Genomic DNA, 111,467 nt, shown 5'->3' with positions numbered 1-111,467 from the left:
CGCAGATGGGCGCGGTGCGCTTTGGCTTCGCGTGAGCCCATCAGGTCGGGCATCCAGTCGGGGCCGACCCAGCCTTTCACATCGTGAATGGCGGCGAGGGCGGCCGAACGCGCCACCGGCGAATAGTCGCCATCGCCGACAATGGAGATGAGGCGGCGCAGATACTCCACCTGCAGGTTCTGGCGATAGGTGTTCGGTTCGCCACGAATATCGGCGGCGTACACCACTTGCGTCAGATCCTGAAGATAGTCGGCCACCGGATAGTCTCCGCCATACTGGCGCGCATCATTCATACGCTCGAGCATGTTGGCGTGCAGCAGGTGCGCCATGACGGCCCGTTGCTGATTGAAGACCCGGTCGTGCAGCGCCGGATCTTCATCCGTGCCGAAATGATCAAAGAAGCGCCGCTGACGCTGCAAGTGATCCAGATAGGCTTCTTCAGCCGCAAAGGCGTCCGGCCCGAACAAAGCCGCGTCGAGGACGTCCAGCGCCTGTTCCTGCGTGTCGCGCGGAACCGGGATGAACGGGGTTTCAGCGCCCGGCTGACCCACAACAGAGCGGTTGTTGTAGATGCCGCCGATATGCCGGCTGGCCACATTGGCGGCGCCGAAGCGCTGGCCGGACAGAACCAGATAGCTGGTCAGCAGAGGCTGATAGGTTTCCCCTTCAATCTCGAAGTTTTCCGGCAGGGTGCGCAGGGTGTCGTTGATCAGCTCGACGCGCTGGCCAGCCCAGCTCACCGGGTCGGACGACAGGTCATTGATCATCACGCGCGGGTCAGAATGCCGACCCGGCGCACGCAGATCGTCGGCGTCATTACCGAACGCCAAAGCCGGATCCGTCGACTGCTCCAGAAGCGCGGGCAGGGCCTCCGTGTCCGGGTTATAGCCATAGCTGATCGCCCAGATGTCGTACGGTCCCGGGGTTTCCTGGGAGTACTGAACGCTGGCGCCGTCTTGCGTGGGCAGATTCAGCGCCGGGTAATCCATGATGGAGCCGGTCACGGTTTCGCCATTGGCCAGATCATCGAGCGAGATCGTGGAGGTCGCCCGCATATTGTGCATCAGGCCCAGCGTGTGGCCGATCTCGTGGATCACCAGATAGTGCAGGGACTGACGGATCAGTTCGTCAACTTCGACACTGGTTGCGCCTTGCGCCTGCAAGGCGGCGACGCCGGACAGGGTCTCCATCTGCAGGTGTTCGGCGAAATTACACATGGCGCCATGGGCGTCATGATCGTGCTCGACCACCGGCTCGCCGGTCGCTTCGGCCAGCTGTTCGGCCGGCAGCCACTGGCTCAGACCCGCCACGTCAAACAGTTCTGAATACCGGATACGGTTCGTCATGAAGACGTATTCCAGCATGATGTCCGCGCCCATGATCTCGCCGGTGCGCGGATGGGTGAAGCTGGGGCCATAGCCGCCGAAGGGCGGCGTGGGCGACGACGTCCAGCGCAGGACATTGTAGCGAATGTCGCCCGCGTCCCAGTCTGCGTCATCCGGCTGGACCCGGACTTCCAACGCATTGGAGAAGCCCGCGGCTTCAAAGGCGATGTTCCAGGTCAGCGCCGCGTCGCGAATGATGTCGCGCAGTTCGACCGGGGTGGTGTTCTCGATCCACCAGACAATCGGCTCCACCGGATCGGAAATCTCCGCGGTCGGGTCTTGCTTCACGAGGCGCCAGCGATTGATCACGTCGTCATAGGGCGTGACGCTGGTGTCGGTCAGATTGGTGACGCGCTGGCCGAAATAACCCACGCGGAAATCGTCCGCGCGCGGCTCATAGCCCTCTTCTGGCAGAGCCAGGAAGCTGTGCTGCACCGTCACCGCCACGGCGCGGGCGTCGGTAATCTCGGCGCCGCCGCCATTGCGCGGGGAGTCCTCGGTGTAGACGTATTCAACGACCACATCGGTGTTTTCAGGATAGTTGCGGACGTCCAGAACACGCGTGCGATCGCTGGACAGGCGGCCCATCGAAAACGCGTCTTCGGCGCCGGGGCCGCGCGGCGCATTGGGTTTGATCTGGGAGAGGTCTTCGCCGCTCAGAAGCGAGTCGATCTGCACCAGGACCCGGTCGGGCGCGTCGTCTTCGCCTTCGGTTTCAGCCTCGATCTCAAGCACGGCCAACGGCGCTCGGGTGATGTTGGCGCTGGAGGCGCGTGACAGCGCATTGTCTTCGTCAAACGAGAAGCTGGTGTTCTCGGCGCTGATCTCGATCTCGCCGTAATGGCGGGCGAAGGTCAGAACACGGTTGTCGCGGAACTGGCCCCGGAACAGGCCGGTGCGTGGCGCGCCGTCCTCAGCATAAGTGAAATAGACAAACTCATCATCGAGCTGATCGGCGGCGATCTCCATATAGAGCGCGCCGTCTTCAGGATTGCGATAGAGCGGAAACAGACCGTCGATCGTTTCAAATTCTTCGGTGAACCCTTCGATGGTTTGCGCTTCGTCCTCATCGCCCTCGTCCTCTTGGGCGAATGCGGGCGAACCCGCTATTATGGCGGCTATGGCCGCCGTGAACCACAGGCTGCGAAACTGCGACATTTCCAAGCCCTCCCCTCTTGATTGCCGTACAAAGATGACAAACTAGGCTGGAGACGCGGCGAGAGCAAAGTCGTCGTCGGTTACAGTTTGGTCACATTGTGCGCCGCACGCATGCAAACCCGATCCGATCCAAGGCGCAAAGCGAGCCCTTATGAACTATCGTCACGCGTTTCACGCTGGTAATTTTGCTGATGTGCTCAAGCATCTGGTGCTTGCGCAATGCCTTGAGCATCTGGGCGATAAACCCAAACCCTATCGCGTGATCGACACCCATGCAGGTGTGGGCGCCTATGACCTGACAGGCGACGAGGCTCGGCGGAGCCCGGAATGGATGCACGGGATCGACCGCCTGTTGAAGGCGGACATTCCACAGGATCTTCGCGAGTCGCTTGATCCATATCTGGACGTGGTGCGGGCGATGAATTCTGGCGAATCGCTGACCAGCTATCCCGGTTCGCCTGAAATCGCGGCCCGTCTGGCGCGTGCGGAAGACCGCATTCATCTGTGCGAGCTTCACAAGGACGATAGCGTCACCCTGGACAAGCGCTATGCGCGCGACGCCCGGGTGAAGGTGCAGGCCATGGACGGCTATCGCGCTTTGCCGGGCCTCGTGCCGCCGCGCGAAAAGCGCGGACTGGTGATGATCGACCCGCCGTTCGAGCATCGTGACGAAATGGCGTTCATGGCGCAGGCGGCGAAGTCCGCGCTGGAGCGCTGGCCGACCGGAACCTTCATTTTCTGGCGGCCGCTGAAGGATTTGTGGGCGCAAGAGCGTTTTGACGTCGGCCTGGCGGAATGGCTGATCGCGGATCAGGGGCTTGAGGGCGAGAAGCTGTTGCGCGCGGACATGTGGGTGCGCGAACTGAAGGAAGACGGCCCGCTCGCCGGCGCGGGCGTGGTGGTGGTCAACCCGCCGTTCAAACTCGAAGAACGCTTGCTGAAACTCTTGCCCTGGCTGACCGAGCTTCTGGCGCAGGATGAAGATGCGGGCTGGCGGCTCGACGGCTGCATCAATGATGACAGCCTGATGGTGGATGAGTTCTAGAGCCTTTTCAGCGAAACTGGATGCCGGTTTCGCGGTTCGAAAAGGCGACCAATCGGTTTTAGGCGTCCGCCTCATCGCTGGTTTCGCCGACGCCGAAGAGCCTGCCTTTTTCCGTCCACAACACCATCAGCAAGGCCAGTGCGCCCAGCACCGTGAAGCCCATGGTGATCGGCAGCACTGTGCCGTTATAGCCTTGGCCGATCAGCGAGCCGAGCACGGCGCCGGCCATAGCCGTCGATGATCCATAGAGCGCCGCCGTCGTGCCGGCGCGCTCGCCCGCCGGCTCCATGGCGAGGGCGGAGAAGTTGGCTCCGATCATGGAAAACAGCATCAAAGCGGCCATCAACAGCACGAAATAGACGATGAAGGGCGGGTTGCCGAACAGGGCCAGCGTCATGTTCACGCCGTTCACCAGCAAATAGGCGATGAGCGCGGAGTGGGAGATCCGGCGCATGCCCAACCGACGCACGATCTTGGCGTTGACGATATTGGCGCCCGCCAGCCCGATCGCGATGACAGCAAAGGCGATCGGGAAATACACGCCCAGCTCATAAAGCTCCGCCAACACCTGTTCAGAGGTGGCGATGAAGGCGAAGAGGGCGCCCATGATGAAGCAGGACGCCGTCAGATAACCCAGCGTGATGCGGTTTGAGGCGGCCAGCACGTAGTTGCGCATCGCTGACCCGAACCGCAGCGGGGTGCGTTTGTCGGGGTGCAGGGTTTCAGGCAGGCGCACCAGCATCCAGACTGACAGCGCCGCCGCCATCACAAACAGGAAGACAAAGATCACCCGCCAGCTGCCGCCGAACAGGATCAGCTGGCCGATGCCGGGCGCCAGGATGGGCGCGACCGTGAAGACGGTCATGGCGAAGGACATGATCTCCGCCATCCGGCGTCCGGACACGAGATCGCGCACAATGGCCACGGCGATGACCCGCGTCGCCGCCGCCGCGACCCCTTGCAGCGCACGCGCCGCCACCAATTGCCACAAGCCTTGGGAGCCCAGGCACAAGATCGTCGCCGCAAGATACGCCACCAACGCAATCAGCAAGGTCCGGCGGCGGCCCAGAGAGTCCGACAGAGGTCCGAAGCCCAGCTGCGCCAGCCCGAAGCCGAAGACGTAAGAGGTGATCACCAGCTGGCGGTCATTGCCCGGCGCGCCCAAAGCCTGCCCCATTTCTGACAGGGCCGGCAGCAAGATGTCGATGGACAGGGCGTTGAGCGCCATCAGGAAGCCGACCATGGCGATCAGCTCCCGCGTGGAGATTTGCGGGCGGAGCGGGTCGGGAGAGGGCAGGTGCTGCAAGCGGGCCTCCTGGGCGCCGTCCCGACCGCGATCAATGGGGCTGGGGCTTAGTATTGCGGGTCCGTATCCCAGGGCCAGCCAGCTGGATAATCAGCGGGAACCTGACCGGGGAAGTTCGGGGTACGCTTCTCCAGGAAGCTTGTCACGCCCTCAGCCGCATCTGGCGACATGCCGCGATGAAGGATGGCGCGGCTTTCCAGCCGGTGCGCCTCCATCGGGTGGCTGGCGCCCAGCATCCGCCAGAGCAAACGACGGTTCATGGCGACGGAGACCGGGGCTGTGTCCTTCACGAACAGGCGTGCTCGCTCCAGCGCACGCTCCAGAACCGCTTCAGGCGTGTCCTGCAGCTCGCTGACGAGACCGCGCGCCAGCGCTTCCTCAGCCAGGAAGGTGCGGCCCGACAGGCCCCAGTCGAGCGCCGCCTCGACGCCCACAAGACGGGGCAGGAACCAGCTGGCGCAGCCATCCCAGGCGATGCCGCGCTTGGTGAAGGGCAGGGCGAATTTCGCGCCCGCCAGCGCCACGCGCGCATCCATGGGCAGGATCATGGTGGCGCCGATGCCGACCGAGGCGCCGTTAATGGCGGCCACGACCGGTTTCTCGCTGTCAAAGATGCGCAGGTTCAACCGTCCGCCGAAATCACGCCATTGCGGGTCGGTGTCCACGAGCTCGCCTTCGGCCTGGGCGGTGGCGACGGCGTTGAAGGTTTCAGCGCCCAGCGACAGATCCGCCCCGGCGCAAAAGGCGCGGCCCTCGCCGGTGACGACCATGGCGCGTACGGCCGGATCGGCGTCCGAGCGGTCAAACGCGTCCGCCATCTCTTCGCCCATCACCGTGGTGAAGGCGTTCATGGCGTCTGGCCGGTGCAGGGTCAGAAGGCCGATGCCGTCCTGAACCTCATAGCGAATGGTGGAATAGCTCATATCACTCCCCGAAAGTCTGTTTTTCGGAGAGCTTAAGCGCTTAACGCCCGGTCGTCAGCTGCTGTGTCGCGCTTTAGACGTTGAATTTGAAGAGCATGACATCGCCATCCTGGACGACATACTCCTTGCCTTCCTGACGCAGCTTACCCGCTTCGCGCGCGCCGCTTTCGCCGCCATTGGAGACATAATCGTCATAGGCGGTGGTTTCGGCGCGAATGAAGCCGCGTTCAAAATCGCCATGGATGACGCCGGCGGCCTTGGGCGCGGTCCAGCCCTTGCGAATGGTCCAGGCGCGCGCCTCTTTCGGGCCGGCGGTGAAATAGGTCTGAAGATCCAAAAGCGTGTAGCCCACATGGATCAGACGATCGAGGCCGGGCTCTTCCAGGCCGATCTCGGCGAGGTATTCGGCGCGCTCTTCGTCTTCCAGCAGCGCCAGCTCGGATTCGATCTTGGCGGAGATCACGACGCAAGCTGCGCCGTCCTGGGCGGCGCGCTCCTCAACCGCCTTGGAGAACGCATTGCCGGTTCCCGCAGAGTCTTCGTCCACATTTGCGACGAACATGACCGGCTTTGAGGTCAGGAGCTGGAGCATTTTCCACTCCTTGGTCATGTCCTCGGGGACCTCTGCATTACGGGCCGGGCGGCCTTCCTGCAATTCGGCCAGCGCCAGATCCACCAGAGCGATGGTGGCTTTCGCGTCCTTATCGCCGGACTTGGCTTTTTTCTCGAGATTGGCGCGGCGCTTTTCGAGGCTATCCATGTCGGCGAGCATCAGCTCGGTCTCCACGGTCTCAAAATCCGCCAGCGGATCGATCTTGCCGGCCACATGGGTGATGTCGCCGTCTTCAAAACAGCGCAGCACGTACAAAATTGCATCGGTCTCGCGGATATTGGCGAGGAACTGGTTGCCGAGGCCCTCGCCCTGGGACGCGCCTTTCACCAGGCCTGCAATGTCGACGAAGTTCATCCGTGCGGGGATGACATTGGCGGAGCCGGCGATCTCGGCGAGCTTTTGCAGGCGAGGTTCGGGTACGGCCACTTCGCCCACATTGGGTTCAATGGTGCAGAAGGGATAGTTCGCCGCCTGGGCCGCAGCCGTCTGGGTCAGCGCGTTGAACAGGGTGGATTTGCCCACATTCGGCAGACCGACAATCCCGCATTTGAAACCCATGGCGCGCGCCCTCTTCAGCTCAGCGTGTGTAGCGACTTTGGCGGGCCGTATAGGCCGAACGCGCTAATGAGGGAAGGGGGGCGGGCAGAGAGGCGCCGTCAGGCGGCGTTCACCGCCTCCAGAAAACCGTCGATCCGGTCTGACAGATCATTGGCGTTGGTGCGCAGCTGACTGGCCATCTCTGCAATCTGGTTCGCGGCGGCGACTGCGTTTGCGGCGCCTTGCATCACTTGGACGCTGTCTTCATCCACAGCCTGGGTTTTCTGCGCGGCGGTCTGCGCGGTGCCTGAAATTTCAGCGACGGCGGCGGTCTGCTGTTCAACGGCGGAGGCGCTTTCTGCGGAGGCGGCGTCGATCTCGCTGATCTCCTCCACGATCGCAGCCGCTGTCTTGGACGCGTCCCGAACACTGGCTTCAAAGCGGGAGATCCGCTCACCGATGGTTTCGGTCAGCTTGGTGGTCTGGGTGGAGAGGGCTTTCACCTCGCTGGCGACCACTGCGAACCCTTTACCGGCTTCACCGGCGCGCGCGGCTTCGATTGTGGCGTTGAGCGCCAGAAGATTGGTTTGTTCGGCCACGGCGTTGATGCCGGAAATGATCTCGACCATGTCTGTCAGCGCCGAGGCCATCTCGGTCATGCTGGCCTGGCTCTCCTGGGTGCGCTCGGCGGTGCGGCGGGTCAGGTTTGAGACGCGTTCGGCGGAGCCGCGTACTTCGTTGATCGAGACATTGAGCTCTTCAGTGGCCGCCGCCATGGTCTGCACGCCATTGCTGGCCTCACGCGCGGCTTCATTCATGGAAGAGGAACGGGTCTTGCCGTCTTCAGCGGCGCTGCGTGAGGTTTCTGCGGCTTCGACCACTTGCTCTAACAGCGCCTCCACGGCGCGCAGGGTCTGGCCTGCACCGGTCTTGAACGTCTCGATCTCAGCCTGCAGCGCTTGGGCTTTTTGCGCTTCGCTCTCTTGTCGCGACAGTTCGCCCGCCTGGGCGGATTCTGCGGCATGCAGCTGTTCGGTCATGTGGTTGAGCGCCTTGGCGATCCGGCCAATCTCGTCAGCCCGGTTCTGAAAGGCGTTATCCGCGCTGCGATCGCCTTGCGCCACAGCATCCATGCGCTGGGCCAGGTCGAGCATCGGCTTGAACATGCGCTGGATGACAGGCCAGGCGAGCGTCGCCGTAATCGCGCCTGCGATTGCCGTGGCCATCAAAAACCCCAGCCAGCCTGCGCCAAAGGCGGCGTACAGCCCCGTTTTGAGCAAGACTCCGAAGGTCATCAGGCCGAGAAAAACGAGGATGAAACGAACGGAAAGCGGAAGGGAGGGCATGGCGCATCTCACAGTTTGACTGTGTGTTGCTGATGCCTCCTGTTCGGTTAATTCCCCCCTAACAAGTGTGGAGAAAGCCACACTTCTCAAGAGGAAATTGGCTGAATATTCGTATGCTTAGGCTGAGCGCACCGAGTGCAGGAACGTGTTGATCGTGGTCGACATGCTCGCGGCATGGCTCTCCAGCTCAGCGCAAAGGTTGGCGATCTGGTCGGCGTTGGCGACAGAGGCTTCTGCGCCTTGCATGACCGTGCTGGTTTCCTCGTCCACCAGGCCCGTGCGCTCTGCGGCGGTCTGGGCGGAGCGGCTGATTTCAGAGACGGCGGCGGTTTGTTGCTCGACAGCGGAGGCGCTTTCCGCTGAGGCCTGGTCAATTTGCGTCATGGCGTCCGCAACGCTTTGCGTCGCCTGACCGGCGTCCTGGACCAGGGATTTGAAGTTCACGATCCGGGCGTTGATGGTCTCGGTCAGCTTGGTGGTTTGCTCAGCCAGCGCTTTGACTTCGCTGGCCACCACCGCAAAACCCTTGCCGGCTTCACCGGCGCGTGCGGCCTCGATCGTGGCGTTCAGCGCCAGGAGGTTCGTCTGCTCGGCCACAGCATCGATGCCGGCGATGATTTCGGTCATGTCCGTCAGAGAGTCGCTGATGTCTTCCATCTTGGACCGGCTTTGCTGGGTCTGGTCTGCGGACGCGGATGTCAGCTCCGCCACGCGGGCCGCAGATCCGCGCAACTCGCCGATGGAGGCGTTGAGCTCCTCAGTTGAGGCGGCCATGGTCTGCACGCCCGCGCTCGCGGCTTGGGCCGCCTGGCTGACCTTGGACAGGCGGTCCCGGCTTTCGATGGAGGTCGCGCGCGTGGATTCAGCGGTTTGCTGAACGTCATGTGCGGCTTTGCTGACGGTGCTCAGGACCTGATTGGCCGTCTCTTCGAACTTGGCGATTTCGTCAGACAGGGTTTTCGCCCGGCGGGCTTCGACCGCCTGTTTATCCATTTCTTTGCGGCGCAATTCTTCAGCTTCGCTCAGTTTGGCGCAGAGGCCGCGAACGGCGTTGGCGATGCGGCCAATTTCATCCGTGCGCTCAAGGAACTGATGGGTCAGCGCGTACTGGCCCGCCGCGACTTCATCAATGGTGTGCGTCACCACATTGATCGGCGACAATGCGCGTCGGCTGACCCAGAAGCCGACGCCGCCGGCAATCGCGAGAGAAATGAGCGCCAGCAGGCCCGTGATCATGAGAACCGTATTGCGCGTGGCGATGATCGCCGCTTTCTCGACGCCCACATACAAGATGCCGATGGTCTCGCCCTCGGGATTGAAGACGGGTTGGTAGGCGGTGAAATAGTCCTTGCCCAAAATGGTCGCCTGGCCGCGGAAGCCGCGCCCGGCCATCATGGAATCGTAAACGGCGCCGGCGCCCAGCGGGGTGCCGACGGCCCGGTTTCCATCGGGTTTGACGATATTGGTGGTGCGCCGGAAGAAATCATTCTCGGCCTCCGACCAGATAAACAAGGTGGCGGTCTGGCCGGTCTGGCGGCCGACGGAGTCAATCATTTCGTGGGAGGTGAATTCAGGCAGGGCCGGCGCTTCAAGCCGCGTGATCTCGCCGTCAGAATTATATCGAATGTCCAGTTCCGGAAGGCGTGTGGTTTGCAACGTGGCGGCTGCGACCCGCAAATTCATTTCCTGCGCTTCGGAGGCGGAGCGTGAGATTGAATTGTTGATCACCCAGCCTGCAGACAGCGCCGTCAGCGCGATCCCCACCGCGACGAGCCCCAGAATGAGCGTGACGAGACGTGTAACCAGGGAACTGAACATATGAGTCTCTCTTGGTTGCCGGATGCCCTGTGAGGTGACGCACTTATGGCTAATAAAGTCTGAAGCACTGTTCCCCAGAGCCTGCCTGGATAGACATTGTGATCGGATTGACTGGCATTATTTCAGTCTTGCTCTTATATGCGGGCTTGTTTTGCTGTTCGTCGCCGGTCTTGACCCGGCGAGGGAGAGGGTGATGACCACGCTGATTTCCAACGCTCCGCGCCCTGGCGCGGGCGATATCCCCAATTCTGTTTCCGCTCCGGTGCTCGATACGGCGCGCGTTGACGCGCTGATGTCCGCGTACGGGCTGACAGGCGAATTCCTCAATCTGGGCGGCGAGCCCTCTGACCACCGCGTGGTCGCCGCCATGTCTGGCGGCGTGGACAGCTCGGTCGTGGCGGCCGTGCTGCATCGTGCGGGCTATCAGGTCGTGGGCATGACGCTGCAGCTTTATGATCATGGCGAAGCGGTCCACCGCAAAGGCGCGTGCTGCGCCGGTCAGGACATTCACGACGCGCGCCGCGTGGCCGAAGCCATGGGGTTCGCCCATTATGTGCTGGACTATGAAACCCGGTTTCGCGAAGCGGTGATCGAGGATTTCGCCGACACCTATCTGGCGGGCTTCACGCCCATCCCCTGCGTGCGGTGCAACCAGTCTGTGAAGTTCGCGGACCTGCTGGCGACGTCGCAGCAACTGGGCGCGGACTGTCTGGTTACGGGCCATTACATCCAGCGCACGATGAACGGCAACCGGCCCGAGCTCCGTCGCGCAGCCGATGCGGGCAAGGACCAGTCCTATTTCCTGTTCGCCACCACAGAAGAGCAACTTGATTATCTGCGCTTCCCGCTGGGGCATCTGAACAAGGACCAGACCCGAGAACTGGCCGCCGCGCTGGGCCTGATCGTGGCCGCCAAGCCCGACAGCCAGGATATCTGCTTTGTGCCCGATGGCGATTACGCCAGCGTGGTCGAGAAAGTGCGTCCCGGCGCCTCGCGTCCGGGCGAGATCGTGCATCTGGATGGCCGGGTGATGGGCCAGCATGAAGGCGTGTTGCGTTATACGGTCGGCCAGCGCCGCGGCCTTGGCATCGCCACCGGCGAGCCGCTGTATGTGGTGCGTCTGGATGCGGAGGCCGCGCAGGTCATCGTCGGCCCGCGCGAAGCCTTGCAAGTGCGCAAGATCACGCTGACGGATGTGAACTGGATCGGCGATGGCGATCTGAGCGAAGCAGACGGTCTGACCGTCGGCATCAAGGTGCGCTCCACCCGCCCCCCCAAACCGGCGGTTCTGGAAGTGGGACAAGACAGCGTCTTCGTCCTGCTGGACGCAGGTGAAGAAGGCGTCGCGCCGGGCCAGGCCTGTGTCTTTTATTCCCACCCCGATCATGACCGGGTGCTGGGCGGCGGCTGGATCCGGGCGACGGGTTAACCCGTCCCCGCCTTCCACCCCACAACCACGACCCAGTGCAGCGCCACGGCGGGCCATAGACTGCCCGACCTCAAAGTCAGCGCTGTGCAGATCAGGCCCAGCCCGGCGACCAGGATCAGAAAACCCGGCGTAAGGAAGATGGGCTGGCCTGTGGGCAAGCCGATCCAGACCTGAAGCGGATGCCAGAGCACGAACATCGCCACCGACAGCAGGCTGGTGACCCAGATTTGCCGCCATCCTTGAGGGCGCGGCAGAAGAATCCCACGGAATATGAACTCTTCACCCAGAGCGGGAATGAAGAAGGCGACGATCACTAATATGAGAAATTGGTCCGGATTGATCCGCACGCCTGGCGCGTTCAAAGAAAAATGAATGGGGCTGATAAACTGATGTATGATCAAGGCCAGACAGGCGAAAACGATTAATCCTGCAAGCATATCGGGCCCGTCGACCCATCTTGGGGGCCGTCTGAGCCGCCCTGCTGCGTATGCGAGCACTCTTGACGCGGTGCGAAACAAGGCCTTTCTCTCCCCCTAATGACCGGCCTGAGCCGGCCGAGATAAAACTATTAGGAGACGGACTATGAGTTCCGAAGATCCGATTGTCATCGTAGGTATGGCGCGCACCCCGATGGGCGGCCTTTTGGGTGAACTGGCGGGGATGTCCGCCAATGAGCTGGGCGCCGAAGCCGTCAAGGCCGCACTGGCCGAAGCCGGCGTGGCCGGCGACGATGTAGACCTGATTTACATGGGTAATGTGCTGAGCGCTGGCCAGGGTCAGGCCCCGGCGCGCCAGGCGGCCATCAAGGGAGGTCTGCCCAAATCGGTCGAGGCGACCACGCTGAACAAGATGTGCGGGTCTGGCATGCAGGCCGCCATCATGGGCCGCGCCTCCATCGCGTCGGGCGACGCCTCGGTGATCGTGGCGGGCGGTATGGAATCCATGACCAATGCGCCGCACCTGATGCCGAACCATCGCACCGGCTTCAAATACGGCCATGACGTGATCAAGGATCACATGGCCCAGGATGGTCTGGAAGACGCGTATGAAGGCAACGCCATGGGCGTGTTCGCCGACATGATTGCGCGTGAGCACCAGTTCACCCGCGAAGACCAGGACGCCTATGCGCTGGAAACCCTGGCCCGCGCCACGCGCGCGACCGAGAAAGGCGATTTCAAGCGTGAAATCACCCCGGTCACCATCAAGAGCCGCAAGGGCGACGTCACGGTTGAAACCGACGAGCTGCCCCGCAAGGCGCGCCCGGAAAAGATCCCCAGCCTGAAGCCTGCGTTCGGCAAGGACGGCACGGTGACGGCGGCGAACGCTTCGGCGATTTCTGACGGCGCGGCTGCGCTGGTGATGATGCGCCAGAGCGAAGCTGAGCGTCGCGGCCTGAAGCCGCTGGCGAAGATCGTCGCCACCGCGGCTCACGCCCATGAGCCGGCTTACTTCACCACCGCTCCGGTTCCGGCCATGCGCAAGGTTCTGGAGAAGGCGGGCTGGACCAAGGACGACGTGGATCTGTGGGAGATCAACGAAGCCTTCGCCGTGGTGCCGATGATCGCGATGAAAGAGCTGGGCCTCAGCCATGACGTGGTCAACGTCAATGGCGGCGCTTGCGCCCTGGGGCACCCGATCGGCGCGTCTGGCGCGCGGATCATGGTCACCTTGATCGCGGCGCTGGAAAGCCAGGGCAAGACCAAAGGCGTCGCCTCGCTGTGCATTGGCGGCGGCGAAGCGACGGCGGTCGCGATCGAACGCCTGAACTAATCGGTTTAAACGCCGTATGAAGAAGCCCCGGTCATCTGGCCGGGGCTTTTTTGTCTAGTCGAGCAAGAAGACGTCGTCATCGCCTTGAGGCGATGTCAGGTCCGGCAAGGGGTCGGGGGTGTTTTTCGGCAGACCCACCGTCATCAGAGCCGCCTGCCAGTTGAGACAAAACTGAGACAGCGCGCCGGCTTTCTGAGCCGCCTGCGCGAGTTGCTGGGCGGCGTTGGCGCCGTGGGAATGCGCGATCCAGGCGAGGGGCAGGCCATGCGGCGTATACGCCTTGAGGCCGCGCAAAAAACCCTCCCAATCCTGCTGGGGATCATAGCCGTCAAGCTTTCGAAAATCGAAGAGCGCGCCGCGGATATGCTCTTTCTCGACCCGTTTTTGCAGCTCTTGCAGATTGCCCATCGCGCCATGGACGGTCTCGATCCCGCCCACGGCGAGATACCAGATACGCGGGCGTTGGGAGATTAGCTGGCTTGCAAGATTCACACGCGTCATGTGGCTCAACCGTATTGCCGAAACGCCCCATGATTGCACGCGGTGTAACTTATGATTTCTAAATCAAGTGGCTGAGATCTCGAACACGCCTTGTGATGCGGCTTGGCGGGAGCGGGAATTGTCTTCAAATAGCGCCTGGTTTTCACCAGAAACAGAAGAATTATGACGCGCTGCAGCATGGCTTTGTCTGCCGCGCTTCGCTTGCCAAATCCGATTCTGAACGCTACCTCGCGGCCTGAAAAGCCTTGTATGGCTTGAAGAAACGTACGGACAAAGCATGTCGAACGGACAGACTCGTTTCCACGTTCCCACCCCGCCATATCGGCCGGGAGACGAACCCGACTTCGCTCACCTCGATCTTCAGAAAGCGGGCGAGGCGCCACGCCCTGATCCCGCCGCGTCCTGGCAAGAGACCCAAGACCTGGCCACAGGGCTTGTGGGCGTGCTGGATCATAACCATCAGGCCGTTGGCGCGTGGAACCCGGAGCTGAGCCCGGAAGTGCTGCGCGAAGGGCTGAGCCATATGGTGCTCACCCGGATCTATGACGAACGCATGCTCAAGCTGCAGCGTCAGGGCAAGATGAGCTTCTACATGAAGTCCACGGGCGAAGAGGCGGTCGCCGTCGCGGCGGCCATGGCTCTGAAGCCCACCGACATGGTGTTCCCCAGCTATCGCCAGCAGGGCATTCTGTTCGCGCGCGGCCGCAATATTGTCGACATGATGTGTCATTGCATCTCCAACAGCCGCGACAATCTCAAGGGCCGCCAGCTGCCGGTGCACTACACCTGGGCTGAGGGCAGCTTCTTCACCATCTCAGGCAATCTGGGCACCCAGTTCCCGCAAGCCGCCGGATACGCCATGGCCTGCGCCTATAAGGGCGAAGACCAGATTGCAGCGAGCTGGATCGGTGACGGCACCACGGCGGAAGGCGATTTCCACGCCGGTCTGACCCTGGCGTCCACCTATCGCGCGCCGGTCATCTTCAATGTCGTCAATAACCAGTGGGCCATCTCGTCCAACCAGAATATCGCCCGCGGTGATGCGCCGACTTTTGCGGCGAAGGGCTTGGGTTACGGGCTCGCCTCGATCCGGGCGGACGGCAATGACTTCCTGGCGGTCTACGCCGCCACCCAATGGGCCGCCGAGCGGGCGCGTCAGGGCAAGGGCGCGACGGTGCTGGAGCTGTTCACTTACCGCGCGGACGCGCACTCCACCTCGGACGACCCGACGAAATACCGTCCCAAAACCGAGTTTGACCGCTGGCCGCTGGGCGATCCCATCGAGCGCCTGAAACAGCATCTGATCGGCCGGGGCGAGTGGGACGAGACCCGTCAGGCCAAGCTCGAAGAGCAGATGACCGCGCTGGTGGTGAAATCCTACAAGGAAGCGGAAAGCCACGGCACGCTGCATGAAGGCCCGCTTTCGCCCACCGAAAGCATTTTCGAAGACGTCTACGCCAAGCCCGACTGGCGCCTGCGCCGTCAGCGCCAGGATCTGGGAGTTTAATCCATGCCAGCGATGAACATCATTCAGGCGCTGAACTCCGCCATGGACGTGCTCTTGGAGCGTGATCCGGACGTCGTGGTTTTTGGCGAGGATGCGGGCTATTTCGGCGGCGTCTTCAAAGCCACTGACAAGCTGCAAGACAAGTACGGTCTCGACCGGGTGTTTGACACCCCGATCAACGAGGCGGCCATCGCCGGCATGGCGGTCGGCATGGCGGCCAAGGGCCTCAAGCCCATCGCCGAGATCCAGTTCGCCGACTACATCTTCCCGGCGATCGACCAGATCATCTCCGAGATGAGCCGTATCCGCTATCGCTCGGCGGGCCAGTTCACCTCCGGCTGCGTGGTGCGCAGCCCGTGGGGCGGCGGCATTCGCGGCGGCCAGACTCACTCGATGAGCCCGGAAGCGTTCTTCACCCATGTTCCGGGGCTTCAGGTCGTGGTGCCGTCCAATCCCTATGACGCCAAGGGGCTGCTGATCGCGGCGCTGGAAAGCGGCGATCCGGTGATCTTCTTTGAGCCCAAGCGGATTTATAACGGCCCGTTTGACGGCGTGCCGGACACCCCGCTGAAATCCTGGGCCAAGCACGCCAAGGGCGAGGTGCCTGAAGGCCATTACACTGTCGAGCTGGGCAAGGCCGAAGTGGTGCGTGAAGGCGAAGCCTGCACCGTCATCGCCTATGGCACTCTGGTGCATGTGGCGCAGGCCGCAGCAGAAGCGGCGGGCATTGATGCAGAGATCATCGATCTCAAGACGCTCGTGCCTTATGATATCGAGACCATCGCCAAATCGGTGAACAAGACCGGACGGGTCGTCGTCGCGCAGGAAGCGCCGCGGACATCCGGTTTCGCCGCAGAGCTGGCCGCCCAGATCCAGGAAGAATGCTTCTATGCGCTGGAAGCGCCGATCTTCCGTCTGACCGGCTGGGACATTCCTTATCCGCACGCCCATGAATGGGCGTACTTCCCCACGCGCGACCGCTTTGCGCGCGCGATGAAGACCGTGACGGAGGCCTGAGCATGAGCGAATACAAGTACAAGCTCCCCGATGTGGGCGAAGGCGTCGTCGAGGCGGAAATCGTCGAATGGCACATCAAGGCTGGCGATAAAGTCACCGAGGACCAGCACATCCTGGATGTGATGACCGACAAGGCGACCGTCGAGATTCCCTGCGCGGTGAACGGCGTCGTCAAATCCATTGTCGGCGAGCCCGGTGAAGTGATCCCGGTCGGCACTGAAATCCTCATCATCGATGTGGACGGCGAAGTCCCAGACGATATCGACGCCGCGGCTGAGCCTGAGACCAAAGGGGCGAACCCTGCATCCTCCCCCGCGAGCGGGGGAGGTGTCAGCGAAGCTGACGGAGGGGGCGAGGCCAAACCCGCCCCGCAAGCCGAAGCCAAGCCTGAACCCAAGCCATCCACCCCCTCCGAGCCCTCCGGGCCCACCTCCCCCGCTCGCGGGGGAGGACAGGTGGCGAGCCGTCCGTCTGGCGACCGTCCTCTGGCCAGCCCGGCGGTGCGTCAGCGCGCGCTGGAGGCTGATATTGATCTCGCCGATGTGCTGGGCACCGGTCCGGCTTGCCGCATCACCCATACCGATCTTGATGATTTCATCGCCGCCGGAGGCCGCTTCGTCTCCAGGGCGGAACGGGTCGGCGCGTCGAAAGCGCGGCGCACCGGCAAGGAAGACATCAAGGTCATCGGCCTGCGCCGCAAGATCGCCGAGAACATGGCGCACGCCAAGCGCACCATTCCGCATATCACCTATGTGGACGAGATCGACCTGACCGCGCTCGAAGATCTGCGCGCGCACATGAATGCGAAAAAGTCAGACGATCAGACCAAGCTGACGATCATCCCCTTCCTGGTGATGGCGCTGACCAGATCCTTGCCGAAATTCCCGCAGGCGAACGCCCATTTCGACACCGATGGCTCGCTGCTGACCCAGCATGACGGCATCCATTGCGGCATCGCCGCCGCCACGCCCAACGGGTTGATGGTGCCGGTGGTCAAGCACGCCGAGAGCCTGGATATCTGGGAAGTCGCCGCCGAGGTGAAGCGCCTGGGCGACGCCGCCAAGGCTGGCAAGGCGACCAAGGACGAGCTGACGGGCTCCACCATCACCATCACCTCTCTGGGCGCCATTGGCGGCATTGTCACCACCCCGGTGATCAACCATCCCGAGACCGCCATTATCGGCGTGAACAAGATGCAGACCCTGCCGCGCTATGACGCGGAAGGCCGTGTGGTGCCTCGCAAGATCATGAACCTGTCCTCAAGCTTCGATCACCGCATCGTCGACGGCTATGAAGCCGCCCTTCTGGTGCAGGAGATGAAGGCGTATCTCGAAAACCCCGCCACGCTGTTCATGGATTAGGGCTTAGCCCCGTCAAACACACTCAAAGCCCGGCGCAAGCGCCGGGCTTTTTGTTTGCCGGTGACTTTGAGAGGTCGCATGGGCCTCCGGATCAAGTCCGAAGGCCGAGAGGCTTAAGCTCTTTCATCTCGGTCCTCGGGCTTGACCCGGGGACCCATGGAGCAGGGTAGCTGCAGCAATAGCCTCGACATAGGCGAGCGTCCCTCTCCCCTTTTTGAGGGGAGAGGACAGGTGAGGGGTGATCAGCGCCTGATCTTGCAAGCGCATTGCGCGCTGAAGCGCACCCCCTCACCCAACCTCTCCACCTTGTCCAAGGGGGAGAGGGGAAGTCCTCCCGCAACACCTTGAACTTCCCCTTGCCGTCCGCCCTCCACCCTCCTAATGTCACCAGTGGTGACATTAGGAGGGTTTGATGTCGATTTACGAAATGATCCGCGATCATATGGACAAGTCGGTGCCGTTCGCCACGGTGACGGGCGTCGAGCTGGTTGAGGTCTCGCCCGAGCGCGGCGTGGCGCGTCTCGCAAAACGGCCTGAGGTGGAGAACCATATCCAGACCCTGCATGCCGGCGCCATGTTCACCCTGGGCGAGGCGGCCTCTGGCGCGGCTTTGGGCGGCGTGCTGGGTGATCAGCTGATGGCGGCGCGGCCCGTGGCGGCGGACGCCAGCATCAAATACCTCAAAACCGGCAAGACCGATCTCACGGCCACAGCGGTCGCCAATTCGGACGCCGAAGCGATCCGCAAGCAATTGGAGGAAGTCGGCAAGGTGGTGTTCGACATCAACGTCGCCATCACCGACGCCGAGGATGTGACCGTCGCCGAATGGTGGTGAACTGGCACGTCAAGAAGACGGGCTGATGGCGGGCGCGCGCAAATACCATCATGGCGAGGTGCGCGAGACGGCGGTGAGCGCTGCGCTCGCGCTCATCGAAGCGGATGGGCCGGACGCTCTGACCATGCGGGCTTTGGCGAAGGCGGTGGGCGTCGATCACCGCGCGCTCTACCGCCATTACCCTGACCGCGACGCGGTGTTGGCGGAAGTCGCCGCCGAGGGGTATCGCCAGCTTCTCAGCGATCAGTCAGAGCGATGCGCCGGGTCTGATGCCCCGCTTCAGACCGCCTTTGAGGCGTATGTCCATTTCGCGCTCGACCGTCCGCATCTGCATGGGTTGATGCTGAGCCGGTCGCGTCAGGCGATGGACGCCCATGCGGCGCTGGGCGCGGCGGTGAAGGCGGAGCTTGATCAGCTGATGATCTGGTCGCGACAAGCGCTGGGCGTGGCGCTGGGCGAGCGGGAGACGGATGCGCGCGATCTCGCCTTCGCGGCGCTGGCGGCGGCCTATGGACTAGTAACGCTGGCGGCAAGCGCCTCGCTGATGCCGCGCAGCCCTGAGGGTTTGCGCGCCTTTGTATCCGATCAGGTCGCAGGGGTTCTGGAGGGCCAGCTCATGCGGATCAAGGCGCAGCCCGTCGCACGGTAACGCCTTACGCCGATTTCATCCAAAAAGCGGGCTCATCTGATAGGCTTTTTCCTCTAATGAGGATTGGGATGATAAAACACGCCGCATTCGCCGCCGGTTTGGCGCTTCTGACCGGAGCGCTGGCCAGCGCCCAGACGCCCGCCGAGACCTTTGAAAGCGGACTGGCTGACTATAGGCGCGCCCATCAGATCCCCAGCCTGTCTGTCTTGGTCTTGCGAGACGGAGAGCCCGAGGTCGAAGCCTATCTGGGCTGGTCCGATGACGAGGGCGAAGTCACGACCGACGCCGACACAGCCTATTTCGTCGCGTCCGTAACGAAAACCGTGAGCGGAACCACGCTGTTTCTCGCCGATCAGGCTGGAGAGATCGATCTTGACCGTCCCATGTCGGACGCAGAGGACTGGCGCGGCCTGTGTGAATGGTTTCCCGACTCCGATATTCCGCTGGCGGGCGGCGATGTGGGCGGGGTGATGTTCCCGGACTTCAGCTGTCAGGGGCAGACCTTGCGTCAGGTCGTGAACATGCAGGTCAATGGCGAACCGGGCGCCGACTTCTATTATAACGCGCTTGTCTTCGCGCGATTGGGCCGCTTCGTGGACGAGGTCCATGATCGGGATTTCAGGTCCCTGGTGCGCGCCTATGTGCTCGACCCGCTTGAGATGACCGACACCATGGCGGGCTGGCGCGATACCCAGAACTATCATGTGCTCCGTCATCTGGCGCCGCCCTTCCTGTTTGACGGCGAACGCCTGGTGAAACAGCCCTTTCCCGATGACGATTTTCGCGGTGCGGCGGGTCTGTATATGACGCCGCTCGATCTGGCGCGCTTTGACCGGGCGCTGGATGACGGCGCGCTTCTGACGCCCGAGCAGCGCGAAGCGCTGTGGACGCCGCCCAACAATGCCGACGGCACAGCATCCGAATACGCCCATGGCTGGTTCTTGCAGGCGTATGGCGGCGAGCGTCTGGTGTTTCATTCGGGCTGGCAGCCAGAGGCGTATTCCGCGATCTATCTGAAACTGCCGGACCGGGGTTTGACCTTGATCGCCTTCGCCAACACCGAAAGCCTGTGGTGGGGCAACCGCGCGGACCGGTCGGAAGTTGAACGCTCTGATCTGGTGCAGGCCTTCTTCTCCGCCTATGGCGTCGGCGAGGCGGCGCCCTGATCGGGAACGGTCGAGCCCGTCTTCGCGTTCATTCCTCAAGCGATTGGGGATGATGAGATGAAAGCTTTTGGCATATTTCTGGTGGGCGCTTTGCTCGCCATTGCAGGTTTGACCTGGGCGATGATCCAGCTGGGCATTCCCACAAGCTGGGTGGTGATCGTTGATCTGATCGTTTTCGGAATTTCCGTCGCCAGTGGTGCGGGGCTAATCAAACCCTGGGCGGACACGACCTCGGTCAATGTCCAGAAGGACTAATCTGTCCGGACCTTTTTGACGAAAAGGGCGGGTTTCAGCCTGCCCCTTTTTTGTTGCGCGCCAAGCGTCTAAACCTCACGCAAATCCAAACCGGACCCAGCAGGAGTTTTGCGCATGGCCCAGTCGAAAACATGTCAGGTTCTCGTCGTCGGCGGCGGTCCGGGCGGTTATCCCGCCGCCATTCGTGCGGGCCAGCTGGGCCTCGACACCATCATCGTGGACAAGCACGGCCTGGGCGGCACCTGCCTGAACCGGGGCTGCATCCCCTCCAAAGCCTTCATCCACGCCGCCTCCAAGTATGAGGAGATGGTCCATCACGCCGAGAAAGACGAGATGGGGCTGAAAGTCTCTGAGCCGACCCTGGACATGGCGGGCGTGACGGCGTGGAAGGACGGCATCGTCTCAAAGCTCACCAAAGGCGTCGGCCAGCTGATCAAAGCGGCCAAGGTCGAAGCGATTTCCGGCTGGGCGACGTTTCAGAACGCCAAGACCTGTCTCGTTGAGATGGAAGACGGTGAAACCATCGAGATCACGGCGGAGAACGTCATCCTCGCCACGGGCTCCAAAGAGACCGAGCTCCCCTTCATGACATTCGGCGGAAACGTCATCGGCTCGACCGAAGCGCTGGAGCTGACCGAACGGCCGGAAAAGCTGGTGGTCGTGGGCGGGGGCTATATCGGCCTCGAGCTCGGCATCGCCTTCCGTAAGATGGGCTCAGAGGTGGCGGTGGTAGAAGCCGCGGACACCATTCTGCCCAGCTATGACAAGGAGATGATCCGCCCGGTCCAGATGTGGCTGAAAAAGAACAAGGTCGCGCTGCATACCGGCTGCAAGGCCAAGGGCGCGGTCGAGGAGGGCGGTCAGACCTTCCTGGAGTTCGAGGACGCCAAGGGCGAGACCCAGCGCATCGAGGCGGACAAAATCCTCGTCGCGGTGGGCCGCAAGCCGGTGACCGAAGGCTGGGGCCTTGAAAACATGGGCGTCGACATGGACGGCCCGTTCGTGAAGGTCGACGCTCAGTGCCGCACCGCCATGCGCGGCGTCTACGCCATTGGCGATCTGGTGGGTGAGCCGCTGCTGGCGCACAAGGCCACCAAGCAGGGCGAGCTGGTCGCCGAGATCATCGCCGGCCACAAGCGCGCCTATGACCCTGTGTCGGTCGCTGCGGTCTGCTTCACCGAGCCGGAATTGGTCGGCGTCGGTCTGACGCCTGACGAGGCGAAAGCCAAGGGCGAGGCGGTGATCACCGGCAAATTCCCGCTGGCGGCCTCGGGCCGGGCGTTGACCATGGAAGGCGGCGCCGATGGCGGCTTCGTGCGCGTCACTGCGCGCGAGAGCGATCATGTGATCCTGGGCATTCACGCCGTCGGCAAGCATGTCTCTGAGTTGTCGGGCGAGTTCGCCCTGGCGCTGGAAATGGGCGCGACGCTGGAGGACGTGGCGGGCACCATTCACGTGCACCCGACCCTGACCGAAGGGTTCGCCGAAGGGGTGCTGACCGCGCTGGGTCACCCCATCCACATCTCGGCCTAGAAGAAACGTTATGTCATCGCTTTTCCCCGCCCGCCAAAGCGGGTAGGGGAGGATGATGACCGACGAACATACGACCTCCAACGCGCCTCACCCTCATGACCATGACGGCCACCATCATCATGGCCATGGGCACGGACATTCTCACGCGCATCCCGTGGATAGCCGTAACGAGACGCGGACGCTGATCGCCGCCGCGCTGACCGGGAGCTTCATGCTGGCCGAGGTCATCGGCGGCCTTCTGACCGGGTCTCTGGCCTTGCTGGCCGACGCGGCGCACATGCTGACGGACTTTGCGGCGCTGCTGCTGGCCTGGGGCGCGTTCCGCCTGTCGCGACGGCCGGCCACGTCAAAGCGCTCCTATGGCTATGATCGGATCCAGATCCTGGCGGCGTTCGCCAACGGGGTGACGCTTTCGATCCTGGTGGTCTGGATCGCGTGCGAAGCGGTGATGCGCCTGTTTGAGCCCAACGAGATCGAGGCGACCGGCATGGCGGTGATCGCGGTGCTGGGGCTGCTGATCAATATCGCCGCCTTTGCGGTCCTGCATGGCGCAGATACCAGTAATCTCAATATACGCGGCGCACTGGCCCATGTGATGGGCGATCTTTTGGGGTCGGTCGCAGCGATCATCGCAGCCGGCGTGATCTGGTGGACCGGCTGGACGCCCATTGATCCGCTGTTGTCGCTCTTGATTGCGGGGCTGATCGGCGTCTCCGCCTGGCGCCTGGTCCGCGATGCCGGTCGGGTTCTTCTGGAAGCCGCGCCGGATCATATCGACCCTGAAGCGCTACGGGCTGACCTGGTGGCGTCGACGCCGGGCGTGCTCGATATCCATCATGTTCATGTCTGGTCGCTGACGCCAGACCGGCCCATGGCCACACTTCACGCGCGAGTTGAGACGGATGCAGATGTCGCCCAGATCGTGCGTCGACTTAAGGCCCGCCTGGCGGAACAGTACAAACTGACCCATGCCACGATTGAAGTTGAGACGGGGGCTTGTGCGGACCAGACGCCCGAGGCGCGCAATTTTACCGATTGTTAGTCATACCCCTTAAACGAAGATTCAGCCCTTTCTGTCACAAACCATGCCTGTCGATTGTCAAAAGAGCGGGCGACACGCTCAGGCGACGACGTTTTGGGAAGTCAACGGGCCTCAAAACGAGGACCCCTTTGCAAGGTTTGGGTGTGACTATGAAAAAGTTTGCTGGTGTTTTCGCTGCTGTGTCTCTGATCGCTGGTCTGGGCGCAGCTCCCGCTTATGCGTTCCAGGAGCCGGAACTGGTTCAGGCCGAAGCGCCCGAGTTTCCGCGCGCCGCTCAGCGCCGTGAGATCGAAGGCCATGTGGTCGTGCGCTACAACGTCTCCGCGGATGGCGCCGTGGCTGATGTGGAAGTGGTCGAAGCGAGCCCTGCGGGCGTGTTCGAACGCTCCGTGATGCGCGCTCTTGAAGGCTGGCAGTACGCCACCGGCCCGGGCGCTGAAGGTGTCGAGCGCCGTTTCGACTTCAACTTCGGCGACTAAACCATTTGTAAAGGCGGCGCAGTCAATCTTTGGCTGCGCCGCTTTTTTGCGCGTTACCGGGTTAACCTTAATTGGGGCTGATAGATGGCGATCTCGATCCATTCCGTCCAGACACGCCTGCTGGCTGCTTTTGCTGCAGTGATTGTTATTACTCTGGCGACCAGCGCCGCGGGCTTGTTTGCATTCTCCAGCTCCAAGAATGCGCTTGACGCCATTGTTGAAGAATCTGCGCCTCGCGCCGCCGCCGCCCAGCGGCTGGAAGCGGCCTCTGGTGCGCTGACGGGCGAGTTGGCGGCGTTCTCACGCTCGCGCGACACCATCGACCAACAAGTGTCCGCCTCGCGGCTGGATGCGCTGACACAAGAAGCGAGCGCCGCGATCGACGCTCTGCGCCAGGCGGGGCTCAGCACAGAGAACGCCAATGCCTTGAGCGAAGCGCTCAATAGCGTGAAAGCCTCGGTTGAGGCCGCCTCCGGCCCGGTGAGCGCCAAACTGGAATCCATCGCGGCGCGCGAACGCGCCATGCGCGACGTGCTGCGTCAACGCGCGGCCGTGTCTGAGATGCTCGAAAGCGCGCTGGATGAAACCAGTGACGAAGGGGTGATCGAGACCCTTTTGCGCTCGTCCATGTCGGTCAATCTGGCGGCCGCGCGCTTCGCCGAGCTGAGCACGGCGAGCAGCGCCAGTGAAGTCAGCAATATTCAAGACGATTTTTACATCGCCGCAGACGATCTCAGCATCAACATGGCCATCCTTGGCGATGTGGCGACGGCTGAGCTGCGCAGCGCCGTCGATACGCTCCTGGCCTACGCAGAAGGCCCGCAAGGCATGTTCAGCCTGCGCGAGACCGAGCTTGAGATGATCGACGAGACTGAAATGCTCGTTGAGGACGCCCGCATCATGGACGCGGCTCTGGCCGAGCTGGTGACCGCGACCCGCGAAGGCGCGCTCAATGAGCAAGACGCCGCCAGCAATGCCGGTCTGAACGCCATGGCCTTCGGTTCAGCGCTGATGTGGGTGTTCGCCATCCTCTCCGTCGCGGTCGGCGGGGCCGTGGGTTACTTCTATGTCTCGCGCAATCTGCTCGATCGTCTGACCCGCATCGCCCGCGCCATGGCCACCCTCGCCAAAGGCGACCTGGGCAATGAGATCAAGGACGACTCACAAGACGAGATCGGCCAGATGGCCAAGGCCGTCGCGGTCTTCCGCCAGAATGCCGTCGAGCGTCAGCGCCTGGAGCAGGAAAGCGAAGCCGAGCGGATCGCCCGCGAAGCCCGCGCCAAGAAAATCGAAGAACTTGTGGCCCAGTTCGACGATGTCTCCCGCCGCGCACTCGACGCTGTCGGCACCGCCGCAGAAGAGATGGAAAGCGCTGCCACCGCGCTTGATCATTCCTCGCGCAGTGCGGGCGAAACTACGGCGCGCGTGAACTCGTCGGGCAGCCGCGCCGCTGAGAACGTGGACACCGTGGCCGCCGCCGCTGAAGAGATGACCGGCTCCATCGCGGAAATCGCCCAGCAAATCTCGCGCTCCACCGAGATCGCCCAGGACGCCGCTGACCGCGTGCAGGCGACCAATACGGATGTGGCTCAGCTGGATGAGGCCGCCGCTCGCATCGGTGACATCGTCAACCTGATCAACGACATCGCCGAACAGACGAACCTCTTGGCCCTGAACGCCACCATTGAGGCGGCCCGTGCGGGCGAAGCCGGCAAGGGCTTTGCGGTTGTGGCCAGCGAGGTCAAAACTCTGGCCGAGCAGACCGCCAAGGCGACCTCGTCGATCTCCGATCAGATCTCGGGCATTCAGAACGCCACCGGCAAGACCGTGGGCTCGATCGAGAATATCGGTGAAGTCATCTCTGAGATGAACAATATCTCCGCCGCCATCGCCGCGGCCATGGAAGAACAGCGCGCCGCAGCGTCTGAAATCACCCGCGCCGCCCACGAAGCGGCGTCGGGCACGCGCGAAGTGTCTGAATCCATCGGCCATGTGGACGCCGCCGCCTCTGAAACCGGCCAGTGCGCCGCTCAGGTGAACGCCGCCAGCCACGCCCTGACCGAAGAATCCACCGGCCTGCGCAAAGCCGTCGGCGAGTTCCTGGCCTCGGTCCGCGCGGCCTAACTGATTTATGTGACGCCGCATCAGCGCGGGCCCCTTGCAAGGCGGCCCGCGCGCGGCTATACGCCTCCCTCCGGTTCGCAGCCCACCCTGCTGCGGACACACGGTTTGGCTGGGTAGCTCAGCTGGTTAGAGCGCACGACTCATAATCGTGAGGTCGGGAGTTCAAGTCTCCCCCCCGCCACCACTTCCTTAATCCACGCGCCTAAAGGGTCACTGTCCGGAAGGTCAGCGACACTCGGCGGGTTCTGGCTTTGCGCACGCCTTTGATTACATCGGACTTGCGCGCTGGAATTTCATGCGTCCAGTGATAGCGCGCTTCACCCGACAGGATCAGGAGGTGTGCCGGCTCAAGGATGACGCAATGACGTTCGCCAGTTGAGCGCTTCCTAAGGGTCATTTCCGCTGATCCATTAAGACTGAGTGAGGCGATGACCGGACCGAAACAAGGCTCGCAGTCCACGTGAGCTGATATCCCCTGGCCGGGGCAGTATTCATTTACGATGACCTGGTCAGGCGTGGCGCCGAACCCGCCATCTTGACCGACACGGTTCGCGATTTCGGCCAACCAATGTGGAAGCGGCCCCAAATCCATGTCCGGCGACACGGCCCGAGCGCGGTAGTCGTAAACCCATCCATAATGTTGGACTCGGCGCTTTAAGTCAGAACGCCACGGCTCTGCATCAATGGCCGCCAGCAAATGCTGGGCGTCGCCCAAGCCGACAAAGCCATCGACAAGGCGAGCGCCGGGTGGGAGTCGCATATTCATCGTGATCACTATCGCGTAGCGGGGCGGAAGACCCAAGTGCTGCATGATCTGTACTGGCGCAGTGCGCTCTGTTGGGCATCATTTGTGTTGACGTGACCATAGTCGCTCCACGCAGAGCGGTAGAACGGCAGAACCTCCAAAACTTCACAGCTCGCCCATCTGGCGGCTTCGGGCAAATCGAACGCGCCGAGATGATGAGGGCTATTCACGATCACAGCCTGCCCTCGAACGATCGCGAGCGCTGGGCGCATCCCAATCGCCTGGGCTCCACGATCGTCATTACCGACGGCACGGGCGCGCTGGTGGATGCCCACACCTATTCCCCGTTCGGCCAGTGAGGCGAGGGCGATGGCGGCTTCGCTATTTCAGGTCTGATCGCGTCCGCGGTCGGGCCGCTTCACCGGGCAAAAGCTGGGTGAGATCATCCCGCCACTGGTTCGAGGGATGATCGAACGAAACCGGGCTCTATTACTACAAGGCCCGCTATTACGATCCGGAGCTGGGAAGGTTCCTCTCCACCGACCCCATCGGCTATGCCGACCAGATGAATCTCTACGTCTATGTGGGCAATGATCCGGTGAACGCGACCGATCCGACGGGGATGGACACTCTACACTTAAGAATATCTGGCCAAGGTAAGCTGGGCAGGTCCCTTACAGCAGTAATAGATCCGTTCACTAATGAAGATTTCACTGTTGGAGGCGGAGGGATATCTGCTGGCATTGCAATTTCATATCCTGGGTTTTCTGGTGGCGAGTGGGATGTGGGGCTGACGGGAACATTCGCAGCGACGGACTAAACTCCGATTTAGGTGATCATTCAAATGGGAGCCCCATCCCTGGTCTGCCTGGGGCATCAGTTGGTCTTGATTTGGGTTTTAATTCTGGATCTGTCTCAGATCTTGCAGGGAGCCCTCAATATGACATCGAGGCCGCGACCAATATTGGAAAAAAAGGTTCGCGTTGGCTGACGACGAATGTTGCACGTGCCCTGCCCCGGGGGGCGATGAGAGACTTTGTGAGAGGGCCTTTGTCCCAAGGTGCGGAAGCTCTCGGTGGCCTTGCCGTTAGCGGTAGCGTGTCGCTTGATGAAAGTGGGTCAATTGATGGTGGTTCTGTAGGTGTTCATAAACGCTTGAATACCGATATATCGATCAGTCTTGAAGCGGTGGGTGTTTGCTCGATCAGGAGGGGGTTGCGATGGCTAAAGTGCTGAACTTTATTGAAAAACTTTGATTGCATCGATAAAGTTTGCTTTCATTATAACGTTGGTGTTTTCATCAATAATAATTATTCTGCCCAACTTTGCAGGTGGCTGGGAAGAGGTAAATCTAACATCAATCTGGGCAGCCCGCTTTCTTTCTTCAGTATTTTTGGGAACTTTTATGATATCAGCAATTATAATATTATTTGTAGAGATTTCTGTTCGCATATTTAAAAATAGTTCAAAATAGATATTTTTACTTAATATTTGAATGCTAATATTAACCCTAAATTATTAATTATTTATTTTAATAAGACTGATATCACAATAGTGAATTATATGGGAGTCGAGTAGAAAAATTCACTTCATTTCATAACTAAAATTACTTGAGTGGCTTAAGTGAGCGTTTGGGCGCAGCGAGCTTTGCCGATCCCTGCGCCTCCGCGGGCCGGCGTCTGGCCAATATCGCCTATGACGCCCAGTCACGCCGGCAGAGCGTCAGCTACGCCAATGGTTCGACCGCGCTGTTTGACTATTCCGCGCGCGGGGATATCCGCTGTCATGACAACAATCTCACCGCCGCGGCGGCCTCGGCGTGTAATGGCGCGGGGGCGGAGATCGCCTCTGACTTCATCAGTAACGGCGTGGGTCAGATCTTGTCTGAAACCCTCACCAGCACGCTGGCGGGCGAGGATCTGGTCTGGCGTCCGGCTTTCTCGGCGAATGATAATTACGCCAGCAACGGGCTGAACCCGTACACCTAGGTCACCGGCGTCTCGCTCACCCCCACCCACCCCCAGGTGCGGCAGAGCAGCGCGGGGCGGTGACAAGTCCCTCACACTTATCTATTTTGATAAGTGTTAAGCGCGGCGGGAGGCCTCCCGCGCTCGCGCACAGGGAGAGACTGCATGATCCGCTGGCTGGCTTTGGGATGTCTTGCGCTGGGTCTGACCCCGGCTGCAGGCTGGGCGCAAGATGCGCCCTTTGAGGTGTCCGAGACCGAGATCACTGACCAGAAGGCGGTCTTCGCCACGGTGCAGAGCGTGGACGTCACCATGGCGCGCGCGCGTCTGTCGGGCACCATCGGCGAATTGCGGATCGACGAGGGCGACCGGGTTGAGGCCGGCGAGGTGCTGGCTGTCGTCGTGGACTCCCAGCTCGCCCCGCAGATCGGATCTTTGAATGCGCAACTGGCGGCGGTCTCCGCCCAGCTGGAACAGGCGCGGGCCGATCTGGCGCGCGATCAGCGCCTGTATGAGCGCGGCCTTGTGGCCGAAGCGCGGCTGGAAGCGGCGCGCACCCAGGTCGAAGTGTTTGAAAATCAGGTCAGCTCCGCGCGCCAGCAACGCGCAGTGACCGTCCAGCGCTCACGCGAAGGCGATGTGCTGGCGCCCGCGACGGGCGTCGTCTTGTCCGTACCGGTGACGGCGGGCAGCGTGGTGATGCCGGGCGAGCAGATCGCCGAGATCGCCACCGATCTTTACGTGTTGCGGCTCTCTTTGCCCGAACGCCATGCCCGCTTCGTGCGGGAAGGCGATCCGGTCCAGCTCGCCGGCGGGGCGTTGACCGAAGACGGCCTGGCCGCGACCGGCACGATTCGTCAGGTCTATCCGCGTATCGAGGCGGGCCGCGTGACGGCAGACGCTGTCGTTGAGGGGCTGGGCGATTTCTTTGTGGGCGAGCGTGTGCGCGTGCTTGTGAACACTGATACGCGCCGCGGTATCGTCATTCCGACTGATCTGATCGAGACGCTCTATGGGCTGGATTATGTCAGCGTGCTCGATGAGAGCGGCCACCCCCGTGACGTGGTGGTGCAGCGCGGCGGCCGGCGAGACGGGCCGGACGGCGAAGCCCGCGTTGAGATCCTGTCCGGCCTGCAGCCCGGCGACCTGCTGGTGCAGCCATGAAGCTGGGCCTGTCTGGACATCTGGCGAACGGCTTTATCCGCTCGCCGCTCACCCCGCTGTTTTTGCTGGCGGCGCTCGGCCTGGGGCTGATCGCGCTTTTGACCATCCCGCGTGAGGAAGAGCCGCAAATCTCCGTGCCCATGATCGACATCATGGTGCGCGCGGACGGTCTGGCGGCGGCGGACTCCGTCGAGCTGATCACCGAACCGCTTGAAGCGATCATTTCGGGCATCGCCGAGGTCGAGCACACCTATTCCAACACCATGGATGACCAGGTGCTGGTCACCGCCCGCTTCAAGGTCGGCGTGGCGGAAGACCTGGCCGTTCTGCGCGTGCATGAGGAAATCCGCGGCCATTACGACCAGCTGCCCCTGGGCGTGCCCGAACCTTTGATCATCGCGCGCGGCATCAATGACGTGCCGATCCTGACCCTGACGCTCAGCCCGGAACCGGGGCTTGGCGAACGCTTGACGGATGCGTCGTTGCTGACGCTGGCCGAAGAGTTGCAATCGCGGCTGACCTCGGTGGACGGTTCGGGCTTGAGTTTCATCGTAGGCGGTCGCGCCCATCAGGTGCGCATCGAGCCTGATCCTGAGCGTCTGGCGCTCTATGGCGTCACCTTGCAGCAGCTGGCGGGCAAGATCACGGCGGCCAATTCCGCCTTTCCGGTGCGTCCCGTGTTTCAGAACGGCGCTGTCGCGCAAACGCTGGTGGGGGAAACCCTGCGCGATCCGGCCTCTATCGGGCTTTTATTGCTGACAACGCGTGACGGACGCCCCGTCTATGTCCGCGATGTGGCGGATGTGGTGATCGGGGCCGAGCCCTCTGATCACCGCGTCTGGTCCCTCTCACGCGAAGGCGACGCCCATGCTGAAGGCGCCCAGGCCGAGGCGGGTCATGGCGCGACAGGCGATTGGGTGCGCAGCCCGGCGGTGACTTTGGCGCTGGCCAAACGCCCCGGCGCGAACGCCGTGGTGGTGGCCGAGCAGGTGCTGGAGACCGTCGAGACGCTGCGCGGCACGCTGATCCCGGACGGGGTGCGCGTCGAGGTGACCCGCAATTACGGGGAGACGGCGGCGGAAAAAGCCAATGAGCTGTTCTTCCATCTGGGCCTTGCGACCATTTCCATCGTGGTGCTGATCGCGCTGATGGTGGGCTGGCGGGAATCCATCGTGGTGCTGGTGGTCATTCCCACCACCATTCTCCTCACCCTGTTCGCGTCCAATACATTGGGCTTCACCATCAACCGGGTCAGCCTGTTCGCGCTGATCTTCTCCATCGGCATTCTGGTGGATGACGCCATTGTGGTGATCGAGAATATCGCGCGGCATTGGGCGATGAAGGATGGCCGTCCGCCGATCAAGGCCGCGGTCGAGGCCGTCGCCGAAGTGGGCAATCCCACCATCGTTGCGACCCTGACCGTGGTGGCGGCGCTCCTGCCCATGCTCTTCGTGTCCGGGCTGATGGGGCCCTATATGGCGCCGATCCCGATCAACGCGTCTGCGGCGATGATCTTCTCGTTCTTCGTGGCGATGATCATCACGCCCTGGCTGATGGTGAAGATCGCCAGCAATGCCGGCGAGCATGGTCATGACGTGGAAGATTCTGAAACCCGGCTGGGCCGCGGCTATCGCGCGATTGCGGGCTGGGTGGTGAAAAGCCGCGCGCGCGCCTGGGCGTTCCTGATCAGCGCCGGGGGTCTGACGCTCGTCGTCATGCTGGCGATCCCGCTGGGGATCGTCACGGTCAAGCTCTTGCCCTTCGACAATAAATCTGAGTTTCAGGTGATCGTGGATCTGCCCGAGGGCGCGAGCCTGGAAGACACCGAACGGGTTTTGTTTGAAGCGGCGGACGTTTTGTCGGGCGTCGAGGAAGTGATCTCCATCCAGGCTTATGCCGGCGCGTCTGCGCCGTTCAACTTCAACGGTCTCGTGCGCCACTACTTCTTCCGCAGCAATCCCGAGCAGGGCGATCTGCAGGTCAATCTGGCGTCACGCCATCACCGCACCCGCCAGAGCCATGATATTGCGCTGGAGGCGCGCGAGCTGTTGAGCGACATCGCCATGCCCGAGGGCACGGTGATCAAACTGGCGGAAACCCCGCCGGGGCCGCCGGTGCTCGCGACCTTGCTGGCCGAGATTTACGGCCCCGACGGCGAGACGCGCCGCGCCGTGGCGTCTGAAGTGCGCCGCATCTTTGAAGAGGTCGATTTCATCGTCGATGTGGATGACAGCTTTGGTCAGCCGCGCCCCCGGCTCCAGATCGTGCTCGATCAGGACAATCTCGAATTTTACGGGGTGGAGCAGGGCGATGTGTTCGACACCCTGCGCATCCTTCTGGATGGCCGCGCGGTGGGTTACGCCCAACAGGGCGATGGCCGCAATCCGCTGGCGATCACGATTGATCTGCCCCGCTCAGAGCGGATCTGGGCCGAGCGCCTGCTCTCCACGCCTGTCCCCGCCAACCTCTTGCCGGGCGACCGCACCGTGGTCGAGCTGGGCGATGTGGTCAGCGTGCGCGAAGTGGAGGGATCGCCGGTGATCTATCGCCGGGACGGCCGCTTCGCCGACATGGTGATGGGCGAGCTGGCGGGCCGTTTTGAAGCACCGATCTATGGCATGGGCGCGGTCGCCGAGCAGATTGAGAGCGAGACCTGGCCTGAGGGACTGCCGCGCCCGGACATTCGCCTGTTCGGGCAACCGCTCAGCGACGACGCGCCCACCTTGTTGTGGGATGGCGAGTGGGAGATCACCTATGTGACCTTCCGCGATATGGGCGCGGCCTTCATGGTGGCGCTGGCGGGGATTTACGTGCTGGTGGTGGCCCAGTTCGGGTCGTTCCGGGCGCCGCTGGTGATCCTGACTCCGGTGCCGCTGACCCTGATCGGCATCCTGATCGGGCACGCCCTGTTCGGGGCGCCGTTCTCGGCCACATCGATGATCGGGTTTATCGCGCTGGCGGGCATCATCGTGCGCAACTCAATTTTGCTGGTGGATTTCATCCGCCATGAAGCCCAGCCGGATGAAACCTTGCGCGAGACCGTGCTGAGAGCGGGGGCGATTCGCTTCAAACCGATTCTTCTGACCGCGCTGGCGGCGATGCTGGGCGCCTCGGTGATCTTGTTTGACCCGATCTTCCAGGGTCTGGCGATTTCTCTGCTGTTCGGCCTGTTGTCCTCGACCCTTCTGACCCTGCTGGTCATTCCGGCGGTCTATGTGGTCTTCAAGGATCCCGACACGCCCTATCTCAGTGATGTGGGAAAAGCGCACGGCGAAGAATAAAAAGGGGAACTCACCGAAACTTGATCCGTTCTGGTTGCCGGGCAAGCGTCCTAAGCGTACGTTAACCTTAACAGGGGGTAAACGCTTGGACGAGGCGGGACAGGCGCACATGCACGAACGAGATCAATTCTCATACGGACTGGGATGGGTCTGGGCCCTGGCGGGCCTGATCTTGATCGGATTGCTTGTTTTCGGCGGCTGGCGCATGAGTGACATCATGCGCGGCGACGATGACAACGAGCCCATTTATGCGGCCTGCATCGACACCTATGGCGACAATAATTGCCGGTGTTTTTCGGGCGTGATGAGCGTTCAGCTCTCGCGGTACGGCTATCAAAGCTATGTGCGCGAGCTGGAGCGTGACGCCTATCGTCGGCGCTATTTCGACGGGCGTCTGGCGCAAAACACCCTCACCGGACGCGATGCCCGGGTCTGCGTGGACGCGTCTGACATTTGCGGCGTGCCGGTCTGTGAACCGCCCCGGTATGATTATTATCAAAATGGTGCGGATGCAGATCCCGCCTATGCCCCGCAATCACAAGAACGTCCGTTCGGCGCGTCCCAGAGCGGCTGGGGCGAGGGCTCATGAACCGGTTCTCCATTCTTGTGACCCTGGCTTTGGCGTTGGCGCTGGCGGGCGGGACGGCGGCTTTTTTCGCCTCTGACAGTGCGGCGCGGCAGTCGATCTTCAACTTTCAGTCCGAACCCGAGGACGAAGACATCCGGGTGACGCGCTCCCCCAGTGATGATGATTGGCAACCGCGCACCCTGTCGGAAGCCTCTCGTCAGCAAGGGCGCTGGACGCCGCGCGGCGGTCGTGCGCCGGGCTATCAGCCGCCGACCTATCAAGGACCGAGCAGCTGGCTGAATCCGAACCGCAGCTGGTTTCCGCGCCAGCGCGATGCGTTTCCGTCCGAACCCTGGTCGTTTCATCTTGAGGCGACGGATCCGGAAACCGGCGAGACGAACGCGACCTTGGTGTGCGTGGACGGCGCCGCGGAATGCGTGCCTCGGCCCATCGCGGCGCGCGTTTACAGCGAGGCGGCGCGATATTGGTTGTTGCGCGGTGATGCGGAGCTGACCACGCTGGAGCTTGATTGCGGCGACAGTTTTTCCTCCCTCATCGACTTTGGATGTGAACAGGCGGGCGGACGTCCGCTCATGCCTGAATCGCGTGAAGCGGCCATGCGCTTCTGGAACCGGTCGGTCGCCTGGGGGCGACCTTTCGGGGCGCAATCCTCGATCCTGGCGCAGCGCCGGCTTCAGGCGCATCTGGTGGATTGCCCGGTGACCCAAGACAGCCTGGCGCGTATCGCTCGCGATCCTGAAAGCCGTCTGGCGGACGTGATCGGGCTCAATCTGCGGCAGGCGGCCTTGTCCGCGTTGGGGTATTACAACGGCTCAATCGACGGAACCTATGGGGCTGAGACCCGCCGGGCCGTGCGCGCCTTCCAGCGCGAACTTGGCTATGACGAAACCGCGTCGCTGACGCCGCGCCAGACCGCCCAGCTGATGTGTCACGCCGCCCAGACCGCGCGCGACCCCAGCGTTCAGAACGTGCTGGGGATCATGCACGCCGTCGGACTCGGCGTCGTTCAGAACACGGACCTGGCGCTGGAATGGCTGGAGATGGCGGCTGTGCGCGGCGACCCTGACGCCAATTTCAATCTGGCGGTCATTTACGGCACGGGCGCGGTGTTCGGCTCGTATCGTTTGTGCGCCATCGTGGAAAACCCCGAACGCGCTGACGCGTATCTGCGTGATGCAGCCGAGCTGGGCCATGGCCTGGCGCGGCGCTTCCGTTCGACGCCCGAACTGACGAGCGCGCCCAACGCGCATGTGAGATGGGCCCGGATTCGCGAAGAGATCGAAGAAGAAGCCGCCTCCGAGCCGGGCCGGGGAGCCCGGGCGATGGAGATACTGCGCAACGCCATGCGCGCCCGCGTCCCGCCGGCTCATGCCGGATGCCTGGACGCCAACGCGAGCCGATGACCGGCGAGATCAAGAGGACAGGACTGATGCGCAATTCAATCTTACTCAGCGTGCTGATCAGCGCCGCCGCGCTCGCAGGCTGCAAGACCGAGCCCGATTATATTCCGCCGATAGACCCGTACTATCCGCCCGCTAGCGCGCCCGTAGAAGCGACGGCGGACGCCATCGCGCTCGATACCGCCTTGCAGGTCTGCGAAGTGGACTCCTTGCGGGCTCAACGTGATGAGCGCATTGAGTCCGCGCGTGCGCTTCTGATCACCGGCTATGCCTCGGGCGGGGATGTGAACGAGCGCTGGGAGGACCGCGAAGGCACGCTTCGTGTGGACCAGCCGCCCTCAGGGCCGCAAACCGAGCGTACGGAAATGCTGCGGGCTTTCGAGCTGGACCTGGACGCCGCCTATCGGTTCGCAGCGGGCTCTTGCCGCGCCTATTCCGCCTGCATGCATCAGCGCGATTACGAGGAACGCGATTGCGTGGCGTCGCTGAATTCGTGGGAGCGGGCTCAGGATCGCTTCACGGACGTGTCGCTATCGCTGGCGGAAATCCGTGCTGATATCGCGGCGCCGGCCCGTCATCATCGCGCCCATGGACGGGATCGTTATGACCGCCGTCATGCGCGACCGCGCCGGGACCGTGATTGCGAGGGCGTGATTGCGGATCTGTTCACCACGGACGCCTGCGACCGCCAGCACTAAGCCTGGCGACCTAGCGCACCTGATAGGGTTCGACGGAACGCACCACCATTGAATAGGCGGTGGCGGCGAGATCTGTGTCCACGCGTTCGATTTCCATGCGGCCTTCCACCCAGACCGGCTCCCACAGACTGTCAAAACGGATGGGCTCCAGCGCGCGCAGATAGACGATCTGGTTGGGGGGCGGCGGCGGAACGTGGACGCAGGCGCCATGATAGGGCAGCAGCAAAAACTCCTGCGCCGATCCGTTCTCCGCAAAATCGAGCGGCAGGATATAGCCCGGCATCCGCACCACCAGCCCATCGAGGTCTTCGACAATATTGAAGGTGCCGATCTGGCCTTCGATCGTGCTTTGCTCACCCAGCTGACTCATCAAGGATGGATCGGCGCGCCCTTCAGTGAGCGCTTCGAGAACTTCCAGATCTGAATCAGGCAGCAGGTCGCGCCAGACCAACAGCTCGGCTTCAGCGTCGGGGGCGACCGCCACCAGCCCGGAAACGCTTTCGCTGCTCTGAGTCGGTTCGGCTCCACACGCTGTCAGTGCGAGCAGGGCGAGCAGGCTCAGACCAGATATGCGCAACATGAGAACAAAGCTCCAGTATAAGGCATGGGCGTCTCAGGAACTGTCAGAGCGAAATGCACGCAGTTTTAAGAACTTCCTGTCATAAACCTTCAGAAGAGCCGTGAGAAGCGGTCCTGGAGGTGGCTTGATGGGTCAGTTTAACCCGGCGGATGACATTCAAACACACGATACTGCGCATCGCGCCAGACAGGCGCAGTATGAGCTGGTGTCCAAAGGCGCGCTCCGCGCCGTGCCGCTGAACATCGTCAATGCGCTGCTGCTGACCGCGATCATTCATCCTTATGTGCCCCCGGTCCTGTTCTGGCCCTGGCTCGCCGTGCTCTGCATCGGCCCGGTGATGCGCTTCTCAGCCATGTTGCGCGCACGCAAGGCGGATCGCCCGCCCAACGACACCGAAATGTATCTGTATATCGCCCTGTCCGCCCTTGTGGGGGTGGCTTGGGGCGCGACGCCGCTCATTTTGTCCAATGCGGCTCCCGCTCTGGTGGCGCAGATCGTCGGCCTGGTGATCGCCGGCATGGCCGCCGGCGCGGTGCTGACCTCGGCGGGCGAGCGGCGGGTCATTCTGTCTTACGCCGGTCCGGCGCTCGGCTTGTGGGCGGTGTCACTGATCCATGTTGATCCGGTGATTGGCGGCTTCGGCGCCATGATGTTGCTCGGTTTCCTGTCCGGAATCACCATGCTGGCCAAGACCTATGCCGAGACCTTGAAGGAATCGGTCGCCGCCACCGTGGCGCTGGAGAGCGCCAACAAGAAAACCCTTGAACAGGCCGCCGCTCTGGCGCGCCTCGCTGAGCACAATGACCAGGCGGCGCGCAAGGCGGAAGAGACAGCGCGCGCAAGCGCTGTCATGCTCGCCAATATGGGGCATGAGCTGCGCTCGCCGCTGAACGGTGTGCTGGGCATGGCGCAATTGCTCGACAAGACGGCTCTGACCGATGAGCAGAGCTTGATGGTGTCACGGCTTCTGGAGAGCGGCGGGACCCTGGAGAGCCTGATCAATACGGTGCTTGAAGTCTCGCGAATTGATGCGGGCCGGATGGAGCTGGTGGTTGAGGATCTGACACCCAGCGATCTCGCGGACCGCTTGCGTCGCGAGCACACGCCCCATGCCCTCGCCAAGAAACTGGATCTGCAAATCGAGCTGACGGGCGATGCCGAGCGCACCCTGCGTGCTGACGGCGGACGCCTGCTGCACATGTGCCGGATCCTGACCGGGAATGCGCTGCGCTTCACTGAAAGCGGCGGCGTCACGATCCGCCTGCATTTGGATGAAACGTCGAACGCCTCATCCTCGCTCCGCATCGAGGTTCACGACACAGGGTCCGGCGTGCCGGAGAGCTCACGCGATCAGTTGTTCAACGCCATGGGGCGCGACACGATCGACGAAAACATCAAGCAGTCAGGCACGGGGCTGGGCCTGCATCTGGTGCGCAAGCTGGCTGAAATGATGCATGGCGATGTCGGTTACGCTCCTGTCGAGGGTGAGACCGGATCTGTGTTCTGGTTTGAGGTGAAGCTGCGCCATTCGGCCAAAGCGGACCGGTTCGCCGATGGCGAGCAAATGTCGGTGTCCAGCCGCCGGTTGCGTATTCTGGTGGGTGAGAGCGAGCCGGCATTGCGCTCTGTGCTGCTGGGCTATCTCAAATCTTTCAATTGCGTGGTGACCTGTTCCAGCAATTCCGCCGAGCTCGTCGATGCGCTTGGGGCCTCGGCTTACGACGCGGTCGTTCTGGGACATGAACTCAGTGATGTAGAGCCCGAGGACGCGGCCGCAGATGTGCGCGCCTTGCCGTCCACCGCGGCTATGACGCCGGTATTGCGCCTTGTGGAAGGCCTGGATACGCCGCTGCGGGTGAATGCCATGGAGACGCTGATCCGCTCTCCGGTCAGCGCGGAAGTTTTGATGGAAGGGCTTAAGCAGGCCCTCGCCAATGATCCGATCGCCAACGCCCAGCTGTACCGGATCGCCTGACCGGATCAGCGCCGGGTCAAGATGTCTGCTCAATCACCCAGTTCTGAAAGCCTTCGGCGCTGAGTGCGCTGTTGACGTCGAGCGTCAGAATACAGGGCTCGTCATAAGGGTGCAGGGCGGCGATCTCCGCTTTGACCTGATCTGCAGCGCCGACTGAGGTCTTGAACAGCGCGATGATTTCGCGCTCGCTTTGCACCTCGCCTTCCCAGCGATAGATGGACTGGCTCGCGCCCAGGACATTGGCGCAAGCAATCAGGCTTTTCTCAAGCAGGCGATGCGCAGCGCGCGTCACGCTCTCCTCATCCGGCCAGGTGGTGTACAGCAGACAAATCGTGGGGGCGGTGTCAGGCATGGATGTGATCCTTGCAGGCGCGCGGTGAAAGCAAGATATACTGGCTACATGGATACACGCTCTTCTTCAAACGCGGCCCTGGTGCTGTTCTCCGGCGGTCAGGATTCCGCCACCTGCCTCGCCTGGGCGCTATCGCGCTATGAGCGGGTGGAGACCATCGGCTTTGACTATGGTCAGCGCCATGATGTGGAGCTGACCGCGAGACAAAACGTCCGCGCCGCCCTGCTCGACGCCTTACCTGCGTGGGCGAACCGCCTGGGCGAGGACCGGCTTGTGGACCTGTCCGGCTATGGGGCGCTCGCGGAAAGCGCGCTGACGGCGGACATGGAGATCGTCATGACCGAGGCCGGTCTGCCCTCGACCTTCGTGCCGGGGCGCAATCTGGTCTTCCTCACCGTCGCCGCCGCGCTCGCCTATCGCCGCGGCGTCGACGTGCTGGTGGGCGGCATGTGCCAGACCGATTATTCGGGCTATCCCGACTGCCGCGAGGACACGATCCAGACCCAGGCGAAAGCGCTGGGGCTCGGGCTTGATCGGCCGACACGGGTTGAGACCCCGCTCATGCATCTGGACAAGGCTCAGACCTGGGCGCTCGCGGATGAGCTGGGCGGAGATGCGCTGGTCGATCTGATCGTTGAGCACAGCCATACCTGTTATCGCGGCGAACGCGGCCAACGCCATGACTGGGGCTATGGCTGTGATGACTGCCCGGCGTGTGATTTGCGCAAAAAGGGCTGGACCCAGTGGCGCGAGGGCGCGGCGGCTTCATGACCTATTCCGTCAAGGAAATGTTCCTCACTGTTCAGGGCGAGGGCGGCCAGACAGGGCGTCCGGCGGTGTTCCTGCGCTTTGCGGGCTGTAATCTTTGGAGCGGGCTGGAGCGTGATCGCGCCAGCGCCATTTGCCAGTTCTGCGACACGGACTTCGTGGGCGTCGACGGGGTGAATGGCGGCAAGTTCAAGACCGCCGAGGCGCTGGCTGACGCCGTCGCCAGCCTGTGGCCGGGCGGGGGCGAGCCTTATGTGGTCTGCACCGGCGGGGAACCGCTTCTCCAGCTCGACGCGCCCCTGATCGACGCTCTGCATGCCGAAGGGTTCAAGATTGCGGTCGAGACCAATGGCACGATCGAGGCGCCGCAGGGCATCGACTGGGTGTGCGTCAGTCCCAAATCCACAGCGCCGCTCAAGCAGATCACAGGCGATGAGCTGAAGCTCGTCTACCCTCAGCCCGAGGCCATGCCCGAGCTGTTCGAGCATCTCGATTTCAGGCAATTCCGGCTTCAGCCCATGGATGGACCGAAGCAGGCGGAGAACGCGCAAGCGGCGTTTGAGTATTGCCTCAAGCATCCCAAATGGATGCTCAGCCTGCAGACGCATAAATGGATCAATGTGCCCTAGGCGGGCGTCTGTTCGCAAAGCTCGGTGACGAATTTGTCCTCGGGCGCGGCCTTGCCCGGGGTCACGGCGTCCACGGTCCCGACCACCACCTTGCCGGCGGTTCCCACCACGGCGCCGGTTGCGCCCACCGCGAGATCGGCGGTCTGCACCACGATGCAGCCGGGCGTCAGCATCAGCGTGGCGAGGGCGAACATCACAAGGGCAGGGCGCATCATGGCGAACTCCAGAATAACCGGCGGAGCAGGGAGCTCCACCGGTTGTTAGTCTGGCCTTGAGGCGCTTAAGGCCGGGTGAACATCCCGCGCTAGAGGCTGTCCACCATCACGATTTCGGCGTCCTCAATCGCAGTGATCTGAAGACTCGCTTCATCGACGATCGCGGCGCCGTCGCGCGGGCCCAGGGTTTCGTCATTGACCGTCACCGCGCCCTTGGCGAGCGCCAGATAGGCGTGACGGCCCGGCTCCAGCGCATAGCTTGCGGACTGGCCGGCCTTGAGCGTGCCGCCAAGCACCCGCGCATCGGCGCGGATGGGTAGGGCGTCGTCATCACCCTTGCGGCCCGAAGCCAGCACCACCAGCTCGCCCGCCCGATCATCCTTGGGAAAGCTGCGGCTGTCCCAAAAGGGCTCGCCGCCGCGCTCATCAGGCATAATCCAGATCTGGAAGATGCGGGTCAGCTCGCTTTCCTGATTATACTCGGCGTGGCGGATGCCTTTGCCGGCGCTCATCACCTGCACATCGCCCGCCACCGTGCGGCCCTTATTGCCCAGATTATCCTGATGCGTGATCGCGCCGTCACGGACATAGGTGATGATCTCCATCTCCGCATGCGGATGCGGGGGAAAGCCCGTGCCGGGCTGGATCTCGTCATCGTTCCAGACGCGCAGCGCGCCCCAGCCCATGCGTTTGGGATTGTGGTAAGAGCCGAAGCTGAAATGGTGTTTCGCGTTCAGCCAGTCGATCCGGAACGCGCCCAGATCTTCAAAGTGTCGAATATCGATCATGACGAACCCTCCTTAGCTCGTGTGTTGGACACATAGATAGCGTGCGGAGGGGCCGGCATTAACGGGGCGTCTGGACGGTGAGTTTTGCCGAACTGGAAAGGATCATTCCGCAGGAGCCGGAACGGGTGTGGATTTTGGTTTCAGGGTGAAGCGCGGCAGCAGCCAGTGCACCAGCGGCCCGATGGAGACTGCATAGAGCACGGTGCCGATGCCCACCGTGCCCCCAAGCAGAAACCCGCTCGCCAGCACAACCAGCTCGATCCCCAGACGCACCCGACCCACCGGCCAGCCTGTGCGGGCGCAGAGCCCGGTCATCAGACCGTCGCGCGGGCCAGGTCCTAGTCCGGCTCCGATATAGCTGGCGGTGGCGATCGCATTGAGGCCGATGGCGCTGACCAGGACGACCGCACGCAGGGCGCAATCGGTCATTTCAGGCAGGATCCAGAGCGTCAGATCGGCGACTGTGCCGATCAGCAGCACGTTCATCACAGTGCCAAGGCCGGGTTTCTGCCGGATCGGCCACCAGGCCAAAAGGACCAGCAGGCCGACCAGATTCACCGTCATTCCGAAGCTCAGGCCGATCCGGCCTGACAGGCCTTCATGAAACACATCCCACGGATCAAGCCCCAGATTGGCGCGAACCATCAGGGCCAGCGAAACGCCATAGGCCGCCAGGCCCAGGTGCAATTGAATAAGACGCTTGATCAACATGAGGGCTATGTGGACAAAAGTGGTTCTATAAAATAGAGCCAAGATGAAGATCTTGGCGCTATGCGGGCGCCACGATCTGAAACAGGATGCCGCAATGTCTGATCATTCCTTGTCCTTCGAAAGCCTGCGCCGCCTGATGCAGGGCTGGCGCGAGGGAGCTGAGGGGCCTGCTTATCGAAAGATCGCGGATCGTTTGCGCTTCGCCGTGCTGGATGGCCGGATCGGTCTGGGCGTGCGCCTGCCGGGCGAGCGGCGGTTGGCCGAGGAATTGAAGGTCGCTCGCATCACCGTCTCTCAGGCTTATGATGTGTTACGTGACGCTGGGTTCCTGGAACGCGGGCAGGGTGCAGGTTCGGTCATTGTGCTGCCGGACGGCGCGGAAGCCTTGCAGGAAGGCGCCAGTCAGGATCCGGGTCTGCTCGACCTGGCGGCTGCGACCACGCGCGCTCATCCCGATTTGGCTCCGGCCTATCGCAAGGCGATGGAGCATCTGCCCGCGCTGTTGCCGCATTCGGGCTATGACATGCGCGGCGAACCCGGCCTGCGCCAAGTGCTCGCCCGGCGATACGCCGATGTCGGCGTGGCGCTGTCTCCAGACCAGCTTCTGGTCTGTCAGGGCGCGCAACACGGCCTGGTGCTTCTGATCCGCGCCTTTCTGAAACCCGGCGACCGGGTGGCGGTGGACTTGCCCAGCTATCCCAATGCGCTTGATGCCTTTCACCGGGCGGGCGTTCAGATGCGCGGTTACCCGGTCAATGACTCAGGATGGTCGGTTGAAGAGCTGGAGCATGATCTGGCGCGGGGCCGGTACAAGATGGCCTATCTGATCGCGGACCATCACAATCCCACAGGCCAGGTCATGACGGCGGAGGCGCGCTTCCGTCTGGCGCGCGCCGCCAAACGCGGCGATGCGCTCCTGGTGTTTGACGAATGCGTGAGAGAACTCTGGCTGGATGAGCCGCCGCCTCTGATCGATCCGCCTCATTATCGTGCGCCTGTGGTGCGCCTGGGGTCGGCCAGCAAGGTCTTCTGGGGCGGCCTGCGCACCGGATGGATCGCGGCGGACCGGCGTAAAATCGATCAGGTTCACGCCGCGCGCGCTTCCATTGATCTGGGCGGGCCGCCGCTGGAGCAGATCACCACGCGCATCCTCTTTGAAGACTTCCCCGATGCGGTGGACCGTCAACGTGCGGCCTTGCGCGATGAGCACGCCTTTTTGCACGAGGCGATCAAGCAGCGCTTTCCCGATTGGCAGGTTCTGCCGGTCCGGGGCGGGCTGTCGCTCTGGCTCCGGCTGCCGGCGCCGCTGAGTCCAGCGCTCGCCAGCGCGGCGCGGGATCTGGGGCTGAAACTCGAACCGGGTCCACGGTTTTACTTGCACCAGGGCGGCGAGTCCGCCTTGCGCCTGCCGTTCAGCCGGGATCGGAGCTTCATGCTCAACGCTCTGGATATTCTGGAGCAGGCCTGGGCCAGGAGCCTGGCCGGGCAAGGGCGCCTCCGTGACGCCGCTTCGCCCAGCCCGGTGTTTTAGGCGCCTTCACGCCGCCAGGCCAAGGCGAACAGGCCCAGCACCAGAAGCGCGATCAGAAGGCCGGGCGCCAGCGGCGTGGACTGTGCGTCAGTGACCCGATAGGCGGCGTTGCGCTTCAGGCCCGCCCAGTTCATCCCCGCCTGACGGGCGCGCGCATTGGTGCGGCGCAGGTCGGGCAGGTCGATGGCGTCGCCCAGGGCGAACACGCCGCCGCCGCTTGAGTCCACCAGCGTGGCGAAGCCTTCAGGATCGGGGCGCAGATCGCGATATTCCAGCGGATTGAGCGGGCCGGAGGCGGTGACCGTGGTCAGCTCGCCTGACCGCAGGCGCACCAGGCCTTGCTCGCGCGCCGGGAGGCGCTGCACATAATCGCCAAAGCCGTTGGACGTCATCGCCATCGTGTCGCGGGCGCCGGACGGCCATTCGATCTCAAGATCGGGCACAGCGTCAGACAGCGTGTTGCGCGTCACTTCCAGTTCGCCATTTACGACCCGGGCGCTCAGGCGTTCTTCGTCGAGCTCGGGCTCGCCCATCAGCCAGTGCGCCACCCGTCGGAACAGCTCATCATGGGGGCCGCCGCCCTCATAACCGCGCGCCCACAGCCAGGCCTGATCAGACAGCAGGATCGCTGCGCGGCCCTGACCTTCGCGCGACAGGGTTAGCAGCGGATCGCCATTGGGCGCCTGCAACACCGTCTCGCCGGACAGGGCGCGGGCGCCGATGCTGCGGAACCAGGGGCCCCATTCGCCCTCACCGGTCAGCATGGGCCGGGTGACAGGGTGTCTTTGGCCGATATCGCTGATCTGCGGGACAAAGCGATCCTCGCTGATCAATCCGGTCGGCACAGCGGGCAAAACGCTCGCCAGCGGCGAGCGCGCCACGCTTTCTCCGCCGGCGAAGGGCGGACCGGTGGTGACAAGCAGCGCGCCGCCGTTTTCAACATAATTGGCGATGTTATCAAAATAGAGCGGGCGCAGGATGCCGCGGCGGCGATAGCGGTCGAAAATGACCAGATCAAATTCCTGCAGGCTCAGCTGGAACAGCTCGAACACCGGAAAGGCGATCAGCGCCAGCTCGTTGGGCGGCACGCTGTCATCCTTGTCCAGCGGGCGCAGAATGGTGAAGTGCACCAGATCGACGCTGGGATCGGATTTCAGAAGATTGCGCCAGGCGCGCGCGCCGTTATGCGGCTCGCCCGTCACCAGCAGCACCCGCAAGCGGTCGCGCACGCCAGTGACGTTCACCGCCGCGCGATTATTGATCAGGGACAGCTCGCCGGGGCCCGGTTCGACCTCGATCTCGACCACATTGGGCCCGCGATTGGCGATCTCGGCCTGAACAGTAACATCTTGACCAATCTGGACCCGCGCGCTGATCGGCTCGCCGCCATCGACGTAGAGATTGACCATGGCCGTGCCGGTGGCCGCGCCTTCATCCTCGACGCGCAGCGTGAAGCTGACCGGATCGCCTACCAGCCCATAGCGCGGCGCTGAGGAGACGATCAGGCGGCGGTCGCGCGCGTTGGGATCGCCCGTGAGGAAATGGTGCACGGGCGCATCCAGCCCAAGCTCATCCGCGCTGGGGGGCGTATCATGCACTTGTCCGTCAGACGCGATGATGACGCCCGCCAGCCGGTTGCGCGGCGCTTGTGACAGACCTTGCTGGAGGGCGCGGCTCAGGCGGGTGCCGTCTTCGGACGCGCCGCCAGAGACTTCGATCAGGTCCAGAAGCGGATCACGCTCGGCCAGCGCGCGCATGGCTTGAGCGACCTGTACGGCGGCGTCGCTCCGCGTGCCGATCTGCATGGAGGCGCTGTCATCTGTGATCAGCACCGCCACATCGCTCAGCGGTTCACGGGTTTCCTGCACCAGGGCCGGATTGAGCAGAGCGCCGGTCAGAACCAGCGCCGCCAGGGCTCGCCAGAGCCAGCCTTTCAGGCCGCGCACCAACGCAAATCCGGCCACAGCCAGCGCCAGCGCGCCCAGCCCGTAGGCGAGCAGGGGCGGGATGAGCGGGGAGAAGGCGAGCGTCACAGCGTCCATCAATCCTGTCCCAACCGTTCCAGAATGGCGGGCACATGCACCTGATCGGCCTTGTAGTTGCCGGTCAGGGCGTACATGGCGAGATTGACCCCGAACCGGATGGCCAGTTCGCGCTGTCTCGGCCCGCCCTCCACCGGAGCGAGCGGGCGGCCCTGTTCGTCAATCGCCCAGGCCGAGGCCCAGTCCGCCGAGCCGATCACCACGGACGACGCGCCGTCCCGGCCCGAGCTTTCGGGATTGGCTTCCACCCAGATCCGGGTGTCGGGATAGCGTCCGGGAAACTCGGTCAGAAGATAAAACGCCCGGCCCAGCACATGATCATCGGGCATTTGCTGCAAGGGCGGCACTTCGACGGAATCCAGCAGCCGCACCAGCCCGGGATGCGGGGCGAGCCCGCGACCGCTGGCGCGCCCGTCGCGGGTGTCAAACACGATCAGCCCGCCCGCATTCATATAGGCCGTGACGCGGGCGGCGGCCTCTGGCGACAGGGCTTGCGCGTCTTCGGTCACGGGCCAGTAGATCATCGGATAGAACAGGATTTCGTCAGTTTCGATATCGACGCCGGCGGGCGTGCTGGGTTCAACCGCGCTGCGGCGGGTGCTTTCGCGCGACAGTCCGGCGAGGCCGGCCCGGCTCAGCTCGTCTATGCGGGAATCGCCTGTGCGCACATAGGCGAGCCGGACTTCCAGCGCTTGTTGCTCTATGACGGGCCCGGTTTGCGCCTGGGCGTCTTGCGGCAGAGCGCCAAGGGTCAGCGCGAGCACGGCGATTGCGCCGAAATTGCGTGTGGCGAAGGGCATGCGCCCGGACAGGATGAGTGTGATCAGACCATCCAGGCACAAGAGGATCAGGGCCAGACTCAAGAGCGGCCCCGCCAGTCGCGTCTCGATCGCGCCATCGCCCGAGCGATAGGTCGCGCCGGGCAGGTCGCGCGCCATCATGGCCAGATCATCCCCGGGCTGCATCACATTGAGCGCGGCGCTTGCCGCGCCCAGGCTCCAGACGCCAGGGGGCGTCTGCGCACTGGCGCGCGCTTGTGTGAACTGATCGGCGGCGATCATCCGTGATTGGCCGACAGGGTCCGTCAAAAGCCCGTCCGCGGTCAGCTGACGCTCCAGCCCCCAGGCGCCGCCCTGGGGCGGGGTCGGGTCCGCGCCGCCGCTCAGCGATAGAACGCGTTCCAGCATGGCCGGATAAAGCCCGGACAGGGGCAGGGAGGACCAGTCAGGCCCGGCGGTGACGTGAAACAAGACGATCCAGCCTTGCCCGCGCCGGTCTGCGGTCACCAGCGGCGTGCCGTCTGACAGGCGCGCCCAGACCTTGGCGTCGAGATCGGGGCCGGGCTCGGCCAGAACCTGGCGGGTGACCTGCGCTTCAGTTGAGACCTCAAGCCCGGTGAACGGGCTTTCATCGGGGAAGTCTGCAAGGCGCTGGGGATCCTCCCACGCCATGGCGCCGCCAAACAGGCGTCCGCCTTCGCGCAGGCGCACCGGCAACAGGTCATCCGCGCGGGTGGCCAGGTTCGGCCCGGAAAAGCGGATCAACAGACCGCCCGCTTCGACAAAGGCGGTCAGGCGGTCATCCTCGAGGCGCGCATTGTCCACCATCACCAGCGCCGAGGGTTCTGTGCCGAGCAGCGTGTCGAGGTCTCCGCTTACAAGTTCTGAGGACCCCGCCAGCGCTTCGCGGGCGTAATGATAGTCAGACAGAAGCGGTTGCCGCTCGCCGCTGGTCTCCGGCGTCAGCAAACCCACCCGCGGCCGCCGCCAGCGATCGCCGGTGATGTGGGTGGCGCCAGCCGAGCCGAAGCGGTCGAGTGACAGGCGCGCGATCTGGTTGCGCAGATCGAGTGGCAGGCTGGCGGACAGATCCAGGCGTTGCTCGCCGGCTTCAAACACGCCCTCCATCCGCGCCAGCGCCTGACCGTCTGCGCCTGTGGCGTTAAGGGTCACCGGGCGTTCGGAGTCGCTGTCCGCGCGCACCAGACGCACGTTGAAGCCATCGGGCTCCACCCCGACCCGCGTCAGGCCGATGGCGGTGCGTTCAGGCGCAGGCAGGACGATCGTCACGGGTCCCGATGCGCTGAGCGTCCGCGCCAGCGCGCGATCTTGGTCGCCGTTTGAGACGCCGTCGCTGATCCATATCGTGTCGAAGCGTTCGGGCCCGCCTTGCTGGCTCAAGCCGGTTTCCAGACGCTCCCGGGTTACCTCGCGGGCCGGCGGCCAGGCGCGCAACTCATGGGCGTTCAGACGGGCCAGGGCGTTGCTGGCGGGACCAAAAGACACATCGCTCGGGCTGGCGGGCGCCGCGGTGAAGACCAGCAGCACGTCGCGGCCTTCGCTGCGCGCGGCGATCAGCTGGCTGCGGGCTTGCGCCTGCATTTGCGGCCAGTCCGGCGCCGAGCGCCAGCCATCGTCCACCAGCAGCAGAAGCGGGCGATCCGTACTGATCTCCGTTTGCGGGCTCAGGATCGGTCGGGCCAGCGCCAGAATCACCAGCGCCGCCATCACCAGCCGGAGCACGAGGAGCCACCAGGGCGTGGATTGCGGGGTTTCCGGCGTCCGCGCGAGGTTTTGCAACAGGCGTAGCGGCGCAAAGACGATCCGCGCCGGGGCGGGCGGGGTGGCGCGCAGCAAAAGCCAGAGCAGCGGCAATACGGCGAAGGCGGCCAGCGCCCAGGGCGCGGCGAAGGCGAGCGGACCCAGGCTGATCATGAACGCGGCTCTGACAAGGCTTGATACAGCGCGAGCACGGCGCTCGCCGCCGGACGGTCGGTGCGATGGGTGATCAGCCGCCAGCCATACTGACGCGCCAGATCATTCAGCTGCGCGCCATGACGGCTCCAGGCCTCGCGATAGGCGGTGCGGGCGTCTTCAGCGCGTCCAAACAACAGGCTGTCCCCGCCGCCAGACGCGGCTTCAAACCGGGTGCGGCCCTTGAAGGGGAAATCGTCTTCGGCGGGATCGATGACGCGCAACAACGCACCGCTGGCGCCTTGGGCGGCGAAGCGGCTGAGCCGGGCCTGCCAGGTCTCGACCGGATCGAGAAAATCACTGGCGATTACAAGCCGGGCATGACGTGGCAGGTCTGCAGCTTCAACGCTGTCCGCCTCTCCGTCGCCCATCGCCAGAGCGCGGCTGACGGTTTCAAACCCGGTCCGGCCAGCTCGGGCGCGCCCGGTTTCCCCCAGCACCGAGAGGCGCTCGCCGCCGCGATTGAGCAGGCTCGCGATCGCCATCAGGGCCACCGAGGCGCGCTCGGCTTTCGAGGGCAGTCCGGGTGAATGCAGCTGCATGCCGGCGGACCCGTCGCGCCAGAAATAAATGGCGTTCGCCGCCTCCCACTCCACTTCACGGATATACAGATGATCGCCCTGGGCGGAGCGGCGCCAATCGACAAAGCGCGCGCCGTCTTCAGGCCGGTGATGGCGGTATTGCCAGAAGGTCTCGCCCTGACCTGCGCGTCGCCGTCCGTGCACGCCATGGGCGACGCTGGCGGCGATACGCTCAGCCTCGGCCAGCAAGGCCGGGAAGCGCGCCGCCGCCTGCTCCGCATCATGGCGCAGGCGGGTCAGTTGGAGAGGGGCAGGAGCCTGGCTCATCAAATATTACGCGGCGGCTTTCGCAAGGCGGTTGATCAGGGCCTCAAGCTGCAAGCCCTCGGCTCGGGCGGCGAAGCTGAGCGCCATACGGTGCTTGAGCACGGGCTCGGCGAGTGCGAGCACGTCTTCGGTAGATGGCGCGAGACGACCCTGCAGCAAGGCGCGGGCGCGTACCGCCAGCATCAGCGCCTGACCGGCGCGGGGGCCAGGCCCCCAGCTGACGCCGTCGCGGACTTCTTGGTCATTGGAGCGGTCCGGGCGGGCTTGTTCGAGCAGCGCCAGAATGGCGTCGAGCACGGCTTCACCCACCGGCATGGCGCGCACAAGCTCTTGCAGGTCCAGGATTTCCTGCGCGTTCAGAACCGGCTCGGCCATGGCGTCTTCAGAGCCGGTGGTGGCCAAGAGGATGGCGCGTTCCTGATCCTTGTCAGGATAGGGCACGTCGATCTGCATCAGGAAGCGATCCAGCTGGGCTTCGGGCAGCGGATAGGTGCCTTCTTGCTCGATCGGGTTCTGGGTCGCCAGCACGTGGAAGGGCTGGGGCAGGTCATGGCGTTCGCCCGCCACGGTGACAAAGCCTTCTTGCATGGCCTGTAGAAGGGCGGCCTGGGTGCGCGGGCTGGCGCGGTTGATCTCGTCCGCCATCAGCAAGCGGCAGAAGACCGGGCCGGGAATGAAGCGGAAATGGCGTTTGCCGTCGGCGTCCTGGTCGAGCACTTCAGAGCCCAGAATATCGGCCGGCATCAGGTCGGGGGTGAACTGCACCCGCTTGTCCTCAAGACCCGTGACCACCGCCAGCGCATGCACCAGACGGGTTTTCGCCACGCCCGGCGGGCCGACCAGCAGGCCATGTCCGCCTGACAGGATCACGGCGAGCGATTGTTCGACCACGTCATCGAGCCCGATAATGGAGCGGGCGATGGAGCGGCGAACCTCGGCCAGGCGTGCGGTTGCAGCGTCTGCGCGTGCTGAAAGCGCCTGTACGTCTTCCTTCGAGGTGGGCATCGGCTTACATCCTTGAACGAGGCTGTTTTCTAACCTCAAACATGGCCGCAGCCAGAGGAGGTGTCCATGGGCGCACCGAAGTCTGAACAAGATGCAATGCAGTCGCTGCTCTCGGCGGCTGAAGCGATCGATACCGCAGACGGCTATCCCCCGGTGGATCGGTGGGAGCCGGAGTATTGCGGCGAGATGGATCTCGTCATCAAACGCGACGGCAGCTGGTGGCATGAAGGCGCGCGGATCGGGCGCGAAAAATTGGTCCGGCTGTTCGCGCGCATCCTTCGAAAAGATGCAGATGGCGAGACTTATCTCGTCACCCCGGTCGAAAAAATCAAAATCAAGGTCGAGGCCGCGCCCTTCACCGCCGTGCGCGTGGATCGGACAGGCTCCGGTCAGGATCAGAAGCTGGCTTTTCTGACCAATCTTGATGACGCCGTGATCGCGGGTCCTGAACATCCCTTGCGCGTTGAGATCGCTGAGGACGGCGAGCCTGAACCCTATGTGCATGTGCGCGGGCGCCTAGAGGCGCTGATCACGCGCGCGGCCTTCTATGATCTTGTGGAGTTCGCGGAGCGTGGTGAAAATGATCAGGGCGAGCAGGTGATGGGCGTGTGGAGTCGCGGCGTGTTCTTCCCTCTGGGGCCGATTGCATGAGCGTAGAGACCGACCGCATTCTCAAGCGGCTGCATGCTGTGCTGGACCCTGTTGATGCGCGCGTTGAGACGCGTCCGACTCGCGGCGATGGGGATTTGAACGCGGATTTGGCTCTGCCCGCAGGTCGCAAGCTCAAGCCAGCGGCTGTTCTGGCCTTGCTGGTCAAGCGCGAGGCGGGGCTGACTGTGATGTTCACCCGGCGCGCGGACCATTTGCAGGCCCATCCCGGTCAGGTCAGCTTTCCCGGCGGGCGCCAGATGGCGGGGCGCGAGAGCTTGTGTGACTGCGCTCTGCGCGAGACCGAGGAAGAAGTGGGCCTGCCCCCGAGCGCGATCACGATGCTGGGGCGCTGGGAGAGTTATGAAACCGGCACCGGCTATGCCGTGACGCCGTTCGCCGGCGTGATCGAGCCGGGCTTTGATCTGTCGCCCGATCCGGGCGAGGTGGCGGAGGTGTTTGAAACCCCGTTCGATTTTCTGATGGACCCGGATAATCACAAGCTTGAAGAGCGTGAATTCGCCGGCATGTTGCGGCGCTTTTACGCCATGCCGCACAAGGGACGCTATATCTGGGGCGCGACGGCGGGCATGCTGCGCGCCTTGTCCATCCGTTATGCGCAAGGGCGACCAGACGAGCCCGTCAGGCGTTCAAAGGAGACCAGCCGATGACCCGCATATTTCTGTTGATGCTGGTGGCGTTTGCTCTGCCCTACAGTGTCGCGCGACTGCTGTCGGCGGCGGGCGTGCTTAAACAGCCCTTGTCCGCGACCCTGGGCGTTCTGTCCGGCATGGGCGCCGCGCTGGCCATGCTTGTGGTGCTGGTGCTGCTGGAAACGGACGCCAGCTCCCGGGACGGCGCCTATCAGCCGCCGCGCCTGGAAGAGGGCGAAATCCGTCCCGGTCAGTTTGAAGAGCGTGATCCGCCGCCTGCTGACGGGTCGATCTAGCGAAGGTGAGGGGGGATGAAGCTTGATCCCGATCAGCACGCCTTTCTGACGGATCCGGCGACGGTCGCTGTGATGGACGCGCTTAGTCCCGGGAACGCCGATACCGCGCGCTTTGTCGGGGGCTGCGTGCGCAACGCCATTCAGGGCGAGCCGGTCGAAGATGTGGACATCGCCACTCAAGCGACGCCGGACGAGACGCTGGCCGCGCTTCAGGCTGCGGGTATCCGGGCGATCCCCACCGGGATTGAGCACGGCACCATCACCGCAGTGGTCAATGGCGCGCCTTTTGAAATCACCTCCCTGCGCAAGGATGTGACCACGGATGGTCGGCGTGCGGTGGTGGCTTTCACCACGGACTGGAGGCTGGACGCCGCCCGGCGCGATTTTCGCCTTAACGCGATATACGCGCGACGCGACGGCAGCCTGTTTGATCCCTGGAATGGCGTCGAGGACGCGCAGGCGCGGCGCGTGGTCTTCATTGGCGATCCCGATCAAAGGCTGGCCGAAGACGTTCTGCGCATTCTGCGATTTTACCGGTTTAATGCCTGGTATGGCTCCACCCTCGATGAAGCAGGCCATGACGCGTGCATTCGGGCTGCCCCCAAACTCGCCGGTCTGGCGCGGGAACGGGTGTGGAAAGAGCTCAAGAAACTTCTGGCCGCGCCGGATCCCGGAGCTGTGGCCAAAGCGATGCATCTGGGCCACGTTTTGCAACCGCTTTGGCCGGAACCGCTCGACTTAAATCTTCTCTTAAGCATAATTAACGCCGACAGAGGGAAAGGGCGCGCGCCCGATACGCTCTTAAGAGCGGCGGCGCTGTGCGGGGGAAAGGGTGACGCCGTGCGTAGCCTGTGTGACCAGATGAAAGCGTCCAACGCGGAAGCCGGCCGTCTTGTCGCCATGTGCGATCCGGCGCCGGAGCGCGCAGGAGACGTGCGTCCTGGGCTTGATGGCAAGGCTCTGTCACGCGCGCTCTACGTTCTGGGCAAAGAGACCGTGTCGGATCGCTTGCGCTTGGCTGAAGCGCGAGGCGAGGGCGATGCGGACGCGGGATTGCGAACGGCTGCGGCCTGGCGCGCTCCTGATCTGCCGATCAATGGCCGCGATCTGATCGAAGCGGGATTGAAGACCGGGCCGCAACTGGGCGCTGTTCTGAGCCAGCTCGAAGAGGCGTGGATCGACTCAGACTTTACGCTGGATCGTCAGGCGCTCCTGGCCATGGCGAGCGAGGGGCGGGGATGAGCCTGTCCGAGCTCTTCTCCCTGCGCTATCGCGCCCGGGTCGGCAGCGGCGAGCTGTTTGCCGCGGATTTGCACCTGCATGACCGCCGCGCGCTGGAAGAGACCGCCAAGGCGCTCAACTACACCGAAGACGAGGTTGAGAACGCGCTGGTGGACGCCGAGCTGGCGTTACGCATCCAGCTCGCCAAATCCATCAACAACGCCAATGAAAAGCGCAAGATCAAGGACCTTCCCAGGCGGGCGCGCCAGATCATGGCGGACGCCTATCTGCAGGCCAATCGCGCGCACTGGTCGGCGGTTCTGGACGCGCCGGGGTTTGAGAATCTGTTTCAGGCTGAAGGCGGGGTCAGCGCGCGCGATCCGCTCAATGGCAAGAAATGGAGCATCGCCGCCAACCTCATGATCTTTGATTATGTGGAGGCGTTCTTTGATCTCTTGCCCGGCGAGGAGCAGCTCGAGTTTAGCCGTGATCTGAACCAGCGGCTCCAGCGCGGGGAATCGCGTTGGTATTTCCAGCTGGGCCGCTGGCGTCGCGATGACTGGCCGCGTGAACGCGACAGCCAGTTTGACCAGATCTTGTATTCGCTCAAAAGCCAGGCCGATCAGGCGCTCACCGCCCAGGACAACAAGATCCGCAATGGCGAAGAGGTCACAGCGCAAACGCTCGACCCTCTGAAAGTGTCTGCGTCGCTGTCCGAAGCCGCGCGCAGCCTGTGGGAGGCGGATCGCCTTCTGGAATCCGACCTCTTGTCCAAAAAAGTGCGCCATGGCGCGGCGGTGCGCGCGGCGCGTCATGCGCTGGACCAGTGTCTGGTGCATTTCCGCGGCAAGCTGGACGGGCCGTTCGTCAAGGCCAAACCGCCCAAGGATAAAAGACCAAGCAAAGGGCTGGGACGACTGGCGGCGCCGACCCTGGACAAAAGCGCGCTCCAGGGCGTGTCGGAGGGTGTGGCGGCGGCGATCCGGATCGAGATGATCGGCAAATGGCTGGCCCATGGCGGCGGCCTGAAAGACCAGCGCCTGAACGCGCTCGATCGGGCCGGTCTGGCGGAAATGCTCTTGCGGCTGGTGCTGTTTGGTTTGCCCGAGGACAAGGACAGCCCCTACGATATCGAGGAAGCGGAAGCGGACGAAATTCGCAGCTATTCCAAGATCACCGCGGTGCGAGACGTGCCCAAGCGAGACGGCAAGCTGCTCAACCACGGCGAAGGCAGCCTGATGCTGCACATGGACGATGAAGCCAGCGCCCGGCTGGCGGTCGATGTGCTGGCCCGACTGTGCCAGTTTGCGACAGGGGCGGCAGGGTCGCCCAAAGATGCTGCAGAGATGCGGGCCGACCAGCCCATCCGCAAAAATCTCGGCGCGCCTTTAGAAACACGCCGTGCGCCAAATCCGATCTGGCTTCAGATGACCAATTGGCTGATTTTGGGCGGCGTCGCAGCCTCGCTGATTTCGCTGGGCTTCATTTTCGGATTGCTCACGGCCGGCTGGTCGCCAGCTTTTCTGACGCCCTAGATCATTCGTCCGTGCCGCTTTCAGAAACCGGGGCGATCTCAAGACGATTCTCTGACAAGGCTTCCAGTCGCGCATAGGCCTTGTCATCGCCGCGTCGGGCCTGTTCGATCAGCGCCTGTAAGGTGGCGTAGCGACTCTCCAGATCCTGGCTTTCACGCTGGCGCGCTTCGGATCCGATCTGGGCTTCCATGCGGGCGCGGAACTGATCGATCACCTCCTGGCTGTCACGCTGGGCAACGCCGCCTTCGCCGTCAGAGAGGGCGTTCAACAGCGCATCAAACGGGCTTTGAGACAGTGAGAGGTCGGGCGCCTCTACGCCGGCATTGGCCGATTCTTGCTCTACAATCGCCTGCATGGTCTCTCGGGTGCCGCGATAACGTTCGGAGTTTTGTTCTTCCTCGGACAGGGAATCGTAAAACTCGATATAGGCGCGCGCCCGGGTCAGGACGTCGCCGGTATGTTCGGGCGCCGTGAAGGCCTCGCGTTCGCGCTCAAGCATTTTCATGCGGGTGTCGCGCGCCACGTCAGGATCAAGGCCGGGCTGTTCTAAAGTGGCGGCGAAATTGTCCTTGTAGGCGCGAGCGCCGGACAGGGCGTTGCGGAAGATCGCGTCTCCGCGTTCACCGAGCAGGGCGTCGACTCGCGCCGATGCGCCGTTCAGCACCGCTTGCGCTGCAGCAGACAGGCTGACGGTGTCGTTAGCTTTTTGCGCGCTGTTGTTCTGCCCGGACGCGCCGGGCTGCGGTTTGCCGGTCTCGGTTTGCGTCGCTGCATTGGCGCCGTTCGGGCCCAGATACGGACCTTGGGTTCCAACCGTATTGACCATGTAACGCTCCATAGGCGAGGTGCCGTCCATGGATAGCGTTTGATGAGTCTGCTAACTGGTCGTTAACGCAGATTAAGATTTCGCTTATGGCCAGCGGGCATGGGGCGGCATGGAGGACAGAATGGAATTGATGTTTCCGCCGGTCTCGAGCCCGAATTTGGTGCCGCGATCATAAAGAAGGTTGAACTCGGCATACCGGCCGCGGCGCACCAGTTGTTCCTCGCGGTCGTCATCGGACCAGGGCGTGTCCATGCGCGTTCTGACGATTTGCGGGTATGCTTTCACGAAGGCCTCGCCCACATCGCGCGTGAACGCGAAGTCCGCGTCATGGTCGCTAGTGTCGAGATGATCGTAGAAAATCCCGCCCGTGCCGCGCGATTCCTGACGGTGCTTGAGCCAGAAATACTCGTCGCACCAGTCTGTGAAGCGCGAGTAGTACGCGGGGTCATGGGCGTCGCAGGCGGCTTTCGCGGCCTCATGAAACAACACGCTGTCCTCAAAGCTCTTGTCGCGCTGATAGTCCTGGGTCGGATTGAGATCCATCCCGCCGCCAAACCAGCTTTGCGTGGTGGTGATGAAGCGTGTGTTCATATGCACGGCGGGCACATGCGGATTGCGCATATGGGCGATCAGAGAGACGCCGGTCGCGTAAAAGCGCGGATCGGTTTCGGCGCCGCGCACGCGGGCAGCGAACTCGGGGCTGAACGCGCCAAAGACCGTGGAGACATGCACGCCGACTTTTTCAAACAGGCGACCATGCATCATGCCCATCACGCCGCCGCCCAGGTCTTCACCGCCGTCGCCACGCGTCCAGGGCGTGCGTTCAAACCGTCCCGCCTCGCCTGGATAGAGCGCTGGATCGGCGGCATCTTCAAGCGCTTCGAACGCCAGGCAGATCCGGTCTCGCAGGTCCTCAAACCAGGCTTTGGCGCGGGCGCGACGATCAGCCAGAGCATCAGCGCTAGGTTTGGCGGTTGCAGACATGCTCGCTCCTCAAGGGTCTGGGCGGTGTGAAAAGATACATCTCGGCGCGCGCTGGCAAGTCCAAACGGCGCCTGAAGCGCTGGCGCACGCGACAGGCGGGCATTAGTCTGCGCCGCCATATCAAGCCTTGTCTGAATGTGGATCGCTGACCGCCATGATTGACCCTTTGACTGACCTGCGCGACGCGCGTCGTCGTGAAGACCTGTTGTCCGTCTCTGTTGAGGCGCGCCGCCTGATCGAGGCCGCGCCCCAGCTGGGCAGCCAATGGGGTGAAGTGGCCAGCTTGGCGCTTGAAGTCGGTGATGAGGTCGGCGCCTTTCAGGCGGCGGAACGGCTGACGCAAGCCTCTCCCAATTATCAGCAATCCTGGCTCTGGCTCGTCGCCGCGCTGACCGGGCTGGGCCGCCATCAGCAAGCGCTCGACGTCCTGGAGAGACTGATCGCCCAAGCGCCCAATGACCCGGCTTTGCAAAGACGGGCGGGTCGCGCCCTTCTGGCGCTGGGGCGCACCAACCTGGCGGCGTTGAGCTTTCGGCGCGCAATCAGCCTGGACCGGTTCGACGTCATGGCGTGGGAAGGCCTGTCTGAGTGCATCACGTTTGAATCAGGTTCGGCGGAGCTGGCCGCGCTGGAGGAAATGCGTATCCAGAACACGGCTGACATGTCCTCCACCCAACGCGGCGTGCTGGCCTATACGCTGGCCAAGGCCTATCGCGATGTGGGCGAGGACGCTGTCGCGGCCATGCGCGTGGCCGAAGGCGCGTCCTTTTGTCTGGGCGATACGGCGTTTGACACCGAGCGCCACGAGCAGTCGATCAAGGCGCTGATCGCCAGTTATGAGCCAAAATTTGTCGATCAGCATGAAGAGGCGGGCGTTATTGACGCGCGCCCGGTGTTGCTGATCGCACCGCCTTGCGGCGGCGCGGACTGGTTGAGCCAGGTTCTGGCGGCGGACGCCGATACTACCGCACTGATGCGCAATAACAGCCTGTTCTGGCTGAACGCCGCGTCTCTGGGCGATCAGACCCTGTCAGAGATTTCAGCCGCGATTGAAGCCGGATGGGGCCGCAATGTGCTGGGCGATGTCGCCAAGCGCTATCTGGGGCAGGCCGAGGAGGCCTTGGGTGGTCCGGCGAAACGGATCATCGACCCCAGCTCCCTGTCTGAAATGGCGGCGGGCGCGTTCGGCGTTTGCCTGCCGGCGTCAAAAATGGTTCGGATTTTCCGCGATCCGCGCGATCTGGCCTGGTCGATCTACAAGACCCGGTTTCGCAAGGCGCGGCACTGGACCTATCATCCCGATGACATCGCCCGTGTTCTGGCATGCCACAATCTCCTGTGCGAGCACTGGGAATCGATTTTTCCAGACCGGATACTCACGGTGCGTTACGAGGATATGCTCAGCGATCCGCAAACCGTGGCGCGTGACGTGGCCAACTTCATCGGTGTGGACGGAGACGCGGCGGCGGCTGAGGCCTGGCTGCGCAGCGAAGCCCTCAAAACGGATCGCGTGGGCGTTCATGCAGAGGCGGGAGACCGCTTTGAGCCTTTGAGCGCTGCGTTGGAGCGGGCGGGGCTGATCTAGGCTGACGCCTCGCTTGAGATCAGACGAGCAAGCTCTTCGCCGGCCATGCTGACCGGATCGCTGGAGTGCTGCGATCTGGCGAGAATGAGCGCCCCTTCGAGCGTTGATAAGCACAGCGTGGCCAGTTGATGAGCGCGCTCCGGCGTCTGGCCTTCCGCGACCAGTTGGTCCGCCAGCCCCTTGATGACGCGATCAAAGGCTGAACGGATCGCTGCGACGAGTTCCGGGGCGCCATTGGCTTGCTCCAGAGCAACCGTGGCGATGGGGCACCCTCTTGTATAGTCAGAGCCTTCCAGCCAACCGGCCAGATCCTGGGCGAAAGCGCGTATGGCCCCGGCTGATGAGCCTTGGCTCTCCTGGCGAGCGGTCAGAGTTTGATGCAAGACTTGCCCGGCCGACTCCATCGCGGCCACGCCCAGCTCGGCCTTTCCACCCGGAAAGTGATGATAGAGCGAGCCTTTGGGCGTTTGTGCGCGGTCGAGAACTTCTGACAACCCCGTCGCGGCGAACCCTTGCTCCTGAAACAATTGAGCGGCGGCGCTGATCAAGCGTGTCCGGGACGCCCCGCGTTTGCGGGCAGGGCTGGCGACCGAAGGGTGTTTGGGTGACGACATGCGCGAACTCTCCTTGAACTAGAGCTTGAACGATGCTGCTGGGAATGTCTATGTAGACCGGTCGGTCTATTATGAGAGGTTTTCATGTCATCTGCACAACGCCCGCCAGAAGCCGCCGTGGCTGATGCTGCGCTGCTTCGAGAGGTCATCAAGGTCCAGCCCTTCACCCGTTGGACGGGGCTGGAGGTCATCAAGGCTGAGGACGGCGCAGTCGAGACGCGTCTGGTGCTTCGCAAGAACGACATGACCCAGCATCATGGCTTCCTGCATGGCGGTCTGGTCGGCTTTCTGGCGGATAACGCCGCCGCGTACGCTGCGGCCACTATGGTGGGCGACGTGGTCACGTCACAGTTCACTGTGAACTTTCTGTCGCCGGGAATCGGGTCTGCGTTTCGCGCCCGGGCTCAAGTGATCAAAGCCGGCAAAAGACAGGTTGTCGTCCGTGTGGATATCATTGCAGAGCAAGACGAGGGGGAAAAACTCATTGCTGTCGCTCAGGCCACGATTTTGCCTGTCGGCGAGCGGTGAACGCCAAGCCTGTCACTAAATCCGAACGCTTCTTTGAGATTTTAACTGGGGAAAATCTGCGTTTGCGGCGAAATCACGCGCAGGAAACGGGATAATCAGGTTGAAAAAATCGGGGGCGCGCATTACTCCGCCCCTCTATCTGCGTTGTAGACTTAACGGGGCTGCGTCAGCACGTCGCACGGAAAAGTCGCAGCGTTAGGCTAAGTCTGAGATCGCGCGCTAGCGTGCGTGGGGCCTGCCAGGTTCTGCGGGGCGGGCAGTTCGAATTCAAGAGGTCGGCACGTGACGGACGTGAACAGCAATCCTGAGACCGGCGGCGACGAGCCGTCGCGCCGGGACTTTCTCTACATCGCATCGGTTGGAGCAGTGGGCGTCGGTGGCGCTCTGACGCTGTGGCCGTTCATCGATCAGATGAACCCGGCGGCGGATACGCTTGCGTTGTCCACCACTGAGGTGAATGTCGGCGCGCTTGAAGAAGGCGCGGAAATCACGGTGATGTTCCGTGAGCGTCCGCACTTCGTGCGCCGCCGCACGGCGACCGAAATTACGGAAGCTGCGGACGTGGAGGTGTCTCGCCTTCCCGATCAGCTAGCGCGCAACGCCAATCTGGAAGACAGCGCGCCCGCCACTGACCAGAACCGGTCTGCGTTCACCGCGTTGATCGATGATGGCGTCGAAGTGGACGAAGGCCTACGCGGCTCTCTCCTCGTCTCCAGCGCGAACTGCACCCATCTGGGTTGCGTTCCGACTGAAGGCGCAGGCGATTACGACGCCTGGTTCTGCCCGTGCCATGGCTCGCACTACGACACCGCCGGCCGGATTCGCCGTGGCCCGGCCCCGGAAAATCTGCCTATTCCGCCGATGACCTTCATCTCGGCGACGACATTGCGTCTGGGCTAGGGAGAGCGAAGAATGAGCGGACCGAGCACATACGAACCCAAAACCGGTGTGGAGCGCTGGCTGGACCAGCGCCTGCCGATCGTGCGCCTGGGCTGGGATTCCTTCGTGGATTTCCCCACCCCGCGCAATTTGAACTACTGGTACACATTCGGCGGCATCCTCACTGTCTGCCTTATGATCCAGATCCTGTCCGGCATCGTGCTGGCCATGCACTATGTGCCCCACATCGATTATGCGTTCGCTTCAGTTGAACGCATCGACCGCGATGTGAACTTTGGCTGGCTCTTGCGGAACATTCACGCCAACGGCGCGTCCATGTTCTTCCTGGCCGTCTACCTGCACATGCTGCGCGGCCTGTATTACGGCTCCTACAAGGCTCCGCGAGAGCTGTTGTGGATCCTGGGCGTCGTGATCTACCTGCTCATGATGGCCGCCGCCTTCCTGGGCTATGTGCTGCCCTGGGGCCAGATGTCCTATTGGGGCGCCATGGTGATCACCAACCTGTTCGGCGCTCTGCCGCTGGTCGGCACGCCGATCACCGAATGGCTGTGGGGCGGGTTCTCAGTGGGCAACGCCACGCTGAACCGCTTCTTCTCGCTGCACTATCTGATCCCGTTCCTGATCGCCGGCATTGTCGGCCTGCACGTCTGGGCGCTGCACGTTCCGGGCAATAACAACCCGACGGGTCTGACGGTGAAGACCAAGGCGGATACGCTGCCCTTCCACCCGTACTACACGGTGAAAGACGGCTTCGCGATCATCGTCTTTATGATCATCTTCGCCTTCTTCGTGTTCTACTGGCCGGACGCTCTGGGCCACGCCGACAACTATATCGAGGCGAACCCGCTGGTGACCCCGGCGCACATTGTTCCGGAATGGTATCTGCTGCCCTTCTACGCCATCCTGCGGGCTGTGCCTGACAAGCTGGGCGGCGTGATCTTGATGTTCGGCGCCATTGCGGTGCTCTTCATCCTGCCCTGGCTCGACACCTCCAAGGTGCGGTCCATGCGCTATCGTCCTCTGGGCCGTTGGTTCTTCATCTTCTTCGTGATCGCATGCATGGGTCTGGGCTGGTGCGGCGCTGAGCTGCCCGACAACAAGGTTCCGGTGCTGGGCGCGGTTGGGATGGACTTCCTGTGGCTGGGCCGTTTGCTGACTGTGTATTACTTCGCCTACTTCCTGGTGATCCTGCCGCTTCTGGGCTTCATCGAGAAGCCGACCCAACGTCCGGCCTCCATCGAGGAATCGGTGCTGGGTTCAGGCAAAAAAGACATGCCGGCGGCGTCCGCCGCTCCGGCTGAATAAGGAGAGCGATAGATGAAAACGATCCAACGCCTCCTCACCGTGGCTGTCGGCGCCCTGGCGCTGGCGACCCCGGCCGCCATGGGCGCGGGCGAGTATTACGAACCCGAAGAGCATACCTGGTCCTGGGAAGGGCCCTTCGGCAGCTATGACCGGGGCGAGCTGCAACGCGGCTTTCTGGTTTACCAGCAAGTGTGTTCGGCCTGTCACGGCATGGAGCAACTGCACATCCGCAATCTGGGCGAACAGGGCGGTCCGTTCTACACCGAGGAATATCCCAACCCCAATGACAACCCGATCGTTCGGGCCATTGCGGCGGAATATTTCATCGAGGACGGCCCCGACGAATATGGCGACATGTTCGAGCGCGCCGGCCGTCCGGCTGACCGGTTCCCGAGCCCTTACGCCAATGATGCGCAGGCTGCGGCGTCCAATGGCGGCGCCATCCCGCCGGACTTCTCGGTGATCGTGAAAGCACGCCATCATGGCCCGGAATACATCCGCTCCTTGATGCTGGGCTATGACTATGAAGTCCCCGACGATATCGATGTCGGCGTCGGCCAGTATTACAACCCTTATATGCCTGGCAAACTGATCGCCATGCCGCCGCAATTGCAGGACGGTCTGGTGGAATACGCCGACGGGACTGAAGCCACCAAGGAACAGATGGCGCACGATCTCGTCACTTTCCTGACTTGGGCGTCCGAGCCGCACATGGAACAGCGCAAGAAGATGGGCCTGATGGTCATGATTTATCTTCTGGCGCTGGCGGGTCTTTTGTACGCCGCGTACCGTCAGGTCTGGTCAAACGTGAAGCACTAGGCTTTCGCGTTTAGACGGAACAAAATTGCGGGCCGTCCGGACATCCGGGCGGCCCGTTTCTATTGAAGGCCACCGGTGTTAAAGGACCGATCATGAGCCGCGATCCAATCCATGTGTCCCCCCATGACCCCGCCTGGGCGGAAGAAGGTCTGGCCTTTGCCGACGCCGTGTGCGTCGCTCTGGGGTCTCGCGCCTTGCGCGTCGACCATGTGGGCTCGACGGCGGTGCCGGGATTGGCCGCCAAGGATGTGATCGACATTCAGGCGCTGGTTATTGACCTGGAGGATGACGGGCTGGTGGACGCCATGAAGGCGGCGGGCTTTGTTCACCGCCCTGACAATACCGGCGACGAACCCAATCTGGACACGGCGCCGTCCCTGGGACCGGATGACTGGCGCAAGGTCTATTTCCGTGAGGCCAAGGGCCAGCGCCGCCTGCACATTCATATCCGGCGCAATGGCGCGGCGGGCGCACGCAACATGCTGCTGATGCGCGACTTCCTGCGCGACAATGAGAGCGCACGCCGGGATTATGGCGACTTCAAAATGGCGTTGGCGGACAAGACTCGCAGCGACCGGTCAGCGTATCAGGCGATCAAGCGCCCCTTCATCTCGACTGTTCTGCGGTCGGCGGAAAGCTGGGCGGAGATCCATCATTGGGCGCCGGGCGTGCCGGATTCATACTGGAGAACCGAAGAATGAGCTGGAAACTCGGGATTATCGGCGGCTCCGGCCTTTATGGCCTGGACGGTCTGGAAAACATGCGCAAGGACTCGGTGGGCACGCCCTGGGGCAATCCGTCGAGCACTTTGGTGCACGCCACGCTTGAGGGTGTGGAGCTGGTGTTCCTGGCGCGCCATGACGAAGGCCATCGCATCCCGCCGAGCGATCTGAATTACCGCGCCAATATCGACGCGCTCAAGCGTGCAGGCGTCACGGATGTTCTGTCTCTGTCAGCGGTCGGCTCGCTCAAGGAAGAGCTGGCGCCAGGCGCCTTCGTGGTGGTGGACCAGTTCATCGACCGCAGTTTCGCCCGCAATAAAAGCTTCTTCTCTGAAGGCTGCGTCGCCCATGTGGCGATGGCGGACCCTGTGTGTTCGCGCCTGTCCGCCATGGCGGCGGATGCGGCCGAAGCGGCGGGCGTTGAGACCGTCCAGCGCGGCGGAACCTATCTGGTGATGGAAGGCCCGCAATTCTCCACCCGCGCGGAAAGCCAGCTCTATCGCCAATGGGGCTGCAGCGTGATCGGCATGACCAACATGCCCGAAGCCAAGCTCGCCCGTGAAGCCGAGCTGCCCTATGCCAGCGTCTCCATGGTCACCGATTATGATTGCTGGCGCACCGAGGACGCGGATGTGGACATTTCCGACATCCTCAAGACCATGCACGCCAACACCGCCCACGCGCACGCCCTGGTGCGCAATCTGGTGAAGGCGATGGCGGCGAACCCGCGCACCGACAGCCCGCAAGGCATCGAAAAAGCGCTCGAATTCGCCATCATCACCGCGCCTGAAAAGCGAGACCCGGCGCTGCTGGCCAAACTCGACGCCGTTGCCGGGCGGGTGCTGAACCGCTAGGGCTGAGTGACTGGCGCGGGCGGGGGAAAAGCCTCGCCCAGCCAGTCACTCAGCACCACATCACGCACATCGCGGGTATGCCCTGTGCTGAACAGCTCGATACGGCTGTCATATCCCGCCGCGCTCAGGACTTCATGGGTCAGCTGAGATGAAAGCTGGAAGCCGGGTTCATACCAGCCGGCTGCAAAGCGAAACCGGGCGCGGGGATGGTCTATGTCCTCAACGCTGCGAATTGGGCCTCGCCCGGGTGAATAGGCCATCACCCATCCAAACATATCGCCACGTCTATAGCCGGCGTCACGCGCGAAACTGGCCCCGTTTGAAAAGCCCAGCACGGCGCGATCTTCTCGCTGCATGCTCGCCCCGAAGCGCTCTGAGGCCCAGTCTGTCAGCTCGTTGGCGAAGAAGCGCTGATGCTCTTGCGCGCGGGGTTCACCCTCATACCAGCCAGCCAGATAGTCCGCCGCCCGCAGATCGGTGGGGAAGTCTGACATGTCCTCCACGACGCCGGACTGACCGGAACGGGCGCCCACGATGATGAGAGGCGCGAGTTCGCCAGCCTTGATCGCCGCCTCGACCTGATGGGCGAAATGAGCGGTTTCTGCGCCGTCGGTCATGAACACGACGGGATAAGGCCCGGCATTCAGGTCATGCTCGGGCGGCAGATAGACATCGACCCGACGGGTTTCGCCATGCGCCTCGCTGAAGACCTCATGATGCTCAACCCGTCCCAGGAGCTCAGACTGGCGCGGAGCCTGGTCCGGCGCGATTGGCCCCCGCCAGATCACCGGCTCGGTGTTCGTGGTCGGTGACTCAGAATTCAAGAACACCGTCATGAGAGCGGTGTCCATGTGCGCCAGCCGCAGCCGGGCCGCATAACGCCCCTCTCCGATCTTGGTGAGCGGCATTCTGAACGTTCCTAAAACGCCCAGGCTGGCGTCGTCGTCCTGCCGCGCCAGTATGGTCACTGTAGAGCGTTGTAGATCCGGCAAGAGGGCGAGACTCTGTCCGTTCAGACCAGCGTCCACATCTGAAATGCTGATCATGTCGGTGGGAAGCTGGCAGGCCTCGAGCGCGATTGAGCGTTGGCGCGCTTCAAGGCCGCCTGGCTCTGGGACATACGCTTCGACATGCTCGCAGAGCGGATAACGATTCCACTCATAAGGGGGATGTTGCTCGGCCTGGGCCAGACTGAGCGTCATCATCAACGCGTGAGTGACGGCGAGTATCATTGAGGCTTCCTCATGGTTGTGCTCTTGTTGGACGCGTCATGGCGTCACCCTGTTTGTATTTGAGCTGTCCGCCAGCGCCTCATGAGGACATTTCACAATGATGCGAGCGCTTTGCTTCTCCGTCCTTCTCCTCTCCACTCCGGCTTTCGCTCAAGCGCCCGCCCCGGCGATGGCGGCGTTCGAGACCGGCCAATGGGGCGTCGCTGAAGCGGCGGCCAGCCAGGCCTCTGATGTCTCCGCCCTGATCCTCGCCTCTGAAGCCGCGCTGATGCCGATCACTCTGGATCAGGCCGAGGGGCTGTCGCGTCGGGAGCGTCGTCAGGCGGCGCTGCGCGCACAGGAATATGCCGAAGCCGCGCTGGCGCTGGAGCCTGACAACGCCCAGGCGCATCTGCGCCTCGCCGCCGGATTGGGGTATCAGAGCCGATATGTGAACACAGTGCGCGCCGTGATGATGGGGCTTCCGCAGCGCGGGCGCGATCATATGGTCGAGGCGTTGCGTCTCGACCCGTCAGAGCCCTGGGCCCCTGCCATGCTAGGCGCCTGGCACCTGGAAGTCGTGCGCCGGGCGGGCGAGGGCATGTTTGACGCCAATGAGGCGGAGGGCCTGGCCCTGATGCGTCAGTCCGTCGAGATGGATGGCGCGCCCGCCGCCATTCCCTATCGCTTTGCTGTGGCGCTGGTCGCCGCCGATCCGGTCGCTCACGGCGAGGAAGCGGCGGAACTCATGAACCGGGCGATCAACGCGTCATCCCAGGATGCTGTAGGGCAGGCGGTTTCAGTGCTTTCAGAGCACCTTTTGAATCTGCTGAACACAGATCCTGCTGCGGCGCAGGTCGAAGCGGTGCGGCTGCTGGAAGAGTAATTTCAAATACTTAGTTTGAAGGTTCAGTTTTCAGGTTATAAATTTCATTCTCTAAGTCGAAAATATTTGACACGAGGTCCGCCTTCTTTTACACCTCGACGTGTCAAAAAAATTCGACATCAGATCAAAGGAGTTTGACATGTCGTTTCAAGAAAAAAGTAATCTGGTCATGACGGTCATCATGGTTCTGGTCTTCGGAGGGTATTTCGGGGATCTGGGCGTCGCTGTGATCCGCGGCGAGGCGGAGCCCTCCCAGCTCGGCATGCCCTTTATCGGGCTGACCGCTGCAATCATCTTCTATTCGATCATCGCCCATATCATCGTCGCGGTCTGGTCGCCGGACGAAGCGGAAGACGCGGATGAGCGTGACAAGTTCATCGAGATGCGTGCGGACGCCCGTTCGGGCTATGTGCTGGGGGCGGGGGCCATTCTGGCGCTCAATCTCGCCTGGCTGGGGTTCGATGTGTACTGGGTCGCCCATATGGTTCTGGCGGGCCTTGCCGGCGCTGAAATCTTCAAAGGGGTCCAGCGTGCGATTGATTACCGGGTGGGGGTGTAAGCCTTGGCCAAATCCACCCAGATCAAGAACCGCATCCGCGAACTTCGGTTTCACGCCGATGAAATGACCCAGGCCGACCTCGCCAAGCGCGTCGGCGTCACCCGGCAGACGATCCTGGCCATTGAACAGGGCAAATACTCCCCCTCGCTCGAAGTGGCGTTTCAGATCGCGGCTGTGTTTCAAATCCCTCTGACCGAGGTGTTCGAGTATGCGCCGGAGCGTTCCCCCTAAGACGTTTTCGGCGTTCGGCGCCCTCGCATTTTCACGTGCGGGAGCGTTCGCTATTGGCTGGCCCAGACAATGCGGGCCATCCAGACAATGTCGCGTGTGGCCAGGTTACGGTTGTCATAGGCGGGGTTGAGCGAGATCAGCTCGACGCTGTCGGCGGTGACCCGCCCCAGCTCCTTGGCCATCACTTCACCCTCGCGGGTTTTCACCACCACCCGGTCGCCGCGGCGCGGCGGCGCTTCGGGGCTGACGACGATGCGGTCTCCATGGCGATAAACGGGGGCCATGGATTCCCCAGAAATCTCGAGCGCATAGGCGCCGTCGCCCTCCTCGCCGGGAAACAGGATGTCTTCCCAGCCCGACCCGGACGGAAAGCCTGCATCGTCAAAAAAACCGTGATCGCCCGCCTGAGCAAAGCCGATCAACGGCACGGAGCGGCCCTGGCTGCGGCCCATGGCGAGGGCGGCGAACTCGTCAAACCCCACATGCGTGGCGTCCAGCGCCTTGGCGAGGCTTTCCGTGGAGGGCCAGCGCGGCTTGGCGCCGTCTGCGCTTTTTCGCTTGGACGGATTAAAGGTTGTGGGGTCCAGTCCGGCGCGGCGCGCCAGCCCGGACGGCGACAGGCCGACGCGATTGGCCAGCCGGTCAATCCCGTTCCAGATCTGGGCATGGGTCAGCATAAGTGTACCGTATAACGCGACTCTTTACGCTCTTATAGCAGGAAAAAAATCCTTGAGGAATGGAGGGGGCCGATCAGCGCGCAGTCAGAAGAGACGCATGCTTGCGCCAAACCCTTTGGCGCCGTATCGGCCTGTGTCATGACCGAGCTTATTTATCGCATCGCTGATCCGGCGGCTCTGGCCGCGGCTTCGCTCGCTGGCGCCTATGAAGGCGAGGCCCATGACACGGCCGACGGCTTCATCCACGCCTCGTCTCTGGACCAGCTCGCGGATACGCTGCAGCTGCACTATGCCGACGCTGAACGTTTGGCGGTGGCCGAGATCGATGCGGCGGCTCTGGGCGCGACGCTGAAATGGGAAAAATCCCGCGGCGGCGCCCTGTTCCCTCACATCTATGGCGACATCCCGTTCAGCGCGATCACCGGCATTCACTTGCTGCAACGCGATGAGCGCGGCGGCTGGCGCCTGCCTTCGGAGTTGAGCCGATGAGTGACGCCCTCGCCAAACTGCTCACCTTGCTGCCGGCCGAGACCGCGCACCGCACGGCCTTGATGGGTCTGAAGGCCGGGTTCGGCCCCAAGGCGCAAACCACCGCCGACCCGGTGCTGAAGACCGCGCTGGCGGGGCTGGAGCTGAGCCACCCGGTCGGGCTCGCCGCCGGGTTCGACAAGAACGCCGAGGCTCCGGACGCCCTTCTGAACGCCGGGTTCGCCTTTGTTGAAGTGGGCGCCGTGACGCCCCGGCCGCAGGCGGGCAATCCGCAGCCGCGCCTGTTCCGCCTGCGCGAGGACAAGGCCGTCATCAACCGGATGGGCTTTAACAACGAGGGCCTGGACGCCGTGAAAGCCCGTCTGGAAGCGCGCCAGGACAGCCCCTCGAAAGCAGCAGGGCCTGTGGGCGTCAATCTGGGCGCCAACAAGGATTCAGACGACCGGGCGAATGACTATGCGGTTTTGCTGAAGGCTCTGTCAGGTCTGGCGGACTTCTTCACCGTCAATATTTCTTCGCCCAACACGCCCGGCCTGCGCACGCTGCAAAGCGGGGATGCGCTGGATGAGCTTTTAAAGAAGGTCAATGATGCGCGCTGGGCGGAACCTGTGTTCTTGAAAGTCGCGCCTGATCTGGTCGAGGCGGATATCGACGCCATCGTCAACGCGGTTCAAGTTCACGCCCTGTCGGGTCTGATCGTCTCCAACACCACGCTGGAACGCCCTGAGAGCCTGAAAAGCGCCCATAAGGGCGAGGCGGGCGGTCTGTCGGGCTTGCCGCTGAAGTCGCGCTCCACCGAGGTGCTGCGTCAGTTCCGTCAACGCACCGGCCCGGATCTTCCGATCATCGGCGTGGGCGGGATTGACGGGCCGGAGGCGGCCTACGCCAAGATCCGCGCTGGCGCGAACGCTGTGCAGCTTTACACGGCGCTTGTCTATCAAGGTCCGGGGCTGGCGCTGAAAATCCGCGATGGCCTGGCGGCGCTGCTGAAAGCGGACGGGTTCGAGCATGTGTCGGAGGCCGTGGGCGTCGACGTCTAGGCGTCAAAGCTGCGCTTGAGGCTCGGCCAGCCCACCATCAAGGTTCCGGCCCGGGCCACATAGTACGCCAGGAAAGCCAGCCACAGCCCGTGCGCCCCGAAGGCCGGCCGCAACACCGCGTCCAGCGCAAGATAGATCACCAGCGCCGCAATCATGGCGTTGCGCATCAGCGGGCCTTGGGTGGCGCCGATCATCAACCCGTCGAGCTGCCAGCTGGGCATGCCCAGGAGCGGCGTCAGCGCGCACCAGATCAGAAAACTGCGGGCGGTGGCGCGCGTGGCCTCGTCAGTGGTCATCATCATGATGAACTGATCGCCCAGCAGTAGAAAGCCGAGGCTGAGCGCGATCGAAAAGCCTAGCGCCAGTTCGCTGGTCAGCCGGAAGGCGCGCAACAGCCGCTTCCAGTTTTTCGCCCCGGCGGCGCGGCCTGTTTCGGCTTCAGTCACATGGGCGAAGGCGTCGAGAAAAAAGGCGCAGATCGAGATGTACTGCATCAGAATGGCGTTGCCCGCCAGCACGTCCGCCCCCTCGCGCAGGCTGGCGATGTTGAACCAGGTAAACCCCGCCAGCAGCGCCAGGGTGCGCAAGAAGATGTCGCGATTGATCGAAACCAGGCGCCGAAGGGCGTTTCCGTCAAAGAGCGCGCCGGCGGGCGCCGCGCCGCGATGGCGCAGGATCAGCATGATGAGCACGCCCGCCGCCAGCAAATGCAGCCATTGCGCGGCGGCGCTGGCCGCGCCCACGCCCGCAACGCCCATGTCAAAGCCCAGAACAAACAGCACGGACAGTCCGGCGTTTGTGAGGTTCAGCACCGCCTGCAAGATCAGCGCGCGTCCCGTCAGTCCTAACCCGATCAGCCAGCCATAGACGGCAAACCCGGCGAAGGCGGCGGGCGCCCCCCAGAGCCGGGCGTCCACATAGGCCCGGCCCAGCGTCTCGACATCCTCAGGGCTGTCAAACAGGGCGAAGGCGCCGGCCTTGAGCGGCCATTGGGCGACCAGCAGCACAAGGCCGATGGCGACGCCGATCATCCCGGCGCGCCACAGAACGGCGCGCACTTCGCCTTCATCCTCGCGTCCGTCAGCCTGGGCTGTGAGGGCGGTCGCGCCCATGCGCAGGAAGGCGACAGACCAGAAAAAGACGTTGAACACCAGCCCGCCCAAGGCCACGGCGGCGATGGCCTGGGTGTCCGCGGTGCGTCCGATCACGGCCAGATCCACCAGCCCCACCAGAGGTGAGGCGATGTTTGCGCCCATTATGGGCAGCGCGCGCAGGAACACGTGCTTGCGGGTCAGGGACGGGGCCGTCATTCAGGCTGGATAACGGCTCGGGGCGTGAGTGGCGAGCGTCAAATCAGTCCGCCAGCGCGTCGCCCAGAGCATCGCCTGAGTCCCAGGCGAATTCGGCGCGCGGCCCCAGCCGCCAGTCGCCGGCGCATCCCAATGTCCCGGTGGGATCAAGGGCGAAGGGCGTGCCCGGCGCCTCGGTGACCAGCGCATAGCGCCAGCGATGCGCCTGGCTCCAGACCGGCAGGGGCAGGCCGAAGCGGACGAAGGCTTCCTCGGTGAGGGCGCGGGCGACGGTGTCCGGATCATGTTCCAGAAACGCCTCTGACCAATCCGGCGACGCATGCAGCACCCAGGAGTCAGGGCCTGTCTGTCCGGGGCGAGAGGTCATGCGCGCCATCCAGCGCAGCGCGCCGCCCAGGAGCTTTGCGCCGTCAAAGCCGAGATCCGCCTCGGCCTCCGGCACGGTCATCACCGCCCAGCACGGAGAGAGTTTCGCCGCCAGCGCTTCTGCGATCATGGTGGAGAAATCGCCGTCGCTGCGCGCCAGAAACTCGATCAATTGTTCAGGCGGCAGAGTCAGGACGACTTTGTGGAAGGGGCCTTCAGTGTCGCCGTTTTCAAAATGGACGAGCCAGTCGCCGCCCTCTCCGCAGACCTTTACGGCGCGGCGGCCAAACTGCACGTCCTGGCCGCTCAAGGCGGATTTAACGATCGCGCTCATGCCCGGCACGCCAACCCAGCGCGTCTTGTCGCGCAGGGCTTCCGCATTGCCGCCGCGGTCGATGGAGACTGTCCGGCCGCTCCACAGATCAGCGGCGCCGGCGGTGTGCGCCTCGGTCAGCAAAGCGTTGAAGCTTTCCCCCGTCGCTGTCAGGAATTGAGCCCCATGATCAAAACTGACATCGCCCTGCGGCGTGCTGGCCCGGCGCGTGGACATGCGCCCGCCTGGCCCCCGCCCCTTGTCGAACAGGACGACGCCCAGACCGCGGGCGGACAAGGCTCTGGCTGCGGCTGCGCCAGCCAATCCTGCGCCGATCACTGCTGCGCTTTGCCTGGCCAACTGTCATCCTCTTTGCTGCGATCTACCTTGATGAGTGTTATGGATCAGAAAAGTTCAAAACCCAGTGAATCCCAACCCGATGATGCAGTCGCAGCTGCACCTGTCGAGGTGTTTTATGACGGCGGGTGTCCGCTCTGCCGAGCCGAGATCGGATATTATCGCAAATCAGGCGCTAATGCTCAGTTCACGGACGTAACGCAGGATGGGGCCACTCCGCCTGGCGTGACGTGCGAGCAGGCGCTTAAACGTTTTCATGTGCGTGATGCGCAGGGGCGGTTGCGCTCAGGGGCGGCGGCCTTTGCGGCGCTCTGGCGGGTGACGCCTGGCTGGCGCTGGCTGGGTCATATCGGCGGCGCGCCGCCTTTCGTCTGGGTCGGGGAGGGCGCCTACCGCCTCTTCTTGCCTATTCGGCCGTATCTGCAACAACTGGTCCGACAGCTGAAACAGGGGAGCGCCCGATGAAAGGCCCGCCGCCGCGTATGAAGAAAACGGATCTGCCTGAGAAGGAGTGCGCGGTCTGCAAGCGTCCCTTCGCCTGGCGCAAGAAATGGGCGCGCAATTGGGAGAATGTCAAATATTGCTCCCGGCGATGCGCCTCAAATCGGCAGAGCGCATAATTTACAGCACATGACAGAAGTCTCATCCGACGGTCAGGGCGCGGTTAGGTGAGGCGACCTAGGGTCAGCCTTACGGAATGACGAGACCCGCTCCGAAGAGGGTGGTCCGGTTCCGCAAGGTCGAACTTAGGAGATAAGTCATGTCTACGTTTTCTGTGATGCTCGCCAGCCTGGCTGGACTCACGCTCGCCCCCGCCGCGGAACTCCCGTCCGAGACTCTTCTGGTCCAGGACCGGGTCATTCACTTCACATCCGAACAATTACTGGCTGAAGACGGCGTTGAAGCGCTTCGTCATCGTATTGCGCTCTCCGCCCGCATGGTGTGCCGAGAGTCTGGCAACCCGCTTTCGCGCATGGGCCGCGAAGCGCGCACCTGTATTGATAACGCGTATCGTGACGGGGTGGAGCAACTTGAGATCAAGGTCGCTGAAGCCCGTGAATCCAACCGTCAATACGCGCTGACCTCGACAGATTCTGCGCGGTCGACACACTAAGCGCTCGGACAACAGCCTTTAATGCTCACGAGGCTGTTCCCCTGGCCCCCGGTCTCATTCGAGAGCGGGGGCTTTTCTGTTTGCGCGAGTGTCACGCCATGCATTTTTGCAAGACGGAGCTGCGCGTAAACCGGCGCACATGTCATCGGGCTGTAGCAAAACACGGGCAAAACACATTTCAGCCGGTGCAGCCGGCCTGGTTGGTATTGAACCGCCGCAAGAGTGGTTCGCTAGTGAATAAAAGGATCTCCCCCATGCGTTTCATCGCTGTCGCCCTGATCGCCGCCGCCGCCCTGACCGGCGCCGCTTCCGCCACCGAAACCTCCAAATCTGTTGAGATCAATTTCCGCGCGTCTGATCTGACCAATGTCGAGCGTCTGGACAGCCTGCGCGCTCGCATCCGCAGCGCGGCTCTGGATGTGTGTGATGTGTACGCCGCTCGCTCGCTCGCCGAGCGCCGCATGGCGCGCGAATGCATGGTTGAAGCCCAGCGTCAGGGCGAATCCCAGCTCAACATCGCCGTCGCTCGCGCGAACGGTGTGATCGAAGTGGCTGCAGAAGTTCGCTAGAGCCGCTTAAAGATCTGACGAATTGAAAAGCCCCGCAGGATATCCTGCGGGGCTTTTTTTGTTCTGTGAGTGAGCGTAGTGCTCTGACTATCCGCTCGTCTTCACCGGCTTGATCAGGAAATGACCATGCAGATTGGCGATGGGCGCGGCGCGGCGGTCCTGCCAGGCGTCCACGCGGACATTGGCCACGCGTGAGCCCTGCCGGGTAATGGAGGCGCGGGCGTACACGTCCTGAGGCTTGCCCGGACGCAGATAATCCACCGCAACGTCAATGGGTTTGGGCAAGGCCGCGAGTTCGGTAAAGGCCAGAAGCCCCGCCGAGGCCGTGATCTCCATAAAGGCCCCGATGGCGCCGCCATGAAGCGCCGGAATCAGCGGGTTGCCGATCAGCCATTCGTCATAGGGCAGGATCGCGGTCAGCTCATCGCCATGATCGTCAAAACGCACGCCCATTCGGCTCACATAGGGGCTCGACTGAAGTTTCAGCAGGCGCTCATTCATGAGGCTGCGCCTCCGGCTTTGGAAGCGGCGGCCTGTTGATCGAAATCGGCTTTGGCCCGCTCGGCGGCGGCCTGGCTGGCCCGGCTCACCATGAAAGCGGCATGGGCGGTGGCGACAGGATCGTCGGTGTCGCCGTCATGAGCAAAGGCGCTGACAAAGGCGATCAGGCCGGACACCTTGATGGTCTTGGCCACGGCGATCACGTCATGGCCCGGCTTGGCGGGGCGCATGTAATCAAGTCGCAGATCCAGCGTGGCGACCGCCTGGTCCCCGCCGAGCCCCGCAAAAGCCGCAGTGCCGCAGGCATGGTCGAGCAATGCGGTGACGACACCGCCATGCATGACGCCAGTTTCCGGATCGCCGATGGAGGCTTCGTCATAGGGCGCGCGGATCACCGCTTCACCCGGGCTGACGCTCACCAGTTTCAGGCCCAGCGCCATGGCGTGAGGGCTGCCATCGACCAGCAGGCCGGCCAGCGTATCGAGTTTGTCTTGTATTGGGTCGCTCATAAGCCCGCTTGTAATCGGATGCGGCGGGGCTTTCCAGCCTGATCAGTCGCGCACCTTGCGCCGCACCAGCGTTTCCAGGCCTTTCACGACTTCCATGCGGGTGTTCATGGGCTCGCCTTGCATATCCGCAAGACGCCCCAGAGAGGCGCGGTGCAGCTGGATGATCTCGCGCTCACGTTCGCCGAGGGCCTCGACGCTGGACAGGAACCGCTCGAGCGAGCGTCCGATCCGGGCGGACAGCTCATCACCCTTGCGCAGCATGTTGAAGATGATGGACTGGGCCTGCGCGCGGGCCGCCTGCAGCGGTGAGGTGAGGCCGGCGGCCACATCCATGTCTCGCTTGAACGTGCCTGCACGCTCTTCGCCGTGAACGCGGCGATCAGGGCCGTTATAGTTCAGTGTTTTCACGAAGGGGCGGGGACGCTGGGTGATTTCAGTCAGGCGTTCGGTCACAGCGCGCGGAGAGATCGGCCGCAGCGCCAAAGTGTCGGCGCCGGCGTCGCGCGCCGCCTCGATATCCAACAGCGTGTTCTTGGTGGACAGGATCATGGCCGGGGTGCGGCTGGCGGCGGTTCTGGTCCGGCGCAGCTTGCGAATGGTGGTCGCGGCGTCCAGACGCTCGTCGCGCCAGTCCACCAGCATGACGGAATGGTCTGCGTTTTCAGCAAACCAGATCGCAGAATCCGGCGTGGTGCAGGTCTGAATCCGTTCCGCACCTGCATAGCGCAGGATGTCCACGGTCAGGCGGCGCGAGAAGGGAGTCGGGTCACAGACGATGACGGCGCGCTGGCGCCAGTCCAGCGCCTCGCCGGACTTCTCGTCGTCGAAATCAATGTCCAGTTCCGCCGCCACTTGTTCCCCCTCACAGGCATACGCACACATGAATAGAGGAAAAAAGTGGATATTGTCTTATGAATTCAGGGGTTAGTCTTACCGGCGGGTAAACGCCCGGATCAGGTGAACCGCCAGCCAGATCGGCAGAACGATCACCGCGCCCAGGAAGAAATACCGCAAGGCCCAACGCAGGGACGCGCCGATGGAGTCAAAGAAAGACGCCCAAGCCTCGCCCACGGTTTGGAAGAAATCCACCCACAGATCCGCCGGATCGACGCGAAACACCGCTAGGACCAGGCCCACCAGCACACACAGGAGAAAGACGACCATGAGGTCGGCGAACCGCACGCTCAGCACACGTTGCACCAGAGATTGGCGCTCTGAGGTCTTGGTTGTTTGTTCACTCATGATCGTCTGTGTCTCATGCAATTGGGGCGTAAACGCGGCGATCAGCCCTGTTTCTGGATTTCCACCTGGTGCGGATAGGGGATCTCGATCTCATTGACGTCGAACGCGATCTTGACCTTCTTGTTCATGTCAAAATGCAGGCCCCAGTAATCTGACGCCTTGCACCAGGCGCGCACCACATAATCAACGCTGGACGCGCCATGGGCTTTGACTTCCACAAACAGAGCCGGTTCCGCCATCACGCGGCTGTCGGCTTCAAACGTGGCGCGCAGCACCCCGATCACCTTCTCGATGTCATCGCCATAACCGGCCGAGAACACAAAGTCGCAGCGGCGCGTGGGGTAGGCGGAATAGTTGGTGATCACATCACCCCAGGATTGACCGTTGGGGATGATGATCTGGCGGTTATCGGGGGTGTTCAGCTCGGTATAGAACAAGGTGATGTCCTTGACCGAGCCTGACACGCCCGCAACCTCGACATAATCGCCGATCTTGTAGGGGCGGAAGAAGATGATCATCACGCCCGCCGCTACATTGGACAGCGTGCCCTGAAGGGCGAGACCGATGGCGAGCGAGGCGGCGCCGAGCACGGCGACCATGGAGGTGGTCTGAACCCCGAACCGGGTCAGGACGGCGATGATGACGATCGCCAGCACCAGATATTTGGCGATGGAGGCGAAAAAGCTCGCCAGCGTCCGATCCATTTTCGGATTACGGTCCGGGATGGAGCGGATGGTGCGTCCGATCGCACCAGCGATCATGAAGCCCACGATCAGAATGATCGCGGCCATCGCCACATTCATGGCCATCTGCAAGCCGATGGTGGTCAGGTATTCCTGAGCCCGTTGAAGATCAAAGGCGGAAGTGTCCATGAAAAGCGTCCCCGAACAGCCAGACGAAAGTCTTCGTTGAAGCCTTGGATATCACTGTTTCGCCGTAGGTGTGAGAGGCTTGGGGAGCATTTTCACAACCGTGTCGAGCGTATCCGCCTCGCCCGCGGGTTTGTCCCAGCGGATCCGGTGAATACGCGGAAAGCGCATGGCGACGCCGGATTTATGGCGGGGTGACCGGTTGAGCCCTTCAAACGCGATCTCCAGCACCAGGCCGAAATCAGGTCGGGCGGCGACTGAACGTACAGGCCCGAAGCGCTCAACGGTGTTGTCGCGGACGAATTTGTCGAGCTTTTTCAGTTCGTCGTCCGTGAACCCGAAATAGGCCTTACCCACCGGCGTCAGAACTTGTTCGCCCTCCTCTTCGCGCCAGACGCCGAAGGTGAAATCTGAATAGAAGCTTGACCGTTTGCCATGGCCGCGCTGGGCGTACATCAAAACGGCGTCGATCAGAAACGGGTCGCGTTTGTATTTCCACCAAGGTCCCTTGGGCCGTCCCGCCAGATAGGGGCTGTCCTTGCGTTTGATCATCACGCCTTCCGCCAGGGCGTGGGGCGGATCAGCACGCAGCGAGTCCAGGTCAGACCAATCTTCAAAGCGCACTGTTTCAGAGAGGTCGATCCGCGTCGATCCGGTTTGTTTGAGCATGCGCTCCAGTGTCTCGCGACGCTCGGTCAAAGGCAGGCTGCGCACATCCTCCTCGCCTTCCACCAGAATGTCATAGGCGCGAATGAAGCCGGGCAGGCGGGTCATCATCGTCTTGGAGACGGTCTTGCGATTGAGCCTTTGCTGAAGATCAGAGAACGGCGCCACCTGACCATCCGCCGTGCGGATCAATAACTCTCCATCAATCGCGCCTTCAAACTCCAGCGCGGCCAGAACGTCGGGGAAGGCATGCGAAATGTCGTCACCTGTCCGCGTGTAGAGACGGCGCACGCCCGCTTCGCTGACGGCCTGAATGCGAATGCCGTCCCATTTGTATTCGGCGAGAAAGTCACCAGGGTTCAGGCGCTCAAAGGCCCCATCATCAACCGGATGCGCCAGCATGACGGGGCGGAAGGGCGCCTTGGCGGCGTTGACGGGTTTGTCCGCTTTACCGTCGAGCCAGGCGAACAGGCTTTCATAGGGCGGCTCGAGCCCGTGCCACAGCTCTTCGATCTCGGTGACGTCCACATCGCCGAATTGCGCCAGGGCGGTTTTCGCGAGACGGGCCGAGACGCCGACGCGCAGCCCGCCGGTGACAAGTTTCAAAAGCGCCCATCGGCTTTGCGCGTCCAGCGCATCCAGCCAGCTTTCAATCAGCGCTGGCGCGCCCGCGCGGGTGACTGTGCTCAAGCCGTCGATGACCTCGACCAGGTCTGGCGGGCGGTTCGCGCCATGCTTTCGCGGCCAGATCAGCGCGGCGGTTTCGGCCAGATCGCCCACATAGTCATAAGACAGCTCGAAAAGGACCGGATCGACCCGCTCGCTGACAAGGCTGCGGATGGCGGCGGCCTTGGCGGTCTTGAAGTCCAGCGCCCCGGTCAGCGCCGCCAGCGCATAGCCGCGGTCAGGATCGGGCGTGGTGGAAAAATGATCCGCCAGAAGCCGCAATTTGCCATTGCGCTGAGGCGTATAGGACAATCGGTCCAGAAGGGTCGCAAAGCGTTCCATGCCTTGATCATATAGGCGCGCGGCCTGGATTTGCCGCCCGGAGGGTGCATTCGCTGTGATATCCTCAACCACTTTGGGTTTTCGTTTGCGTCGAGGCCCTGTATCCCTGTTTGCAATGAACAGGTTTAGCGGCGCGCTCAGCATGAAGGGCCGCTGTGGTGATGGGGAGCATCATGAGCGAACAAGAGCGCGCGAGCGCGCAGACCGAACACCAGACAGGCTTTCTGGGGCTGATTGAGCGAACGGGCAATCGACTGCCGGATCCGGCTTTTCTGTTTTTGTATCTGATTATCGCCATGGTCGTCATATCGACCGTGACCGCCATTGTCGGGCTGTCCGCGATCCACCCCACCCAGACCAACCCGGACGGCAGCGCGCTGATCGTCAATGCGCGCAGCGTGCTCAACCCTGAAAGCCTGCAGCATCTGCTGGTGGAAATGCCGGAAATCTTCACCGGCTTCCACCCTCTCGGCTATGTGCTGGTGGTGATGCTGGGCGCCGGCGTCGCCGAACGCGCAGGCTTGTTCGGCACGGCGATGCGCGCAGCGGTGCGCGACGTGCCGAAAATGCTGCTCACCCCGGCTGTGGCGCTGGTGGCGATGATGGGCAATCTGGCGGCGGACGCGGCCTATGTGGTGCTGATCCCACTGGCGGGCGTCATCTTCGCCGCTGCCGGGCGACACCCGGTTGCGGGCATCACGGCGGCCTTTGCGGGCGTGTCGGGCGGGTTCTCCGCGAACCTTTTGCCCGGTCAGCTCGACGCGCTGCTGTTTGGAGTGACCGAGGCGTCTGTGATCGCGCTGGTGCCGGACTGGACCATGAACATTGTCGGCAACTGGTATTTCATTGCCGCGATGACGTTTGTCTTCATGCCGGTGATCTGGTTTGTGACCGACCGCATCGTCGAGCCGCGCCTGGGTCCGTGGACCGGCGGCGCCTCGACCGCAGCCCAGCCGGGCGAGGATGATCCCGACGCCCCGCTGACGGACGGCCAGAAAAAAGGCATGTGGCGCGCGCTCTGGGCCGTTCTGGGCGTGTGTTTCCTGTGGCTGTTGATGGCGGTCGATCTGGTCGCGCTTGTCAGCTTTGGCGCGTTTTCCATGTATGGCGGCGATGTGCCGCTGCTGAACGAGGCCGCGCTGGAGGCGGGGCAGGGCGTCGCCATCGCCATGGTGCCCTTCTTCCAGTCGCTGGTGGCGGGCTTCATGATCCTGTTCTTGCTGGCGGGCGTCGCTTATGGCCAGGCCGCAGGCACGGTGAAAACCCATCGCGACGTGGTGTCGATGATGGCCGAAGCCATGAAGGATATGGGCTATTACCTCGTGCTGGCTTTCTTCGCGGCGTACTTCGTGGAGATGTTCAACCAGTCGAGCCTGGGGATCATCACGGCGGTGAACGGCGCGAACGCCATCGAGCAATCGGGCTTGCCTTTGCCGCTGGTGCTCGGTCTGATCGTCTTGTTCTCGGCGGTGCTGAACCTGTTTGTGGGCTCGGCCAGCGCCAAATGGGCGCTGATGGCGCCGGTTCTGGTGCCGATGCTGATGCTTTTGGGCGTCAGCCCGGAAATGGCGACGGCGGCTTACCGGGTGGGCGACGGCTCCACCAACATCATCACCCCGCTGATGGTGTATTTCCCGCTGGTTCTGATCTTCTGCCGCCGCTGGGTGGACAATTTCGGCATCGGATCGCTGACCGCCAGCATGCTGCCCTATTCGATCTGGCTGCTGATCTCGGGCATCATCATGACGATGGCCTGGGTCTTCCTCGGCCTGCCTTTGGGGCCGGGCGCGGAAGTGGGCTATGTCCTGCCGAACGCCAACTAATCAGACACGCGCCGGGGGCTCAGCCCCCGGCGTTTTCATTTCAGTCCGGAGGCGTTCATGCCTATTACGCTGCACCATCTCGAACTCTCCCGTTCCGAACGGATCATCTGGCTGCTGGAAGAGCTGAACGCGCCCTATGAGATCAAGCGCTATAAGCGCGACCCGCAAGTGCGCCTCGCCCCGCCCGAGCTGGCTGAGAAGCATCCCTTGGGCAAAGCGCCGCTCTTGGAGCTTGAGGACGGCACAGTGCTGGCGGAGACCGGCGCGATCGCGCAATACCTTTTGGATACGTTTGACCCCGACCACGCGCTGCACCCTGCGCCGGACGCGCCGGGACGTTTGAAATTCCTTGAATGGATGCATGCTTCAGAAGGCGCGGTCTTCCTGCCCTTCCTGATGAGCACCTATTGCGAGGCGACGGGGCTGAAAGACTCCCTGCTCGATCAGTTCATGGACGGCGAGCGCGCCAAAGCCTTCGCTCATATCGAGCGCCATCTCAGCCAGAATGATTATTTCGCAGGCGAACAATTCAGCGCCGCAGATTGCCTGATGGGCTTCCAGCTCGACGCCATCGCCAAGCGCGGCGGCGTGAAAGACGGCTCAGCGCTCAAAGCCTGGCTCGACCGGGTGCAGCAGCGCGACGCCTATAAGGCGATGCGGCAGGTGACGGCGGAGGATTAGAGCGTCATCGCCTCAGAGATCAGATCCTCGCTGGCGTCTTCCAGAATGGCGTCCATCGCTTCGCCATGGCGGATGGGTTCTCGGCCCACTTCCAGCATCACAGGAACCGCCAGCGGGCTGATCTGATCAAGATGCACCGCCTCCACATGGCCGGCCACGCGCACCAGCGCATCTGACAGGCGGCGCACATCGAGCAGGCCCGCCGCGGCGTCCGCCCAGGCCGCCTGCATCAGGATGTGATCAGGCTCGTGATCACGCAGCACATTGTAGATGAGGTCGGCGGAGAAGGTGACCTGACGTCCCGTCTTCTCCTGCCCCGGAAAGCGCCGCTCGATCAGCCCGGCGATAAGGGCGCAATTGCGGAAGGTGCGCTTCATCAGATCGCTTTCGGCCAGCCAGGCGTCGAGATCATCGCCCATCATGTCTTCGGAAAACAGCGCGCTCATATCCACGTCCGAGAGGTCCTTGCGGCCCCAGACCGCCAGCGCGTATTCATTCGCCACAAAGCCCAAAGGCTGTTTGCCCTGCCGTTCGAGCCGCCGTGTGACCAGCATGCCCAGCGTCTGATGCGCCAACCGTCCTTCAAACGGATAGCAGACCAGCCAGCTCTTTCCGGCCCGCGGGAAGGTCTCAACGAGCAGGCTATCGGGCGCGGGCAGTTTTGATTTGCGCTTTTGGATCTCCAGCCAGTCGCGCACCTGTTCGGGCAAGAGGTTCCAGCGATCGGGAGTATGCACCAGCTCGCGCACGCGGGCGGCGAGATAGGTGGAGTAGGGGAACTTCCCGCCCTCAAAGCTGGGGATTTTCGGATCCTCGGCGCTCGATCGGCTGACCAGGCAATCGCCACCGCTCACCCCTTCAAAGCTCAGGATCTGACCCGCAAACATGAAGGTGTCGCCAGGGCTCAGCTGATCGGTGAACCATTCCTCGACCTGACCCAGCATCTTGCCGCCCATCAGGGTCGCGCCCTGCGTGCCGCCCGTGCTTGAGACTTCGCCGGGCCGCACCAATCCCTGATGACCGCGCCCGTGCCGGGGCTTTGATGCGCCGGTCTTACGCGCCAGACGGACATTGAGCATGGGCGCTTCGATAATCGTGCCCACATTCATGCGGTGGCGCTGGGCCACATCGCGATTGCGGGCCCGCCACAGCCCGTCGCGGGTCTTCACCAGACGCTTGAACCGGTCATAACTCCCCAGAGCATAGCCGCCATCGGCAATGAAGGTCAGCACCCGGTCAAAGGTCTCCCGGTCCAGCTCGGCATAGGGGGCCGCGGCGGTGATTTCGCAATAGAGCGCATCGGCGTCGAACGGATCGCCACACGCGCGGCCCATCACATGCTGGGCCAGAACGTCCAGCGCGCCCGCTTTCAGCGGGTCGCCGTCCAGCGCGCCCGCCAAGACCGCCTCGCGGGCGCAAGCGCATTCGAGATGCTCGAACCGGTTTGTGGGAACCAGCATGGCGCGGCTCGATGCATCCAGCCGGTGATTGGCGCGGCCCAGGCGCTGCAGCAAGCGCGATGTGCCTTTGGGTGCGCCCATCTGGATCACCAGGTCCACATCTCCCCAATCAATCCCCAGATCGAGGGTGGAGGTGCAGACCACGGCTTTCAGAACGCCTGCGCCCATGGCCGCCTCCACCTTGCGGCGCTGCTCGACGGACAGCGAGCCGTGATGCAGCGCGATGGGCAGACTGTCCTCGTTGAGGGACCAGAGCTCCTGAAACACCATCTCGGCCTGCGCGCGGGTGTTCACGAAGATCAGCGCCGTGCCCGCGCCTTTGATCTGCTCATAAACGTCGCTCATGGCGTGGCGGCCGGAATGGCCCGACCAGGGGATGCGCTCGTCGGGCGTCATCACCTCGACCTCCGGCGCCGCGCCGGCGCTGCCGCGGACGATGCGGGCGAAGCGGGCTTGACCCGGCTCGGTTTGCGCCGCCAGCCAGCGCGCATGACCCATCTCGTCCTTCACCGTGGCGGACAGGCCCACTCGGCGCATCTTGGGCGCATAGTGCTGGAGCGCAGCAAGCCCCAGCGCCAGCAGATCCCCGCGTTTGGCGGGGGCGAGGGCGTGCACCTCGTCGATGATCACGCATTTGAGGTCTTCAAAGAAGGCGCTGGCGTTTTCCTGCGCGCAGAACAACGCGATCTGTTCGGGCGTGGTCAAAAGGATGTCGGGGGGCTTGGCGCGCTGGCGCGTGCGTTTGGAGGCGGGCGTATCACCGGTGCGGGTTTCGACCCGCAGGTTCAGCCCCATCTCCTCGATCGGCGTCATCAAATTGCGCGCCACATCCTGGCTCAGCGCTTTCAGCGGGCTGACATACAGCGTGTGAAGCCGGTGGGGCCGGTCCTTGCCGCCCGCATCTGCGATCTCTGCCAGATCCATCAGGCTGGGCAGGAAACCGCCCAAAGTCTTGCCGCCGCCCGTGGGCGCGATCAGCAGCGCATCCTCGCCCGCCTCAGCTGCGGCGACCATCTCGCGCTGGTGCGCGCGCGGCGTCCAGCCCCGGCTCTCAAACCAGGCTTCAAAGCGATCGGGCAGGGCGGGGAGGGATGTGTGCTTCATCAACAAAAGAGATAGCATGGGCGCGGGCCGGGCAAAGCCTTTCCTCTGCGCGCATCAGGCCCTAGTCTCGCGCGCGACATCATAACTTCCGAGGAGACGCCCGTTGCGCACCGCCCTGTTCGCTTTCGCATCCGTTCTGGCCCTGACCGCCTGCAGCCAGCCCGCCGCCGAGACCGAAGCGCCTGCCGAAACGCAAGCCGCGGCGTCTGGTATTCTGGCGCCCACATATCCTGAGAGCCGGACTGTGGATCAGGCGGATGTCTACGCCTCCGCCGCTGAGGGCGAAGTGGCGGTGTCCGATCCCTATCGCTGGCTGGAACAGGATGTGCGCGTCTCTGAAGACGTGGCGAACTGGGTCGAGGCGCAGACGGAAACCACCACCGCTTATCTCGATCAGCTGCCCGGCCGTGAACGCATCGCCGAGCGCCTGGCCGAACTGTGGAATTATGAGCGGTATGGTCTGCCCACCAGTCGCGAGACGACAGACGGGCTGCGCTATTTCTTCTCGCGCAACGACGGTTTGCAGGACCAGTCGGTGTTCATGGTCCAGGATGGGCTGAATGGCGAGGCGCGTGCGCTGATTGATCCCAATGAGTGGGCGGCGGACGGCACGACGGCGCTGGCCGGGACAGTCCCGAGTCCGGATGGGACGACGCTCGCCTATCTGATCGCCGATGGCGGGTCGGACTGGCGCTCGATCCGCGTGATGGATGTGGAGACCGGCGAACAGCTCGGCGATGAAATCGAATGGGTGAAGTTCTCGCCCCTCAGCTGGGCCAAGGACGGCTCGGGCTTTTATTATTCGCGCTATCCCGCGCCGGAAGAGGGCGAGGCGTTCACCGCGCTCAACCTCAATCAGGCGATCTATTTCCACGCGCTGGGGACCGATCAGAGCGAAGACGTTCAGATCATGGCCGATCCTGACGCCCCTGACGTGGGCTGGCGCGGTTCGGTCAGCGATGACGGGCGCTATCTGGTCATCACTTCGTCCACCGGCACGGACGGCAATGGCGTGCATATCCTCGACCTTGAGGCCGGAGGCGCGGCGCCGGTCGAGGTTTTTGCAGGCTTTGGCAACAACCATTCCTATGTGGGCAATCAGGGCGAGACCTTCTTCTTCCAGACTGATCTGGACGCGCCCAATGGCCGGATTGTCTCGGTGTCGCTGGCGGATCCGCAAACCCTCACGGATGTGGTGGCTGAAGGCGACGGCCCCATCACCGGGGCGGACCATGTGGGCGGGCATCTGATCGTTGAGACCATGCGCGATGTAGCGAGCGCGGTGAGCGTTTACACGCCGGACGGTGACTTCGTGCGCGAGGTGGAGCTGCCCGGCCTTGGTGTGGCGTCAGGCTTTGGCGGCTCGCCGGAGCGGTCTGAGACGTTTTATGCCTATGAAAGCCTCAACCAGCCCGCTGCCCTCTACCGTTATGATGTCGAGACCGGTGAGAGCGAAGTGTTCCGCGCACCGGATCTGACCTTCAACCCGGACGACTATGTGGTCAGCCAGACCTTCTATGACAGCACGGGCGGCGCGCAGATCCCGATGTTCGTGGCCCACCACCGTGACGTCGATCCCAATGGCGTCCGCCCGACGCTGATCTATGGCTATGGCGGCTTCGCCATCACCCGCCGTCCAGACTTTGACGTGCGGCGGTTGCAATGGATGGAGATGGGCGGCGTATACGCCATCGCCAATCTGCGTGGCGGTTCAGCCTATGGCCGGGACTGGCATGACGCCGGGCGCCTCGCCAACAAGCAGAACGTCTTTGACGACTTCATCAATGCCGGTCACGCCCTGATCGATATGGGCTGGACCAGCCCCGATCACCTCGCCATCCATGGCCGTTCCAATGGCGGGCTTCTGGTGGGCGCGGTGGCCAATCAGGCGCCGGGCCTGTTCGCGGCCGCGCTGCCGGCGGTGGGCGTGATGGACATGCTGCGCTTTAATCAGTTCACCGCAGGCCGGTTCTGGGTGGATGATTATGGCAGCCCGCAGGATCCTGAACTGTTTGACGTGCTCTATGGCTATTCGCCCTATCACAACATCCCGCAGACGGGCGAGTATCCCGCCACCCTCATCACCACCGCCGATACCGATGACCGGGTGGTTCCGGGCCATTCGTTCAAATACGCGGCGGCCCTGCAGGCGGCTCAGACGGGCGACGCGCCGACCCTGATCCGGATTGAGACCCGCGCCGGGCATGGCGCCGGCACGCCGGTGTCCAAGCTGATCGAGGAAGCCGCCGATCGCTGGGCCTTCATCGCCTATCATACGGGGCTCGAGATCGAGGATTAGAGGCCTGTGAATGAATGAGCTGAAAACCCCGGAGCCTCGCTCCGGGGTTTTTTGTCTTCCAGGCCGGGGCGAGGTAATATGTAGCCTCAGTCATTTAGAGTGAGGCCATCATGAGCGACGCAGAAAACCTGGACCGTCTGGAAGCCCTGTTTGAGGCTGTGCGGTCCCAGTGTCCGCGTCCTGAAAAACTGGCGGCCTGGCTGTCCGCCTCCACCTTGCTCACTTGCGAGGACACGCCCGAAGCGTTGGCGCAGACCGTGAGCGGGACACACGCTCAGCTGCGCGCCGAGCTGGGATGGCGGTCGCCGACAGGCGTCCTGCGCTGGCTCTACGCCGCCATGCTGACCCAGAGCGATGTGCCGGTGGAGCGCTTTCTGGCCGCGCGCACAGCCTTGCGCGAGGGTGCGAGCGGCTTCAAGCGGATGAGCCTTCATGCGGGCGGCGCTCGGGCGGCGCTCATGCTCTGCATCGGATCAAAAGACGACACCCCGATCGAGCGCTTTTTCGAGATGCGCGAGGCTCTGGCGCCGCCCTGGTGGCGGGCGAATGCGGCGGTGACCGACACGTATGCCGCGATCCATGCGGCGCGCGGTGATGATCCTGCCGAGGTTCTGGCGCGCCGCACGGCGGCGGAAGCCGTGTTCGAGGCGCATCCCCGCGCCCGCGGACATCGCCGTGACGGCGCCAAGCTCTGCGCCCTTCTGGGCGTGGATCCCAGAGAGGCGCTGGCGCGGTTCAAGGCCCTGGATGCCGCGCGACAGACGTACAAGCCCTTGCGGCGCTACGCCTTCCGCCAAAGCTATCTGCTGTGGGCGGTGCAGGGGCTGACCGTTGAGGACGCGCTCGCCATCCATGAGGTGCGCGAGGCTCTGCCGCGTTCGGTCAGCTCGACCGGCGGGGCGCGCACCGCCCTGGCGCATCTGGTCCACACCGCAGGCCGAAACGGCGTCCAGGATGGCGCGCTCAGCGCGATGGACGCCGTGATGGCGGCGCAGATGGCCATGATGGTGTCTGTGATCGCGGCGACCAGCGTCGTGACCACCACCAGCGCCAGCTCGAACGGATCAAGTACTTAAAGTCGCATTGACTCTATCGCGCGCAACTCTGTGACGAGCCGTTAACCGGCGCGGGTGGACACTCCAACTCATGCGGCGTGCGCATGTGGTTGCAGTTTTCTGGACGGGGCGAAGTGGGTCATGCGTCTTATGAATGTCAGAGGCCTGAGGGCGACGGCGCCACGTGATGCGGTCACAGCGCGCTACTTCAACAATGACCGACCGGTTCAGGCGCGTCATGCGCGCTTGGTGTCTGCGGGCGATTTGCACTAGAACCGCCCGTATTCGAGCGGCGCCGCTTTCTCTCCCCCCTCGAGCGGCGCCGCTCACTCCCTTCAGCCCTATAGGTTTCCCAGTCTGCCAAGACGCCCTATGTCTCTGGCATGATCCGACCTGATCAGCTTTTACGCGAAACAGAACGCGGCCTGTGGTGCGAACCGGGCGGCTTTTTTATTGATCCCATGCGTCCCGCTGAGCGGGCGCTGGTCACTCATGGCCATGCCGATCATGCCCGCGCCGGTCATGAGCGCGTCCTGGCCACGCCCGAAACCCTCGCCATCATGGCGGCGCGCTATGGCGAAGCGTTCACGCCGAACCCGGCCTCTATCAATTACGGCGAGCGTTTGAAGATCGGCGAGGTGGAGGTCAGCTTTCATCCCGCAGGGCATGTGCTGGGCAGCGCGCAAATCCGTCTCGACTGGAAGGGTCTGGTGATCGGCGTATCGGGCGATTACAAGCGTCGCCGCGATCCGACTTGCGCCGGGTTCGAGGTGTTTCCCGCCCATGTCTATGTAACCGAGGCGACCTTTGCGCTCCCGGTCTTCCGCCATCCAGACGACGCCGGAGAGATCGCCAAGCTTCTGAAGAGCGTCAGGCAGAATCCGGACCGCGCCCATCTGGTGGGCGCCTATGCGCTGGGCAAGGCGCAGCGCGTGATCTGTCTGTTGAGAGAGGCGGGCTATGAGGCGCCGATCTATATTCATGGCGCGATGGAGCAGCTGTGCGCGCTTTATGAAGAGCATGGCGTCGCGCTGGGGCCGCTCGAAAAGGCGACGATCAAGGACGCCAGCGGCGCCAAGCAGGACTTCGCCGGGCAGATCGTCATCGCGCCGCCCTCGTCGTTTCAGACTGCGTGGGCGCGGCGCTTCCCGGATCCTGTGATCTGCTTCGCCTCGGGCTGGATGCAGGTGCGCGCGCGGGCGCGGCAACGCGGGGTCGAGCTGCCGCTGATCCTGTCAGACCATGCCGACTGGGATGAGCTGACCCAGACCATCACGGACGTGAACCCCGACGAAGTGTGGATCACCCATGGCCGCGATGACGCCCTGGCGCGCTGGGCGGAGCTGGAAGGCTATAAGGCGCGCCCCTTGTCGTTGGCAGGCTATGAAGACGAGGATGACTAGCGTCTTGCTTCGATCCCCCGCGACCGCCTAAGTGACGCTATGACCGACGCCCTTCGTACGCCGCTGACCGAGCCTGTCTTCATGACGGTGAACGACGCCCGACTGATCGCGGATCCGTCCGGCGTGGCCTATTGGCCCGATGAAAGCGTATTGCTGGTCAGCGATTTGCACTTTGAAAAGGGCAGCGCCTATGCGGCGCGCGGCCAGCTCTTGCCGCCCTATGACACGCGCGCCACGCTCAAACGTCTCGGGGCGGCGATGGCGCTCTATCAGCCGCGTTCGGTGGTGGCGCTGGGCGACAGCTTTCATGATCTGGGCGCGGACGGGCGCATGGCGCCTGATGACGCCGAGACGCTATCAGCGCTCGTCGCGACTGTTGAAGACTGGCTGTGGATCGAGGGCAATCACGACCCGAAACCCCCTGCGCGCTTTGGCGGCCGGGCCGGGTTCGAGCTGACGCTGGGGCCCTTGCATCTCCGCCATGAACCCCAGCCAGGTGAGCGACCGGGCGAGGTGGCGGGGCATCTGCATCCGTGCGCTAAAATCAGCGGCCAGGGGCGCCGGGTGCGGCGGCGCTGTTTCGCGACCGACGGCCAGCGCCTGATCCTGCCGGCCTTCGGGGCGTATACGGGCGGGCTCAATGTCTGTGATATCGCTTATGCGCCGCTCTTCCGACGCCGCCCGCACGCCTACATGCTGGGCCGTGAGCGGGTCTATGCCGTCAATGGCGCGAAGCTGTTGGGCGATTAGAGGCTGAAAGTGGGCGAGCTGCGCACGAAGGCGGTCAGCCCGAGGCACAGCACCGCCACCGCCGTCAGAAGAAAGCGCAGCGGCAGATACCAGCGCGGGAAGGTCGCGCCGCGGATGGCGCTGCGGTCCCACAGGAACTGAATCACAAAGCCTGCGATCAAGACGCCCCAACCCGTCAGCTCCAGATCCAGCGGCAGTCCGGGGCGGTTCCATACCTGCATGACCACGGCGATCCAGCCGGCGAGGCTGATCATGATGGACAAGAGCATCACGCCTGAACGCGGATTGTCAGACCGGATCACCAGCTCGCTCGACCAACGCCCGCCCGCCAGAAATGACAAGATCACGGCGGCGTAGACGGGCAGGGCGGTGGCGGCTTGAAGCGCGGCCTGGCCGCCCACCATGACGCCAAGCGCGCCGGCGATGAAGGGCAGCAATCCGCCAAATCCCAAAATCAGAACCAGGGCGGGAGCTTCGCTAAGGCGTTGCATAAAGAGGCCTCGTATCACAATTGGAGCCGGTTTAACGGCGCTGGGTGACCGCCGCTGCGGTCCATCCGGCCAGCATGGCCAGCAGGACCGAGATCAAGGCGTACACGACCGGGCGGTTCTGGGCCAGATCATAGATGGTGCGTTCCGCGCCCGCCTTGACCACCGTCAGTTCTGTGCGACGGGTCGCTATGGGTTGTCCATCCCGGAACAGGTAAACATCCGCGTTATACTGACCTGTGGGCGTGGTGGGCGGCAAGACGACCCGCGCCCGAAACAATCCGCCCTCCAGAACCTCGACGCCGCCCGGCGCCTCGGCATAGAGCCCGCGCCGCGCCTTGTTGCGCACAAGAGCCGCGCGATACTCGACGATTTCACCCCCCAGATCGGTCACCAGCACGTCGCGCACGCCAAACAGAGTTTCCCGGCGAATGCTTTCAGGCGCGAACAATCGCACATGATCCATGCCGATCTGATTGCGGCGCAAGGCGGAAAAGCTCGCGAATTCGGGCAGGGGCCGGGTGGAGGCGACGGCGTAATAGCCCGCCACATCCTCAAAGCGCACCGGGGCGGCGTTGATCCAGATGCCCAGAACCCGGCGTTTGCGCATCACGCGCAGATCGCCTTCGGGGCCGCGCACGGCGACCACAATGTCATCGCCCTCCTCAAGGCCGATCGCGGCGCCGTACAGCGTCAACTCGGCGCCGGCGAAGGTCGAGCGGATTTCAACCACATCCTCGGTTAGCGCCGCCGCGATCTGGGCGGGCGGCTGCACGCCTTCGGGCGGCGCGGCGTGGGCGCCAGCGCTGGCGAGAAGCGCCCCCAGAAGACAGAGCAGCAAGGCGTGGGCGGTCATCACATCCCCCCGCGCGCTTGCATCAGCACGAACATGTCCACCGGCGTGCTGGTCAGATCCCACAACAGCTTCAGACAAACGCTGACCACCATCAGCGCCAGCAGGGCGCGCAATTCCTCCGCCGGGATCTTGCTGGTGAAGCGCGCCCCGATCTGCGCGCCGACTACGCCGCCCAGGATCAATATGCCCGCCAGCACCATGTCCACGGTCTGGTTCTGCACCGCCTGCAGAAAGCTCGTGAGCGAGGCGACGAACAGGATCTGAAACAGCGAAGTGCCGATCACCACATTGGTGGGCATGCGCAAGAGATAGATCATGGCGGGGACCATGACGAAGCCGCCGCCCACCCCCATCAGCGCCGCCAGCACGCCCACCAGGAAGCCGATGGCGATGGGGGGGATCACGCTCATATACAGTCCAGAGACGCCGAAGCGGGTCTTGAAGGGCAGGGCGTCGATCAGGCCGCGCTTGCGGCGTTTGGGGCGGACGGGGCCGCCCGCGCTGCGGCGGCGGCGAATGGCGTTGACGCTTTCAACCAGCATCAAACTGCCGATGACGCCCAGAAAGCCCACATAACAAAGCGAGATGACCAGATCGATCTGGCCGAGCCGTTGTAACAGCCCAAACAGCTGAACGCCCGAGACGGAGCCGACAATGCCGCCCGCCAGCAGCACCAGCCCCATTTTGACGTCCAGCGTCTTGCGCCGGAAATGGGCGAGTGCGCCGGAGACCGAGCTCGCCACGATCTGATTGGCCTGGGTGGACACCGCCACGGCGGGCGGAATGCCCAGAAAGATCAAGATCGGCGTCATCAGGAACCCGCCGCCGACGCCGAACAGGCCCGACAGGAACCCCACGCCCAAGCCCAGGCCGAGCAACAGCCAGAGGTTTAAGGAAATCTCGGCGATGGGCAGGTAGATCTGCACCGCCCCGCGCCTAGCCGGCGGCGGCTTGTTCAAGCCGTGAGATCAGCGTGCTGTCCACTTGATCTGACACCGTCAGGCCCTGGGCGCGACGGAAGCTGCGAATGGCGTCACGCGTGCGCGCGCCCATCATGCCGTCCGCGGGGCCGGGCTGATAGCCGAGCTGAGACAACAGGGCCTGCGTGCGGGCGATCTGGGCGGGGCTGGCGAGCGCGCCCACCTCCCAAGACTGGGGCGGATACTCGCCCTGCGCTTCAGGGCTGCTGGCGCGCGGCGTGAAATTGCGTGCGACGGATTCCGCAGCGGCGCGTTGTTCGGGCGTCAGCATGGGGCGCAGCTCGGCGGCGGAGTTGCGCGCTTCACCATCGCCTGCGTTCGCGGCGATGGTGAACCAGGCATAGGCGTCCGCCGCGCTTTCAGGAACGCCGAAGCCTTCCTTGAACAACAGCGCGATATTGACCTGGCTGTCCACCAGCCCGTGCAAGGCGCCTTGCTCGAACCAGCGCGCCGCAATCGCCTGAAAATCAGGCGTGGATTCCGCGTTGATGAACATGCCGCCGGCATCGTGCATGGCTTGCACATTGCCGTTCTCGGCGGCGCGGGCCATCCACTCCCGCGCCGAAGCGGGGTTGGCGGGAACGCCCTCGCCATTGGCCAGCATCAGCGCGAAACGGCGTTGAGCGGCCGGCACGTCCTGTTCGGCGGCGCGTCGCATCAGGGCCGCGGCGTCGCTGAACCGGCCTTCGTCAAGTTGTTGCAGCGCCAGTTGATAGCGCGCCACGGCGTCGCCATTGGCGGCGGCGCTCTCAAGGCTGGGCGTCGGAGTGACGGCGGGACGCGGCGCAGGCGTTTCGGGACTGGGTGTCTGGGCGGCCGGCGCCGGAGGCGTCGCCGTCTGCGTTTCAGGCGCCGTCGGTTCCGTTTGTGATGGGGAAGGCGGCGCAGCCGCGGGCTCTGACGCCACGCCCTCAGCGTCATCACCGCGCAGATCCGGCGCTGGTGACGCCGTCAAATCCGCCGGTTCTGAGAACAGGCTGGACAGGGTTGCGCTGGGGTCCGCGTTCAAGGCTGAGTCTTCAGGGCCGTTGATGGCCTCCATGACCAGCATGCCCGCCGCCGCCGCGACCGCCAAAAAGCCCAACGCGCTGGCGCCCAGCAGCAAGGTGCGGTTAGAGCGGCGCTGTTCCGCTTCCACAGGCGGTGTCCAGCCCGCTTCGCCGCCGCGATTGGCGCGAACCTGTTTTCTGGCCTTGGCGAGGAAATCCGCATCCGCCGTCGCGCCCATGGCGACCGGTTTGCGCGGTGCAGGCTCTGGCTGCGGCTCAGGCGCGCGGTGCTGGGGCGCCGGCTGCGGCTTGGGAGACGCGGCGAGTATGGGGTCCGGTTCAGCGCGGGTGAAGGAGGATGCGCGTGCGGGCTCGGCCTTGATGTCGAAATCATCATGGGCGGGCAGCGAGAAATCATCATCCGCTTCGGTATTGCTGACCCAGTTGTCCGGCGCTTCGGGCAGGGGTTTGCTGAAGTCGTCGATCGCGTCCGCCGCTTCGCGCACGATGGCTTTTGACGGGTCTTTGTCCTTGTCTTTGGACTTGCCCTTGCGACCTTCGATGGCTTCCAGCCGTTCGGCCAGCGCATTCATCGCTTTCTGGACCGGAGACAGCGCCTCGCTTGTATCCTGGCGCGCCTGGTCGAGCCGTTCGTGCAGCCCCGTCATCGCCTTGTCGATGCGGTCCGCCGTGCGCTCCTCAGAGGCGCGGATACGGGTTTCAAGATCCTGCTCGCCATTGGGTGAGCGTGCGTGTTCTAGACGTTCTACAACCTGGGCCATGCGTTCGCCCGCTGCTTCGACCGCCTCGGCCGAGCGGTGCTCGGCTTGCTGGACGCGGTCCGCCAAGTTTTCCCCAAGCCTCGCCACCTGTTCTCCAATCCGCCGCACGGCGACCGTGTTGTCTTGGCGAACCTTTTCAAGACGCGCTTCGAGATCGGAGCGGTCCTGTTTGGATTGGCGTTTGGCTTCGTCTTCGTCCAGGCGGCGCTGCAGGCGCTGCTCGGTCCGATCCAGTCGCTGCTCCACGGCGCGGGCCATGCGCGCCACTTCGCCGCCAATGCGTTGCAAGGCGTCAGACTGGCGCTGTTCGGCGGCGCGAAGCCGGGTTTCAGCCTCCGCCAGCGCGCGCTCAAGCCGCGGGCTGTCCGCGCTCTTTGAGACTTCTGCGATCTGGCGCGCGCATTCGCTGCGCGTTTCGCGGATGACATCCGCGACTTCGCGCGCCAGGGCATCGATGCGGCGCTGGACGTCTTCATCCTTGACGGCCTGAGATTGGACGGTCTCAAGCTGGCGCAAACGATTATCGAGTTTTTCCTGCGATCCCGCCAGCGCTTCGGCGGCCCGCTGGGTGGCGCCTTCGGCTGAGATGATGCGGCTTTGCAGCGAGCGCGACGTGTCTTGCAGATCGCTGAGCAGGGATTGGGTGCGCTGGTCACGCGTCTCGACCAGCTCGCGCAGGTCACGCGTTTCGCTGCTGAGCGTCTTTTCAGACTCTTCTAGACGTTGGCCGAGTTTTTCCAGTCCGCGCTCGGCGCTGTCGCGGCGGCGCTCTTCCTTGTGGGCGAGATTGTCGAGTTCGGCGCGGACATCGCGCTCGGTCTCATACATCCGCCCCGCCAGCTTGCCGACTGTGGTCTCGACCGATTTCAGCGCCGCCGGATCTGCGCCAGCGCCTGGCCCGGCGCGCTCCAGCCGGCGCACGCGTTCCAGAATTTCATCTTGCTGCGCGCGGGTGCGTTTGAGGGCGTCTTGCGCGGTTTCGCCCTCTTCATCGACGCTGTCCTCGATCAGATCGAGGCGGCGTGAGATGGAGGTGACGGATTGGTCGATATGAGAGAGCGCCTGGGTGGAGCGCCGTTCGGACGCTTCCATGCGGTCTGACAGGCGCTGCACGAGCTCGGTCAGCTGGTCGTCATGACCGGGGCCGCCGCCATCGCCGCCGCCAAATCCGGGAAACCGGGAGAGCTGATCATCCCAGTCCTTGGCGGTTTCAGACACGCCGTCATCGAGAATGACGCGGTTCAGCCATTCGCCCAGAGTCATGCCTTCACGCCTCGCCGCTGATTTGGCGAGGGCGCGGGCGCGGGGATCAATCCCCTTCACACTCCAAGGCGCCACAGGCGGCATGCCGACTCATCTCCACACTTCCATGCTCGACCCTATAGACGCGGTTAATATTGTGTAAACCAGTCAGGCAGGCGCCATATCTGGTATTCCACATGGAATCACCGCCCACGAGGCGAACGCATGGACTCAACTCTTAATCAAGAGCATCTGATGCGGTTAACGCCTCGTAAATCTCTCTTAAACCGGAGAGAATCGTTTCAGCGGGCGGTTTCGACATGGGGCAGCCAGTACGGCGCCAAATCTGACATGCGGGTTTCCAGCGTATCGGCCTCCGCCAGAGGTGAAGCCTGGATGGGCCGAGGCAGTTGACGGCCAAGGTCAAAAAGCGACCAGGCCGGCCCTGGCGCGCCTGCCGCCAGATAGCGTTGCCCCAGATGCCAATACGCGTCAGGCGCAAAAGGATCCATGATCAGCGCTTCGGCCAGCAATTGCGCCGGATCGAGGTCGGGCCGCGCCTGCAATCCGACCCGGCCCCAGGCGATCAGGGCGTTGGCGGTCAGCAAGCGGGCGGCGGCGCCGCCATGGCCTTCACGGTCAACGAAGGGCGCGAAGCGTTCGACTGCGAGGGCTGGATTATTGCGTTTCAGTGCATCAAGCCCGGCGGCGAGCGCTTGAAAGGCTTCATCCTGTCGGCCTGCCAGAGCGAGGGCGCTCGCATAGGCGCAGGTCAACCGGGCGCTGCCGATGGAAGCTTCAGGGCAGGGGCCGAAATGATGGGTTTCCTGGATTTGAACCAGCAAGGCGCCGGCAAAATCGCCTTCTTCCTGAAGGCGCTGGCTTTCTTCAAAAAACTCTGCCGTATCGGGCCCGGCTCCATAAACGCCGTCCAGCGTGTCGGTTGCTGCGGTCAGCACGGCGCGCAGCCGGTCTGCGCCGGCGTAAACCTGCACGCTGTCTTGCGGCATTGGCGGCATGACAGGTTCTGGCGCATCGGCCTCTGAAGTCCGGGTCCAGCGCTCCAGGCGCCCAGCCGGGCTGTCGGGGCTGTAGACCACGAAAGAGAAGGCGCAGGGAAAGCGGGCGTCTTCAGACAGCCGCGCCAGAATGTCAGGATGAATCGGCGCCACATAAGGCAGCCAGGCCAGCGCGCTGGAGGCGTGCTCAGGCCCGATCACAGGCGCGTCGCAGCGCGAGCCCTCTGCCCCGTAATCCGCGCTGAACACAACCTGATCGTTGTAAAGGGCGATGAAGCCGGTGGGCGTATCGGTCACTGCAAGCGTTCCGGTCTGGCTCGCCACCCCGGTCGCCGCTTCCAGCCAGACCCGGTCAAACGTGCCGGCGTTGCCAAAGCTGATCACGTCCCGGCGTCCGCCCTCGCTCAGCGCGACATAGATATCGAGATGGCGGCGCGCTTCCGCATAAAGGCTGGTGCGGACCACAGTGTCCTGATCCGCCGCCCGGGCGAACAGGGCGCCTTGGGACATGTCGAGCCACATCTGAGCGTCTGATTGCGTCACCCAGCTGGCCCAGTCGCGCCCATAGCGCGCCACACGCGTTTGATCATTGAGAATATCAATTGAGCTTGTGCGCGACGTCTCGACCCGCCACGCCGCCTGGATGTCTTCAGGGGCCGTGCGCACGTCCGGCGCAGTCTGAGCGCTCGCAGCGGGCGTCAGAAAAAGGCAGGCGGCGAACGCAAACAGGCGCATTTGCAAATCCTTGGCCGAGAGGTCGGCGAGTCTGCTTCAGTTAAGCGCCAAATCAATCGAGGAATGCGGCGCGGTCAAGGCGCCAGTGAGACAAGGTTGAGAGTGTCACATGCAAGCCAACAGATTGACGTTGACGTTCACGTCAAGTGGCATACACTCTCCCTCATGACAGATGCTGTGATCCCGGAGGTCGATCTTTCCATCCGTGAAATTGCGGAGAAGTTCGACGTAACGCCTCGCACCTTGCGGTTTTACGAGCAGAAAGGCCTGCTCAATCCCAAGCGCCGGGGCGGCTCGCGTTGGTATACGCCAGGTGATGTGGCGCGCTTGTCGCTCATTCTGCGCGGACGCCGCGTAGGGTTCTCCCTCGAAGAAATCGGCGAAATGCTCGACCTGGAAGCGTTGGCCACGCGCTCTCATGAAACCTTGTCGCGCAATCTGGGGCGGTTTCGCGCCCGAATCGCCGCGCTTGAACAGCAGCGCAATGATATTGAAGATGCGCTGGCGGAATTGAATGCGGGCTGCGCCTGGCTGGAAGAACGCCTGGCGGATCGAGAGCCTTCTGAAGACATCAAGCGGCGCGCCGCCGCGTTTGAGGCGCTGGCGTCCGCACGTTTGACCCAATGGTCCGGGCATCCGCCCGATGACCCCACATGACGCTTTCGCGAAGAGGCCGTGACAGGACTCGACGCGCACCGGCCGACATGGCCCCATACCTATAACCCCCTCGTTCCCTACGGAGACGGTTCAAATGCCCGATTACAAGGCCCCAAATCGCGATCAGACGTTCGTCCTGAACGAGCTGCTCAACGTTCAGCAATACAATGACATCCCCGGTTTCGCGGACGCGTCCGAGGACATCGTCAACGCCATCCTGGAAGAGGGCGGCAAGTTCTGCGAAGGCGTGCTGCACCCGCTCAACATGGTCGGCGACCATGAAGGCTGCTCCTTGAAAGATGGCGTTGTGACCACGCCGACCGGCTTTAAGGGCGCGTATGACCAGATGACCGAAGGCGGCTGGACGGCTCTGTCAGCCCCGGCCGAATTCGGCGGCCAGGCTCTGCCGCATTATCTCAATCTCGCTTTCAACGAGATGGTGACCAGCTGCAACATGGCGTTCGGCATGTATCCGGGGCTGACCAACGGCGCGGCGCAAGCCCTGCTGGTGGGCGGCTCTCAGGAGCAGAAAGAGCTCTATCTGCCGAAAATGTTCTCCGGCGAATGGTCGGGCACCATGAACCTGACCGAACCGCATTGCGGCACCGATCTGGGCCTTTTGCGCACCAAGGCGGTTCCGAACGGCGACGGCAGCTACAAGATTTCCGGCCAGAAGATCTGGATCTCCGCCGGCGAGCACGAGATGAGCGGCAATATCGTTCACCTGGTGCTGGCGCGGGTCGAAGGCGCGCCGCAGGGCGTGAAAGGCATCTCGCTGTTCGTGGTGCCGAAATACCTGCCGGACGCGGACGGCAATCCGGGCGAGCGCAACACGCTTCAGTGCGGCGGTCTGGAAGAGAAAATGGGCATTCACGGCAACGCCACCTGCGTCATGAACTATGACGAGGCCAAGGGCTGGCTCGTGGGTGAAGAGAACAAGGGCCTCAAAATCATGTTCGTCATGATGAATGAGGCGCGTCTGGGCGTGGGCCTGCAGGGCCTGGGCCTGGCGGAGACCGCGTACCAGTACTCTCTGGCCTTTGCGAAAGACCGCATCCAGGGTCGCTCGCTGACCGGACCGAAGAACCCCGATGGTCCTGCCGACCCGATCATCGTGCACCCCGATGTGCGCCGCATGCTGATGGACCAGAAAGTCTTCGTCGAGGGCGCGCGCGCCTTTACCTACTGGACCGCTCTGCAAGGCGATCTCGAGCACAAGGCGACCGATGAAGCTGTCCGCGAAAAGGCGGGCGACTACATGGCGCTGCTGACCCCGATCGTGAAGGGCTATCTGACCGATAAGGGCTATGACAGCGTCTCCACCGGTCTGCAGGTTCATGGCGGATCGGGCTTCACCCGCGAATGGGGCGTTGAACAGCTGCTGCGCGATGCGCGCATCACCTTGATCTATGAAGGCACCAACGGCGTTCAGGCGCTTGACCTGGTGGGCCGCAAGCTGGCCATGGCGGGCATGCGCCCGATCAACACCTTCTTTGGCGAGCTGGACGAATTCATCGCCGAGAATCAGGGCGACGCAGATCTGAAGATCTATGTGGACGGCCTGGCGGATGTGAAAGCCAAGCTTCAGACCGCCACCAACTGGCTGGTCGAAAAAGGTCTTGAGAACTTTGACAACGCCGGTGCGGCCTCGACCGATTACATGCACCTCTTCGGTCTGACCTGCTTTGCCTATATGTGGGCGAAAATGGCGAAAGTGGCCGCCGCCAAAAAGGGCGACAGCGACCCGATCTACGCCACCAAGTTGGTTACGGCGAAATACTTCGTCGAGCGTTGGTTGCCTCAGGCGGACGCCCATCTGGCCCGGATCGAAACCGGCGCCGAGACCATGATGACGCTCGAAGCTGAAGCGTTCTGAGACTGATCGTGAAAGCCCTCCGCCTGCTGGCGGGGGGCTTTCACGCAATAAATATTCGGGAGGAAGACACCAATGACGGCGCAAGTTTTAAACGTGCCCAAGCCTGAATGGCTGGACCAGGAAGACGTGAATATTTTCGACGGGGCCGTGCGCGGTTTCATCGAAAAGGAATGCCTGCCCCATGGCGATCGCTGGGAGAAAGAAGGCTCGGTGGATCGCGAGGTCTGGACCAAGGCCGGCGAAAGCGGCCTTCTGTGTCCGGCGGCGCCGGAAGAGTTTGGCGGCGCAGGCGGCGATTGGCGCCATGACTACGCCTTCCACATGGCCGTCTCCGAAATGGGTGTGGATGGCTGGGGCGCCAGCCTGCACAATTCCATCGTCGCGCCTTATGTCTGGCATTACGGAACGGAAGAGCAGAAAAAGCGCCTCCTGCCCAAGCTGGTCTCAGGCGAATATGTCGGCGCGATCGCCATGACCGAGCCAGGCGCGGGCTCTGACCTTCAGGGCATCAAGACCAATGCCGTCAAAGACGGCAATGGCTACAAGATCAACGGCTCGAAAACCTTCATCACCAATGGCGGCATGGCGAACTTTATCGTCGTGGTGGCCAAGACCGATCCCAAGGGCGGCGCCAAGGGCACCTCTTTGTTCCTGATCGAGACCGACGGGTTGGAAGGCTTTCGCCGCGGCCGTAATCTCGACAAGGTCGGCATGAAGTCGCAAGACACCGCCGAGCTGTTCTTTGAGGACATGAAAGTGCCCGCCGAAGCGCTGCTCGGTGAAGAAGAAGGCCAGGGCTTTTTCCAGCTCATGGAGCAATTGCCCCAGGAACGCCTTCAGATCGCGGTTCAGGCCGTGGGCATGATGAAGCGCGCGCTTCACGAGACCATCAATTACGTCAAGGAACGCCAGGCTTTCGGCAAACCGGTGCTGGGCTTTCAGAACACCCAGTTCAAACTGGCCGAGCTGAAATCCAAAGCGACCATCGCCGAGGTGTTTGTCCAGCACTGCTCGGATCTGCTGCTTAAAGGCCAGCTGGATGCGGCGACCGCGTCGATGGCGAAATACTGGTGCACTGACATCCAGTGCGAGCTGATTGATGAATGCGTGCAGCTGCATGGCGGCTACGGCTTCATGAATGAATATCCCATCGCGCGCATGTGGCGGGACTCGCGGGTGCAACGCATCTATGGCGGCACCAACGAGATCATGAAGCTTCTGATCGCGCGGACGCTGTAAGAGATGGGTGTTGCCGCCCCCTCCGGTCCTTCGGACCACCTCCCCCGTGAACGGGGGAGGACAATGACGTTGGATGCTGGCGTGTCCTCCCCTGCTTGCGGGGGAGGTGTCAGCGAAGCTGACGGAGGGGGCGAGCATGCGTGATCGCCAGACTCAGGTGCGGGCAAAACAGCTACGCCATGAGATGACCAAGGCTGAAACAGTCCTTTGGACTCAGCTCAAGGGACGCGCTCTGGGCGGCTGGAAATTCCGGCGCCAGCACCCGGTTGGTCCCTACATTACTGATTTCGCCTGCCTCGAGGCGGGGCTTGTCATCGAGATCGATGGCGCCACCCATGCCGAGAACCATGAGATAAAACACGACCGAAAACGGTCGGCCTTTCTGACGGAACAGGGCATTGAAACCCTGCGCGTCAGCAACTTGGATGTTTATGACAACCTGGATGGCGTGGTGCGGTTGATTGCCGACACGCTCGCCCCCCTCGGCCCTTCGGGCCACTCCCCCCGCAAGCGGGGGAAGACAGATAGCGCCGCTCCCATATTGTCCTGTTCTGACGAGGCAGGCAGGGAAGACGGCATTCATAACAAGCTCACCCAGGGAGGATCCCTTTATGACTGACGCTTATATTTATGACGCCACGCGGACACCGCGCGGCAAGGGCAAGAAAAACGGTTCGCTGCACGAAATCACCGCGCTGCAGCTCGCCACCCAGCAGCTTCAGGCGATCCGCGATCGCAACAATCTCGACACCTCCTTTGTGGATGATGTTGTGCTGGGTTGCGTGTCGCCGGTGGGCGAGCAGGGCGCCGATATCGCCCGCGCCGCTGCGCTGAACGCGAACTATGCCGAGACCGCGTCCGGTTTTCAGGTCAACCGCTTCTGCGCCTCTGGCCTTGAAGCTGTGAACCTGGCCGCTGCGAAAGTCATGTCCGGCGAAGCCGATCTGGCCATTGGCGGCGGCGTGGAAGCCATGTCGCGCGTGCCGATGGGTTCAGACGGCGGCGCCATGGCGGTCGATCCCGAAATGGCGTTTGACCATTACTTCGTGCCCCAGGGCGTGTCCGCGGACCTGATCGCCACCAAATACGGCTATTCGCGCGATGATGTGGACGCCTATGCGATCGAATCTCAAAATCGCGCCGAAGCCGCCTGGAAAGAGCGCCGCTTCGACAAATCCGTCGTGCCGGTGAAAAACCAGCTTGGCCTGACCCAGCTTGACCATGACGAGCATATGCGCCCGGGCACCGACATGCAGTCGCTGGCGAGCCTGAAGCCGTCCTTCAAGGATTTGTCGGCGTTTGTGGGCCTTGATAAGGTCGCCATGCAGAAATACCCCGACATCGAGAAGATCAACTTCGTCCACCACGCCGGCAACTCCTCGGGCATCGTGGACGGCGCCGCCGCCATCCTCGTCGGCACCAAGGAAATGGGCGAAAAGCTCGGCCTCAAGCCGCGCGCCCGCATCCGCGCCATGGCGTCAACCGGTTCTGAGCCGACCATCATGCTGACCGGCCCCGCGCCGTCCGCACGCAAGGCGCTGAAGAAAGCCGGCATGAGCCCGTCCGACATTGATCTGTTTGAAATGAACGAGGCGTTCGCTTCGGTCGTCCTGCGCTTCATGGAAGATCTGGGCGTGGATCACTCCAAGACCAACGTCAATGGCGGCGCCATCGCCATGGGCCACCCGCTGGGCGCCACAGGCGCGATGATCCTCGGGACCGTGCTCGACGAGCTGGAACGCACCGGCAAGTCCACCGGCCTCGCCACGCTCTGCGTCGGCGGCGGCATGGGCACCGCGACCATCATCGAGCTTGTTTAAGTATAGAGATTTGAGGGCATATTCATGACCTACACGCATTTCAAATTCGAGGTGGACGGCGACGGCATCGCGCTCATCACCTTTGACTCACCCAACGTCTCCATGAACGTTCTGTCCAACGCAGTGATGCAAGAGATGGGACAGATCGTCGAGACAATCAGCTCTGACGACGCCATCAAGGGCGCGGTCATCACGTCTGGCAAGAAAGCCTTCTGCGCCGGCGCTGACCTCAGCGAGCTGGGCGGCGGCATGGCCGACCTCAAGGGCATGTCTGAAGAAGACGCCAAGGCGAAACTGTTTGAGACCGCCTATCGCCTCAACCAGTCCCTGCGCAATCTTGAAACCTGCGGCAAGCCGATTGCCGCCGCGATCAACGGTCTGGCGCTGGGCGGCGGCTTTGAAGTCACGCTGGCTTGCCATTATCGCGTCATGGCGACCGATACCGGCGCGAAACTGGGCCTGCCTGAAGCCCTCGTCGGCGTTCTGCCGGGCGGCGGCGGCACCCAGCGTTTGCCGCGCCTGATCGGCGTGATGAACGCGGCTCCGATCATGCTGCAGGGCAAACAGCTCGACGCTGAAAAAGCCAAGCAGCAAGGCGTCGTCCACGAGATCGCGCCGGTGGCCGAGATCGTCGCCAAGGCCAAGGAATTGGTCAAAGCGGACGCCATGGGCGGCAAGCAGCCCTGGGATCAGGACAAGTTCAAAATCCCCGGCGGCGGCCCCTACCATCCCGCCGGCCTTCAGGTCTTCATGGGCGCATCCCCGATGTTGCTGAAAGAAACCTACGGCAATTATCCGGCCCAGCGTTACATCCTGTCGTGCGTCTATGAGGGCCTGCAGGTCCCGATGGACGCGGCCCTGCGCATTGAGAGCCGGTATTTCACCAAGCTGCTGATGCGCCCCGAGAGCCGGAACATGATCCGCTCGCTCTTCTTGTCCAAGCAGGCGCTTGAAAAAGGCGCGCGTCGTCCGGCGGGCGAAGAAAAGGCCGAGATCAAGAAGGTCGCCGTCATCGGCGCGGGCTTCATGGGCGCCGGCATCGCCACCGTGTCGGCGCAGGCCGGCATCGAAGTGGTGCTGATCGACGTCAATCAGGAAGGCGCAGACAAGGGCAAGGCCCATGTGGCGGCGCACTTCGCCAAGGGCGTCAAACGCGGCAAGCTCACCCAGGACGCGGCGGACGCCAAGACCAATCTCGTCACCGCGACGACGGATTACTCCATGCTGAAAGACGTGGACCTGGTGGTCGAGGCCGTGTTTGAAAACTCCGAACTCAAGCACAAGATCACCAAGGCGGCTGAAGAGCATATGCCGGCGGACGCGATCTTTGGGTCCAACACCTCCACCATTCCGATCTCCTCTCTGGCCGAAGCGTCCTCGCGTCCGGAGAATTTCATCGGCGTTCACTTCTTCTCGCCGGTCGAGAAGATGATGCTGGTTGAGCTGATCGTGGGCGAGAAAACCGGCGGTCGGGCCATTTCGATGTGTCTCGATTTCGTGGCCAAGATCAAGAAGACCCCGATTGTCGTCGCCGACACCCGCGGCTTCTACGCCAACCGCTGCGTCATGCGCTATATCGAGCAGGGCATGTACCTGCTGACCGAAGGCGTGAAGCCGGCCCTGATCGAAAACGCCGCCAAAATGGCCGGCATGCCGGTCGGCCCGCTCTCTTTGCAGGACGAAGTGGCGATTGATCTTGGCTACAAGGTGCTTCAGCAGACCAAGAAGGATCTTGGCGACGCGTTTGAAGACACCCCGAACGCTGAAGTCATCGAGAAGATGTACGAGCTGGGCCGCTATGGCCGCAAGAACCAGAAGGGCTTCTACGTCTATAACGACGAAGGCAAGTCGCTCTGGGACGAGCTCGATCAGTTCGCTCCGAACGGCAAGCTGCTCGACGAGCAGCCGGACGTGCAGGAAATCAAGGATCGCATCCTCTACGCTCAGGCCATTGAAGCGGCCCGGACGATGGAAGAAGAGATCGTTGCTGACCCGCGCGAAGCCGATGTCGGCTCGATCCTCGCCTGGGGTTTCGCGCCCTATACCGGCGGCGTGCTGAGCTTCATCGACACCATCGGCGCCAAAGCCTTCGTGGACCGCGCGGACGCGCTGAAAGCGAAATACGGCGCACCGTTTGAAGTGCCCGCCCTGCTGCGCGACATGGCCGGCAAAGGCGAGACCTTCTACGGACGCTTCGCCCCGGCGAAAGCGGCGTAAGCACGGTCACAGACCGAACAGGAAAGGCCGGGCGTTTCGCCCGGCCTTTTTTTATATTTAGGACATCTGCCCATGAGAGAGCTGATCGCGCGATCAAGCTCCTTCTCGACTGATCTTTCTCGGAACGCGGCGGCTGGGTGTGCGTTGCTTTAGGACAAGCAACAGCAAAGAAGGAGGATCCCAATGGCCTCCCATTACAATACCGAGACCGCACCCGCTGATAATCAGGCGTTTTCTGAAGCGTTTGACGAAACAAAATCAGTAGACCGCAAAGGCCAGCTGCGTCCCGACGACGCCAAGTTGGGCGACCAGACCGTGCCTGTTGATCAGGCGCTGGATGGTGGGCGAGGCGAACGGTTCGGCGAAAAGGTGGCTCAGGACTCAGCCGGTCGACTTGGCGCGCGCGAAGATACGGTCGAGCGCGTCGCTGACGCGGATCGTGAGAACACGCCGAAAAAACCTGATCAGAGCGAAGACGAGAAAGACGACAAGCTCGACGAGGCGCTCGACGACACCTTCCCCGCTTCCGACCCGCCCCCCATGCGACCGGGGCAGGACTAAAGCGTGCTGCAGACCTTGAAGCATTAAAGGAGGACGATGTGAGCGACACATCTGAGACATCAGATCCGAAGGCGGAAGAAACCCTGGATCAGGAAGCCCAACGCCGGCGCGAAGCCGGAGCGGATGGCGCGAAAGCCGATCGTCTCCCCGAGCCTGGACCGTCTGAGCATGCCAAAACCAAGACACGCTAGACGTCCGTTGCGCGAGACCAATAGGGCCTGATTCCGGTCAGGCCCTATTAGGTGTTGGAGTAAGAATTCCCGTGTAAGCTGAACCGGACCGGTATTGCTACCATTTGAAAGAATATGACTATTCCATTTATTAACATATTTGTTAACCAATGTGCTTGAGTAAAACCGTCTCTATTGCTTTAATTTAATCGTCGGACAAAGACATTGTCTTGAGCAGAGTCTCTTTCAGCTTGGGGCCGATCTCCTCCGACAATTGTCAGGCTTCCCTCGGTCCTGACGGGCGGCTTCCCCTCAGCTGCCGCCCAACGACCGACCTCTCCCCTGGAGGTCGTCAGCCCTTGGGTCCACGGCCATTGGCCGCTCAGGACCTGTGTGCGTCCACCGCCCGACGCCCCGCTCAATCCAGCGGGGCCGGGCGGTGGCTTTGCGCTTTCCTCCATGTCCCGGCCAGGCCGCTTCGCTTTCCCCTTCATGGCAAGCGGGCAGAGCGCTGTGTCTTTTCAGGCATAAAATGCGGATGGGTTCGAACTGCCTCTGAGACGGGTGGGATGACAAACCGCATGTTGACTTATAATACGGGGAGATTGCGAATGACTCTTTCCTTGAAGGAAACACATGGACCGGATCGACGCGCTTCGCCTCTTCGCCGCTGTGGCGGAACTGGAAAGCTTCACCCGCGCCGCCGAACGGCTCGGGATGACGGCGGGCGCCGCCTCAAAGCAGATCTCGGCGCTTGAGGACCGCATGCAAGCGCGCCTGCTGGAGCGGACGACGCGGTCTGTTCGGCTGACAGATGCGGGCCGCGCGCTGCTGGAGCGGGTCGGGCCCTGGCTGGCGGAATATGACGCGATCGAGAACGGTCTGGTGGCCGAGCAGGCCGCGGCGGCGGGTGTGCTGCGCGTGTCGGCGCCGGTGGATTTCGGGTCCTCGCGCCTGATCGAGCCGATTACGCGGTTCATGGCGCAATGGCCGGGGGTCGAGGTGCGTCTGGAGTTCTCTGACCGCATGGTCGATCTGGTGGATGAAGGCTTTGATCTGGGCGTTAGGATCGGTCAACTCAACGATTCCAGCCTGATCGCGCGCCGTCTCGCGCCCGCGCCGATAAAAGTCGTGGCGAGCCCGGCCTATTTGAATGCGGCTGGCGCGCCCGAGCATCCCAATGACCTCGCGCGGCATGACTGCATCATCGACCGCAACAAATCCGCCCCCAATCAATGGCGGTTCCAGCGCGGAGATGACGCCGTCGAGGTGAAGGTGTCCGGGCGGTTGACGCTTCACGGCGCCCGGGCAGCGGTCTGCGCCGCTGCAAATGGAGCAGGGATCGCCTCCTTGCCGGCCTGGGCGGCGCATACCTCCTTGGACGATGGCAGCGTGGTCGAGATCTTGCCGGACTGGGCGCCGGATCATCGCGATCTGTGGGCGGTTTTCCCCTCCAACCGCTTCCTGGCGCACCGGGTCCGTTTGCTGGTCGATCATCTGGTGGACTGGTTTTCAGACGGGCTCTAGCCCAGAAAGCCCCGCAGCCGCTCAGCCATCGCTGCGCGATCCTTCAGCTCGCATTCCCAGAGCACCAGCGCCCGCCAGCCTTGATTTTCGAGCGCTTGCAGGTTCGCCGCGTCGCGGCTCATATTGCGGGCGATCTTGGCGCGCCAATACTCGGCGTTGGTCTTGGGTTGGCGCGAACCGCGCTTGCAGTCATGGCCATGCCAGAAACAACCATGCACGAAGATCACGGCCTTCCTGCCTGCGAACACCAGATCCGGGGATCCGGGCAGATCCTTGCGATGCAGGCGATAGCGATAGCCCAGGGCATGCGCCATCCGGCGCACGATCATTTCAGGTTTGGTGTTCTTGTCCTTCACCGCCCGCATCACCCGTGAGCGCTCGTCCGGGGTGAAGACGTCATGAGGTGAGCGCGACATCGTTATTCCGCTGGTTCTCTCGCGGTCAGAACAGCTTCTGCGTGTTCCAGGATCGGTTCAAACAGGCCTTCGCGCAAAAACGCCACCACGGGCGCCGCGACGCCGTCACCGGCCAGATGCAAGCCCGCGCTTTCGCGCTGGGGCAGCTGATACTCATCGGGCAACCCCATCAGCCGCGCATATTCGCGCGCCGTCATGGGGCGCGTGCGGACCCGGCCAGAGCGTACGGAGACTATAAACTGACGCGAAGAGCCGCCGCCGGGCGTGCGCAGGCATCCCGCCAGCCCGTCAAAGCGGACCTCGGCGCGCTGCTTGCGCTCACCTTTCTCGATGCGCGTCCGGCGATAGAGCGCCCCGATCATTGGGGTATCTGACTGACGCGCCGCCTTGAGCTTGGCCTTGTTGCCAGGGCTCATCATGGCGAGCAGACGCTTGGTCTCTTCCGGGCTATGCCAGGGCGTGCGCCGGCTGGGCTCGATCAGATCGCCTAGCATTTGGTTCGGGATTGGCGGCACGGGCAAAGCCCACCACAGCCAGTTGGCTTTCTGGGCGTCGGGCAAGCGCTCTGCGGCGCGGCGTACGGCGCGGGTGTGGAAGGGCGAGATTCCATCCGGCGCCTCGTCCAGCACCAGCTCGTCGGGGATGGGAATGTCCTTGCGCAAGGCCACCACGAACAGGCGCGGGCGCGATTGCGGCACGAACCAGCGCGCATCGATCTCCATGGCGCCGACCCGGTAGCCGCCCGCGTCCAATGTCCGGCATAGCGCTTCAAAGTCGGCCCCGTCCGAACAGGTCAGAAGCCCGGTGACGTTTTCCAGCGCGATGAGTTTTGGGCCGCGGCCTTCATCGTTGAGCGCCTCGATCAAACGCCAGAACCCGTAAAACACGCCCGAGCGCTCGCCCGCCAGACCGCTGCGGTTTCCCGCGAGCGACAAGTCCTGACAGGGAAAACTGGCCCAGGCGAGATCGGCTTCGCCCGGAAGATCAGCAGCGTTCAGCGCGCACACATCGCCTTGGTGAAAATGCTCATCGCCGAAATTGGCGCGATAGGCGTTGGCCTTGTCGGCATCGATATCATTGGCGAACCGGCAGCGCCAATGCGCGCCGAGCCCCAGGCGCGCCATCCCGCCGCCACAGAAGAATTCGTAATAGCCGTATCGGGAATCACTGCGCATGATGGCCAGCATACAGGCTTGGCTCTTGGAGCGAAGCTGGACTGAGCGCTAAACTGCGCCGGGATTGTCAGGGGCTCGGCCCATAAGCGCCGGGAACAAATACTATGAAACCAGTCCATGTTCATCTTGTCGGCCTGTGCGGTCTCGCCCTGCTTTTGACGGCTTGTGCGCAGACCTCCCAGTCTGATCTTTCGCCCGTTGCTGGCTTCGCCCCATCGAGATTGGATGCTGCGGCGCCGTCGCCTTCACTGGCGCCCTCTGAGCGACCTGATGATATCCCGCGCTCCGGCTACCAGATCGACGGCGCCGGGTTTTACGGCGATTTGCATTATCTCGAAGAGGGGAACCGGGTTCGCGCGGTTTATGCGCATGCGGTTGAGGGGGAGGTGACCCGACATGCCGATCTGCGCCCTGAAGCGGCCTGGCTTCATGACGGCGTGCGCCGGTTTGAAGGCCAGGACGAAGACGGCGCGGCCATGACCGTTGAGCTGGAGGCGGGCGTCTGCCGGGTGAATGGCCGGGTCTATGCACGCTTCGCCCGGATTGAGGCGGCCGACGGCTCTTATGAAGGCTGCGCCGCTGAAATCGGCCCGCATGTGAGCTGGAGTGAAGCCCTGCCGCGCTATCTGCCCCTGATCCACACCTGCCTTGATGAAAGCCGGGCGTCGTCCATGACGTTTGTGCGCGGGGCGGGACGCGCGCAGGTGCTGCATGTGTCAGATCAGGGTGAGACGCCCGTTGTGCGGATGCGCTTTGGCGAGTCCGGGCGCTGGGATTGCGTGCTTGAAAACGATGCTGCTCGCTGGCGCATCGTGGCTGAGGATGCGCCGCTTCAACCCGGCGAAGCTGATCCGTTCTTCATTGTGGACGCTGTTCCGGACGCCGGTGAAGCCTGCGCGGTTTATGAGCGCGTGCTGTCCGAGGGCGGAGAGGTTCTGGGCGCGCTGGGATACGATGTCTGCCAATCCGGCCCTGTCGCCTTGCTGCGGCCCGGAGCCCGGTAAATCTCGCATCTCAGTGATGTCTGGCGCACGCCCAACGACTCGCGGCACAAGAACGCTATGATGATACGGCTTCTTACTGCATCGGCTTTGGCCGCCTTGTCCTGCACCGCCGCTCAGGCGGAGCTGCGCGATGTCTCATTGCTTCAGTCAGAGGGGCGGACCCAGCTTTGGCTGGCCTTTGATGCGCAGCCGCAAAGCGTTGAAATCCAGCCTGGATCCGGGCTCATGCTGCATGTGGACGGGGTCAGTGTCGACCGCTCGCGCCATATCGAGCCTGCAGTGCGCGGACCGGTTTCCGCTCTGGCGTTGAGCCAGGCGCCCAATGGCGTGTCGATTTCGATGTCCGGCGCCTTTGCCGGCGGTGAGGCCGAAGTGCGAGAGGGCGGTGTGCTGGTCACGCTGACAGGCGTCACCGGACAGTCTGCGCCGATCCGTCGTTCACCGCCGCGCGCCCCCGTCAGCGAGCAGGGTGTTGCGTCCGGTCCGACCGGTTCATCGGCGACACAGCCTGCTGCGGCCTCGTCGGCCCCTACGCCGTCCTTAGCCGCTGGAGATTCCGAACAGCATAGCTCGGGCGCCGCGCAAGACGCCTCGTCCACACCTCAGGATCTGGCTTCCGAACCCGCTTCGCCTGGTTCGGCCGCCGGCACGCAAGCTCAGATGCGTGAGCTGGGCGGTGATCTGGTCATTGATGAGAGCGTCTGTCCCGACAGCGCCGCCCGTCTGGTGGATGCGCCTTGGGATTTGAATCTGCTCTCCACCCACGCTGACTGTCTGGTCAGTGTTGGCGACAGCGAAAGCGCCGTCGCGCTGTATCAGCGCGTTCTGGCTTTTGATCCGCGCCATTTTCAGGCGGCGCTGGGGCTGGCGCGCATTCTGAGCGATCAAGGGGATCATCAGGCCGCGGCGGAGCTGTTTGAAACCGCCGCCGGCGCCGCTCGCACCGATGGTCAAGCCGTGCAGGCGCGCATGGCCGCACGTCGCGCGCGGGAACTGGCGGGATCGGGCGGAAACTGATCCGGCGCCGCGTCGCTAAAACACCAGATCGGGCTGTGTCTTGGATTGCAGCTGCTTGAGCCGTTCAGGCGATACCGGCGCCAGTCTGCGTGTCTTAAGATCCAGCATGCAGGCGACCGCTTCCATGCTCCATAAAGGCTTGCCCGAGACCGGGTCGAGCGCCCAGTGAATGAGGGTGCGCACCTTGTCGGTCGCTGATTTCAGACCGGAACGGAGCACATAGCCTTCGCCTTGTGCGGGGAAACGGCGGAAATTCAGACGTGCTTCCAGCACGGCGCTGGCGACGGTCAGAGGCTCGCCCTTGGCGAACGCCTCCCATTGCTCGGGAAAGCCGTCGCTGAAATGGATGACGCTGTCTGAAACCTTGCCGATGCCGAACTCGGCGCGCATGCGTCCAAAGGCGTCGAGCTCGTCGCGATTGATGCGGCCGCGCCCGATCTCCTGAAGGTGCAGCGCGTTCGCCGCTGCAACCGAAAGCGTTGTGCTGGCCGGCGTCTCGTTGAGACTGCGCGGGGTCATCAGCGCGGGGCGCTCCACCTCGTTCACGCTGAGCGCCTTGAGGCTGCGCGCGGGCCAGTTGAACGCCCGGCCCGTGGCGGCGGCGCAGTGTTCGGCGCGAATTTCAAACGTGGCCGCTGGCGTGTCGCTGGCGGCGTGATAGAGGATCATGGCGACGGTCAGGCTGGCGCCGTCATGGCTGGTCACCCCGCCTGAAATCCGTAACGGCGCTCCGGGGCGCGCTTCGGCGAGAAACCGGATGACGATGTCGCGCGGGATCAAGGTGGCGGTGGCGTTCGGGGCGAAGGCGAGATTCATGCCCAGCCGGTCCGCAAGCCCGGCCAGCGCTTCTTGCGCCTTGGCCATGTAGAAGCGGACATTGAGATGTCCCAGCTCGTCACATTCCCAAGAATTCGCGTTGCCGCGCCACAAAATCTGCATTCGCCGGGCTCCCTGATGATGGATGGAAAGGCTAGGGCGCTTCGCGCGATCTGTCAGGCGCTGGGGCGAAGATGCGCGATCAGGCTCAGCTCACACACTTGCGACACTGGCCATAGTGCTCAATGACGCTGCGGGTGATGACAAAGCCTTCAGGCGTATCCATCACAGGTCGGTGCATATGGCGCTCATCCACATTGCCGCAGGCTTCACAGATAAACAGCTCGGCGGAGCCGGTGCACGGATCATGCTCGTCGCCGTTCAGGCACGCCGTGTAGGCGTTCAAGGCTTCAACCTTGTGAGCCAGCCCGGCGCGGGTCAGAAAATCCAGCGCGCGATAGACGGTTGGCGGCTGGGCGGCGCCGCCGGGTTTGAGCGCGGATAACAGGTCATAGGCTTTGACCGGCCCGCCTGCCTCCACAAGCAATTCCAGAACCCGCCGACGCACGGGCGTCAGCGACAGGCCACGTTCGGTGCAAAACCGTTCTGCGGCGTCAAGCGTTTGAATCGCGTTGGTCATGGTTTCATCCTAGCGGCTTTCGGCATGTAGGGCGAGCCTGAGGGCCAGCCTGTCGTTCGGCTCAAGGCCGGTGCGTCTCCTCCATACAAGTGGGTATATAAGTGGGACTCCGCACTTGATGCGCCAAGGAGGTGACGTTATGACATAACACAACGCGATACTATAACATTACGGGGTCTTCATCATGTCCGCCAACACACCTTATGCTCGCCGGATTGGCGCCGCCGTCAGCTTGCTGGCGCTGGCTGCGCCGCAGGCGTTTGCTCAGACTGACGATGAGGCGCAGGACGTCATCGTGGTTCTGTCGACCCCGATGCAGCTGCAAACCGACGAGATGGTGGGGTCTGTGGACCTGATCTCGGCGCAAGAGATCGAACGCAATCTGAACGGCAATATCGCGGACACGCTGAGCCGTATGCCCGGGGTGAACAGCACGTATTTCGGTCCGGCGGCGGGGCGTCCGATCATTCGCGGCCTGGGGGCTGACCGGGTGCGCATGCTGGTGAACGGCCTGGGCGCCCTCGACGCGTCCAGCGCCAGCCCGGACCACGCCGTCTCCGCCGAAGCATTGGGCGCCCGGCAGATCGAAGTGCTGCGCGGCCCGGCGGCGATCGCCTATGGCGGCGGGGCAATCGGCGGCGTAGTGAATGTGCTCGATGGCCGGATCCCGACCCAGCGCAATGAAGACGTGATCGACGGCTTCGCCTATCTGGGCGCCACAAGCGTGAATGACGGCGTTCAGGCTGCAGGGCGCGTCACCGCCGACTTTGACGGGTTGATGGTCCAGATTGAAGGGCTGCGCCGCGAGGGGAGTGATTTCGACATTCCCGGTTTCGCCGAGACCGAAGCGCTGCGTGAAGAGCATCACGAAGACGAAGATCATCATGACGACGATCATGACGAGGATGAAGACCACCACGACGAACACGAGGGCGAGGAAGAGCCGGCCTATGGCGAGGTTCCGGATTCAGACTTCACCTTCGAGACCTATTCCGGCGCTGTCTCCCTCGTTCGCGACTGGGGCTATATCGGCGTTTCGGTGAAAGACACCGAAGCCGAATACGGCTTGCCAGGCCATGCCCATGAAGACGAGCATGATGATGAAGACCATGACGATGATCACGATGACGATCATGATGATCATGAAGACGAGCATGAACACGGCGAAGAGGCGCCGCGTCTGGTGCTCGAACAGACCCGCATTGATCTGCGCGGAGAGCTGAACCGGGACGGGTTGTTTAATCGCGTGCGCTGGAGCTTCGCGCATGCCGATTACATGCATGTCGAGTTGGAAGACGGCGAAGTCGGCACCCGATTTGAAAAAGACGGGTTCGAAGGCCGGATCGAGCTGGCGCATGACCATGGCGATAACCGCCAAGGTGCCTTGGGCGTGCAGGTTCTGACCCAGGATTTCTCAGC

At 63.1% G+C, this 111,467-nt stretch carries 106 protein-coding genes and 1 tRNA gene (2 of these 107 only partly in view); 66 read left to right on the top strand and 41 right to left on the bottom strand.

The window, feature by feature from the left end; translation table 11 throughout:
* A protein-coding gene (locus ACQ66J_RS03890) for a zinc-dependent metalloprotease (protein WP_430430566.1) crosses the window boundary here: on the bottom strand, positions 1-2,543 show its 5' portion. Its footprint begins 28 nt before the window's first position; only the first 2,543 of its 2,571 coding nucleotides appear in the window; it begins with the start codon at positions 2,541-2,543; its stop codon lies off the left edge, out of view.
* 151 nt (positions 2,544-2,694) lie between these two features.
* On the opposite strand from ACQ66J_RS03890, the gene ACQ66J_RS03885 reads away from it, so the two are divergent.
* Positions 2,695-3,588 carry a 23S rRNA (adenine(2030)-N(6))-methyltransferase RlmJ gene (locus tag ACQ66J_RS03885; protein WP_430430565.1) on the top strand — a complete coding sequence of 298 codons (894 nt, stop codon included), beginning with the start codon at positions 2,695-2,697 and terminating at the stop codon, positions 3,586-3,588.
* A gap of 58 nt (positions 3,589-3,646) precedes the next feature.
* On the opposite strand, the gene ACQ66J_RS03880 is transcribed toward ACQ66J_RS03885, so the two are convergent.
* From ACQ66J_RS03880 to ACQ66J_RS03860, 5 genes are all read right to left on the bottom strand, one after another.
* Positions 3,647-4,894, bottom strand: coding sequence for a multidrug effflux MFS transporter (locus tag ACQ66J_RS03880; RefSeq protein ID WP_430430564.1), 1,248 nt, complete (start codon positions 4,892-4,894; stop codon positions 3,647-3,649).
* A 47-nt stretch (positions 4,895-4,941) separates the two neighbouring features.
* Entirely contained in the window at positions 4,942-5,817 is an 876-nt protein-coding gene (locus ACQ66J_RS03875; RefSeq protein WP_430430563.1) for an enoyl-CoA hydratase-related protein, read from the bottom strand.
* Between the two features lie 73 nt (positions 5,818-5,890).
* On the bottom strand, positions 5,891-6,988 hold the full coding sequence (ychF, locus tag ACQ66J_RS03870) for a redox-regulated ATPase YchF (RefSeq protein WP_430430562.1): 1,098 nt from the start codon (positions 6,986-6,988) through the stop codon (positions 5,891-5,893).
* 98 nt (positions 6,989-7,086) lie between these two features.
* Positions 7,087-8,313, bottom strand: coding sequence for a methyl-accepting chemotaxis protein (locus ACQ66J_RS03865; protein ID WP_430430561.1), 1,227 nt, complete (start codon positions 8,311-8,313; stop codon positions 7,087-7,089).
* A gap of 117 nt (positions 8,314-8,430) precedes the next feature.
* Entirely contained in the window at positions 8,431-10,131 is a 1,701-nt protein-coding gene (locus ACQ66J_RS03860) for a methyl-accepting chemotaxis protein (protein WP_430430560.1), read from the bottom strand.
* Positions 10,132-10,423: 292 nt separating this feature from the next.
* Here ACQ66J_RS03860 and mnmA point away from each other — a divergent pair, with 292 nt between their 5' ends.
* Entirely contained in the window at positions 10,424-11,560 is a 1,137-nt protein-coding gene (gene mnmA, locus ACQ66J_RS03855; RefSeq protein ID WP_430432224.1) for a tRNA 2-thiouridine(34) synthase MnmA, read from the top strand.
* Here the strand turns inward: mnmA and ACQ66J_RS03850 are convergent.
* Positions 11,557-11,997 carry a CPBP family glutamic-type intramembrane protease gene (locus ACQ66J_RS03850; RefSeq protein ID WP_430430559.1) on the bottom strand — a complete coding sequence of 147 codons (441 nt, stop codon included), beginning with the start codon at positions 11,995-11,997 and terminating at the stop codon, positions 11,557-11,559. The genes mnmA and ACQ66J_RS03850 overlap by 4 nt on opposite strands.
* Positions 11,998-12,142: 145 nt before the next feature.
* Between ACQ66J_RS03850 and ACQ66J_RS03845 the strand changes: the two genes are divergently transcribed.
* Positions 12,143-13,330, top strand: a complete 1,188-nt coding sequence (locus ACQ66J_RS03845; RefSeq protein WP_430430558.1) for a thiolase family protein — start codon at positions 12,143-12,145, stop codon at positions 13,328-13,330.
* Between the two features lie 54 nt (positions 13,331-13,384).
* Here ACQ66J_RS03845 and ACQ66J_RS03840 read toward each other — a convergent pair whose 3' ends face one another.
* Positions 13,385-13,831 carry a hypothetical protein gene (locus tag ACQ66J_RS03840; RefSeq protein WP_430430557.1) on the bottom strand — a complete coding sequence of 149 codons (447 nt, stop codon included), beginning with the start codon at positions 13,829-13,831 and terminating at the stop codon, positions 13,385-13,387.
* Between the two features lie 277 nt (positions 13,832-14,108).
* Between ACQ66J_RS03840 and ACQ66J_RS03835 the strand changes: the two genes are divergently transcribed.
* From ACQ66J_RS03835 to ACQ66J_RS03780, 12 genes are all read left to right on the top strand, one after another.
* Positions 14,109-15,338 carry a thiamine pyrophosphate-dependent enzyme gene (locus ACQ66J_RS03835; RefSeq protein WP_430430556.1) on the top strand — a complete coding sequence of 410 codons (1,230 nt, stop codon included), beginning with the start codon at positions 14,109-14,111 and terminating at the stop codon, positions 15,336-15,338.
* Between the two features lie 3 nt (positions 15,339-15,341).
* Entirely contained in the window at positions 15,342-16,355 is a 1,014-nt protein-coding gene (locus tag ACQ66J_RS03830; protein ID WP_430430555.1) for an alpha-ketoacid dehydrogenase subunit beta, read from the top strand.
* A 2-nt stretch (positions 16,356-16,357) separates the two neighbouring features.
* Complete coding sequence (locus ACQ66J_RS03825; RefSeq protein ID WP_430430554.1) at positions 16,358-17,716, top strand: dihydrolipoamide acetyltransferase family protein; 1,359 nt, start codon at positions 16,358-16,360, stop codon at positions 17,714-17,716.
* 412 nt (positions 17,717-18,128) lie between these two features.
* Positions 18,129-18,551 (top strand): DUF4442 domain-containing protein, encoded by a 423-nt coding sequence (locus ACQ66J_RS03820; RefSeq protein ID WP_430430553.1) that lies wholly within the window; start codon positions 18,129-18,131, stop codon positions 18,549-18,551.
* Positions 18,552-18,576: 25 nt separating this feature from the next.
* The gene (locus ACQ66J_RS03815) at positions 18,577-19,200 is read left to right on the top strand and encodes a TetR/AcrR family transcriptional regulator (protein WP_430430552.1); all 624 of its coding nucleotides are present in this window, start codon (positions 18,577-18,579) and stop codon (positions 19,198-19,200) included.
* 68 nt (positions 19,201-19,268) lie between these two features.
* Positions 19,269-20,366, top strand: a complete 1,098-nt coding sequence (locus tag ACQ66J_RS03810) for a serine hydrolase domain-containing protein (protein ID WP_430430551.1) — start codon at positions 19,269-19,271, stop codon at positions 20,364-20,366.
* Between the two features lie 57 nt (positions 20,367-20,423).
* Positions 20,424-20,621 (top strand): hypothetical protein, encoded by a 198-nt coding sequence (locus ACQ66J_RS03805; protein ID WP_375548405.1) that lies wholly within the window; start codon positions 20,424-20,426, stop codon positions 20,619-20,621.
* Between the two features lie 114 nt (positions 20,622-20,735).
* Positions 20,736-22,154 carry a dihydrolipoyl dehydrogenase gene (lpdA, locus tag ACQ66J_RS03800; RefSeq protein ID WP_430430550.1) on the top strand — a complete coding sequence of 473 codons (1,419 nt, stop codon included), beginning with the start codon at positions 20,736-20,738 and terminating at the stop codon, positions 22,152-22,154.
* A gap of 55 nt (positions 22,155-22,209) precedes the next feature.
* Positions 22,210-23,196 carry a cation diffusion facilitator family transporter gene (locus tag ACQ66J_RS03795; protein WP_430430549.1) on the top strand — a complete coding sequence of 329 codons (987 nt, stop codon included), beginning with the start codon at positions 22,210-22,212 and terminating at the stop codon, positions 23,194-23,196.
* A 149-nt stretch (positions 23,197-23,345) separates the two neighbouring features.
* Complete coding sequence (locus ACQ66J_RS03790; RefSeq protein WP_286800664.1) at positions 23,346-23,675, top strand: energy transducer TonB; 330 nt, start codon at positions 23,346-23,348, stop codon at positions 23,673-23,675.
* Positions 23,676-23,759: 84 nt separating this feature from the next.
* Positions 23,760-25,799 carry a methyl-accepting chemotaxis protein gene (locus tag ACQ66J_RS03785; RefSeq protein ID WP_430430548.1) on the top strand — a complete coding sequence of 680 codons (2,040 nt, stop codon included), beginning with the start codon at positions 23,760-23,762 and terminating at the stop codon, positions 25,797-25,799.
* A 107-nt stretch (positions 25,800-25,906) separates the two neighbouring features.
* Positions 25,907-25,983 (top strand) — tRNA-Met (locus tag ACQ66J_RS03780).
* Positions 25,984-26,001: 18 nt separating this feature from the next.
* Here ACQ66J_RS03780 and ACQ66J_RS03775 read toward each other — a convergent pair.
* Complete coding sequence (locus tag ACQ66J_RS03775) at positions 26,002-26,565, bottom strand: alpha-ketoglutarate-dependent dioxygenase AlkB (RefSeq protein ID WP_430430547.1); 564 nt, start codon at positions 26,563-26,565, stop codon at positions 26,002-26,004.
* A 191-nt stretch (positions 26,566-26,756) separates the two neighbouring features.
* Between ACQ66J_RS03775 and ACQ66J_RS03770 the strand changes: the two genes are divergently transcribed.
* The 8 genes from ACQ66J_RS03770 (at position 26,757) to ACQ66J_RS03735 (ending at position 35,643) form a co-directional block, all read left to right on the top strand.
* Entirely contained in the window at positions 26,757-26,903 is a 147-nt protein-coding gene (locus ACQ66J_RS03770; protein ID WP_430430546.1) for a hypothetical protein, read from the top strand.
* Positions 26,904-27,064: 161 nt separating this feature from the next.
* On the top strand, positions 27,065-27,364 hold the full coding sequence (locus tag ACQ66J_RS03765; protein WP_430432223.1) for an RHS repeat-associated core domain-containing protein: 300 nt from the start codon (positions 27,065-27,067) through the stop codon (positions 27,362-27,364).
* 790 nt (positions 27,365-28,154) lie between these two features.
* Positions 28,155-28,532, top strand: a complete 378-nt coding sequence (locus ACQ66J_RS03760; protein WP_430430545.1) for a hypothetical protein — start codon at positions 28,155-28,157, stop codon at positions 28,530-28,532.
* 144 nt (positions 28,533-28,676) lie between these two features.
* Positions 28,677-29,675: an efflux RND transporter periplasmic adaptor subunit gene (locus tag ACQ66J_RS03755; protein WP_430430544.1), complete on the top strand. Its 999-nt coding sequence runs from the start codon at positions 28,677-28,679 to the stop codon at positions 29,673-29,675.
* On the top strand, positions 29,672-32,956 hold the full coding sequence (locus ACQ66J_RS03750; RefSeq protein ID WP_430430543.1) for an efflux RND transporter permease subunit: 3,285 nt from the start codon (positions 29,672-29,674) through the stop codon (positions 32,954-32,956). The genes ACQ66J_RS03755 and ACQ66J_RS03750 overlap by 4 nt, the downstream gene beginning before the upstream one ends.
* Before the next feature lie 109 nt (positions 32,957-33,065).
* The gene (locus ACQ66J_RS03745; RefSeq protein WP_430430542.1) at positions 33,066-33,545 is read left to right on the top strand and encodes a hypothetical protein; all 480 of its coding nucleotides are present in this window, start codon (positions 33,066-33,068) and stop codon (positions 33,543-33,545) included.
* On the top strand, positions 33,542-34,948 hold the full coding sequence (locus ACQ66J_RS03740; protein WP_430430541.1) for a peptidoglycan-binding protein: 1,407 nt from the start codon (positions 33,542-33,544) through the stop codon (positions 34,946-34,948). The genes ACQ66J_RS03745 and ACQ66J_RS03740 overlap by 4 nt, the downstream gene beginning before the upstream one ends.
* A 26-nt stretch (positions 34,949-34,974) precedes the next feature.
* Positions 34,975-35,643, top strand: a complete 669-nt coding sequence (locus ACQ66J_RS03735) for a hypothetical protein (RefSeq protein ID WP_375548413.1) — start codon at positions 34,975-34,977, stop codon at positions 35,641-35,643.
* A 10-nt stretch (positions 35,644-35,653) separates the two neighbouring features.
* Here the strand turns inward: ACQ66J_RS03735 and ACQ66J_RS03730 are convergent, their stop codons facing one another.
* Positions 35,654-36,223, bottom strand: coding sequence for a DUF3299 domain-containing protein (locus ACQ66J_RS03730; RefSeq protein WP_430430540.1), 570 nt, complete (start codon positions 36,221-36,223; stop codon positions 35,654-35,656).
* A 127-nt stretch (positions 36,224-36,350) separates the two neighbouring features.
* Here ACQ66J_RS03730 and ACQ66J_RS03725 point away from each other — a divergent pair, with 127 nt between their 5' ends.
* Entirely contained in the window at positions 36,351-38,198 is a 1,848-nt protein-coding gene (locus ACQ66J_RS03725) for an ATP-binding protein (protein WP_430430539.1), read from the top strand.
* A gap of 16 nt (positions 38,199-38,214) precedes the next feature.
* Here ACQ66J_RS03725 and cutA read toward each other — a convergent pair whose 3' ends face one another.
* A complete protein-coding gene (gene cutA / locus ACQ66J_RS03720; protein WP_430430538.1) occupies positions 38,215-38,550 on the bottom strand; it encodes a divalent-cation tolerance protein CutA in 336 nt (111 codons plus the stop codon).
* A gap of 48 nt (positions 38,551-38,598) precedes the next feature.
* Here cutA and queC point away from each other — a divergent pair, with 48 nt between their 5' ends.
* Positions 38,599-39,321, top strand: coding sequence for a 7-cyano-7-deazaguanine synthase QueC (gene queC, locus ACQ66J_RS03715; RefSeq protein WP_430430537.1), 723 nt, complete (start codon positions 38,599-38,601; stop codon positions 39,319-39,321).
* Positions 39,318-39,947, top strand: a complete 630-nt coding sequence (gene queE, locus ACQ66J_RS03710) for a 7-carboxy-7-deazaguanine synthase (RefSeq protein ID WP_430430536.1) — start codon at positions 39,318-39,320, stop codon at positions 39,945-39,947. The genes queC and queE overlap by 4 nt, the downstream gene beginning before the upstream one ends.
* On the opposite strand, the gene ACQ66J_RS03705 is transcribed toward queE, so the two are convergent.
* The 3 genes from ACQ66J_RS03705 to ACQ66J_RS03695 form a co-directional block, all read right to left on the bottom strand.
* Positions 39,944-40,162 carry a hypothetical protein gene (locus ACQ66J_RS03705; RefSeq protein ID WP_430430535.1) on the bottom strand — a complete coding sequence of 73 codons (219 nt, stop codon included), beginning with the start codon at positions 40,160-40,162 and terminating at the stop codon, positions 39,944-39,946. The genes queE and ACQ66J_RS03705 overlap by 4 nt on opposite strands.
* Before the next feature lie 89 nt (positions 40,163-40,251).
* Positions 40,252-40,950: a pirin family protein gene (locus ACQ66J_RS03700; protein ID WP_430430534.1), complete on the bottom strand. Its 699-nt coding sequence runs from the start codon at positions 40,948-40,950 to the stop codon at positions 40,252-40,254.
* A 102-nt stretch (positions 40,951-41,052) separates the two neighbouring features.
* Positions 41,053-41,661, bottom strand: a complete 609-nt coding sequence (locus ACQ66J_RS03695; protein ID WP_430430533.1) for a YczE/YyaS/YitT family protein — start codon at positions 41,659-41,661, stop codon at positions 41,053-41,055.
* Between the two features lie 94 nt (positions 41,662-41,755).
* Between ACQ66J_RS03695 and ACQ66J_RS03690 the strand changes: the two genes are divergently transcribed.
* The gene (locus tag ACQ66J_RS03690) at positions 41,756-43,192 is read left to right on the top strand and encodes a PLP-dependent aminotransferase family protein (protein ID WP_430430532.1); all 1,437 of its coding nucleotides are present in this window, start codon (positions 41,756-41,758) and stop codon (positions 43,190-43,192) included.
* Here ACQ66J_RS03690 and ACQ66J_RS03685 read toward each other — a convergent pair.
* From ACQ66J_RS03685 to ACQ66J_RS03670, 4 genes are read right to left on the bottom strand one after another with little or no spacing between them, the layout of a single operon-like run.
* Entirely contained in the window at positions 43,189-45,234 is a 2,046-nt protein-coding gene (locus ACQ66J_RS03685; protein ID WP_430430531.1) for a hypothetical protein, read from the bottom strand. The two genes, ACQ66J_RS03690 and ACQ66J_RS03685, sit on opposite strands and share 4 nt — an antisense overlap.
* Positions 45,234-47,948: a DUF4159 domain-containing protein gene (locus ACQ66J_RS03680; RefSeq protein ID WP_430430530.1), complete on the bottom strand. Its 2,715-nt coding sequence runs from the start codon at positions 47,946-47,948 to the stop codon at positions 45,234-45,236. Before ACQ66J_RS03680 ends, ACQ66J_RS03685 begins: the two co-directional genes overlap by 1 nt.
* The gene (locus tag ACQ66J_RS03675) at positions 47,945-48,835 is read right to left on the bottom strand and encodes a DUF58 domain-containing protein (protein WP_430430529.1); all 891 of its coding nucleotides are present in this window, start codon (positions 48,833-48,835) and stop codon (positions 47,945-47,947) included. The genes ACQ66J_RS03680 and ACQ66J_RS03675 overlap by 4 nt, the downstream gene beginning before the upstream one ends.
* Positions 48,836-48,841: 6 nt before the next feature.
* Positions 48,842-49,840, bottom strand: coding sequence for an AAA family ATPase (locus ACQ66J_RS03670; protein WP_430430528.1), 999 nt, complete (start codon positions 49,838-49,840; stop codon positions 48,842-48,844).
* 66 nt (positions 49,841-49,906) lie between these two features.
* Between ACQ66J_RS03670 and ACQ66J_RS03665 the strand changes: the two genes are divergently transcribed.
* From ACQ66J_RS03665 to ACQ66J_RS03645, 5 genes are read left to right on the top strand one after another with little or no spacing between them, the layout of a single operon-like run.
* Complete coding sequence (locus tag ACQ66J_RS03665; protein ID WP_430430527.1) at positions 49,907-50,491, top strand: DUF1285 domain-containing protein; 585 nt, start codon at positions 49,907-49,909, stop codon at positions 50,489-50,491.
* Positions 50,488-51,159, top strand: coding sequence for an NUDIX hydrolase (locus ACQ66J_RS03660; protein ID WP_375548428.1), 672 nt, complete (start codon positions 50,488-50,490; stop codon positions 51,157-51,159). Before ACQ66J_RS03665 ends, ACQ66J_RS03660 begins: the two co-directional genes overlap by 4 nt.
* A complete protein-coding gene (locus tag ACQ66J_RS03655; protein WP_375548429.1) occupies positions 51,156-51,437 on the top strand; it encodes a hypothetical protein in 282 nt (93 codons plus the stop codon). The genes ACQ66J_RS03660 and ACQ66J_RS03655 overlap by 4 nt, the downstream gene beginning before the upstream one ends.
* A gap of 15 nt (positions 51,438-51,452) precedes the next feature.
* On the top strand, positions 51,453-52,679 hold the full coding sequence (locus tag ACQ66J_RS03650; protein ID WP_430430526.1) for a CCA tRNA nucleotidyltransferase: 1,227 nt from the start codon (positions 51,453-51,455) through the stop codon (positions 52,677-52,679).
* Positions 52,676-54,193 (top strand): hypothetical protein, encoded by a 1,518-nt coding sequence (locus ACQ66J_RS03645; RefSeq protein WP_430430525.1) that lies wholly within the window; start codon positions 52,676-52,678, stop codon positions 54,191-54,193. Before ACQ66J_RS03650 ends, ACQ66J_RS03645 begins: the two co-directional genes overlap by 4 nt.
* A 1-nt stretch (position 54,194) precedes the next feature.
* Here the strand turns inward: ACQ66J_RS03645 and ACQ66J_RS03640 are convergent, their stop codons facing one another.
* Both ACQ66J_RS03640 and hemF read right to left on the bottom strand, forming a co-directional pair.
* Positions 54,195-55,049 carry a hypothetical protein gene (locus ACQ66J_RS03640; protein ID WP_430430524.1) on the bottom strand — a complete coding sequence of 285 codons (855 nt, stop codon included), beginning with the start codon at positions 55,047-55,049 and terminating at the stop codon, positions 54,195-54,197.
* Positions 55,050-55,103: 54 nt separating this feature from the next.
* Complete coding sequence (hemF, locus tag ACQ66J_RS03635; RefSeq protein ID WP_430430523.1) at positions 55,104-56,003, bottom strand: oxygen-dependent coproporphyrinogen oxidase; 900 nt, start codon at positions 56,001-56,003, stop codon at positions 55,104-55,106.
* A gap of 154 nt (positions 56,004-56,157) precedes the next feature.
* Between hemF and ACQ66J_RS03630 the strand changes: the two genes are divergently transcribed.
* Positions 56,158-57,588 carry a sulfotransferase gene (locus ACQ66J_RS03630; protein WP_430430522.1) on the top strand — a complete coding sequence of 477 codons (1,431 nt, stop codon included), beginning with the start codon at positions 56,158-56,160 and terminating at the stop codon, positions 57,586-57,588.
* On the opposite strand, the gene ACQ66J_RS03625 is transcribed toward ACQ66J_RS03630, so the two are convergent.
* The gene (locus ACQ66J_RS03625) at positions 57,585-58,202 is read right to left on the bottom strand and encodes a TetR/AcrR family transcriptional regulator (protein ID WP_430430521.1); all 618 of its coding nucleotides are present in this window, start codon (positions 58,200-58,202) and stop codon (positions 57,585-57,587) included. The genes ACQ66J_RS03630 and ACQ66J_RS03625 overlap by 4 nt on opposite strands.
* 84 nt (positions 58,203-58,286) lie before the next feature.
* Between ACQ66J_RS03625 and ACQ66J_RS03620 the strand changes: the two genes are divergently transcribed.
* The 6 genes from ACQ66J_RS03620 to ACQ66J_RS03595 all read left to right on the top strand — a co-directional run bounded on the left by ACQ66J_RS03620 (position 58,287) and on the right by ACQ66J_RS03595 (position 63,330).
* The gene (locus tag ACQ66J_RS03620) at positions 58,287-58,730 is read left to right on the top strand and encodes a PaaI family thioesterase (protein WP_430430520.1); all 444 of its coding nucleotides are present in this window, start codon (positions 58,287-58,289) and stop codon (positions 58,728-58,730) included.
* A gap of 282 nt (positions 58,731-59,012) precedes the next feature.
* The gene (gene petA, locus ACQ66J_RS03615; RefSeq protein WP_375548437.1) at positions 59,013-59,630 is read left to right on the top strand and encodes a ubiquinol-cytochrome c reductase iron-sulfur subunit; all 618 of its coding nucleotides are present in this window, start codon (positions 59,013-59,015) and stop codon (positions 59,628-59,630) included.
* 12 nt (positions 59,631-59,642) lie between these two features.
* A complete protein-coding gene (locus tag ACQ66J_RS03610; RefSeq protein WP_430430519.1) occupies positions 59,643-60,935 on the top strand; it encodes a cytochrome b in 1,293 nt (430 codons plus the stop codon).
* 12 nt (positions 60,936-60,947) lie between these two features.
* Complete coding sequence (locus ACQ66J_RS03605; protein WP_430430518.1) at positions 60,948-61,754, top strand: cytochrome c1; 807 nt, start codon at positions 60,948-60,950, stop codon at positions 61,752-61,754.
* A 92-nt stretch (positions 61,755-61,846) separates the two neighbouring features.
* Entirely contained in the window at positions 61,847-62,455 is a 609-nt protein-coding gene (locus ACQ66J_RS03600) for a GrpB family protein (protein WP_430430517.1), read from the top strand.
* Positions 62,452-63,330 carry an S-methyl-5'-thioadenosine phosphorylase gene (locus ACQ66J_RS03595; protein WP_430430516.1) on the top strand — a complete coding sequence of 293 codons (879 nt, stop codon included), beginning with the start codon at positions 62,452-62,454 and terminating at the stop codon, positions 63,328-63,330. The genes ACQ66J_RS03600 and ACQ66J_RS03595 overlap by 4 nt, the downstream gene beginning before the upstream one ends.
* Here ACQ66J_RS03595 and ACQ66J_RS03590 read toward each other — a convergent pair.
* Entirely contained in the window at positions 63,327-64,562 is a 1,236-nt protein-coding gene (locus ACQ66J_RS03590; RefSeq protein WP_430430515.1) for an alpha/beta hydrolase, read from the bottom strand. The genes ACQ66J_RS03595 and ACQ66J_RS03590 overlap by 4 nt on opposite strands.
* A 97-nt stretch (positions 64,563-64,659) precedes the next feature.
* On the opposite strand from ACQ66J_RS03590, the gene ACQ66J_RS03585 reads away from it, so the two are divergent.
* The 3 genes from ACQ66J_RS03585 (at position 64,660) to ACQ66J_RS03575 (ending at position 66,217) form a co-directional block, all read left to right on the top strand.
* Complete coding sequence (locus ACQ66J_RS03585) at positions 64,660-65,427, top strand: hypothetical protein (protein WP_430430514.1); 768 nt, start codon at positions 64,660-64,662, stop codon at positions 65,425-65,427.
* A gap of 139 nt (positions 65,428-65,566) precedes the next feature.
* Positions 65,567-65,986: a hypothetical protein gene (locus ACQ66J_RS03580; protein ID WP_375548444.1), complete on the top strand. Its 420-nt coding sequence runs from the start codon at positions 65,567-65,569 to the stop codon at positions 65,984-65,986.
* Positions 65,987-65,989: 3 nt separating this feature from the next.
* Complete coding sequence (locus ACQ66J_RS03575; RefSeq protein WP_375548445.1) at positions 65,990-66,217, top strand: helix-turn-helix transcriptional regulator; 228 nt, start codon at positions 65,990-65,992, stop codon at positions 66,215-66,217.
* A gap of 50 nt (positions 66,218-66,267) precedes the next feature.
* Here ACQ66J_RS03575 and ACQ66J_RS03570 read toward each other — a convergent pair whose 3' ends face one another.
* Positions 66,268-66,894: a S24 family peptidase gene (locus tag ACQ66J_RS03570; RefSeq protein WP_375548446.1), complete on the bottom strand. Its 627-nt coding sequence runs from the start codon at positions 66,892-66,894 to the stop codon at positions 66,268-66,270.
* Positions 66,895-67,032: 138 nt separating this feature from the next.
* On the opposite strand from ACQ66J_RS03570, the gene ACQ66J_RS03565 reads away from it, so the two are divergent.
* Together ACQ66J_RS03565 and ACQ66J_RS03560 are read left to right on the top strand one after the other, a co-directional pair.
* Positions 67,033-67,383, top strand: a complete 351-nt coding sequence (locus tag ACQ66J_RS03565) for a DUF952 domain-containing protein (RefSeq protein ID WP_430430513.1) — start codon at positions 67,033-67,035, stop codon at positions 67,381-67,383.
* Positions 67,380-68,423, top strand: coding sequence for a quinone-dependent dihydroorotate dehydrogenase (locus tag ACQ66J_RS03560; protein ID WP_430430512.1), 1,044 nt, complete (start codon positions 67,380-67,382; stop codon positions 68,421-68,423). The genes ACQ66J_RS03565 and ACQ66J_RS03560 overlap by 4 nt, the downstream gene beginning before the upstream one ends.
* On the opposite strand, the gene ACQ66J_RS03555 is transcribed toward ACQ66J_RS03560, so the two are convergent.
* On the bottom strand, positions 68,420-69,733 hold the full coding sequence (locus tag ACQ66J_RS03555) for an MATE family efflux transporter (protein ID WP_430430511.1): 1,314 nt from the start codon (positions 69,731-69,733) through the stop codon (positions 68,420-68,422). The two genes, ACQ66J_RS03560 and ACQ66J_RS03555, sit on opposite strands and share 4 nt — an antisense overlap.
* Positions 69,734-69,776: 43 nt before the next feature.
* Positions 69,777-70,772 carry an NAD(P)/FAD-dependent oxidoreductase gene (locus tag ACQ66J_RS03550; RefSeq protein WP_430430510.1) on the bottom strand — a complete coding sequence of 332 codons (996 nt, stop codon included), beginning with the start codon at positions 70,770-70,772 and terminating at the stop codon, positions 69,777-69,779.
* A 39-nt stretch (positions 70,773-70,811) separates the two neighbouring features.
* Between ACQ66J_RS03550 and ACQ66J_RS03545 the strand changes: the two genes are divergently transcribed.
* From ACQ66J_RS03545 to ACQ66J_RS03530, 4 genes are all read left to right on the top strand, one after another.
* Positions 70,812-71,234 (top strand): thiol-disulfide oxidoreductase DCC family protein, encoded by a 423-nt coding sequence (locus tag ACQ66J_RS03545; protein ID WP_430430509.1) that lies wholly within the window; start codon positions 70,812-70,814, stop codon positions 71,232-71,234.
* A 17-nt stretch (positions 71,235-71,251) separates the two neighbouring features.
* Positions 71,252-71,389, top strand: coding sequence for a DUF2256 domain-containing protein (locus ACQ66J_RS03540; RefSeq protein WP_375550196.1), 138 nt, complete (start codon positions 71,252-71,254; stop codon positions 71,387-71,389).
* Positions 71,390-71,529: 140 nt separating this feature from the next.
* Entirely contained in the window at positions 71,530-71,883 is a 354-nt protein-coding gene (locus tag ACQ66J_RS03535) for a UrcA family protein (RefSeq protein ID WP_375548452.1), read from the top strand.
* Between the two features lie 254 nt (positions 71,884-72,137).
* Entirely contained in the window at positions 72,138-72,452 is a 315-nt protein-coding gene (locus ACQ66J_RS03530; RefSeq protein WP_430430508.1) for a UrcA family protein, read from the top strand.
* A gap of 87 nt (positions 72,453-72,539) precedes the next feature.
* Here the strand turns inward: ACQ66J_RS03530 and ACQ66J_RS03525 are convergent, their stop codons facing one another.
* From ACQ66J_RS03525 to ACQ66J_RS03500, 6 genes are all read right to left on the bottom strand, one after another.
* Positions 72,540-72,953: a PaaI family thioesterase gene (locus ACQ66J_RS03525; RefSeq protein WP_375548454.1), complete on the bottom strand. Its 414-nt coding sequence runs from the start codon at positions 72,951-72,953 to the stop codon at positions 72,540-72,542.
* Positions 72,950-73,462, bottom strand: coding sequence for a PaaI family thioesterase (locus ACQ66J_RS03520; protein ID WP_430430507.1), 513 nt, complete (start codon positions 73,460-73,462; stop codon positions 72,950-72,952). The genes ACQ66J_RS03525 and ACQ66J_RS03520 overlap by 4 nt, the downstream gene beginning before the upstream one ends.
* A gap of 42 nt (positions 73,463-73,504) precedes the next feature.
* Positions 73,505-74,314, bottom strand: a complete 810-nt coding sequence (locus tag ACQ66J_RS03515; protein ID WP_375548456.1) for a response regulator — start codon at positions 74,312-74,314, stop codon at positions 73,505-73,507.
* A 78-nt stretch (positions 74,315-74,392) separates the two neighbouring features.
* Positions 74,393-74,704 carry a DUF6460 domain-containing protein gene (locus ACQ66J_RS03510; protein ID WP_430430506.1) on the bottom strand — a complete coding sequence of 104 codons (312 nt, stop codon included), beginning with the start codon at positions 74,702-74,704 and terminating at the stop codon, positions 74,393-74,395.
* 41 nt (positions 74,705-74,745) lie between these two features.
* A complete protein-coding gene (locus tag ACQ66J_RS03505; protein ID WP_430430505.1) occupies positions 74,746-75,576 on the bottom strand; it encodes a mechanosensitive ion channel family protein in 831 nt (276 codons plus the stop codon).
* A gap of 51 nt (positions 75,577-75,627) precedes the next feature.
* Entirely contained in the window at positions 75,628-77,247 is a 1,620-nt protein-coding gene (locus ACQ66J_RS03500) for a cisplatin damage response ATP-dependent DNA ligase (protein ID WP_430430504.1), read from the bottom strand.
* 173 nt (positions 77,248-77,420) lie between these two features.
* Between ACQ66J_RS03500 and ACQ66J_RS03495 the strand changes: the two genes are divergently transcribed.
* Both ACQ66J_RS03495 and ACQ66J_RS03490 read left to right on the top strand, forming a co-directional pair.
* Positions 77,421-79,070, top strand: a complete 1,650-nt coding sequence (locus ACQ66J_RS03495; RefSeq protein ID WP_430430503.1) for an AbgT family transporter — start codon at positions 77,421-77,423, stop codon at positions 79,068-79,070.
* A 57-nt stretch (positions 79,071-79,127) separates the two neighbouring features.
* Positions 79,128-79,751, top strand: coding sequence for a glutathione S-transferase family protein (locus ACQ66J_RS03490; protein ID WP_430430502.1), 624 nt, complete (start codon positions 79,128-79,130; stop codon positions 79,749-79,751).
* On the opposite strand, the gene ACQ66J_RS03485 is transcribed toward ACQ66J_RS03490, so the two are convergent.
* The gene (locus ACQ66J_RS03485; protein WP_430430501.1) at positions 79,748-82,315 is read right to left on the bottom strand and encodes a ligase-associated DNA damage response DEXH box helicase; all 2,568 of its coding nucleotides are present in this window, start codon (positions 82,313-82,315) and stop codon (positions 79,748-79,750) included. The two genes, ACQ66J_RS03490 and ACQ66J_RS03485, sit on opposite strands and share 4 nt — an antisense overlap.
* A gap of 103 nt (positions 82,316-82,418) precedes the next feature.
* Between ACQ66J_RS03485 and ACQ66J_RS03480 the strand changes: the two genes are divergently transcribed.
* The 4 genes from ACQ66J_RS03480 to pdeM all read left to right on the top strand — a co-directional run bounded on the left by ACQ66J_RS03480 (position 82,419) and on the right by pdeM (position 87,822).
* Complete coding sequence (locus ACQ66J_RS03480; RefSeq protein WP_430430500.1) at positions 82,419-84,614, top strand: prolyl oligopeptidase family serine peptidase; 2,196 nt, start codon at positions 82,419-82,421, stop codon at positions 84,612-84,614.
* 110 nt (positions 84,615-84,724) lie between these two features.
* The gene (locus ACQ66J_RS03475; RefSeq protein ID WP_430430499.1) at positions 84,725-85,690 is read left to right on the top strand and encodes a hypothetical protein; all 966 of its coding nucleotides are present in this window, start codon (positions 84,725-84,727) and stop codon (positions 85,688-85,690) included.
* Positions 85,691-86,052: 362 nt separating this feature from the next.
* The gene (locus ACQ66J_RS03470; protein WP_430430498.1) at positions 86,053-87,072 is read left to right on the top strand and encodes a ligase-associated DNA damage response exonuclease; all 1,020 of its coding nucleotides are present in this window, start codon (positions 86,053-86,055) and stop codon (positions 87,070-87,072) included.
* 39 nt (positions 87,073-87,111) lie between these two features.
* Complete coding sequence (gene pdeM, locus ACQ66J_RS03465; protein WP_430430497.1) at positions 87,112-87,822, top strand: ligase-associated DNA damage response endonuclease PdeM; 711 nt, start codon at positions 87,112-87,114, stop codon at positions 87,820-87,822.
* On the opposite strand, the gene ACQ66J_RS03460 is transcribed toward pdeM, so the two are convergent.
* The 5 genes from ACQ66J_RS03460 to ACQ66J_RS03440 all read right to left on the bottom strand — a co-directional run bounded on the left by ACQ66J_RS03460 (position 87,819) and on the right by ACQ66J_RS03440 (position 94,913).
* Positions 87,819-88,313 (bottom strand): DUF3429 domain-containing protein, encoded by a 495-nt coding sequence (locus ACQ66J_RS03460; protein ID WP_375548467.1) that lies wholly within the window; start codon positions 88,311-88,313, stop codon positions 87,819-87,821. The genes pdeM and ACQ66J_RS03460 overlap by 4 nt on opposite strands.
* 31 nt (positions 88,314-88,344) lie before the next feature.
* Entirely contained in the window at positions 88,345-89,166 is an 822-nt protein-coding gene (locus tag ACQ66J_RS03455) for a TIGR02186 family protein (RefSeq protein WP_375548468.1), read from the bottom strand.
* Positions 89,166-90,092 carry a sulfite exporter TauE/SafE family protein gene (locus ACQ66J_RS03450; protein ID WP_375548469.1) on the bottom strand — a complete coding sequence of 309 codons (927 nt, stop codon included), beginning with the start codon at positions 90,090-90,092 and terminating at the stop codon, positions 89,166-89,168. Before ACQ66J_RS03450 ends, ACQ66J_RS03455 begins: the two co-directional genes overlap by 1 nt.
* 10 nt (positions 90,093-90,102) lie before the next feature.
* On the bottom strand, positions 90,103-93,264 hold the full coding sequence (locus ACQ66J_RS03445) for a peptidoglycan-binding protein (protein ID WP_430430496.1): 3,162 nt from the start codon (positions 93,262-93,264) through the stop codon (positions 90,103-90,105).
* A gap of 197 nt (positions 93,265-93,461) precedes the next feature.
* Complete coding sequence (locus ACQ66J_RS03440; protein WP_430430495.1) at positions 93,462-94,913, bottom strand: hypothetical protein; 1,452 nt, start codon at positions 94,911-94,913, stop codon at positions 93,462-93,464.
* A gap of 165 nt (positions 94,914-95,078) precedes the next feature.
* On the opposite strand from ACQ66J_RS03440, the gene ACQ66J_RS03435 reads away from it, so the two are divergent.
* From ACQ66J_RS03435 to ACQ66J_RS03395, 9 genes are all read left to right on the top strand, one after another.
* Positions 95,079-95,570 (top strand): MerR family transcriptional regulator, encoded by a 492-nt coding sequence (locus ACQ66J_RS03435; RefSeq protein ID WP_107712630.1) that lies wholly within the window; start codon positions 95,079-95,081, stop codon positions 95,568-95,570.
* 94 nt (positions 95,571-95,664) lie between these two features.
* A complete protein-coding gene (locus tag ACQ66J_RS03430; RefSeq protein WP_430430494.1) occupies positions 95,665-97,446 on the top strand; it encodes an acyl-CoA dehydrogenase C-terminal domain-containing protein in 1,782 nt (593 codons plus the stop codon).
* Between the two features lie 72 nt (positions 97,447-97,518).
* Entirely contained in the window at positions 97,519-98,685 is a 1,167-nt protein-coding gene (locus ACQ66J_RS03425) for an acyl-CoA dehydrogenase family protein (RefSeq protein WP_375548473.1), read from the top strand.
* Positions 98,686-98,821: 136 nt separating this feature from the next.
* Complete coding sequence (locus ACQ66J_RS03420) at positions 98,822-99,304, top strand: endonuclease domain-containing protein (RefSeq protein ID WP_430430493.1); 483 nt, start codon at positions 98,822-98,824, stop codon at positions 99,302-99,304.
* Positions 99,297-100,505: an acetyl-CoA C-acetyltransferase gene (locus tag ACQ66J_RS03415; RefSeq protein ID WP_430430492.1), complete on the top strand. Its 1,209-nt coding sequence runs from the start codon at positions 99,297-99,299 to the stop codon at positions 100,503-100,505. Before ACQ66J_RS03420 ends, ACQ66J_RS03415 begins: the two co-directional genes overlap by 8 nt.
* A gap of 24 nt (positions 100,506-100,529) precedes the next feature.
* Positions 100,530-102,722, top strand: coding sequence for a 3-hydroxyacyl-CoA dehydrogenase NAD-binding domain-containing protein (locus ACQ66J_RS03410; RefSeq protein ID WP_430430491.1), 2,193 nt, complete (start codon positions 100,530-100,532; stop codon positions 102,720-102,722).
* A 183-nt stretch (positions 102,723-102,905) separates the two neighbouring features.
* Positions 102,906-103,283, top strand: a complete 378-nt coding sequence (locus ACQ66J_RS03405; RefSeq protein ID WP_430430490.1) for a hypothetical protein — start codon at positions 102,906-102,908, stop codon at positions 103,281-103,283.
* A 38-nt stretch (positions 103,284-103,321) separates the two neighbouring features.
* Positions 103,322-103,474, top strand: coding sequence for a hypothetical protein (locus ACQ66J_RS03400; RefSeq protein WP_430430489.1), 153 nt, complete (start codon positions 103,322-103,324; stop codon positions 103,472-103,474).
* A gap of 615 nt (positions 103,475-104,089) precedes the next feature.
* Positions 104,090-104,980, top strand: a complete 891-nt coding sequence (locus ACQ66J_RS03395; protein WP_375548479.1) for a LysR family transcriptional regulator — start codon at positions 104,090-104,092, stop codon at positions 104,978-104,980.
* On the opposite strand, the gene ACQ66J_RS03390 is transcribed toward ACQ66J_RS03395, so the two are convergent.
* Complete coding sequence (locus ACQ66J_RS03390) at positions 104,977-105,396, bottom strand: very short patch repair endonuclease (protein WP_430430488.1); 420 nt, start codon at positions 105,394-105,396, stop codon at positions 104,977-104,979. The genes ACQ66J_RS03395 and ACQ66J_RS03390 overlap by 4 nt on opposite strands.
* Before the next feature lie 2 nt (positions 105,397-105,398).
* Complete coding sequence (locus ACQ66J_RS03385; protein ID WP_430430487.1) at positions 105,399-106,583, bottom strand: DNA cytosine methyltransferase; 1,185 nt, start codon at positions 106,581-106,583, stop codon at positions 105,399-105,401.
* 92 nt (positions 106,584-106,675) lie between these two features.
* Here ACQ66J_RS03385 and ACQ66J_RS03380 point away from each other — a divergent pair, with 92 nt between their 5' ends.
* Positions 106,676-107,575 (top strand): hypothetical protein, encoded by a 900-nt coding sequence (locus ACQ66J_RS03380; RefSeq protein WP_430430486.1) that lies wholly within the window; start codon positions 106,676-106,678, stop codon positions 107,573-107,575.
* Between the two features lie 60 nt (positions 107,576-107,635).
* The gene (locus ACQ66J_RS03375; protein ID WP_430430485.1) at positions 107,636-108,592 is read left to right on the top strand and encodes a tetratricopeptide repeat protein; all 957 of its coding nucleotides are present in this window, start codon (positions 107,636-107,638) and stop codon (positions 108,590-108,592) included.
* Positions 108,593-108,607: 15 nt separating this feature from the next.
* On the opposite strand, the gene ACQ66J_RS03370 is transcribed toward ACQ66J_RS03375, so the two are convergent.
* Complete coding sequence (locus ACQ66J_RS03370) at positions 108,608-109,531, bottom strand: thioesterase family protein (RefSeq protein WP_430430484.1); 924 nt, start codon at positions 109,529-109,531, stop codon at positions 108,608-108,610.
* Positions 109,532-109,616: 85 nt separating this feature from the next.
* Positions 109,617-110,048 carry a transcriptional repressor gene (locus tag ACQ66J_RS03365; protein WP_375548485.1) on the bottom strand — a complete coding sequence of 144 codons (432 nt, stop codon included), beginning with the start codon at positions 110,046-110,048 and terminating at the stop codon, positions 109,617-109,619.
* Between the two features lie 184 nt (positions 110,049-110,232).
* On the opposite strand from ACQ66J_RS03365, the gene ACQ66J_RS03360 reads away from it, so the two are divergent.
* On the top strand, positions 110,233-111,467 hold the 5' portion of the coding sequence (locus ACQ66J_RS03360; RefSeq protein ID WP_430430483.1) for a TonB-dependent receptor. It continues 907 nt past the right edge of the window; only the first 1,235 of its 2,142 coding nucleotides appear in the window; it begins with the start codon at positions 110,233-110,235; its stop codon lies beyond the right edge, outside the window.

The sequence above is a fragment of the Oceanicaulis sp. genome, from assembly GCF_965284345.1.
Taxonomy (GTDB): Bacteria; Pseudomonadota; Alphaproteobacteria; order Caulobacterales; family Maricaulaceae; genus Oceanicaulis; species Oceanicaulis alexandrii_A.
Note: the sequence above shows the minus strand (reverse complement) of the source record. Positions and strands in the feature narration are given on the sequence as shown.

What these genes read in the sequence shown, in the direction of transcription:
- ACQ66J_RS03885 (WP_430430565.1), top strand. Translation starts at nt 2,695, where the DNA reads ATGAACTATCGTCACGCGTTTCACGCTGGTAATTTTGCTGATGTGCTC.
- ACQ66J_RS03875 (WP_430430563.1), bottom strand. Translation starts at nt 5,817, where the DNA reads ATGAGCTATTCCACCATTCGCTATGAGGTTCAGGACGGCATCGGCCTT.
- ychF (WP_430430562.1), bottom strand. Translation starts at nt 6,988, where the DNA reads ATGGGTTTCAAATGCGGGATTGTCGGTCTGCCGAATGTGGGCAAATCC.
- ACQ66J_RS03865 (WP_430430561.1), bottom strand. Translation starts at nt 8,313, where the DNA reads ATGCCCTCCCTTCCGCTTTCCGTTCGTTTCATCCTCGTTTTTCTCGGC.
- ACQ66J_RS03860 (WP_430430560.1), bottom strand. Translation starts at nt 10,131, where the DNA reads ATGTTCAGTTCCCTGGTTACACGTCTCGTCACGCTCATTCTGGGGCTC.
- mnmA (WP_430432224.1), top strand. Translation starts at nt 10,424, where the DNA reads ATGTCCGCGTACGGGCTGACAGGCGAATTCCTCAATCTGGGCGGCGAG.
- ACQ66J_RS03850 (WP_430430559.1), bottom strand. Translation starts at nt 11,997, where the DNA reads ATGCTTGCAGGATTAATCGTTTTCGCCTGTCTGGCCTTGATCATACAT.
- ACQ66J_RS03845 (WP_430430558.1), top strand. Translation starts at nt 12,143, where the DNA reads ATGAGTTCCGAAGATCCGATTGTCATCGTAGGTATGGCGCGCACCCCG.
- ACQ66J_RS03840 (WP_430430557.1), bottom strand. Translation starts at nt 13,831, where the DNA reads ATGACGCGTGTGAATCTTGCAAGCCAGCTAATCTCCCAACGCCCGCGT.
- ACQ66J_RS03835 (WP_430430556.1), top strand. Translation starts at nt 14,109, where the DNA reads ATGTCGAACGGACAGACTCGTTTCCACGTTCCCACCCCGCCATATCGG.
- ACQ66J_RS03830 (WP_430430555.1), top strand. Translation starts at nt 15,342, where the DNA reads ATGCCAGCGATGAACATCATTCAGGCGCTGAACTCCGCCATGGACGTG.
- ACQ66J_RS03825 (WP_430430554.1), top strand. Translation starts at nt 16,358, where the DNA reads ATGAGCGAATACAAGTACAAGCTCCCCGATGTGGGCGAAGGCGTCGTC.
- ACQ66J_RS03820 (WP_430430553.1), top strand. Translation starts at nt 18,129, where the DNA reads ATGTCGATTTACGAAATGATCCGCGATCATATGGACAAGTCGGTGCCG.
- ACQ66J_RS03815 (WP_430430552.1), top strand. Translation starts at nt 18,577, where the DNA reads ATGGCGGGCGCGCGCAAATACCATCATGGCGAGGTGCGCGAGACGGCG.
- ACQ66J_RS03810 (WP_430430551.1), top strand. Translation starts at nt 19,269, where the DNA reads ATGATAAAACACGCCGCATTCGCCGCCGGTTTGGCGCTTCTGACCGGA.
- ACQ66J_RS03805 (WP_375548405.1), top strand. Translation starts at nt 20,424, where the DNA reads ATGAAAGCTTTTGGCATATTTCTGGTGGGCGCTTTGCTCGCCATTGCA.
- lpdA (WP_430430550.1), top strand. Translation starts at nt 20,736, where the DNA reads ATGGCCCAGTCGAAAACATGTCAGGTTCTCGTCGTCGGCGGCGGTCCG.
- ACQ66J_RS03795 (WP_430430549.1), top strand. Translation starts at nt 22,210, where the DNA reads ATGACCGACGAACATACGACCTCCAACGCGCCTCACCCTCATGACCAT.
- ACQ66J_RS03790 (WP_286800664.1), top strand. Translation starts at nt 23,346, where the DNA reads ATGAAAAAGTTTGCTGGTGTTTTCGCTGCTGTGTCTCTGATCGCTGGT.
- ACQ66J_RS03785 (WP_430430548.1), top strand. Translation starts at nt 23,760, where the DNA reads ATGGCGATCTCGATCCATTCCGTCCAGACACGCCTGCTGGCTGCTTTT.
- ACQ66J_RS03775 (WP_430430547.1), bottom strand. Translation starts at nt 26,565, where the DNA reads ATGAATATGCGACTCCCACCCGGCGCTCGCCTTGTCGATGGCTTTGTC.
- ACQ66J_RS03770 (WP_430430546.1), top strand. Translation starts at nt 26,757, where the DNA reads ATGATGAGGGCTATTCACGATCACAGCCTGCCCTCGAACGATCGCGAG.
- ACQ66J_RS03755 (WP_430430544.1), top strand. Translation starts at nt 28,677, where the DNA reads ATGATCCGCTGGCTGGCTTTGGGATGTCTTGCGCTGGGTCTGACCCCG.
- ACQ66J_RS03750 (WP_430430543.1), top strand. Translation starts at nt 29,672, where the DNA reads ATGAAGCTGGGCCTGTCTGGACATCTGGCGAACGGCTTTATCCGCTCG.
- ACQ66J_RS03745 (WP_430430542.1), top strand. Translation starts at nt 33,066, where the DNA reads ATGCACGAACGAGATCAATTCTCATACGGACTGGGATGGGTCTGGGCC.
- ACQ66J_RS03740 (WP_430430541.1), top strand. Translation starts at nt 33,542, where the DNA reads ATGAACCGGTTCTCCATTCTTGTGACCCTGGCTTTGGCGTTGGCGCTG.
- ACQ66J_RS03735 (WP_375548413.1), top strand. Translation starts at nt 34,975, where the DNA reads ATGCGCAATTCAATCTTACTCAGCGTGCTGATCAGCGCCGCCGCGCTC.
- ACQ66J_RS03730 (WP_430430540.1), bottom strand. Translation starts at nt 36,223, where the DNA reads ATGTTGCGCATATCTGGTCTGAGCCTGCTCGCCCTGCTCGCACTGACA.
- ACQ66J_RS03725 (WP_430430539.1), top strand. Translation starts at nt 36,351, where the DNA reads ATGGGTCAGTTTAACCCGGCGGATGACATTCAAACACACGATACTGCG.
- cutA (WP_430430538.1), bottom strand. Translation starts at nt 38,550, where the DNA reads ATGCCTGACACCGCCCCCACGATTTGTCTGCTGTACACCACCTGGCCG.
- queC (WP_430430537.1), top strand. Translation starts at nt 38,599, where the DNA reads ATGGATACACGCTCTTCTTCAAACGCGGCCCTGGTGCTGTTCTCCGGC.
- queE (WP_430430536.1), top strand. Translation starts at nt 39,318, where the DNA reads ATGACCTATTCCGTCAAGGAAATGTTCCTCACTGTTCAGGGCGAGGGC.
- ACQ66J_RS03705 (WP_430430535.1), bottom strand. Translation starts at nt 40,162, where the DNA reads ATGATGCGCCCTGCCCTTGTGATGTTCGCCCTCGCCACGCTGATGCTG.
- ACQ66J_RS03700 (WP_430430534.1), bottom strand. Translation starts at nt 40,950, where the DNA reads ATGATCGATATTCGACACTTTGAAGATCTGGGCGCGTTCCGGATCGAC.
- ACQ66J_RS03695 (WP_430430533.1), bottom strand. Translation starts at nt 41,661, where the DNA reads ATGTTGATCAAGCGTCTTATTCAATTGCACCTGGGCCTGGCGGCCTAT.
- ACQ66J_RS03690 (WP_430430532.1), top strand. Translation starts at nt 41,756, where the DNA reads ATGTCTGATCATTCCTTGTCCTTCGAAAGCCTGCGCCGCCTGATGCAG.
- ACQ66J_RS03685 (WP_430430531.1), bottom strand. Translation starts at nt 45,234, where the DNA reads ATGGACGCTGTGACGCTCGCCTTCTCCCCGCTCATCCCGCCCCTGCTC.
- ACQ66J_RS03680 (WP_430430530.1), bottom strand. Translation starts at nt 47,948, where the DNA reads ATGATCAGCCTGGGTCCGCTCGCCTTCGCCGCGCCCTGGGCGCTGGCC.
- ACQ66J_RS03675 (WP_430430529.1), bottom strand. Translation starts at nt 48,835, where the DNA reads ATGAGCCAGGCTCCTGCCCCTCTCCAACTGACCCGCCTGCGCCATGAT.
- ACQ66J_RS03670 (WP_430430528.1), bottom strand. Translation starts at nt 49,840, where the DNA reads ATGCCCACCTCGAAGGAAGACGTACAGGCGCTTTCAGCACGCGCAGAC.
- ACQ66J_RS03665 (WP_430430527.1), top strand. Translation starts at nt 49,907, where the DNA reads ATGGGCGCACCGAAGTCTGAACAAGATGCAATGCAGTCGCTGCTCTCG.
- ACQ66J_RS03660 (WP_375548428.1), top strand. Translation starts at nt 50,488, where the DNA reads ATGAGCGTAGAGACCGACCGCATTCTCAAGCGGCTGCATGCTGTGCTG.
- ACQ66J_RS03655 (WP_375548429.1), top strand. Translation starts at nt 51,156, where the DNA reads ATGACCCGCATATTTCTGTTGATGCTGGTGGCGTTTGCTCTGCCCTAC.
- ACQ66J_RS03650 (WP_430430526.1), top strand. Translation starts at nt 51,453, where the DNA reads ATGAAGCTTGATCCCGATCAGCACGCCTTTCTGACGGATCCGGCGACG.
- ACQ66J_RS03645 (WP_430430525.1), top strand. Translation starts at nt 52,676, where the DNA reads ATGAGCCTGTCCGAGCTCTTCTCCCTGCGCTATCGCGCCCGGGTCGGC.
- ACQ66J_RS03640 (WP_430430524.1), bottom strand. Translation starts at nt 55,049, where the DNA reads ATGGACGGCACCTCGCCTATGGAGCGTTACATGGTCAATACGGTTGGA.
- hemF (WP_430430523.1), bottom strand. Translation starts at nt 56,003, where the DNA reads ATGTCTGCAACCGCCAAACCTAGCGCTGATGCTCTGGCTGATCGTCGC.
- ACQ66J_RS03630 (WP_430430522.1), top strand. Translation starts at nt 56,158, where the DNA reads ATGATTGACCCTTTGACTGACCTGCGCGACGCGCGTCGTCGTGAAGAC.
- ACQ66J_RS03625 (WP_430430521.1), bottom strand. Translation starts at nt 58,202, where the DNA reads ATGTCGTCACCCAAACACCCTTCGGTCGCCAGCCCTGCCCGCAAACGC.
- ACQ66J_RS03620 (WP_430430520.1), top strand. Translation starts at nt 58,287, where the DNA reads ATGTCATCTGCACAACGCCCGCCAGAAGCCGCCGTGGCTGATGCTGCG.
- ACQ66J_RS03610 (WP_430430519.1), top strand. Translation starts at nt 59,643, where the DNA reads ATGAGCGGACCGAGCACATACGAACCCAAAACCGGTGTGGAGCGCTGG.
- ACQ66J_RS03605 (WP_430430518.1), top strand. Translation starts at nt 60,948, where the DNA reads ATGAAAACGATCCAACGCCTCCTCACCGTGGCTGTCGGCGCCCTGGCG.
- ACQ66J_RS03600 (WP_430430517.1), top strand. Translation starts at nt 61,847, where the DNA reads ATGAGCCGCGATCCAATCCATGTGTCCCCCCATGACCCCGCCTGGGCG.
- ACQ66J_RS03595 (WP_430430516.1), top strand. Translation starts at nt 62,452, where the DNA reads ATGAGCTGGAAACTCGGGATTATCGGCGGCTCCGGCCTTTATGGCCTG.
- ACQ66J_RS03590 (WP_430430515.1), bottom strand. Translation starts at nt 64,562, where the DNA reads ATGATACTCGCCGTCACTCACGCGTTGATGATGACGCTCAGTCTGGCC.
- ACQ66J_RS03585 (WP_430430514.1), top strand. Translation starts at nt 64,660, where the DNA reads ATGATGCGAGCGCTTTGCTTCTCCGTCCTTCTCCTCTCCACTCCGGCT.
- ACQ66J_RS03580 (WP_375548444.1), top strand. Translation starts at nt 65,567, where the DNA reads ATGTCGTTTCAAGAAAAAAGTAATCTGGTCATGACGGTCATCATGGTT.
- ACQ66J_RS03570 (WP_375548446.1), bottom strand. Translation starts at nt 66,894, where the DNA reads ATGCTGACCCATGCCCAGATCTGGAACGGGATTGACCGGCTGGCCAAT.
- ACQ66J_RS03565 (WP_430430513.1), top strand. Translation starts at nt 67,033, where the DNA reads ATGACCGAGCTTATTTATCGCATCGCTGATCCGGCGGCTCTGGCCGCG.
- ACQ66J_RS03560 (WP_430430512.1), top strand. Translation starts at nt 67,380, where the DNA reads ATGAGTGACGCCCTCGCCAAACTGCTCACCTTGCTGCCGGCCGAGACC.
- ACQ66J_RS03555 (WP_430430511.1), bottom strand. Translation starts at nt 69,733, where the DNA reads ATGACGGCCCCGTCCCTGACCCGCAAGCACGTGTTCCTGCGCGCGCTG.
- ACQ66J_RS03545 (WP_430430509.1), top strand. Translation starts at nt 70,812, where the DNA reads ATGGATCAGAAAAGTTCAAAACCCAGTGAATCCCAACCCGATGATGCA.
- ACQ66J_RS03540 (WP_375550196.1), top strand. Translation starts at nt 71,252, where the DNA reads ATGAAGAAAACGGATCTGCCTGAGAAGGAGTGCGCGGTCTGCAAGCGT.
- ACQ66J_RS03535 (WP_375548452.1), top strand. Translation starts at nt 71,530, where the DNA reads ATGTCTACGTTTTCTGTGATGCTCGCCAGCCTGGCTGGACTCACGCTC.
- ACQ66J_RS03530 (WP_430430508.1), top strand. Translation starts at nt 72,138, where the DNA reads ATGCGTTTCATCGCTGTCGCCCTGATCGCCGCCGCCGCCCTGACCGGC.
- ACQ66J_RS03525 (WP_375548454.1), bottom strand. Translation starts at nt 72,953, where the DNA reads ATGAATGAGCGCCTGCTGAAACTTCAGTCGAGCCCCTATGTGAGCCGA.
- ACQ66J_RS03520 (WP_430430507.1), bottom strand. Translation starts at nt 73,462, where the DNA reads ATGAGCGACCCAATACAAGACAAACTCGATACGCTGGCCGGCCTGCTG.
- ACQ66J_RS03510 (WP_430430506.1), bottom strand. Translation starts at nt 74,704, where the DNA reads ATGAGTGAACAAACAACCAAGACCTCAGAGCGCCAATCTCTGGTGCAA.
- ACQ66J_RS03505 (WP_430430505.1), bottom strand. Translation starts at nt 75,576, where the DNA reads ATGGACACTTCCGCCTTTGATCTTCAACGGGCTCAGGAATACCTGACC.
- ACQ66J_RS03500 (WP_430430504.1), bottom strand. Translation starts at nt 77,247, where the DNA reads ATGGAACGCTTTGCGACCCTTCTGGACCGATTGTCCTATACGCCTCAG.
- ACQ66J_RS03495 (WP_430430503.1), top strand. Translation starts at nt 77,421, where the DNA reads ATGAGCGAACAAGAGCGCGCGAGCGCGCAGACCGAACACCAGACAGGC.
- ACQ66J_RS03490 (WP_430430502.1), top strand. Translation starts at nt 79,128, where the DNA reads ATGCCTATTACGCTGCACCATCTCGAACTCTCCCGTTCCGAACGGATC.
- ACQ66J_RS03485 (WP_430430501.1), bottom strand. Translation starts at nt 82,315, where the DNA reads ATGAAGCACACATCCCTCCCCGCCCTGCCCGATCGCTTTGAAGCCTGG.
- ACQ66J_RS03475 (WP_430430499.1), top strand. Translation starts at nt 84,725, where the DNA reads ATGAGCGACGCAGAAAACCTGGACCGTCTGGAAGCCCTGTTTGAGGCT.
- ACQ66J_RS03470 (WP_430430498.1), top strand. Translation starts at nt 86,053, where the DNA reads ATGATCCGACCTGATCAGCTTTTACGCGAAACAGAACGCGGCCTGTGG.
- pdeM (WP_430430497.1), top strand. Translation starts at nt 87,112, where the DNA reads ATGACCGACGCCCTTCGTACGCCGCTGACCGAGCCTGTCTTCATGACG.
- ACQ66J_RS03460 (WP_375548467.1), bottom strand. Translation starts at nt 88,313, where the DNA reads ATGCAACGCCTTAGCGAAGCTCCCGCCCTGGTTCTGATTTTGGGATTT.
- ACQ66J_RS03455 (WP_375548468.1), bottom strand. Translation starts at nt 89,166, where the DNA reads ATGACCGCCCACGCCTTGCTGCTCTGTCTTCTGGGGGCGCTTCTCGCC.
- ACQ66J_RS03445 (WP_430430496.1), bottom strand. Translation starts at nt 93,264, where the DNA reads ATGCCGCCTGTGGCGCCTTGGAGTGTGAAGGGGATTGATCCCCGCGCC.
- ACQ66J_RS03440 (WP_430430495.1), bottom strand. Translation starts at nt 94,913, where the DNA reads ATGCGCCTGTTTGCGTTCGCCGCCTGCCTTTTTCTGACGCCCGCTGCG.
- ACQ66J_RS03435 (WP_107712630.1), top strand. Translation starts at nt 95,079, where the DNA reads ATGACAGATGCTGTGATCCCGGAGGTCGATCTTTCCATCCGTGAAATT.
- ACQ66J_RS03430 (WP_430430494.1), top strand. Translation starts at nt 95,665, where the DNA reads ATGCCCGATTACAAGGCCCCAAATCGCGATCAGACGTTCGTCCTGAAC.
- ACQ66J_RS03425 (WP_375548473.1), top strand. Translation starts at nt 97,519, where the DNA reads ATGACGGCGCAAGTTTTAAACGTGCCCAAGCCTGAATGGCTGGACCAG.
- ACQ66J_RS03420 (WP_430430493.1), top strand. Translation starts at nt 98,822, where the DNA reads ATGCGTGATCGCCAGACTCAGGTGCGGGCAAAACAGCTACGCCATGAG.
- ACQ66J_RS03415 (WP_430430492.1), top strand. Translation starts at nt 99,297, where the DNA reads ATGACTGACGCTTATATTTATGACGCCACGCGGACACCGCGCGGCAAG.
- ACQ66J_RS03410 (WP_430430491.1), top strand. Translation starts at nt 100,530, where the DNA reads ATGACCTACACGCATTTCAAATTCGAGGTGGACGGCGACGGCATCGCG.
- ACQ66J_RS03405 (WP_430430490.1), top strand. Translation starts at nt 102,906, where the DNA reads ATGGCCTCCCATTACAATACCGAGACCGCACCCGCTGATAATCAGGCG.
- ACQ66J_RS03395 (WP_375548479.1), top strand. Translation starts at nt 104,090, where the DNA reads ATGGACCGGATCGACGCGCTTCGCCTCTTCGCCGCTGTGGCGGAACTG.
- ACQ66J_RS03390 (WP_430430488.1), bottom strand. Translation starts at nt 105,396, where the DNA reads ATGTCGCGCTCACCTCATGACGTCTTCACCCCGGACGAGCGCTCACGG.
- ACQ66J_RS03385 (WP_430430487.1), bottom strand. Translation starts at nt 106,583, where the DNA reads ATGCTGGCCATCATGCGCAGTGATTCCCGATACGGCTATTACGAATTC.
- ACQ66J_RS03380 (WP_430430486.1), top strand. Translation starts at nt 106,676, where the DNA reads ATGAAACCAGTCCATGTTCATCTTGTCGGCCTGTGCGGTCTCGCCCTG.
- ACQ66J_RS03375 (WP_430430485.1), top strand. Translation starts at nt 107,636, where the DNA reads ATGATACGGCTTCTTACTGCATCGGCTTTGGCCGCCTTGTCCTGCACC.
- ACQ66J_RS03370 (WP_430430484.1), bottom strand. Translation starts at nt 109,531, where the DNA reads ATGCAGATTTTGTGGCGCGGCAACGCGAATTCTTGGGAATGTGACGAG.
- ACQ66J_RS03365 (WP_375548485.1), bottom strand. Translation starts at nt 110,048, where the DNA reads ATGACCAACGCGATTCAAACGCTTGACGCCGCAGAACGGTTTTGCACC.